Consider the following 115,343-nt stretch of genomic DNA (forward strand, 5'->3'; position numbering starts at 1 on the left):
GTGCGATCACTGTTGATGTTTTACAACCCAATTGATGGTTGGCGGCGCGTCGGATGCCGCGAGAGTCGAACTCGCGTCGATTGGGCCCAAGAGGTACGGACGCTTTTGGAAGTCGACTATCCCGATGCGGAAACCGTGACGCTCGTGTGCGATAACCTCAACACGCACAGCATTGCGAGTCTCTACCATACATTTGATGCGGAACGAGCGGGACGTCTCCGTCGGCGTCTCAACTTAGTGTTCACTCCTAAGAACGGCTCGTGGTTGAACATGGCGGAAATGGAACTGAGCCTTCTAAGTCGCCTATGTCTGGGCAGCATTCGATTTGAAACTGCCGAAGCCATGGACTGTCACATTGAGCGTTGGCAATCCGATCGCAACGCAAAAAAGCGTGGCACAAATTGGAGATTCACCACCGAAGATGCGCGAGTCAAACTCAAGTCGCTTTATCCGCAGCATGACACATAGAGCCGGAACGACCACTACGGCCGGCGACATGCAAACGTAGGTCAGGCCGTGCCTGACGATGGTGAAATGCCAGCCAATACCACCATCTCGACGAATCACAATCGCGGCGCGGAATCTTGGACGCCTCGCTTTGTTCCGAAGCATCGGCCGGGGCGTCAGGTGAGACCTGACCTACGGTTGGTTTGGAAAATGAAAACGCCCGCTGGTCGCGAAATGGCGACGAGCGGGCGTTGTTCGTTTTGGCGGTGTTGCCGCCGGTCAGTTGTCGCTAGCTAACGAGGCTCAACCCAAACTCCAACCGTCGCGGTATTCGCGTTGGACGAATTCGTTGACGGATGAAACGTTCGGACTGCTCAGGTCCTTCGCATTCCATTCGATGCGTTGGCCTTCGCCCGCACGCATGGCCAAGTTGCCGACCAAGATCGTTTCGGTCAGGCGGCCAGCGTAACCGAAGTTCGACATGGTTCCGGGCTCGTATTCGCCTTTGACCGTGCTGACAAATTCCCATTTGTGACGCTCGTCGCCACTGGCTTTGTGTGGGATGCGTGGCAGCCAAGGATCAGGCTTCTTGAAGTCGACGAATTTGTCTTCGGGAAGCAGGTAATACTTGGCACCGTAATCATCGGGCGAGAACACCAAGCCTTTGCTGCCGACGATGACGGCACCGGATTGTTTGCGTCCACCGTCACGTTGAGCCTGAACGCGTTTTTGGAACGACGCGGGCAATTGCGAGATGATGCTTTCCGGTGGCAAGTTGCCTCCGTCGTACCAGTAGAACTTACAAGGTGGCAACGTCGCTCCGTTGGCACCTTCACGCTCGGGGAACTCAAACATCAGCGAGCTGCTGGCGGGGAATTGTTCGCCTTCCACGATGCCAGGATTCTTCACGGCGGTGACGGCGATGGGGTCCCACAGATGCAACGCCTTCACTGGCATGTTGGTGGTGTGACATGCCATGTCGCCGAGAGCTCCGGTGCCGAAGTCGACCCAACCACGCCAGTTGAACGAATGGTAGGCTCCTTTGACGAATGGACGCATCGGTGCGGGACCGATCCATGCATCCCAGTTCAGCGAATCCGGCACGGGGTCTTCGCCTGACGGACGTCCACCACCCTGTGGCCACACGGGACGGTTGCTGAAGATGTGAATCTCAGTCACGTCGCCGATCGCACCGCTTTGGATGACTTCCACGGCTTCGCGAAGTCCGTCTTCGCTGGTGCCCTGGTTGCCCATTTGAGTGACCACGCCGGTCTTCTCAGCGGTCTCACGCATCAAACGAGCTTCGCGAATCGACCATGTCATCGGTTTTTGGCAGTAGATGTGCTTGCCCATGTTCATGGCTTTGACACAGGCCGCCGCGTGCGTGTGGTCGGGCGTGCTGCACGTCACGATGTCGACTTTGTCACCCAGCTTGTCCAACATTTCGCGGAAGTCGTCGAACTGCTCCGCGTCTTTGAATTCGCGTCCTTTCTTCGCCAGCGTGTCGCGATCGACATCGCACAGCGCGGCAATCTTCACGCCTTGGTTGGCGATGTGACTGGTGTCGCTACCGCCTTTTCCGCCCACGCCGATGCAAGCGGCCGACAGGGCGTTCAATGCCGAAGGCGATTCTTCTTGAGCCAGGCTGGTCCCGGCGAAATAGCCGACGCCGGCAGTCAATGCTGCCGACTGGCCAATGAAACGACGACGATTGGTTTTCTGGGTCATGGACAAAGAGTTCCGAGGGAATGGAAAGAGGTGGGCAAAGGAGGCGAGTCCCTCCGCGGATCCGCCAGCGAAATCTTTCTTAGACGGAAGCCGAGCGGGGAGGGGCGGCGAGCGGGATTATCCTTTCGCCGGAATGCCCAGATTACCATCTCCATAGAGGGCAGGCAATCTTTTGGATGACCGTCCGAACCAGAAAACGGGCTCGCGGAAAATGCGAAAAGATCCCACCCGAGCGACCGCGACAATCGTCAGCCGCGGGCGTGTCAGACACCGCGAGCAATTATCCGCCGAATCGCAGCCACGTGGGTTGGCCACTCTTGGCCGACAGAGAATCGCACGACGGGCAGAGCGTCCGGTGGAACCGGACCTACAGCACTGGTCGGACCAGAAAACGGGCTCGCGAAAAATGCGAAAAGATCCCACCCGAGCATCGCGACAATCGTCATTCGCGGGCGTGTCAGACACCGCGGGCAATCACCCGCCGAATCGCAGCCACGTGGGTTGGCCACTCCTGGCCGACAGAGAATCGCACGACAGGCAGAGTGTCCGGTGGAACCGGTGATGGGCAGAGCGTCCGGTGGAACCGGACCTACAACGCTGGTCGGACCAGAAAACGGGCTCCCGGAAAATGCGAAAAGATCCCACCCGAGCGATCGCGACAACCGTCAGTCGCGGGCGTGTCAGACACCGCGGGCAATCACCCGCCGAATCGCAGCCACGTAAGTTGGCCACGCTTGGCCGACAGAGAATCGCACGACGGGCAGAGTGTCCGGTGGAACCGGTGATGGGCAGAGCGTCCGGTGGAACCGGACCTACAGCGAGGTAGGTTGGCCACTCTTGGCCGACTTTTGGTCATACAGCGGAGAACACGGCGTCCGGTGGAACCGGACCTACCAATCGATCCGCGTGTTTTGTCTCAACGGGTTTCGATGAGCTGCCAGTTTCCGGCGTCGGTTTCGACTTTCCAAATTTCCGGCAGGGCTTCGTCTTTCAACTGACTCGCCACCAGCGATGCCAGGGGATCAGGAATGATGAACGCCACGACCTGATTTCGATTGCGACGCAAAATTCGACGCACGGCTTTGCCGACTCGAACCGCCGCCTCGTACAAAGGCTCGCCACCAGGAGGACAGGTCGACTCCGGCGTGTCACAGAGTTCGCGGTACAAGCGTGGCTGGTTGCGACGAATTTCCTCGATCAGCTTGCCGTGCCAAAGTCCATGATCCACGTTGCGGAATTCTTCCACGACTTTGGGACGCAGGTCTCGGCCTTCGGACAGCAACGTCGCTGTTTCGACAGCGGATTGGCAAGGCGCAGTGAAGATGCCGTTCAAACGAATTCCCGCCAGCTCACTCGCCAACGACTCCGCCTGATCACGACCACGAGAGCACAAGGGCATGTCCAAGTTGCCCTTCATGCGGCCTTGTTCGTCGAACGACGTGGCACCCGGACGAATCAGAACCACCTTTGAAACCGCTTTGGAACGCAGCGAAATCATGTCTGGCCTCCTGCACCGGGGTGCGATCCGTTCATCGCCAGCGTCAATTCGTTGATCGCCGTTTCGTAATCGTGCTGGCCGAAGATCGCCGATCCCACGACGAACAAGTCGCATCCGGCTTCGCGAGCGGCGCCGATCGTGTCGACTTTGATTCCGCCGTCGATTTCAAGCAGCAAATCCGGTTTGCGTTGCTTCAGACTCTTCAGTCGATCCAGTGCGACAGGATTGAACGACTGGCCGCCGAACCCAGCGTTGACGCTCATCACCAACACCATGTCCACGGCGTCCAAGCAGTCGTCCAGCTTGGCAAAATCCGTGTCGGTATTGATCGCCACGCCGACACCCACGCCCAGGTCACGGATCTGGCCCGCCACTTCAACGCTGTCCTGGACGGCTTCCACATGAAAGGTCAACAAGTCCGCGCCGGCATCGACCATTGGTTTCGCATACGCCATGGGGTCGCTGATCATCAGATGAACATCCAAGGGCATGTTCGTATGACGACGCAAACCTTCCACGATCGGCATGCCGTAGGTCAGGTTGGGCACGAAATGGCCATCCATCACGTCCAAGTGCAGCACCCGCGCTCCTGCGGCGGTGAGTTGTTCGACCTCGGATCGCAAATCACCAAAGTCGCATTGCAAAAGGCTCGGCAAAATCGCCGGGCCCGCGGCACGGATGGAATCGAGCTTCGCTCGGCTCATACAGTTGTCTCATCGGGGAATGGATGCACCACGCGAATTTGGCTTCGCTGCGGGATAGCCTTCGCCAAAAAGCAAAAACTCGCCGCGTGATGCGGAACCACGGGAACGTTCTCACGCCGGTTTGACCAACTCAGCTGTGGAAACAACTGTTCGGCCAGCACCGCAATTCGCCATGTCGGCGGACTGTCCCAGACGCTGTGGTGTGACGCGATCCACGTGCCAATTCAGCCGCCGCAAAACCATTCCAAACGGTTCCGGCGGTCCAACGCGACACGTGGAGGTGACGTCGATGGGGCAACAGATTGATCAAGTCGCTGGTGAACTGTCAATCGCCGGCATTTGAGGACGCGATGGTCCAATCGCCACAATGGCGGCCCTCACCCGAAAAATCGAAATATCCAGCAATTGCTAGCAACTGTAACGGCGGGTTATCCCCCGCAAAATTTTGCCGTTGTGATTCAACTTTGCGTCTTGTCCTAGCTCCTAGCTCCTAGCTCCTAGCTCCTAGCTCCTAGCTCCTAGCTCCTAGCTCCTAGCTCCTAGCTCCTAGCTCCTAGCTCCTAGCTCCTAGCTCCTAGCCCTCAGCCCTCAGCCCTCAGCCCTCAGCCCTCAGCCCTCAAAAAAAACGGCCGCCGTGATTCTTGCGAATCGCGGCGACCGTTTTGTTGGATCAGCTTTTTAGCTTGTCTGCTCAGTGGCTCTGTCTATCCAAGAGTCCTGCTCGACATATCGATCGCGACCGCGACGCGGGAGAGCGGAAGGACGCTCTCCGGGTCTCTGGTCCGATCGATGGTCGATCAACGCCCTGGATCAAATCCGGTCTGAGCAATCTCTTCTTCTTCCTGGATGATGATCCGTGGCGTGACCATCATCATCAGGCTGCTGGACTGACGACCAACCGCGGTGTTGCGGAACAATCGGCTGACGTAAGGGATCTTGCTCAAGAACGGCAGTCCGCGTTCGTTGCGGCCTTCGCTCATTCGCTTGATACCACCCAGAAGAATCGTGCCACCGTCTGGGACGCTGACGGTCGTGCTGACGTTCGTGAATGCGAACGTTGGCTGCTGGACCGTGGTACCTTGAACGATGCTTTCTTCTTCTTGCTCGTCTTCCTCGTCCACCACACCGTCGCCGTTGGTGTCGACGTTGCGGTTACTGCTGTTACGAGTCGTCGAGTTTCCTTGGAAGGTGAACTCGTTGACTTCACCAATTTGGCTGAAGGTAGGGATCAAGGTCAGACGCACGAATCGTTTGTCTTCGCTGACCACACCCTGGACGTTCAGTCGGGTGCCCTCGTCCAAGACCACGATGACCGGTTGCTGAGCGACGGCGAAGTCACCCACCACGGGCACGATACTGGTCACGAATGGACGTTGGGTTTGGTCACTGATCGAAGCGATCTGTCCGTCGAACAAAGTCACTTTGGGTGCCTGCATCACGTTCGTGCGGCTGTCACCCTGAGCGGCTTGCAAGAAGAAGTAAGCTTCGATGTCGCTGAGGATCGCGAACCCGAGTGTCGAAATCGCACCCGCGTCAGGAGCACCAAACGGTGCGACCACGCCGGAAACATTGTTGTCCAGTCGGATGTCGAGGTCGGCCGTTGGCGTTCCATCGGGATCCAAACCGATCGTGACTTCGGGGCCACTGTCATCACCGGGCAAACCAGGTGCGTTGTCGTCGAACTGCAAGTCAAAGTCGACGCCGATCTGTTCGAAGAACGTGTCCGACAACGTGATGAAGCGGACTTCGATGGTGATTTGCAAGTTCTGCAGTCGTCGTAGCGATTCCAGCAAGTCCACGATTTGATCGTGCACGTCACTGGTCGTGCTAACCACCAACGACAGGTTCTGCGGATAAGGTGCCATCGTGCCGACGCCGCCGAGTGCTTCCCACGATTCAGGTTCGATCGTGGTTTGAATCAACTGCATCAGTTGGCTGAAGTCAGCCATCGATTGACCACCCTGTGCACCAAAAGCGTTGGGCGATCCCAAACCGCCGGCCGTGGCAAATCCACCACCGGGGCTGTATTGGCCCAACATGTTCGGTTGCATCCCAGCGTTCGCGTTGTTCCCAGCGAACCCGGACAAACCAGACGCGGAAACGGGAACGACTTGAACGTCCGTTTGTGGATTGATCATTTGGTAGGCACTTCGCAGTGCCCCACGCAAACCTTCGTCGTAACCCGAGACGAAGTTTGGAATCGGCGTGACCAAGTCCGCGACGCGATAGGTACGCTGTTCGACCATCGTGCGGCGAGCTTCTTTGCTGGTCACGTTCAGCACTTCGTTGCCGATGACGTGAGTCAAATCCAAATCGCCCAAGATGATGTTCAGAGCACTCTCGAGCGAGATCCGCGTGGAGATGTTCTGGCTGACCGGGGTCTCGCGATTCAAACGGATCGCGGCGAGCGCCCGGTTGTCGATCACGATTGGAACACCGGTCACGGTTGACAGGTCGTCGAGCACGTCGCCGAGTGGTCGGTTGTTGTATTTGACTTCCACTTCGGTCGCGAGTCGTCGTTTGATCTCTTGCTCGCGTGGTGACAGGCTGCTCTCGGCACCACTGCTTAGACGTCGGCGAGACAGCTCTTCCCACGAACGAATCTCGGGGAAGGAGAACGGACGATCCGGATCCGGTGGGACCGCGGCACGACCGATCGCCAACATTTCGCGAACGAAGCCGTCTTCGCTGCCAGCTTGAATCTCCTCATCCATTTGGATGCGAACACCCATCCGGCTGCTGTGGAACATGCTTTGTGCGATGGGCGAACCGGGTTTCAGCTCACCGACTTGCTTGGCGATCACTTCGGCTTCGTGGAAGCGACGATCGTCCATCAAGTCATTGAAGGTCTCGACCAGTGACGAAATTTCATCGTCCAGTCGAGCTTCCTTGGCAGCATCGTTTGCCATTTCGGTGCGAACGGCTTCGTTGGCCAAGTCCAATTCGATCTCGGCGCGATGCTGTTCGACGTAGGTTTTCTGATCCGTCAAAGCACGGTCGACCATGGCAGCGAGCGATGCTTTGGAGGCTTCGTCAATCGAAGCTCCCTCAACACGTCGACGCAAACGTTCGAGATCGTCCACGGCGTCCATCGGCGCGTTGGTACGTTTCTCGTTCGCCTTGGAAAGTTCCGTGGTGACTTCGCGGTACAAGCGACGGGTTTGTTGTTGTGCTTCGAGTTCCGCTTTGTCCATCGCGGTCATCGGTTGCCCGGCGGCCGGCGAAGGCAAACGCGAAGGCTGCAACAACGTCAATTTGTCTTTCAAGGCTCGACGCGTTTCGGTGTCCAACTCGGACTCGAACGTCCAAGCCTTCACAAACGCTTGGCGAGCTTCGGTCTTCTTGCCTTGCGACAACAAGTCCATGCCTTCACGGTACAAACGATCGCCGTCGGAGTTGCCTCCGCCCAGTGGCGACGTCGCTTGCACTTGGCTCACACCACCGGGAAGCGTGCTCGCTCCGCCGGCTTGTTGAACGAAGCCCGTTCCGGCTGCGGCGGTGCCGCTGGTTTGCATGATTGGATTGGCGGGCTGTTTCGCCAACGCGTTCAAGTCCAATCCGGTGCGACGTGCGGCGGCTTGCGCGTCCAACAGCAATTGCCATGGACGAGCATCGCCGGCTTGGAATTCATGTTCTTTCACGCCCAAGGTTTGAGCCTGGTTGGCCAGTTGGTAGGCGGTCTTCACATCGCCCTTGTCCAGAGCGGCGCGACCGGCGGCCACCAACTTCAACGTTTCCGTCCGACGAACCGCCAAGGGTTTCGCGGCGGAGGCCGGAGTCGATGCCGCGGGCGTTTTGGCTGCGGTGTCGCTTGGGGGCAATGTGAATTGTGCGGACGCCTCGGGAGCGGCCATCACGGTCGACAGCATCGAAGCCATCGACAACGACAACAACGAACGAGTGACCTTGCGACGCCATCGAGTTTCCGGCGCTGACGTGGGCGATGCCTTCTCAGGTTCGCTGGTCGACGCGGTCAACGATTGACCCAATTCATCCTTGATCCGTCCCGCAGGACACGACCGGTTCCGCCGGGGCGGATGATACGAGCGGTTCAACGCGACTCTCCTTCTTCGCGTGAGACATGAAATCCATAAAGTGCCGGAAAGCTCTCGCCCAGACTCACCCAAGGCGGACTGGTTGTCGGCCGGGAACGCTTGCAGCATCCCGCGTTTCGAACTGGTCTCGTGGATAGAATCCCCCGTCCTGGGAAAATTCACCCAATGAGTCAGCACGAAAACCTTCCTAGCGAGGTTGGCAATACGATTTGCGGACAACCAGTGTCAACACGGCTTTGAGAGAACCAAACGGATTTTTGTCAAGCGGAAAACAAGCCCACTGCATGAAACTCTTCGCGGAACTTTTTCGACGACTCGATCAAACGACCAAAACGAATGAAAAGGTCGCCGCGATCGCTGCGTACATGTCGGCGGCGGCACCCGAGGACGCCGGGTGGGCAATCGCCGCACTCAGCGGGAGACGCGTCAAACGCTTGGTTTCGACGGGTTTGCTGCGTCGACTGGCTGCTGAACAGGCCGGCGTCCCCGATTGGTTGTTCGAGGAATCGTACGACGCCGTCGGCGATCTGGCGGAGACCATCACGCTGCTCGTGCCCGCAGGAAACTCGTCCGCTGCGGATTCCCGCAGTTTGTCAGAATGGATGCATGAAAAAGTTCTGCCGCTGTCCCGCATGGACGAATCGCAGCAATCCGACGCCGTCCGACAAATGTGGGCGGAAACGCGAGGCACCTCGCGGTTGATCCTGATGAAATTGATCACCGGAGCATTTCGGGTCGGCGTCAGTTCGCGTTTGGTCGCTCGCGGGATCGCCGAATCCAATGGGTTGCCGGCGGACGTGATCGCTCACCGGTTGATGGGCGATTGGTCCCCCACGCCCGAGTTTGTGCAGAAACTCCATTCGCCTGATCTGGACGATGCCCTGCACAGCCGGCCTTATCCATTTTGTCTCGCGCACGCCCTCGCGGACGATGCGAATGAAACGGGCGACGCACCGGATTGGTCTGCCTTGGGTGATCCGGCGGACTACCAAGCGGATTGGAAATGGGACGGAATTCGCGGACAGGTCATCCGCCGTGCGGGACGGACCTACATCTGGTCTCGTGGCGAAGACCTGATGGTGGATCGCTGGCCGGAGATCGAACGTGCTGCGGAGTTTCTGCCGGACGGCACGGTGCTGGACGGGGAAATTTTGGCGAGCCGATTCGCAACCACGGATGCGTCGAGTCCATCGATCGAGGTTCTGCCGTTCGCCCAGCTCCAACGTCGCATCGGACGCAAAACCGTCGGCAAGAAACTGCTCACCGAAGTTCCCGTCATGTTCCACGCGTTTGACTGCATCGAAGCGAACGGGCTGGATCTGCGTGAGCAACCTCTGTTCGAGCGTCGCGAACAACTGCAATCGATCCTGGCGAAGCATCAACCTCCCAGCATGGTTTGGAACGAACCACTTTCGTTTTCCAGTTGGCAGGGACTTGCCGACCTTCGTTCGCAAAGCCGTGATGTGCTGGCCGAAGGCGTGATGATCAAGCGGCTGGACGCGCCGTACAGCGTCGGTCGCACACGAGGCGTGTGGTGGAAATGGAAACTCGCACCGCACACGGTCGACGCGGTGTTGATCTATGCTCAGCGAGGCCATGGCAAACGGGCGAGTCTCTACACGGACTACACCTTCGCAGTTTGGGATGGCGACAAACTGGTTCCATTCGCGAAAGCCTACAGCGGTTTGACCGACGCCGAAATTCAGAAGGTCGACCGCTTTGTTCGTGACAACACGTCGGAGCGTTTTGGACCGGTGCGAAGTGTTCAACCCGAGTTGGTGATGGAACTGGCTTTTGAGGGATTGCAACGCAGCACGCGGCACAAGTCCGGCATCGCGACTCGTTTTCCCCGCATTGTTCGTTGGCGAACGGACAAGAAACCCGAGGACGCGGATCGCTTGTCTGATCTACTCGCCATGCTGCCTGATCCCGAGCCCAAATCAATCTCGGTCAAAAATGAATCGGCTTCGCCACGAAACATTTGAGACAAATGTTCTACACTTGTCGAACTCGTCAACGGCCCGTAATGCAGCCTGCCAGGCTGCATCCTGCCCGTTCACCACCAACGCAATCTTCAATACCGACGCATTGCATTCAATTCGTGGTTGAATGGCGTTGCCAAGGTGGCGGAACCGGCTGGCAGCCAGTGCCGCGTGGTGACTTCGCAACGTGTCGACTGGCTAGCGTTCATTTTCGCCCGAGCATTCGGTCCAGCGAATCCGAGGTTTGATAGATCAACGCTTCCGGATAGTGTGCGTACGGATGGAAATACTCGAAGGTCAAATAGCCGTCGTATCCGATGCCGTCAAACGCTTCCAACACGGCGGGCCAATTCGTGGTTCCATCCAGCAAGGGGCGAAACGCTTCCAACGAGTGATCGCTTCCCTTCTTGGTGTACTCCTTCAAGTGCACGTTCTGGATTCGATCACCCAAGATCGGGATCCAGTGTTCGGGGAACTGATACTCCATGATGTTTCCTGTGTCGAAATGAACGCGAACGTGCTCGCTGTCAAAGCTGTCCACAAATTCTGCCATCTCCATCGGTGACATCAGGAAACCGTTGAAGAAGATGTTCTCCATATTCATCTTCACACCCAGCTTTTCCGCCTCGGGCAACAACTTGCCGATCGCTTCTCGAGCCCGAGCGTCACACACATCGTTGGGTGTCGGATCATGGTCTTCACGCCACGGCATGTGCACGGCACCGGGAACCACCAGCAAATTTTCCGTCCCCAAGTCATGGGCGGCTCGCGTCATTTTGCTGGCCAGTTCCATCCCGCGGGAACGTTCCGCCGGATCGTTGCTGGTCAGCGGATAAGGCCAAAACAAAAACGAACAAACGCCGCTGATCGCGATTCCGATTTCGTCCGCCATCTTGCGGATTTCGGTGAACTCCTTCGTTCCCGATTTCGGTGACAAATCGCTGTCTAAGTCATAGTTCAGCTCGATGCCGTCGAATCCAGCATCCTTGGCCATTTGCAAGCATTGCTTCAGCGACATCTTGTCCGGGTATGGAAACGCCCACAAATTGATCGACTTTTTGAAGTCATACTTTGGCCGGTCTTGGCTCAAAGTTTGCAACTCATTCGCCGGAGAGGCCCCCGTTTTCCCCGCCGCGATCGCACCGGACAATGCCGCTCCACCAAAGGCCGCATAGCTCAGCCATTCTCGGCGATCCACGGACGATTGCGACTTGGATGAATGATGGTTTCCCATGGAAGCGGCTCCTGGATCGACGTTGGGGATGATGGAGGATGTTCCCTAGCCTAACCCAACGCACGACACCGCAGTGGACATTGCCACGTCGCAACACTCCATTGCGTATGTCATGTCTTACATGGCGGCGCAAAAGGCGTCGGCCAAGAGTGGCCAACCTACGAAGCATTGAGCCGCCACCAGCATCACTGACGTTCCTCCGCCCTCCACACTCAGTCCTCTCTTCTCAGCCCTTCTCCCTTACTCCTTCTCCCTCACTCCTCCTCTTCATGTCGAAAACTGATCGCATTCGTCCGAGAGAGCTGGTGGATCGATTTTTCGCTGTTCGCGATTCCAAACCCTTTCTGTTTCAGCGTTCGGCTTGGAAAGCCTACTTGTCCGGAAAAAGTGGGCTGGTGCATTCCGCCACTGGCACGGGCAAAACGCTCGCCGTTTGGATGGGGCCGCTGCTGCAGTGGATGAATGCAAACAAAGACGCCAGTCGCTGGAATCCCAAACGTCCACCGGGATTGCAAGTCCTCTGGGTCACACCGCTGAAAGCACTGGCCGGCGACACAACCGCAGCGATGCAAGCCGCGATTGATGAGCTGAATTTGCCGTGGGATCTGCAAGGCCGCACGGGCGACACCAAAGCCAGTCTCAAAGCGAGGCAGATGAAGAAGCTGCCAACGGCGATGGTCACGACCCCCGAAAGCTTGACGTTGATGCTGACACACGAGCGTTTGCAGCCGCAACTGTCCGAACTCAAAGCCGTCATTGTTGACGAATGGCACGAACTGCTGGGGACCAAGCGTGGCGTGCAAGTCGAACTGGCGCTGGCTCGTTTGCGTCGTTGGTCACCCGAGCTGCAAACCTGGGGCGTGTCAGCAACGCTGGGCAATTTGGACGAAGCCTTGGAATCGTTGGTCGGTCCTGCCAACGTCGACGACGCGGTGATCATTCACGGCAAGAGCAAAAAGAAAACCAAACTGTTCTCGATCCTTCCTCGCGTCATCGAACGCTTTCCTTGGTCCGGACACATCGGCACTCGGATGATTCCCGAAGTGGCGAAGGAAGTCGAACAAGCCAGCTCGTCACTGATCTTTGCCAACACTCGATCCCAGACCGAGATCTGGTACCAAAAACTGCTGGCCCACCGTCCCGACTGGGCCGGGCAGATTGCTTTGCATCATGGTTCGCTCGACACCAGCGTTCGACATTGGGTCGAAAACGGTTTGCGAGAGGGCAGTTTGAAGACCGTGGTCTGCACCAGCAGTCTGGACCTCGGCGTCGACTTCACCGCGGTTGACTTGGTGATTCAAATCGGCAGTCCCAAAGGAGCCGCCCGTTTGCTGCAACGTGCCGGACGAAGCGGCCACCAACCCGGCGCGATCAGTCGACTCGCGTTCGTTCCGACCAATGCGTTTGAATTGATCGAATTGGCGGCTGCACAAGATTCCATCCGAGACGGCAAGCTCGAATCGCGACCGCTGATCCCCGCGCCGATGGACGTGCTCACGCAACACTTGGTGACCGTCGCCATTGGAGGCGGCTTTGAATCTGACGACTTGCTGCAGGAAGTCCGCCAAACGCGTGCCTATGAATCGCTGACTCAAACCCAATGGCAATTCGCGATCGATTTTGTGGTTCGCGGCGGCAACACACTGGATGCCTATCCTGAATTCAAACGAGTCGAGCTGATCGACAGACGCTATCAAGTCACTCAGAAACGTGTGATGTCGACGCATCGCATGAACATCGGGACGATCGTTTCGGACGCTTCCATGCGAATCAAATTTCTGAAAGGCGGCACGCTGGGAACGGTCGAAGAATCGTTCCTCTCCAAGGTCAGCCCCGGCGACAAATTCCTGTTCGCCGGCCGACTGGTCGAGTTGGTTCGGATCCAAAACAGCGAAGCCTATGTCAAACGCACCAAGGGCACGCCCGATGCGGTTCCACGTTGGATGGGCGGACGCATGCCGCTGTCGAGCGAATTGGCCGAAGGTTTGCGTTTCAAATTGCAGCAAGCCGCCGAGGGCAATTACATCGGTCCCGAGATGAAACGCATGCGACCGTTGTTGGAACTGCAACGCGATTGGAGCCACGTTCCCGCCGCGAATGAATTGCTGATTGAATCCATTCGCACGCGTGACGGACACCAGTTGTTCTTCTACCCGTTTGCCGGACGGTTGGCACACGAAGGCCTCTCCGCGGTCCTGGCCCATCGGATGTCTCGAATCAAGAAGATTTCATTCTCGTTTGCCTGCAACGATTACGGATTTGTGCTGACCTCGCCCGAACCGGCACCGCTTCAAGAAGCCCTCGACGCCGGGTTGTTGTCGCCGGACCAATTGGTGGCCGACATCGGTGAATCACTCAACGCGACGGAAATGAGCCGGCGAGGGTTTCGAGCGATCGCACGAATCGCTGGCTTGATCAATGGCGGTTTCCCCGGACGACAAAAGCCCAACAAGCATTTACAAGCCAGTAGCAACTTGTTCTTTGAAGTCTTCCGCGAATACGATCCTGACAACTTGCTTTTGAAGCAGTGCAACGCGGAAGTCCTCGAGAACCAGCTCAACGCTTCTCGCATGGAAGACGCCTTGCGTCGCATTGAACAAAGCCGCGTTGTGCTCAAGCAACCGCCCAAAGTCACCCCGATGGGATTCGGTTTGTTGGTCGATCGGCTGCGCGAACGACTCTCCAGCGAAACTCTGGCGGACCGCATCGCTCGCATGCAAGCTCAGCTCGAAAAAGCCGCCAATCAATGATCGGCCGTGGCGTTGATCGCATTTGCTACCGATCGCCTCGGCGGGGTGCACGCCGTTTTGTCCCATGCAGCGGTGCCGTATGGGGCCTTCAGCAAAAGCTTGGCGAAGTGAACCGAAAACGTGCCAGAATTGTCATGCAAACGCGGGCGTTGCAGTGGCGAGTCGGACGGGGCGGGATTCCTCATTCTACCCTTTCACCAGCTTGGGCATCTCGTCACAATGCCGGCAACTTCTGACCTTTGAATTGGCCAAACGACGTGAACGCTCCCGAAAAATCCGACTCGGCGACCCCAGAAAAAACTCCGTCCAAGCACTTCATTCGACAAGCCATCGATGAGGATTTGGCCAGCGGTCGATTCGATGGCGTCGCGACGCGTTTCCCGCCCGAACCCAACGGGTACCTGCACATCGGACACGCGAAAAGCATTTGTCTGAACTTCGGTTTGGCTCGCGAAATGGGTGGCACGTGCAACCTTCGTTTCGACGACACCAACCCGATCAAAGAAGACACCGAGTACGTCGATTCCATCCAAGACGATGTGCGATGGTTGGGATTTCAGTGGGACAACCTGCATTTCGCCAGCGACTACTTTGATCAACTTTACGAGTGGGCCGAACAACTCATTCGTGACGGCAAAGCGTATGTCTGCGATCTGACCGCCGAGGAAACTCGCGAGTACCGTGGGACGCTCACCGAACCGGGCAAAAACTCGCCTCATCGCGATCGCACGCCGGAGGAGAACCTCGAACTGTTCCGAGCCATGAAGGCGGGCAAGTTCAAAGATGGCGAGAAAACGCTGCGAGCCAAAATCGACATGGCGGCTCCCAACATCAATCTTCGCGACCCGGTGATGTACCGAATCGCTCACGTGCCTCATCACCGCACGGGCGATAAGTGGTGCATTTACCCGATGTACGACTGGGCTCACGGACAATCGGATTCGCTGGAGAAAATCACGTTCTCGATTTGCACGTTGGAATTTGAACACCATCGCCCGCTGTACAACTGGTACTGCGAAAGCCTGAACATTCATCATCCACGACAAATCGAATTCGCTCGTTTGAACATGACCTACACCGTCATGAGCAAACGCAAGTTGCTGCAACTGGTCAAAGAGAACCACGTGTCGGGATGGGACGACCCTCGCATGCCAACATTGGTCGGTTTGCGACGTCGTGGTTACACGCCCGAATCCATTCGAGCGTTCTGCGCTGATATCGGCGTGGCCAAATTCAACAGCACGATCGACGTCATCCGCCTGGAAAACGCCGTTCGCGAACATCTCAACGCGGTCGCACCGCGACGCATGGCGGTCCTGGATCCGATCAAGCTGACCATCACCAACTGGCCCGAAGGCAAAGTCGAGATGATGTCGGCGATCAACAATCCAGAAGACGAATCCGCCGGCAGTCGCGAGATCCCTTTCAGTGGCGAACTGTTCATCGAAAGCGATGACTTCCGCGAAGAGGCTCCTCGCAAGTTCTTCCGCTTGAAAAAGGGCGGAGCGGTTCGCCTGCGTTCCGGTTACATCGTTGATTGTCACGACGTCGTGAAAGACGCCGACGGCAATATCACCGAAGTCCTCTGCACCTACGACCCGGAAACCAAATCCGGCGAAGACACCTCGGGCCGCAAAGTCAAAGGCACAATCCATTGGGTCAGCCGCGAACATGCGAAACAAGTCACCGTTCGCAACTACGACCGACTCTTCAAAGTTGAGAACCCAGACGCCAGTTCCGACACAGGATCGTTCTTGGATCACTTGAACCCGGATTCTCTGACGACGCTGACTGCGTACGTCGAACCGGAATTGACCAACGTAAGCGCCGGCGACCGAGTCCAGTTCGAACGTTTGGGGTATTACGTCGTGGATCCAGACACAACGACCGACGAAGTTGTCTACAACCGCATCGTTCCGTTGCGGGACACATGGGGCAAAATCGCCGCCAAGTCATGAACCAAAATCCCGTAGCTGAATTCGTCAAGAATTCAGAAACACGACAACAAACCCGCCACGAATCCCAAACCAATCGCGTTCAACCGCCGACGGCTGCCAACCGCTTGGCGAACGCTTCGTAAGGCAACGTGTTGGCAACGTCCGCGGCGGTCAAACCTCCGCGGCGTGCTTGGCGGATACCGTATCGCATCACCCACAACCCGTCGGTCACGTGGGCGTCCGTGTTGATCACGATCGAGATGCCGCGTTTCTTGGCCGCTGCTAAGTGAACGTCGTTCAAATCCAGTCGAGCCGGATTGGCGTTCAACTCCAAGAACTTGCCGTTCTCTTTGGCTGCTTGCATCACCGCGTCCATGTCGACGTCATACGCTTCGCGTCGATTCAAAATGCGACCGGTGGGATGGGCGATGCAATCCACATGCGGATTCTCAATCGCACCAAGAATGCGATCCGTAATTTGGTCGCGAGGCTGTTTCTGCCCGTAGTGAACGCTGCCGAGGATCCAATCGCCTTGTTCCAGCACCTCGTCGGGTAAATCCATTCCGCCCGATTCCAGGATATCGCACTCGATCCCTTTCAAAATCACCAACCGACCTTCGTAATCCTTGCGAACCTCGTCGATGATCTCCCACTGTTTCAGCAACCGTTCGCTGTCCAGTCCACCCGCCATTGAAACGCGTTTGCTGTGGTCGGTAATCGCGATGTATTTCAAGCCTCGCTCAATGGCCGCGTCTGCCATCTCAGCGATCGTGTTCTGTCCATCGGTCGCGGAGGTGTGCATGTGCAGATCACCCAGCACATCGTCGGTTTCGATCAACGACGGCAATGCGTCCTCGGCAGCCCATTGGAATTCGTGTCGGTCCTCTCGAAGCTCCGGTGCAATCCATGGTAAACCGATCGATTGATACACCTCCTCTTCGGAAGCTCCCGCGACGCGAGTTTCATCGTCCAATCGAAAGACACCGTATTCGTTGATCTTGTAACCGTGCTCTTTCGCCAGCCGTCGGACGTGAATGTTGTGGGCTTGGCTGCCGGTGAAATATTGCAGTGCCGCGCCAAATTCGGATGCCTCCACCAAACGCATGTCGACTTGAAAGGCTTTCCCAACGCGAATTGACATCTTTGTGTCGCCGCGGCCGATGATCGAAACCAAGCCGGGGAAAGCCGCCAAATGATCCATCGCGGCTTCGCGGTCGCTCGCCACCGCCAGCAGATCCAAGTCGCCCACCGTGTCGCGTCCGCGCCGGTAACTGCCCGCCCATTCCATCTGTTCGATCGCTTCGCACGTTTGCATGTGCTTGGTGATCTCACGAGTCAGTTCGTCGGCCTTGGACCAATAGATTCGCTCCGAAGCGGCTTTCGCGATCGCCAGCCCATCCAAAATCGACGCTTCGGTCTTCTTGCCAAAACCTTTCAGCCCCGCGACTCGGCCTTCACGGCATGCCGCCGCCAGATCGTCCAGCGATTCGATCTGCAACTCTTCCCGAAGCTTGCTCGCCTTTTTGGCCCCCAGCCCCGGAATCCGAGACATTTGAATCACAATTTCGGGCACCGCTTCACGCAGTTCTTCCAATTGAGGCAGCGACCCGGTGTCCAACAGCACTTGGATCTTCTCAGCGATCGTCTTGCCAATGCCCGATAGCTTGGACAGATCCTGACTAGGATCTTTCGCCAGATTGGCAATCGGTTCGTCCAAGTCGCGGATTGCGCGGGCGCCGTTCTGGTAAGCCCGAATTCGAAACGGGTTTTCGCCTCGAAATTCCAGCAATTCGGCCAATTCTTCAAAAACAGCAGCGACGGCGGCGTTGTCCATGAGGGCGATTCAGTTCAGCGATCGTTGTCGAGTGATGGTTCTGGGATGGACCCATCATTCGACGCGGGAGCCGTCCGAATTGCAATGGTGTGGCCAGCTCATCAACACCGTGGTTCCCGATTCGCCATCAGATTCGAACTTCAACGAACCGCCAATGGCGTCCAGCACCAACTTGGTCACCGTCAAACCCAAGCCCGCTCCTTCGCGGCGATCTTTTCCCGTGACCAAACACTCGAACGGTTCGCAGATTCGGTCGGCATAGGCCGTGTCCAATCCCATGCCGTTGTCCTGAAACCGAATGGACGTGAAGTCACATTCGCGAGCGATCGACACCACCAACTCCAATTTTCGCGATTCATCCGCGAAACACTTGGCGTTGCGGAGCAATTGTTCGATCGGAATGTTCATTAACTTTCGATCAATGCAACACTTGGTGTCACCTTTGATCGTCAACTCTGACGCATCACCGCCGATGCTTCCCCACGTTTCCGAAACCACTTCGGCCAAGTAGTAAGCGTCCGGTGCAATCCTAGAGCTGGGATCCGCGAATCCGGTGTGCAGTAGCTCCATCGTTCGCATGTGCAGCGACACCATTTGAGTCAATCGCTGCATCCGTTCCGCGGCGGATTGAACCGTTGCCAGCGATCGCCGTGCGTCGTCCAGATCCAACGGCTCAGTCAGAGCTTCGCCGATGAATCCGGAGAAAAATGTGACATGGCGGGTGGGAGCGCTCAAGTCATGCATTAATCGACGGATGTACCCCGTGTCGATCAATGGTTTGGTTGACTCGCTGGACGCACTCACCACGGCTGTCGCGGCGGATGTCAATCCGTTGGCCGAAGGAGGCGACGAGTTGGAACCAGCCCCGTGGGTTCCGTGAATCGATGAGTCATTCGACATGTTTAGCATTCCGGCGAATCAAATTTTCTTTCCAAGCTTCCGACAACGGTTCGCAAGCCGCCAACTTCAAGTCGGCTTCTGCGTCCCGAGGCTTCGCGAACAAAATGTCGTTCGCTGTCTCGATGGTGAATTCGGGTGCTGGTCGCTCAATCAAGTGCAACGTCGCGCCCGCCTGAACCTGCCCCGGGTTCAGCACTCGGAAATACCATCCGGTGCGTCGGGTTTGTTGAACCCGCACCGCTAACTTAGGCAGCCCCCATCGCTGGGACAACTTCCAGCACGGTTCTCGCGGTTGAGAAATTTGCAGACGCAAACCCTGCGATGGCTTTGTATCCAACTCTCCCGCCGAGTGATCATCACGATCCGATGGATTCGATTCGGGACGTCGACATTCAAACACGTCTCCGATGCAAACGTCCGATTCCAACCATCCATCAAGTGTCAGGTTCTCCCCGAACGCACCGGGGCCCCAATTGATCTCAGGAAATTCTTGATTCCACTGCGAAAAATGTGGGTGGCAATAACCCAGCACCGCCTTGTCCACGCCGCCGTGATTTTTTTTGTCGGCTTGCTCGTCACCTGCGAGCCCCATTGCCCCCACATCAATGGCATCATCGACCACACACTTGTCAATCGCGGAGGTCCACGGTTTCGATGGATCGCCATCCTTCAGATACGACCGACACCGGCCGATTTGCACGGAAACAATTCGCAAGGAATCGTGCATGATGAGGATCCTTCACTACCACAGCGACTTTCATTGTCTGTAATCTGTCCAGCATCTTCGCCGGAACGTCACGCATCCGCCTTCGTTCCGTTCATCCTACCCGCTGAATCCCCCCCGATCGATCCGTCTTTTTCAATTCCCTCCATGAATCCTGCCAACTCAGAAACCGAACGCGATCCCACACAACTTCGCTCTCACCGCTGGTTCGGCAAAGACGACTTGCGTTCGTTTGGCCATCGTTCGCGTTTGAAAGGCATGGGGTTTGACGATGTGGATTACCGCGATCGTCCGGTGGTGGCGATCCTGAACACATGGAGTGAACTGAACACCTGCCACTCGCATTTCCGAAATCGAGCCGACGAGGTCCGACGCGGAATCCTCCAATCCGGTGGCTTTCCCGTGGAAGTCCCCGTGATGTCGTTGGGCGAGATGATGATGAAGCCCACAACGATGCTTTATCGCAATTTGCTCGCGATGGAAGTTGAAGAAGTCTTGCGTTGCCACCCCATCGACGCGGCGGTGTTGATGGGCGGTTGCGACAAAACCGTTCCGGCGATGTTGATGGGGGCGATCAGCTCCGACATCCCGAGTTTGTTCCTTCCCGCCGGCGCCATGTTGCGGGCTCGATGGAAAGACCAAACGTTGGGCAGCGGCAGCGACGCGTGGAAATACTGGGACCAACGTCTCGCCGGCAACCTCTGCGATCGAGATTGGAATGGCGTCGAAAATTGCATCGCGGCGTCCGCGGGAACCTGCATGACGATGGGCACCGCCAGCACCATGGCCTGCGTTGCCGAAGCCATGGGATGGACGCTGCCTTCCGCCGCCACCATTCCCGCCGTGATGGCCGAACATTCTCGATTGGCGGTCGCCACCGGCCGCCGCGCCGTCGATATGGCTTGGGAACAACTCAAACCCAGCCACTTCTTCACGGCCGACAGCATCGATAACGGACTGACGACCTCGTTGGCAATCGGCGGCAGCACCAACGCGATTGTTCACCTGATCGCCATCGCGGGCCGGTTGGGACACGAACTCACCTTGGACCGCTTCGACGAACTGTCACGTCAAACCCCCGTGCTGGGCGACTTGCGTCCGGGCGGACGTTTTCTTATGCAAGACTTCTTCGAAGCCGGTGGCATCTGTGCGTTACTTGATCGCATCCAAGACTTGCTGAACCTCGATTGCAAGACCGTCGCCGGCACCACACTCGGCGAACAAATCAAAGACGCGGAAGTCATCGACAACGAAGTCATCCGCACTCGCGAAAACCCGGTGTCTCCCGCCGGTGGAGTCTGCCTGCTGCGAGGCAACTTGGCACCATCGGGTTGCGTGATCAAATCCATCGCGGCCAGCAAAAAATTGCTGCACCATCGCGGCAAAGCGGTGGTCTTTGACAACTACCCGCAGATGAAAGAACAAATCCACGATCCCGACTTGGACGTGGATGAAAACAGCGTATTGATTCTTCGTTCGGCGGGACCGTTGGGTGCCCCTGGGTTTCCGGAATGGGGCATGTTGCCGATTCCAAAGAAGCTGTTGCAATCCGGCGTGACGGACATGGTGCGAATGAGCGACGCACGGATGAGCGGAACCAGCTACGGCACCTGCGTGCTGCACATCTCACCGGAAAGCGCCGCGGGAGGGCCGCTGTCATTGGTTCAAACGGGCGACGAAATCGAGATCAATGTTGCCGAACGCACAATCCACTGGCATGTGGAGAAAGCCGAACAAGAACGCCGCCGTCAGCAGCAACCTGAACTCGCTCCGGCACCCGAACGTGGCTACATGAAGCTGTATGCCAAGCACGTCACGCAAGCCGATCAGGGATGCGATTTTGACTTCCTCGCCGGTCGTTCCCCCGGTGAGGAACCCGCGATCCACTGATCGCTTAGTCATGTCGAATTGACTCCGTTCCGCCGCCGAACGCTCATTCGCGAAAGCGGCCTTCGAGGTCGACGGCTTTGGTGCCTTGCAAGGCTTTGTCTTCGTCTTTCTCGATTTGATTGGGGTGATGCTGTTGCGAATTGGTTTGGATCGCAAACGACCACGCATGTTCGCTGCTTCCTAAATCTTCGGGCGGCGTGATTCGCAGACCATCATCCGACATTGCCCAAACAACGTCAGCTTCTGATCCCAGCAATCGCACTGACACCACCTCGTCCGCCTGCCACTCTTTGGTGCCATCAATCACGAAGGGTTCTTCGGGACGTTGCATCTGGATGGCGAACAAAGTTTCCCCATTGGTTGTGAACGCCAAGTGATCGTCTTTCTGATCGCTGGTTTTCCAATACCGCGAGCCGTAGATTGCTTCACCGTTGATGTCCAGCCAACGTCCCATGGCTCGCAACTTCTCAACTTGCCAAGGCGGAATCGTTCCGTCAGCTCGGGGACCGATGTTGATCAAGAAGTTGCCGTTGCGGCTGACGACCTCGACCAATTCGTGGATCACTTCGGCGTCCGTCTTCTTCCATTTGTAGTTCGGGTCTTCTTCAGCCGCCAAGTAACCAAACGATGTGCCGAGCGTGGTGCAGCTTTGCCATTTCGGCCCCACGACCTTTAATTTCAAATTGTCTTTTTCCAAACACCCGACGCCGGCCGGCCAATTGCGATTGCCGCCCTTGTTGTTCACGTAGACGTCACGCCCATCTTTGGCCGCGTCATTCATGAAATCTGTGATCATGACACGGCATTGGTCGTAGAAATACTGAATTTCGGGACGCAGCTTACCCTTGCGGATATCGTTTCCATCCCGCGTCCAAATTGGCACGTCATCGACCCACAAGAAATCGGGTTTGTACTTCGTTTGGATTTCTTTCCAACGAGCGACATAGTCATCCACAAACGCTTTGCTGTAGCTGAACTCCGGTCCATACAACATGCGAGATTCCGGAGACGCTTCCATCTCGCGAACGATCATGTCTCTCGGTTCACTGTGCACCGCATAAATCTGTTTCGCGAAAAAGCCCGGGTGTCGTTCGCGATGGTACGAGGGTGCGTATTTGAGTCCAACCTTCTTCAGCGACTCACCCAAATCTCCGACCAAATCGCGATGCGGTCCTTTGTCGACCGCGTTCCATGGCGTCAAATCGGAATCCCAGTTCGCCCACCCATCGTGATGCTCGGCGGTCATCACCACGTACTTCGCTCCAACGGTTTGGAACAACTCAGCCCACTGATCCGGCGACCATTTTTCGGCCCGAAAAGAATCCACCACATCCTTGTAGCCAAACTCCGGCGGCGTCGCACCAAAGCGAGATTTCAAAAACGGGTTGTAGGCATCCGGCTCCGCGTACAACAGCTTTGGCAAGTGTTCGGCATACCCGCGATCATTCTTGCGATGAGCCATCACGCTGTAGGGGCCCCAGTGAATGAAGATCCCGATCTTCCCATCATCAAACCACGCGGGAATGGGCATCGTTTGCAGGGATTCCCAACTGCCGTCGTACGGCTTCGTTCCCGTGTGCGATTCCACAGGGGCCGCCGCCCCTTCTTGGGATTGCACTCTGTTTGGAGTGACGAGCAAACACGTGACCAGCAAACAACCAATCGAAACGAACTTCATGGACTCAGCAACTTCAGGGGGCGTGGGGTGTTTTTGCCACGGATCTCAAGCGGTTTTGGCAACACAGTGCCGTTGATCAACCACATGTGATGGCGGGCTCGCGAATCAGCATAAAACGATGCCGTCGCACAAACGAAATTACGTCGGTCCACCGACCGGAATTTCGCGAAAAGAGGGGGCTCGCACGCCGGAGCCACCCAATTTTGCCGCAATGCCATTCGTTGCCCAAACGAATTGCGAATCGAGTTGTTGAGAGCTACCAAAGGATTGTCAGCTCACAATGAAAACGTCTTGTCATTCACAACGAAGGAATGGTTGGGCCCGAGGATCCGCCTCCCGGTCGCGTCATCATTCGCGGTGCCGCCGGTCGTGGTGCAGGCCGAGGCATCACCCGAGTTTGGATGTCGATTCCGACTCCCTTGTCCAATTCCCAATTGGCCAAGTCCGCCCAAGGTGTTTGCCGATGTTCGTAAGCACAGCGTTGCAAAAACTCGTTGGCTCGTTCGGCCAATGCCGCTCCCTCAGAAGTGTGCAAGCGAGCCGATGGTAAGAAGAGCATGAAGTTCGTGTCAGACTGGATTGTTTGCGGGGCGCGTTCGCACGCCGCGAGGTATTCGTAGTACCTCGCCAACACAGCCAACATCCGGCCGCGTGACAACAAATACGCCGCCCGCCATCGAGGTGATTCTTCCTCGTCCAGGAGTGATTGCCAGTCCTGAGTTTGTGACTTGTCCAGCCATTGCTCGGTCGCTTGCATGGCTTTCTCACACCGAGTTTTCTCACGTCGAAGCAAGTTTTCCGATTGGGAACGAAAGGCACTGGGCGTGAGATAAAGTGCTGTGAACTGAGTCGGGTTCAACGCCGCTCGTTTTCCCACGAACAACATCTGCGGTGGAGCCAACAGCTCCTTTTCATTCATGCTCCATTCTGCCGTTTGAACCACGAACTGACGCAGCGGACTGTATCGCATGGCATCCTGAACCGCCGCGACGGATTGATAGCTCGGCAAATATTCATGCAGCCGATCGACGTCGTAGCGATCATCCACGCCGTCGTCATACAACGTGAACGTGCCTCCGGTTTGCAATGCCAATCGAGTGAGCGCATATGGGCCAAACCCCGACAACACCCTTTCGCGATAAGCCGTGCCGTACCAAGGCAACGCCGCCACCGGTTGCACCTTGGCGTTTTTCAGAGGCACCTCCGCTTCATGCCAGTACGGCAAGAAAATCCTTTGCGGCACCGCTGATTCGGGGCCGCGGTCCACGGTCAAAAAGAACTCACCACCTCGTCCCGGTGCCGTCCATCGCTGCAAACCCTTTTGCATCCCCATCACCGCGGTCGGTCCCAGCACATGCACCACCGCGTTGGCTTTCTTGCATTGGTCGATGGTCCGTTCGAGTTTGGCCACGTCGTCACCCGACTCGTCCGTCAACAGAACGATCATCAATCGTTCTTTTCGGTTCCGGCCGTACCGGTAATGTTCAATGACCTGTTCCACGGCGGTCATCGTGTTCTCCACCCCGCTCGTGTCGACGGGAACTCGGGTCATCGCATCGATCGCACTCACGCCAATCAACGATGGCGGCGAGACTTCGCGGTTCGCACGACCAAATGCGACCACGCTGCTGAACAAACGATGTCGATCGACTTGCTTGGACGATTCCGGTCGCGTCAACGCACCGATCTCGTCGTAGAACATCCGAATCCGCTGCGCCATCCGATCTCGGTTCAGCTGCAAACTGATCGAAGCATCCAGCAACCACACCACCAATGTGTCGCCTTGTGACAGTTCACCTCGAATCGCATTTTCAACCGCTTGCGTCGCTGATTCGATTCCATCCGCCGCACCGATCTGCTCGGTGGTGGACTCGCTGCGTTCCGTCGTGACCTCGCCTCCCGTTTTCGCCATCCACTTTCGGATCGATGCCAAACGGGTCGAGTTGTCTTGTTTCAGTTCCTCGACCGACGAATCCGCGAGTGTTTCTGCTGCGTTGATCCACTCGGGAGTTGCCAACGTGACCAATGCAGTCTCCGCCGACGTGTCGACGGGTTGCTCCTCCAGAGGCATCTCACCCATCTCCGGCAACTCAATCGCCGAAGTCGGCATGAGTGAGAAGCTCGAATCCTCGTCGCTCATCTCCGCGAAATTCGCGGTGATGACTTGCCCGCGTTGCTCCATCCAATCGGGAAAGACCCACAGCCCCATCACCAGCAACAACGCCGTGTGAACGATCATCGAAATCAGCCAAGGATGATCTTTCAGATGGTCTCGAATCTCTTCCCGAATGGAATTCATCAATCAATCGCCCGCAGAGGAAACTGCTCACTGGGAACATGCTGCTGTTCCGCAATGGCAAGAATTCGATTCATCACGTCAGGATGTTGCTGGCTGACGTCGGTGGTCTCCGCCCGATCATTTGCCAGATCGTACAACGCAAACGCCGGTGGTCCGGTGGTATTCTTCTTTGGGCGTCGAGCCAGCCCTTTGCGGATGGCTTTCCACTGCCCCATCCGAATCGCTTGCTGTCCGGAATAACCAGGCGATTCCCAGTAGAGAAAATCGTGTGTCGGCTGGTTCGATTCTCCCTGCAACAGCGGCAAAAAGGAAATCCCGTCAATTGTTGCCGGATCCACTTCTACGCCAGCCGCGTCCGCCAGCGTCGGCAGGAAGTCCCACCAAGCACCGACCCAATCCGATGTTCTGCCCGCGGGCACCACGCCGGTTTGACGAGCAATCAATGGCACGCGAATGCCACCTTCATCCAATTGCCCTTTCAAGCCTTTCAGTCCATCGGCGGATTCGAAGTAGTCGCTATCAGAACCGCCCAAACGGTTGTAGGTCGGACCGTTGTCAGACGTGAATAGGATCAAGGTGTTTTCGCCCAGTCCCAGCGAATCGATCAAGTCAACCACTTGCCCGATTCCCGTGTCCATCCGAGTGACCATCGCGGCGTAACCGGCACGTGGACGTGGATGTTCCAGGTAACCTCGGTGCGTGTATTCCTCTTCTTCAATCACGCCGTCGTACGCGTTCAAGTCTTCGTTGGGCACCTGAATCGAAAGGTGAGGCACGGCGAATGGCAAATACGCAAAGAACGGTTTGGAAGGATCGTCGGAAACACTCTGACGAATGAACGCACAGGCTTCGTCAACAAATTGGTCCTGCGAATACGTTTCACCGTGCAGCGTTCGATCGTTGCCGGGCTGGACTTCCTTCACACGATTTCGCCACAGAAACTTGGGGTAGTGATTGTGTGCGTGGCGTTGGCAGTTGAAACCGTAAAACAAATCAAACCCTTGCGAGTTCGGATCACCAGTCGTGCCGAAGTGCCCCAGCCCCCACTTGCCGAACGCGCCGGTGCGATACCCAGCCGATTTGAGATATTCCGCAATCGTGACCTCGTCAGTTGGCAACGGAAACTGCCCCGGAAACTCCAGTTGCAATTCTTCGCGGATCGCGGGATCGATCTTGGGGTCACCATTGTCGCGAACGTGTGCGTGGCCCGGATGCTTGCCCGTCATCAAACAACAACGGCTGGGCGCGCAAACCGCGTTGCCGGAATAGAAGTTGGTCAGCTTAATGCCTTCCGCCGCCAACTGATCCAAACGAGGCGTCCGTATCTTCTCTTGTCCGTAGCACCCCAGTTCTCCGTAACCCAAATCATCCGCGACGATCAACACGATGTTGGGCGGTGTTGTCTCCTGCGCGTTCAACGGATTCGACACCACAACGCTCGACAAGATCAACGCCATACAGGCGAGCAGCCCAACCATTCGTTCGGGTTGAATTGGCGATAGGACTCGAAAAGGTTTCCAAGCCAAGCAGAAAATTGGTGACGGCATAGGTAGAGCTGAAATCATGTTGTTCTAGGTCACGACGCAAAGGGATCTCCGCAGCAGCGTCTCGCTTTTCGCGGTCCCCACAATCCGATCAGTTTCCCCGCCCCGAAACGCCGCGTCAAATCCGAAGCTCACTCGCACCCCATAAGCGGCCGGAACGGGAATTTCCTTCCCGCACCGTCACTCAAATCCCGTTGTCGAGATGAGCCCCGTGAAAAATCAGACCCGAGAGGGCAGGTTCCGATCAGCTTTCTAATTAGCTTGCAGATATTGGTGACTGGCGCCATCCGGCTTGGCACCTCATTCGGATTGAAGATCGCAATTGCCGCGATTACTCGCCAGCTTGCCTCCGTGACGAGACGCAATCGCCAGAGAACTGTGGTTCTCAACCGGAGCCGCAACGGACTTTTGGCAATGCGCTGAAAACGATGGTTGACTTAATCGCAAGCCAGCCCTACTTTTGAGCGTGAGAGATCTGTGGCGGAAGTCTCGCTAGCCAGTCGGTAAGACCAAACAAGTGTTTCCATTACCTGTTTGCGAGGGGGGCCGCGGTGTCCGTCAGATTGTTCATTGGCGTGTTCATGCTTTGCGTGGACACTGGAACTCCCGCATTCGCCCAAGAGGTGAAGCGGTTGAAGCTCAGTTCGTCCAAGATCACAAATAGCTACACGATCGATTGCGGCAGAGTCCCCGCGTCGGACACCACGCAGATCTCGGTTGATGTGGTGAATGACACAGACGAAGTCGATCACTTCGACGGGCTCATTCTCAACTCTGACTATGTCGACGCGAAGTTTAATGACGGCCCGTTGTTACCTGGTCAAACCAGGCGTCTGACCATTGCGTTGAAGCCTCAAAAGCAACTCAGGCGGGGAAAGGGAGCGGCCCACGTGTCCTTCAAACGGCCTGGTGCAGGCAAAAGCAACCTCAGGCTCACCCTGACTTACGCAGTCGCTGACCACTTCTCGTTCGACAGTCCGTTTGCTTCCTTGCAATACGATCGCAAGACAGGACCCACCAAATTCACGCTCCCCGTATTTGTTGACCCGGCTTTCGACCATGACTTGCTGGAAGTTGGCTGTAACAACAAACGTGTAAAAGCCGCGTTTGGGGATTTCGATGGCTCTGGTTTTGGCCAAATTCAATTGGACGTCCCGCCCAATTTCAGTGAGTGCTTCGCGGTAATATCCATGCGGCATCCATCAACCGGCATTCAAGCAGAATGCAAGGTGCTCATCCGGCCCACGCAACACCTAAAACTTGCACCGGCAAGGTTGCTATTCAAGACCAGCGAGGATGGATCGCTCGCAGCCTCATTGACTGTCATTCGGATTGTCGGTGACGAAAACGCGACTGCCCCGCTTGAAACAGGCAGTTCCCAGAGCAAGCCGATCGTGGAATGGACCTTGGAAGGGCGAACCAGGTTCGGCGAGGTGCTTGATGTTTCCAAATCACTGTGCCGTGTCTCTATCAAGATCCCTGTAGCAACCCGGGAAAAACTAAAACTTCTTTCGACTAGAGAAAGCAACCCAGAAGCAAAGACACGGAAAATTCACGTGTCGGTTCGGTGGGGTGAATACTCGGTAAAGGAGGATTTGCCGTTTAAGATCTTCGAAGAATCAATCTGAAACTTGGAAGGCAGCAACGCGAACACGGAGTTTTTGAGTCTTCACGTTGAATGTCTACGCATGCTCTCCCGTCACCAACACGGGGCGATCGAGTCGCACTTAGCGATGGCCCCCAAGGGCTTGCCCGAGCATCCTTCAGTTGATCACCGGACAATCTCTCAAGGCTCTTGATACGAGAACCGTCCTGCAAACTTTTGTTGTCACGAATACGCAAACAAAAATGTCTAAAAGCCTCCGCGACCATCAGCGTCCCTCGATCCCTTTCCTACGGTGGATGCAATGCTTGGTGCCTGGCACTTTGCTAATAGTCGGGACGACTATCGGGACCGCACAAGAAACGTCGCTGGGATCCGGCGAGCACTATTTCCAGGCGCATTATGCTGCCATGGCGGAGATTCGTGACTACGACGTCTTGTACAGCGGATTCACTGATAGGTCGCCGGAGACTGGTGACTCCTACTTTCTGGAGATGCAAGGGCGGAGTGTGGCGAGCGAAGACGACAACATGGTGGTTGGGCTGAAGAAGTACGAGCGCACAAGTGGTCCGCGCACTTCGGAGGCACTTGCCAAAGATTCGCCGCAGAGTGTCAACAGTATGGAAGTCTATTCAGGACGCCTGATTGGCAGTGACCTTGTCACTCGGAAGTTCCCGGGAGGGATGCGTCGAGCCAAGTTTCCAAAAGAAATTTCACCCTACTACTTCCATAGGATGGAAGGACTCCCAGCGTTTCCCCTGTTCGGCACGGTCACCTTTCCACTTTTCATGGACCCCGCAGGAAAAGTCTTTGAAAGAATTAAAGCGGAGCGAACCAGTCCAACAGCAAACCAACAACTGGTTCGCGAGACTGCCGATGAAGCGGTTGTTCGCATTGAGGTGGAAAAGCCAGTTGGAAAAAAACGCAGGATCTTTTTCTACTTCGATCCGGCGACTCTTCTGGTCGTTGGCGAGAGGGTGTCTCTACTGGAAGGAACGTCTTGGAACCCGATTTTCAAAGCCGAGTACACCTACACGAAATACGATGGATTGTATGTCCCTGAATCGATGAGAGCGGTGACGTTTCGGACTCGTGGTGGCCAAGAGATTATTGAGCGACATACCGAGGTCACGTATGTGTGGAAGGAGCTTGGACGCGAGCGTGCGAAGCAATGGCGAATGGCAGATCTTTGGCGAATCGATCATCTGAATAAGTTAATCGAAGGCGAGGATGTCTCCTCGATCGTCGCCGAAGGGGCAGGAGACAACTAACTCGGGGCTTGATGATGCGATCTATGGTCGAGCCGTCCGTTCGTTGCCAAGAACCAAACTCGAATCGTCAAAATTGGGTCATTTGTCGATCGGGTTGCCGAGCTCCATGGTCAACTCCTTGATTCTTTCGGACACGATTGCGAAGTGGTTCTGATCCGACAGCCGTTCTGAATCTTTCAGCTTTGCGTTCTGCTCGGCCGCCTTTTCAATGTATTCGCGGCACCTGCGGCGATTGCCCAACGCAAGATGACTTGCGGCGGCGTCCAACATCACCCAGCTCGACAAGTCAGCATTCAGGTGTTCTTCGAAGAGTGGAATTGCGTTCTCGTGCGAACCGTTACGCTGAAACTCACGAGCCAGGAGGACGGTGGCGGTCAACCACTTGTCTGATCCGTGCTCGACTTGATCGCGATATCTTCGCCAAGCCTCAATCGAGACGGATACCGGGTCACGTCCATGAAGCATCTGGGCTTTCCAGTAAAGCAGGCGGAGTCGCTTTTCTTGATCGTTTCCAGCATCCGCAATTCGCTTGTCATAGTGCTTGATCGCTTCGTCGACTCGATCTAGTCGAAAGAGGTTGTATGACTCCCGATCAAGGAATCTTTCGCGGTATTGTTCCGCGATTCCGTCTTCCGACAAAAGGCGACGACTATTGCTCAGGGCTTCTTCGTACCGATCATCCCATTCGAGATAGGTTTGCTTTGCGGCTTCCAGTCTCCATCGAATTGAATCGCTCGATGTGGCGGGCAGGCAGCGGTCGATATAACTGATGGCACCCGACCAATCTTTTGTGGCATTGAATTCTTGCAGGCGTTCAAACATGGCTTCGCCTTCCGCCCAGTTGTCCCGTCTGTCTTTGAGGGCAATGTACTTCTTCGCCGTTGGGTCTGTCTCGTCGATTGAAGAAAGTACCTCATCGATCGCCGGGGCATAGAACTTCAGGAGAGGGTCGTCACCTCGTTCGCTAATTTCTCCAAGCATCGGTGAGATAGCTTCGAGGGCTTCGTCGAGCAACCGTGCTCTTTCCGTCCCCGATGTACTATCTGCTGTCTTCAACAGTTCGCGAAATCGCGTTCTCACACGCTCAGCAGAGGTCAAAAGCTCGATGTAGGCATCTGGCCCCGATCCAACTTCGTATCCAGTGAGGTAACCGTATGGACGGCCGTCCGCGTCAGCCAGCACGACTGTCGGAACAGCGGAGGCAAGGTAGTGACTTCTCAGCTCCATCAGCTTCTTTTCGCGTCGTTCTTCGCCGGGGCCATCGCCAAAGTTGTAGTCGAGTTCAATGAGTTTGTACTTTCCCTCCGTGAACTCAATGAACTGCTCCGTCCGGAAGACTTCCCGTTCGAGGACATCGCACGCATGACACCACCCGTGCCCCGTGAACAAGACAAACATGGACTGCCCGCTTGCTGTTGCCTCCGCCTTCGCAGCATCGAAATCACGACTCCAGTTCGGTCCTTCTGCAGATCCTCGACCGCACATCAGGAGTGAAACACAAGCCAGTGTCAGTACTTGCCCCAGTCTCATCATTCATCCTCAACAGCAACGGAACGGAAGTTTCAGAATAGCACAGTTGGTGCTTCACCGAATGAAAGACGAGTATGGCCACTCAAAGTGGTGTTTGCAGACAGGCGGTCTGTGCAGACAGTGCCTACACCAAATGTGGATTGTCAGTTTGGGTTGGCGAAAGATGAGAACCAGAGATGCGAGACCAGTAAATTTCACAAAAACGCTGGCATATAACGCATGCCAATCGCGGCTGAGAAAGCAGCAAATCCACTGGCCGAGTGGCGGCCGTCGCCAAACAGCTCCTCAACTGCGGTCGATTGCGATGCTGAAAATTTTGGCGAATTTTTATCGAGCTCGTTAACGAGGGTGGATCGCAGCAATTGATACAAAGACGAAGTTGTCTGTGGTCAACAATGAAGCGTGCATCGAATCCCTCACTACGGGAGGCTTCTCTATCTCTCTCTGTCCATCACCCAACCGTCGCTTCATGGTTTTACCCCGAACGATTGCCGTCCAGATCACCGTTGTCTTGCTTTCGCTTGGCTCAGCTCATGCTCAATCCGGATCAGCAGTTGGCTCCGGTGGGTCGGAGTCCCAAACCCCGAAACAAACCTCGCAAAGCTTTCGCTTCACTTTTCAAGACGCACCCTGGCCGGATGTGCTGGCTCAATTTGCGGAGTGGTCGGGGCTGACGTTGGATCTGACCGACACACCACCGGGCGACTTCAGCTACTACGACAATCGATCGCACTCCACGAAGGAAGCGATCGACATCCTCAACGGGTATTTGCTGCCGCGGGGCCATGTGCTGTTACAACGAGACCAATTTCTGGTTTGTCTGAAAACGGACAATCCGATGCTCGCCAATCTGATTCCAACGATATCGGTCGAACAGCTCGATCAATACGGCGAGAACAACTTGCTAAGGGTGATTGTTCCACTGGAGAAAATCGATGCAGAAACCGCCGCCGAAGAAGTTCGCGGTGTTTTGGGGCCATTCGGTGAAGCGACCGCATTGGAATCTTCTCGTTCGGTTGTGCTGCAAGGTTTCGGCAGCGGGCTTCGGCAATCTCTCGATATCCTTCGCATCAGTCGCCCTCCGGTAACCGACGACAAATTGGAATTTCGCTCCTACGAGATCGTCCATTTGCCTGTCGCTGATGCCGAAAAGCAGGTCCGTAATCTTTTCGGCGTGAAAGGTCCAGCCATGGCTCGCAACGTGAGCGGTGCACGATCGGAAATTGAACGCTCCCGTTACTACCGAGAACGCGGCGGACGAGGAGGTCGCGACGACGAAAACCAGTCGGCACCTCCAATTCCGTTGTTAGAAAAGGTGGCGATGAACATGCAAATTTCTTCGTTGGATCGCACCAACACACTTTTGGTCACCGCGACCCCAGAAGGCTTGGCTCTGGTCGAAGAAGTCTTGCAGTCCATCGACGTGCCAAACGGCCAAACGGGACGAGATTGGGCAGCTAGCTCCGAGCCGGACCTGCGAGTCTACGGGATGATCTCCGCAAACGAGGGCGAGGTTGCCAAAACCATTGACGTGTTGATGCCTGGAGTGATCGTCAATGAGGACAGCCGTCAAGACACCATCCATGTGTATGGAACCGACGAACAGCACCAGGAAGTCGAACGTTTGATTCGCATATTGGATATTAACGAAGGCGGAAGCCGAACCGTCGAAGTGATACCACTGCGTCGTTCTAATCCATCCGCTGCGGCGAACTTTTTGAATGAGCTTTTTGCAAATGCAGATCGTGACGAGCGACCATCCATTCAAGCCGAATTAGCCAGCCGAAGCATCATCGTGCGAGGCACGGAGAATCAAGTGGAAGAGGTGCGGGCTGCACTGATGAAGCTCGGTGAGTCGGGCCGCGCCGGATCAATTGCAGGTCGAGGCCCCGGTATTCGACGCGTCCAGGTTGGCAGCAGCAACGCTCGAAGTATCGCAGAAGCCGCCCGCCAAGTCTTCTCCGATGGTCCAAGCAATCAGCCGCAAATTCGGATCGTGGTCCCTGGGCAACACTCCCCCGATCGCGATCCTGCAACATCGGATCCACCGGAGCAGAGCACCGATGAATGGTCCATGCCCAACCGAGATATGTTGCATCGCAGCATTCCAGCGGAAACTGCCCCGCAGACATCCGGTTCGCTCGGACACGAAACCGCGTACGAACAGTCCCGCGATGCAGACACTCTTATCGGAACCACTTCCGTTGCTCTGCCTTCGAGCAACGAAAAACGATCCAAGGTCCAGGTAATCGTCGATGGCGATGAACTGATCATCTCGTCAGGAGACCCCGGTGCTCTCCAGGCTGTCGAAGGCACCATTCGCGAACTCGCGCGACAAATGCCAGCTCGCAAAACCTGGACTGTTTTCTACCTGCGAGTGGCGGAGGCTTCCAAGGCAGCCACGCAACTGACCGACCTGATCTACGAACCGAATTCCGCTGGTTTGACATCGGGCGTTTTCTTAGCCGACACCAGTTCGGATTCGATTCGCATCGTGCCCGACAAACGTACAAATTCGCTGTTAATCAACGGCACTGCCGAGCAATTGGTTTCAGTGGAACGATTTCTAGAGATCATTGACGCCACGGAGGTCCCCGGATCGTTCATTGATCGGAAACCACACGCCATCAAAGTCGAATATGCAAACGTCAATGAAATCGCAGAGCTGATCCGCACGCTCTACAAAGATTACCTCGTCGACCCTGCCGCAGAACGGGCTCGTGCTGCACGATCATCTCGTCGTGGTCGAGACAACGATGACGATGATGATGACCGTCGCGAAAGAGACGAGCGTCCTGTCGTCTCGTCAGACCAAAATGACTCACCGGGCATTCGCCTCACACTCGCTGTGGACGAACAAACCCAAGAGATTCTGGTGGCATGCAATGACCAGCTTTTTGAAGAGATTCAATCGGTTGTGAAAGAACGTGATTTGGCCGCGAGCCAGAATCAGCCGGTCGTGCAAACGATCGATCTTCCGCCAGGCACCGAAGCGGAGGTCCTTCGTGCGTTGCAAATTATTGGCGCAGATGTGACCACCACCGATGCCTCCTCAACGGACCTGTTCTCCAGACGAACTACCAACGACCGCTCTGGGCGACGAGATGATGAACGACGTCGCGAACGATGAAGCCGCCCGGCAATTTGAAACAGGCTCGGTCGCAAAATCACAATCATGTCGCATGACATTGCAGTTTTGAATACAACAAAGTTCGACCCGTTCGAACGGGCGAAATACTTCACTCAGCCAACTTCATGGGCGTGTTGTCTCGTTGCCGGACGATCGCATCGATCGCTTCTTGGTCCACTTGATTGTCGGAACCGATCATCAACGCTGGTCTGGCAGGATGCGCCCGTTCTTTCCAGAGCTGAAGGATGGATTGAATCGATTTCTGACGCTCCGTGTCGCTTCCCAGCGGATCCAACTCTTGGCTTACATCATGCGGAAACGATTGCAGCGAACGTCGGGCGATCATTCGAACGGCGAGGTAAGGATCATCCATTGCACGGGCGAGGTAAAGCGTTTGCCAGTCATCACCAGACACCATCTGCGCGTCGGACCAACCCATCGCCCAAGCCGCCATTGCACGATTGGCCGCATTGCCTTTCAGCAACCATAGAACCGATGCGGCAGTTTCCGACTGTTGGGCATCCAGCTTTGGCGGCTCGATCAAATACCACTCGTCGAGATGCTTCGCAGTCCACTGCAACGTCTTGTCCAAATGGCACTGATTGCACGCATTGGGGCGGTCCGCCGCCAGTTCCAATTTCAGATTGGGACTGGTGATGCTGTGATTGCGAATGGACTTCAGCAACCCATACGCGGTGTGGGGCATGTGACAGTTGTAACAACTGGAACCCGCCGAGTCCGCCGCGTGGTGAGTGTGCGACGAGGCATATTGCTGCGCGTCGTGGCACTGCGTGCAAGCATCGTTGCCAAGGGCCATCGGCTTTAACTGGTCATTTGCCCATTCTTCGGAGGGACGATCATCATCCGAAGATTGATGCAGTTGATGGCACGACATACATCCCATCTCGCCATTCAGGAAACACTCGGACTGTTCCATCGACGTGTACTCTCGTCCAGCCACCCGCAGGACACCGTCGGCGTAGAAAGTTCCTCGGTTGGTTTTTATGACTCGATCACGAAGCTCTTCGTTTTGGAGCAACTCTTGCATTTCAGGACTGTGCAGCTGCCAGATGTCATGCGACTCTCGCAGGTCTTCTCCAGGCAGAAAGCCATGCCCTTCCACATTGATCTGATCTGGATCGCCTTTGAGCGTTAGCACCGAATGACATTGGCCACAAACTTGAGAGGAACGGACGTGCGAAAGATTGTCGGGGTTCACGATCGGGTCGCGTGAATCGTCCGCAGCCACATTGGAACCACTAGTCGTCCCTCGATGAAACGCGATGTGCGGTTCGCCGGGGCCGTGACAGGCTTCGCAACTGATCCCAAATTCTGCGGTTCGCGTATCGAACTCGCCAAATGACATTTCTCGAACTTGTGGATGGGTCGAGTGACATTTGCTGCATCCAGAATTCCACCGACCAATCTCGTGCGACGCTTCCTCTTCGGGAGGTTGCAGGAACGCGGCCGAACGTGGGATCCATTCCTCCGTCTCCTTCAAAAACACAAACGGCAGAATCCCCAAGGTTCGTCGCAAACCGATTGGGAACCAATACGCCTGCATGTGATGAGACCCCGTCGACATGACGATGGGACGATTGACCCACTGTGATGCCTCGGGTGTTCCCTCGATCGCCGTTGGTTCCAACATCCCGGCCCAGCAGACACCGTCGACTTCTCGCAGGTGGAACTCCTGTCCATTGTGCGAGAGCTTGACGTCGTTGAAGTCACCCAGCACGGTTTCGGGCTGAACGACTTGGGTCATCGTTCGGTGATAGGACGCAAACCAAGTCGCATGGTTATTCGGATGGCATTCCAAACACGCGTCAGATGCAACGTACCCTCGGTCAGCGACCTCAATTGGGCGAAATGCTGTCAATTGGGCCTTCGGCGTTGGTTCGGGTTTCGGAGACGCGTCGGGTTGCTGCCGCGGAGGCTCAACCGTTTGTTGCTGGCGTGTCAAAGGCTCCGCTGACGGTGGCAAAGCCATCGCCACCACACCAACAACAACGACGGGCACCAGCATCGCGATCGCAACCGACCGTTTGACCCACCAAACGAGGCCTCCGCCTACCAAACCGACGCATAGACTGAAAAGAATGACCGATGAGTTCATGCGGAAATTCTAACAAATCGAAACCTGCTTCCGCACGAGAAATTCAGCGTGTCAGTCGAAGGTGACTTCGATCTTTTTCAGATTCGGTTGAGATGCGTTTTCCGTGGTGTCTTCCAGTTTTACCTCGAATTGAAAACCGTATCCCGGTGGCAGGGACGCCAGGCCGAGTTCGGCGGGAATCCGCTGCACTTGCTTTGAAAAGCCAGGAACGTAGTCATACGTTTCGTGGATCTCGGTCCACGCGGTCCATTCGTCAATCGATTGGTCGTTGTCCACATCCACGCCCATGCGAACTTGGACGCTTTCGACCCACGGACCGTCACTGACGAAGTCCAGAGGTTGCTGAGTCGCCAAATAAAAACGGCCCTCTGCAAACATCACATCGGGGTCCGGGTGACCTTTGCCGATGTTCCCGCACCAAGTGAATGGCTGGTCGATGCCTTCAGAAGTGAACCATCCAGCACTCATCGATTTGCTGTCGGCGGGGTCAAAGTCACAGAACAGATAGTACTGGCCACCGATGCTGATGCCTGCCCAATCTCCGTAGGCGTTTTGCTCGGGTTCATGAATTTCAAACTCGGCAACGTTGGTCTTGAAACGCTCCGGATTTTCTTTGACCCAGTGTGGATGTTTGTAGGTGCCGGTTTCCCCCGTCTCCGTCGTGCGTTCATCCACGGGTGGTGGCATGACCTTGAAATCCTGTAGGCCATCCGGGCTGACCGCGTGCACGGCCAATGGAGAATCCCAAGCGTGTGTTTGAGCGTTGATGGGTGACCAGTCCTCCAGGATCAAATGAAACTTGCCGTCCAAGTCGCGAATGATGGCGCAGTCCGATCCATGCGACGGGTCGTCGTACGCCATGCCGCGATTGATCCCCGGTTTGCCATCGAACAAATTCTCGTCGACATACACGTGAGGATCTTGATCGTTGGGAAAGTCGTAATAGAAGTAGGCTTTGCCGTCGGCGTACTCCGCCGTCGTCATCCATTTCGCGAAGGATTCCGTGATGGGGCCGTGGTGCACCCAATGCTTCATGTCAGTGCTCTGCCAAGCGTGGTAGCCACCCAAGCGTTTTTGCAGCCCTCCCGGCGCATCGTATTGATTCGCAAAACGAGTCGTTTGCAGCGGCATGTCAAAGCCGTCGAGCTTGACCGACTCGGGCTGAAACGCTTTGTTTTTCTGCTTGCCTTTCCCGCCTCCGTAACGACCGAACATCCAATAATTGTTGGGTCCCAAACAAAGCATCACGGGTGCATCCCCCAAATTACTGGGCCCCAAATTTTCAATCGGCTCCCAATTCAACCATTCATCGGATTGTCTGACCACCAGCGACTTGGCCGATCGTTTTTGATCGAACGTTTTCAGTTTGCTTTTGAGTGACGCTGTCGTTTCGGTCGGCTTGGCGGTTCCATCCTCCAAGGCGATGTTCTGGCTCGATTCGATGTCCGACGACCAATGCTGGCCATCAATGGTCCAGGTTTCTGACGCCAAACAGTAGGACTGCAGCAACCCGACAGATAAACCGGACAACAAGCAAAGCCAAGTGGTAAAGAAAGGCGTCATCTTCATGGGGACAAATTCTCGTGAGAGGGATGAACGAGCCGTTCGGTTTTTCACGAACCAGCGGACTGTGTCACGTTTTCCTGGCCGAGGTCCTTCACCTCGCCTTGGCTGGTGATCGTGTTGTGTCGCGAAAGCGGCCCGAGCACGACTGGATGGGACGTTTGATTCTGCAGATCGATTTCGGATGCTTCGTAAGTGTGCGGCCCGAGCTTTTCAAAATGGGATTCGTGGCCTTTGGGTACGGCCGGGTAGTCGACGCTTAAGAAATCGAAACGCTGCGAGTAACCCACCACGATCGGTCGTGATGTTTCGCGAGTCGCCGTGTCAGACCAAAGGCGAATTTTGTGACGTTTGCCTTTGATCGCGGCCAATGGGTGATCGCCCAACGAATGCGGTGCCGGCAGAACCTGCAAATCGATTTGTTGTTCGCGGTGCGAATCCGAGTGGACGTACAACAGTGGCCCGTAGGCGGCATTGCCACTGCAATTTTCCAACACACCGCGACTGGGCAGAGAGTATCCCTGGATCACACAATCCAGCACTTGGCAATCGCGCACGATCGCTTTCTTTGCCATGTACAGCTTGATACCGCCGCGGGTTTTCTGCACACGGCAATTCTCGACAATCATTTCGCCCGCACCCTTGTAGGCGCGAATGCCATCTTCCGTGCAATTGATCATGTGATCTCGTGGAATCGGCAAACCACGAACATCCTCGGGCCATTGCAGTTGATAACCATGTCGTTTCGCGAGATCGTCGCGATCCTTCTCGGCATACAACTCATTGCTACGGCGGACGGTTCCCTCGACGTGGGTATGACGCACCGTTGTTCGGTTGCCTCGTAGCGTGTAGATCGCGTGCCCGAAGGCTTCCATCTTCACGTCGCAACTATCGATCACGGTGTCATCACCACGGATTTGGATGCCGCAATGCTTTCGCAATCGAACGACACTGCCGCCACCGATGCCGTACATGTTGCCGTGGCCATAGGGGTACGATCCACGAATGATCAACTTCATGCCGATCAGCGAGTTGCCGCTTCCTCGGATCACGAATTCGTTCATCTTTCCGAATTTGTGATTCCGGTTGTAGCTCGCATAATCGATGGGCTGATCGACGTCAGGTGGGTATTCGTCGACCACCGTGCCGCCACGGACCGTGTTGTTGTTTCCGTTCACGCGGAACACGTCGCGTCCCGATGCTGACTCCAAAGCAACGTGAATCGTGACACCGGTCAAATCCAATTCATTGCCACTGCCCGACATGTCCACCCCGTATCGATCGCGAATCCAATAGTCGCCGGGCTTCATGATGATTTGCTGCGAATCCCGCTGGACGCATTCGCGAAGCGATGAAATCGAATCGACATGCACGACGGGACGCGGCGTTCGGGTTGATGCGGGCTCCAAACTGTGCACACGGAAATTGGAGTAAACGTGATGCGACTTGACCATTCGGAACCCGAAGTAGCCCTGCTTTTTCACTGGGAACGCTTCCGTTGAGTACTCCGACTCGGTGTCCACGATGGTTCCCGAATCGTCACGCGACTCGAGCGTTACCGAATCACCATGTTGAAATTGGTAAACCAACTTTCCATCGATCACGTACTGAACCAAATCGTCGTAGGCGACCAACTGAACCGACATCGTGCGATCTGGTTGAATCAGGTAGGCCCGCTGTTGGTCCTGCGATTTCAGAGCGACATGCGGTACCGAGCGACCATCGCGTGTCCGCGGGTATCGCCGCATCCGCGTCGTCTTATTTCCGCGACCACCGCTGCTCGCGTAGAAGCCTTCAATGCGATCGTAGTCGGTGAATTTGCCAGAATAACGCTGAGAATCGAACAGGCTCTTGGCAGGAGCGTGTGGATCCGTCGCCATCCAAAACTGATTCAGATCCCTTGGTTCGACGCCTGGGATCTCAGGCGAATGGGATGGGCAAACGACGTCGTAGCAAATGGCGATTCGGTTGGGCAATGGTTTGCGAAACCAAAGGGTGCAACCACGTCCGGGCAACAAGCAATTCAACTCGCCATGTTCGGCGCGAACATCCGGATCCGGGAAGCCGTCCTTCGGCTCGATCTGCACCTCCCATTGGTCCAAATTCTCGAACGGGTCTTGAGCGATCACGTCGCCAATTTCGAATCGCCCCAATGCGTGTCCACGAAGCACTGGATCTCCTGCCGCCGTTACTTGTGCGAAGAAAGACGCGGATATGAGCCAGCAAAGTAGCGTCGCTTTCAAGTTGCAGAGTTCTTTTTGCTCAGGTCCTAGTCGGATCATGGTGTGGCTCCACCCGGCACCAACCATTTCAAGAGACGGAACTCAGGTGGCTTTCCTTTCCAAGTTCCACCGACGATCCGCGATGTTTGTTGATCTTTTCTGCCGGTTCGCAAACGTTCTTTCGCGGACAATCGAATTTGGCGAACGCCAAGAAAGCTTTTCAATGGTTCGCCGCCGGCGTCCTGGAATTCAGATGCTTTCAAAGTGAATGTCTGCCATCGATTGTCACCGGTGAGCTGAACCGAAGCCGCATGGTCATCAATCATCACCACGAAGTCGTTGGGCAACGCTGAACGCACCTCGAGGACCAGCTTGGCATCGTTTGGAGCCATGTAAACGATCGAGCTGGGTTTGTTGGTGGAACGAGCCCATTCTTCGGGGCGATAGGTGAACCATTCTTTTTCCCAGTCACCCTGGAAATCTTCGATCATCCGAGTCGGCCGCAGATTGGCTTGCACAGCCGCATGCTGTAGTTCGGCCGGCTCGAGCACTTGCAAAACCGACGACAAATTGAGCCGCTCGGTTTGATAGGCTCGGTAGTAGTAGCCAACACCTTCCACCGTTTTCGGCAGCCGATAAGTCACGTTGGCATAACACCACAACGACCGATTCGTATCGGCCACCGAGAAACGTCCCGTCCAAACGTTGCTGGTTTGAGAAGCAGGCGTGTGGTGCCAAAATCGGTGCACCACATCGTCTCGGTCGGCGGGTGTCTCGTTGGGCTTGCCGTTTTGGGTGTAGTAGAAGTCCACCGACTCAACGGGCAATGAACCATCGACATCAACCGTGAATATCGAGTCGCCGTTGGCTGCTCCAAGTTGGACGTCCAAGTCCGGTGTCTCGGGAAATTCGAACGATTGCTTGAGATGCTGATCAAACCACAACAACGTGGCGGCTTCGTACTTTGGTGTGTCTTGGTGGTTGTGATGTGGTGAACAAGTGACACGCCAATCATCGCTTGCGATTTCCTGCAACGCCTTCGGCAGATCACCCATGCGGCCATGGAAATCGTTGGCCGGGCTGAGAAAAATAATCGGACAAGCGATCCGCTTCAAACTGACATCGTCGCCCAGTGTCTTGCAGAACAGGTCGCTGTCGTTGTAGCGATCACTGATCCCGCCGCAGGAAGGTGCCGCCGCTTTGACTCGCGAATCGACGGCAGTGAGCACTGTCAGTTTGCCGCCCATGGAATGCCCATAAACACCAAGCCGCTTCGAATCGACTTCTGGCTGATGTTCCAAAAAAGTGAGTGCACGCCGAGCGGCGACCGCACACAAAAACCATCCGCTGTTGCGAGGCGATTCCACCTCATCCAACGTCCATTTAGCAGCGTCAATCTTCGGAAACTGATTCCCCGGGTTGCGTGACGGTGCGTGGTATCCATCGACGGCTCCCCAATCCGTCGTCGGTCGGTAATTGGGATCTTCAACCGCGTTGTCCCAGAACAACTTCACCTCATCCGGCGATACACGATAGTTGGTCGCGGAAATTCGGCCCGCCCAAGCGATCGACACGGTGGCGTATCCACGTTTGGCATTGGCAACGCAAGCCTTGTGGTCGGCGTATTGCCCGCCGCCGTGAATTTGCAACAAACCCGGTAAATTGCTTTGTCCTTTCGGATAGCCATAAACCGCCGCCAGCTTGGCGACTTGTCCCTTGAAGACGCCAATCCGAAATCGAACGACGCGAAGCACGACACCGTCTTCTTCCCATTCGTGCAAGACCTCGGTTTCCAACGGCTCGGAACGAGGATCGAAGCCTCGCCACATTGCATCGAAATTCGACGGAGCGTCCTCGCCAACGATCGATGGCAGCGAATCAGCGGGCTGAGCGAGACAGGTGTCACACGCGGCAACAAGAAGCCACGCGGAAATCCAAGCGATGGCTCCAAACCAAATTTTCATGTGCCGGCCATCGCATCCAGGTTGGTCAATCATTCAGCGTACTCGAATCTCTTGAAACGACGTGTTTTCACTTTGTGAAGTCACCGGGCTGACCTGCCACACCAACCAGCGCACAGGTCCCAGGTCCGCACCACGTTCAGCGGAGTAAACCACTTCGTTAAACGCATCGTGGTTCATTCGGCGAGTGTCAACGGACGTGAGCGGTCGAAACGACTTGGTGTCATTCACGTTCCAGCCGGGATCCTTCTCCGACGCACTGGCGTACAGCGTCCACCGCTGCGGTCCGCGACGCTGTTGAAGATGATGCGACCAAACCGCTACCGAGCGGATCACCTGTGGTTGCCCCAAATCCAACTTGTAGATTCCCGAGGTCACGCCGTTGCCGAACACCGGACCGTAATTGGAATCCAAACGTCCATCGACCAAAACGGACAGCGGTTCATCACGGACACTTTGATTGGCAAGCACCTTTGGAGTGCGTTTCAATCCCGCGTCGACCGAAAACTCATTCGTTGACTGGCGACGGAAAGTGAGAAACGGGACATCGCGAATTTCGATTTGCATTGCTCGTTGATCGCGAATGAGCGTCACTTGCAGCGGTTGGTCACCTGCTTTCAATGTTTCAGCGAGAAGATCATCAACGCGTTTGGTCTTTGAACCGTTAACGGCCTGGATCAAGTCGCCCTCTTTCAATCCTACTTTCGCGGCAGCGGACTGCGGAGTGAAACCTGACAAAGCAATCCCACCCTCGTCCGCACTGACGCCAAACGCGGAAAACTCCGCCCCTTTCAAATCGGACGCTTGCACTCCCATCCAGAATGTGCGTCGAGGAATCGTGATCCGGCCGCTGTCGGATCGTGGGCGATTCATTTGCGACTTGACGTCCAACTCTGGGATTTCAGGAGTCGCGGCGATCGCTTTCAACGATTTGTCTTTGACACCGAATTGGTCCATCGGGAAATTCTCAAACCCGATTTCAAACGCGGGCGAGCCATCCTTCACGCGAAAGTCACCTTGGGACGGATTCACGAACAATGGATCCGCCACGATGGAGTTGCGATCCCAACCGAAGTCGGCGTAACGATCCTTCATTCCCGGAGTTTTGGCATAGTACAGATTCTCGTCGATGCGTTTGCCTTTGGCGGTCGGCGTCGGCATTCGGGCTCCTTGGGGTGCCGCCATAAAGATGTTGCTGAACACCTCATCCCCACTGTCGTTGTACCAGACGTGAGGATGCAAGCCGTTGTTGATTGTGATGTTGTTCCAAGCACGACGGCGAAAGCCTTCACGCAACTTCAGCCCGCCAGACAACATGAGATTGTTGTAGATGTCGTAGTTGGAAGAGCCATCATCCAAATCGATGTCCCAACCGTGGTCACATCGCCAGCGACTGTTGCGAATCACCGTGGTTTGATAGGCGTCCAAGAAAGGGAAGTCGGGTTCGTCGTCGATGACAGCTTGGCTTTCCGCCCGATTGCTGCTCCAGTATCGATCACGCCCCCAGGAGTTGAACGACCCATGATCATGGGTTTCCTGAACGGTATCAAACACATCACAGCGTTCGATCAGGTGTCCGCCCCATGCACCGTCGCCGATGTTGATGCCCGCGCGAGCACAATCGTAGATCGAACAGTCTCGCACGGTGACCTGGCTCGCCATCTCGATTTGTACCCCGGCGGGCTGGCGTTCCACACGTCCAATCCCGTGGATCAGGCAATCGTCCACCACACAGTCAGCAGGATACTGATTGTTTTTGGGCCCGGGCGTTCGATCCACTTGGTTCAGATCGTTCTTCTCGCCATACCGAAACAGCGGATCTCGTACGGCATTCGGATTGCCAACGAAGCAAACACCGCTGGCTCCGGTGTCGTGAATGTGGCACCGCTGGATCTTCACGCGACGGTTGTAATCACTGACAAAAACCGCGTTGCCACCAAGCTGATCCATTTCCGAATCGGTGATGGTGATGTCTTCGGTTCCTTTCAAAAAGACGGCACCGCCACGATAGATCGTCCAATCGGATCGCAGCATTTGCTCTTTGGTTTCCATGAAGGTGCGAGCGGAGTGACGGAAGACAAAACCTTTCAAAGTGATATGCCGAACAGGTTGTGATTCAGTGCCTCGAAACTCGATCAAGTGCCGCAGTCGAACGACCTCGATCTTGGCGGTCTGCAAATTCACCGCCGGTCCAGGATAGAAATACAGCGTGTTTGTTTTCGCGTTGTGATACCACTCGCCCGGTGCATCCAATTCTTCGAAAATGTTCTCGACCATCCGCTGGTCCGCGTGCATTCCCGAGGGGCGGTTGTTCTGCCAGCCTCCTTCGTAGGTCACGTTGCCCTCGGAGTCTTTTCCGGTGATCCGGTAGTGGTAACCACCCCATCGCGAACGGTGCATCGCGTGAATGAAACCGCCAGTCGGATCCTTCCAACCCGCCGCACGAGACTTCGAAAACGCATCGGCGGCGTGGCCCTGATACGCCTGTGTTTTCTTCTGCGGATCGTAGTTCGGATAGCGTGCCATCCGTTGCAGTTGTCCATCAACGAACAATTGATCAATGGACAGTCCGACCGGCGTTGACGTTTGAAAAACTCCATCGCGATAAGGACGCCACTGCAATTCCAGTTTCTTGCCTCCACTCAGGACTGTTTTGCCGCGGTTCTGCGCTTGATAGACCACCGGACATTCCTGAGTCCCGGAATCTTCAGGTCCCAAACGCAACGTATCGGGGAGGTAGTACACACCATCGCCCACGTGAACGGTCACGGGTTGTTTGCCCGCGACGGGCTGAACGATCTGACGTGCACGTTGGAGCGAAGCAACCGGCGATGCCGATGAACCCTTGTTTGAATCGTCGCCCGTCGCACTGACGTACACGTCCAATGCAGAGAGAGACGGCGTCGCCGAGATCAAAAGAACGCAAGCAAAGGAGAATCGCAACATTGCTGTGCCGACGGTCGTAGGTGGGGAGAGGCGGGGGAGTTTCGATCGAATCTCGAGCAGGAAACTCGGCTCCCACCATGATTGATCGTGAAGAAAACGCGACGCGGCAATGCGACTGTCGGCCAACAGTTTGCGTCACCAAGCCCGTGTGTCACCAAACTCGAGTCTGACTGCACTTGAGTCCTACCAAAAAAGGAGGCAGCATCCTTTGTCGGATGGTGAACGCGTGCCTATCTGTCACGAAGATTCGAAAACAGACTTGGATCTGGTGACTCCGGCAAGGAAGACTTCCATTCTTCGAGCATTCGCGTGAGGTCATTGACCGTATTTGATTGCTGATCGCTTCTGTCGTGTTTCTCCAGCGGATCAGCAACGATGTCATACAACTCAAAATGGCTTCCGTCGTTGTTCGCGAGCAATTTCCATCGGTCGCTTACCACCGCGAACGACGCCCAGTGATGCGGCTTGGAAGCCTGTGGCGGCCAGCGAGAGGCATACTTCCAAAACAACGGTTTCGACCGTCCCGAGGTCGGATCGCCCAGCAGTGCTTTCACTTGGCTGATTCCATCCAGCGAAGCGTTCGCGGGAATTTTGACACCGGCCAGTTCACAAAATGTGGGTAGCAAATCGACGGCGCTGATCATTGCCATGCTGTCACGATCGCCAGCTGAGATCTTGCCTGGCCAACGAGCAATGAAAGGAACGTTGATGCCACCTTCGAACAGAGAGGCTTTGAATCCTTTCCGTCCCGACGTGATTCCTTTCGCGGCACCGATCCCAAAACCGGCACCGGTCGCCGTGTCGTAACTCAATTCCAATTTCGCGTTCTTGGAGCCTCTCGCTGGACCGTTGTCAGAACTGAAAATCACCAACGTCTCGTCGGTCACTCCCAAACGGTCCAGTGCGTCCAAGACTTCGCCAATTCGCTCGTCCGCATGAGACAAGACCGCGGCGTAGATCTCGTCCGCTTCACTCAAGCCCGCTTCGTGAAAACGCCATCGATACTTGGGGATCACATGAAACGGCGTGTGTGGTTCATGGATCCAAAGGTTGACAAAGAACGGTTGCTCGGTCGCCACGGCAGACTCGATGAAACGAATCGTTCGGTTCGCGTCATCATGCACTGGCATTTGTTCGCCCGAGCAATTGAATGCTCCGTAGTCGTCATAGCCGTAATCACCAGGCGACGGCGAATCTGGAATCATGTCGTTGGACAGGTGCCATTTTCCGTAGTGTGCAGTTTTGTAACCCGCCGATTGCAGCAGCTTGGGCAACGTCACGGCGTCAGGATCCAACCAATCCGGCATGTTGCGTTTGGCATTGCTGGGCACCCAAGCGAAATGACCATCAATGTTGTGGCGAGCCGGGTATTGCCCAGTCATCACCGCCGTGCGACTGGGAGAGCAAACACCGCTGGCAACCGTGAAACGCATGAAGTCCGTGCCTTCACGTGCAAGTCGGTCGATGTTGGGCGTTTTGACATATGGGTGTCCGTGGCACGAAAGGTCACCCCAGCCCCAATCATCGGCGAAGATGAAAAGGATGTTGGGGCGTGAACTCGACACGTCCGTTTGGCTGGCTGAACTTTCATTCGCTCGCGTTGTTGATCCGGAAACTGTTAGTCCGAAGACACACCAGCCCAGCCAGACAGCAGTCACAAGGCGGAACCACAGCTTGGCTGGCGTAGCACGAGAGTGTTCACGAAACACATGCCTCGCTAGTCGAATTTGAACGTTGGTCGATTCTTGGTCGATCATGTCCGCCTGGTGCATTTCGTTCTTCGCTCGAGGTAAGTCTGGACGGCGACAACTTCGTCGTTGCAAGCTCATCAAATGGATTGACTCCACGCTAAACGTTGGCCGAGGCACGAGCAAGCAAATGCCGGTGGACCGCACGCACCGAAGTGAAATCGTCCGCGTGTTGGACGATTCGCTGACGCAAGCGGCACTTCGGCTGCCGTATTTTCTCGCTGTGTTGTCGCAAGTGATTGGTGTCATCTGCGCAAGCACTTTGTCTGGGTTGTTTTGGCCCGGAAGTGTTTTAACGCAGATCGTTTTCAAGCTTCCTCGGGATGGTTCACCCACCACCGCCCTTTGTTATGCTCTCGGGGAGGCATCGCTTTTCAAATCGTCAAGACGACGCCTGGCTTCGCCGTCTCCCCACAATCCCCGCTTTCCATCACGAGTTGCACGTTGAGTCATTCCGCACCCTCCCCCAGCGTTTGGACTGGTGACTTTCCCAAGATTGGTATTCGCCCCACGATCGATGGACGTCTGGGCGGCGTTCGTGAATCCTTGGAAGATCAAACGATGGGATTGGCGAAACGCGTCGCCGAGTTGATTCAGTCAGAAGTCCGTTATCCAAACGGAGAACCGGTGGAGTGCGTGATTGCTGACACTTGCATTGGCGGCGTCGCGGAAGCCACGGCTTGCGAGTCGAAGTTCCGCCGTGAGAACGTCGGTGTGTCACTGACGGTAACACCATGTTGGTGCTACGGGTCGGAAACGATGGACATGGATCCAATTCGTCCCAAAGCCGTCTTCGGTTTCAACGGGACGGAACGACCGGGGGCGGTTTACTTGGCCGCTGTGTTGGCGGGGCACACTCAGAAAGGCATTCCCGCCTTTGGCATCTACGGACGCGATGTCCAGGATTCCGGCGACGCAAGCATGCCGGCGGACGTGCAGGCGAAACTGCTTGATTTCGCGAGATGCGGATTGGCCGCAGCGTTGATGCAAGGCAAGTCGTATCTGTCGATGGGCGGAACCTCAATGGGGATTGCGGGCTCGATGGTGGACTATGCCTTCTGGGAAAAGTGGCTGGGCATGCGCGTCGAAGACATCGACATGAGCGAATTCGCCGGCCGCATGAAACGTGGGCAGTACGATGCGGAGGAATTTGAACGAGCGATGTCTTGGGTGAAGGAGAATTGTCCCGAAGGCGAAGACTACAACACGGAGTCCGCCAAACGGTCCCGCGAACAACTGGACCAAGAGTGGTCGGACTGTGTGAAGATGACTTTGATCGCTCGTGACTTGATGGTTGGCAATCCGAAGCTCGCCGAGATGGGACTGAAGGAACAATCCCAGGGACACAATGCGGTTGCGGCGGGATTTCAAGGTCAACGTCAATGGACGGACCATTTTCCCAATGGCGACTTCATGGAGGCGATCCTCAACACGTCGTTCGATTGGAATGGCAATCGTGCGCCGTACGTCGTTGCGACCGAAAACGACGCTCTGAACGGAGCGACCATGTTGTTCGGTCATTTGCTGACCAACACGGCCCAAATTTTCGCGGACTTGCGGACCTATTGGAGCCCGGAAGCGGTCGCGAAAACTTGCGACGGGTACAAGCTTGAAGGAGCCGCCAGTGACGGTCTGTTGCACCTGATCAATTCGGGCCCCGCAACGTTGGATGGAACGGGGCAGCAAGCCGACTCGGACGGAGTGCCGACGATGAAGCCGCACTGGAACATCACGGATGAGGAAGTCCAGCGATGTTTGCAGGCCACCACCTGGCATCCGTCGATGACCGAGTACTTTCCGGGCGGAGGCATGAGCACGCGGTACCGCACGCAGGGCGGCATGCCATCGACCATGACGCGAATCAATTTGGTGGACGGATTGGGGCCCGCCTTGCAAATCGCGGAAGGCTATACCGTGGATTTGCCTGAGTCCGTGCATGACACGTTGGACCAGCGTACCAATCCAACTTGGCCAACGACCTGGTTCGCTCCCAAATTGACCGGCCGCGGTGCGTTCACGTCGACTTATGAAGTCATGAACCATTGGGGGTCGAACCACTGCGTTTTGACCGCCGGTCATGTGGGCAACCTTTTCATAACGCTAGCGTCGATTCTTCGCATTCCGGTTTACATGCACAACGTCGATGAGGCTCGCGTGTTCCGTCCGAGTGTGTGGAACGCGTTCGGAACCGACGATTTGGAATCGGCCGATTTCCGAGCCTGTCAGAATTTTGGTCCGTTGTACGGACGCCGTTGATTCGATTTTCAAACTCAAGTAGGTCCGGTTCCACCGGACTTTTTCTTTTGGCGTCGTCGAGCAACGTTGTTTGTGGAGGGCGTGTGCGTTGGTGCTCGGCGTTCGCTGGGGTGGTTTGTGGGAACCGCGGCTAACGCCGATCGGCTGTTTGTTTGGTTGGGACGGGGTGTTGTTTCTGTAGGTCCGGTTCCACCGGACGTTTGCTTTCGGCGTCGTCGAGCGGCGTTATTTGGGGAGGACCTCTGCGTTGGTGCTCGGCGTGCGCCGGGGTGGTATGTGGGAACCGCGGCTAACGCCGATCGGCTGTTTGGTTGGTTGGGATGCGGCGTTGGTTCTGTAGGTCCGGTTCCACCGGACGTTTGCTTTCGGCGTCGTCGAGCGGCGTTATTTGGGGAGGACCTCTGCGTTGGTGCTCGGCGTTCGCCGGGTGGTTCGTGGGAACCGCGGCTAACGCCGAACGGCTGTTTGGTTGGTTGGGATGCGGCGTTGTTTCCGTAGGTCCGGTTCCACCGGACGGTCGTGGTGGGGATGGGGTCGGTTCGTGACGATGGCGGCGGATGGGGCGATTGGTGGGGACTGGCAATCCTTCGCGGTAAAAAAAAGTGGGGGGATCGGAGGAGTGTCACTGGACAAGGGGTACGTTTGACTAGGTCTGCCATTTCCCTCGCTGCGCACGTCGACCATCATGTCCTCGTTGGATACCACCTTCGAAATTCTGACGCACCATTCGTCTCCGAGTGCAGGGGAAGTGCTATGCGTTGGTGCCACCAGCAACGATCCGTCGACGAAGCTGCGAAGTGTCAAAGCGATCGCTCATCGACGCGACGCGAAAACGCTGAATTGGTTGGTCAATCGATTTGACAAGTTTCGTGAAGTGATGCTGTCCGGCTTGCTGGATGAAACCGGCCATCTCGATTCAGGGTATCTCGGCAAAGCCGTGGTTCGTCAACTGAAAAAGGCGAGCTGGAACCAAGCCGTGGGTTTGCGGCTGATCAACATGGCCGAGTGTTTCAACCAAGCCGATGCGTTGGAATCGCTGATTCAAATTTCGTTGGAGCACGACGATTCGCTGATCCGCGCCGCAGCGGCGGAGGTCGTTTTGTCCTTGTCCGCATCGCTGTCCAAATCGGTTCGCCATCGAAGCGACGGCAAACGCTTGGATCCGGATGCGGAACGATATCGGCAACGCATGGCCGAAGCCTTGGGGCATGCGGTGGAGCAATACCATGTGCACCGCAACAACGATCTGTTGGATGCATTTCTGGTGATTTCTGACTGGAACGACGTTCTGTTGCAACGGTTGTTGGCAGACGAATCACCCACGCAAGAAACGTTGGTGCGGCGGCTCAAAAACAGCGAGCACCAGTCCGTCTTGCACCTGTTGGCGGGCTTTGTTCGACGTCGAAAAATCCCCGGTGCCGTGGTGGGAGTCTTGCTGCGTCGTCACGATGCCATGTTCTGCGAAGCGTTGTTGGAAACGATCGGTGACCAACCCTCACCGGTGGTCAGCATCAACCTGAAAGAGTATGGACTGCCCGACTGCCTGCGAGGCGGCGAGTCGTTCATGAGATCACTGGGGAGCGATCGCGACATTGCCATGTGTCATGCTTACTCGCTGGCCATGCCGCATGAACCCGAAGTCATCCACATGGTGTTGGCGATGTTGCAACGCAACGAAGAGGGAGCAATTCGAGCCGCGGAGACTTGCTTGAAACGCGTGGACGCTCCCTCATTGGAATTTTGGATCTCGATTCTGGAAGCCGCGTTGGACGATGAATCGCCGGAAGAAGCCGGTGGTGATGCATCGATCGCTGACCGCGCGACGATGATGATGAACTCGCTGATTCAACTGACGGACCATCCTGAAAAGTTGTTGTCGCAATCTGCTCAACGCTTGCTCACGCATTTGAACACGGCGGAAACGCTTCCTGTGTTCGCGGACCTTGATCCGGAAGTCGGCAAGCGTCTGGGGCAAGTCCTGATGGGAGCCGACGAAACAACGTTGGACGTGATCCGCCAGGGATTGCGACACGCGGTTCTGCAAAACCGACTGGATGCAATCGGGTTTGCCGAGACGCTGGGGCTGATCGACTTGATGATTGAGCCTTTAGAAAGCATCGCCAAGAACGATCACCAAATTGCGAAGATGCGAACGGCACAAGCGCTCGGGCATGGCCACGGAACCCAATCGGAAGTCTTGTTGCGTGAGATGTGCTCGATGCAAAAAGGCTCGTTGCGTGATGCCGCGATCGAGTCCATGGAAATGCGAGGATTGACGTTGTGATTGGTATGCAAAACTGGAATGACAATTCCACCATGTTGACCGTGTTGATGAACGTCACGCGGATGGAGGACTTGGCACCTCAGTATCAAAAGGTTGCCGAAGACTCGTCGATGCCGTGGGTGTGGATCGCCGTCGGTGCGATCGTCGCATTGTCAATCATCGGCGGATTGATTTGGAACGTTCGTTTCCGTGAACCGGAGGTTCCGACCAGCGACGCACTGACGATGGAACTCTGCCGAGCGCATCAATTGCCGATTTACCATCGCGGATTGATGGATCGCTTGGCCACGGCGGCAAAGCTCAGTCACACCGCGGAGTTGTTCTTGTCGCCCACGCATTTTGATGCGGCAGTGGAACGCGGGAAAACGAACATGCGTTTACGACGGCATCATCAAATTTGGTTGGGGCAAATCCGCCGCTCGATTTTCTGTGCGGATTGAGTGGAAACGGCGGGGCGTCAGACGCCCGCCACCTCACAAGCCTTGTAGACAACCTTCGCTTGACGAAATCCCAAGCGTTCATAGAGTCGCACTGCGGGCGTGTTTGCCGTCGTGACTTCCAGGTGCATTCGTTTCAGACCGGCGGATTGGAAACCAGCGGCGGATCGCATCATCAGCAACGCTCCCAAACCATTGCCACGATGTTCCGGGACGACGCCTAGGTTCTGGACCGCTCCCCATTCGTCCAGGTCCAATCCTTGGATCGTTCCGACGGGAATTGGACGTCCGCCCACTCGATCGCGATAGCGGATCAACCAAGTCGCATTGGGTACGAAGCTGGCTCGTCCGGTGATCTCGCGCATCAAACGCAGGCAGCCATCCCGACGGCTCAGGCAGGGGAACACATCAGCGTCCATCTCGCTGCGGAACGAGTGATACTTCGCCGCGGCGTGTTCTCGAATCAATCCATCGTCGTAAGGGACCCACTCGTAGCCGCGTTGTTCCAGATCCGGTGCATCCCAATGTGGTGTCCAGTCGCGCAGGTCGAGTTCCATGCGGTAGCGGCGAAAGTAAGTCATGCCCATGTGGGTTGCCCCCTTTCCTGGATCACGGTCTTCTGTGAACAATTCAGTTTACCACACCAGCCGACATTTGAGATGCATCCTGATCCGTTCCCCACGCCCTTTGCCCCATTGTTTGACGACGTGATCGTTCTGACCGGCCCGACCGCGTCAGGGAAAACGGGGTTGGCCGTGCGGGTTGCGGAGACTTTGGCGGATCAGTCCGGCGGTCGTTGCGAGATGGAGATCCTTTCTTTGGACGCCATTGCGGTCTACCGAGGGATGGACATCGGGTCGGCCAAGCCCACCGCCGATCAGCTGGCACGCGTCCCCCACCACTTGATCGATTTGGTCGATGCGTGGGAGGAATTCAGTGTGGCGGAGTATCTGACTGCGGCTCACGCGGCGGTCGAGGACGTGCGGCAACGAGGCAAAATCCCGATGTTTGTCGGCGGGACTCCCATGTATCTCAAAGGCATCTTGCGAGGGTTCGATGCGGGACCGCCCGCGGACGAAGCCTTTCGCGAATCGGTGGAGGCGGATCTCAAAGAACATGGCATCGATGCGTTGCGAGCACGATTGCAGCAAGTCGATCCATTGTCGGCCGCCAAGATCGATCCGGGGGATTCGCGACGCATGATCCGAGCGTTGGAGTTCGCTCGAGCGACGGGCACTCCGATCAGCCATCGGCAGTTGCAATTCGACACGGCACGAAGTGCCGAAGAAGGGCTCGTTTTCGCGATGCGAGTGCCTCGGCCGGTGCTGCATCAACGCATCGAACAACGGGTGGAACAAATGTTTCGCGATGGATTGGTGGCAGAGGTCCAGGCTCTGTTGGACGCGGACAAGCCTTTGTCCAAAACGTCTCGTCAGGCCGTCGGCTATCGTGAAATTTTGGAAGCGATCGAGCAGGGACAACCGGCAGAATCAGCGGCGGAACAAGTCGTCTTTCACACCCGACGGCTGGCGCGACGCCAAGAAACGTGGCTCCGTTCGTTCTCCGAAATTCGCGGATTGGGGCGGTTTGACGCCGATGCTGCGCCCGACATGGATGTTTGCGAGAAAACCATGGTGGACGCGATCTTGCAACGTCACTTGATTTAAGGTCGTCGTCTTTCGCCACCAGGGACCCGCGTTTGTCATCTCGTGAGCTCTGCCGCGTCGCCCAGATGTTCTCACGGAGTTGAGCTCGGCGGCGATTCAATCGTTTCCGGCGGGATCACTCGTTGCCATTGCGAGTCGTCCTCGAAATTGTCTTTGGGAAAGTAGAGCACACGTCCGCTTTCCAGTTCCCAGCAAAGCACCGGAAGCTCATTGATTGCGTGAACCGACGCTCGGACGCACTCCTTGCGAGACATCAAGATCGCGTTGCCTTGCGTGGCCCAGGCGACTTCTTCCGCGCCGATCCATCCTTGTTGTTGCCAGGTCCACGGATGGCTGGGGATCGACAGCCACTTCCACGTCTTCGCGAATGAATGCAGGTAGTAGAGGGCGGCGATCGCAGCCAGTCCGGCCCAGATCATGGAGTCGCTCTGAAAGCTGACGCACGCAATCACCGAAAAGAAAACCAGTAGAAAGCCGAGCCACCCGAGCGAGCGACGAATGCCACCGTGATCGACCGGATAAGGAACATTGACGGTGCCACTGAACCGCGTCGCGTCCTTGGGCGGAGTTCCCAGAGCAACCACGTTGTCTGCGATTTGTGAGGCTTCGTCCTCGGTAACGAGGCATCGTTGGTGCCATTCTCCTCGTAGTAAATTCCAGGTTTCCAGATCGAACGCATGGAACAGATGGTTCGCCAGGTACAGTTGGGTGTAGACGCCTTCGTGGAGAGGGACACGAACTCCTGTTGCAATTCTTTTGGCTTGCCAGCAGTAATGATGGTTGAATCGGTGAAGGTTCTTGCCGTCCCAAAACAGCAACCCACCGCGGGTGAACTTGCCCGCGGCTCGGCCCAGCAGATCCGGGCGTTCCTTCAGAACTCGTTTCGTGCGACGTTTGGGACTGATCGCTTGCGTGGCAACCGCGAATGCGATCACGACACAAAGCATCAATCCTGCGCCGAAATATTCGGGAGTCGCATTGGGGCGGCCTGGAAGACCGAAAAGCATGAGCAGCGAAACTCCGGTGAACGCGGGAATGATGATTCCCCACATCAAACCGGCCAGCAGAAACCACAGCCGTCGTTCTGGGATCAATCGGCGAACATCCGCCTCTGTAATGACTCCGTCGAAAACCAATTCGTCGGGCGAGTTGGGCTCCAGCAGGACATGCGGAGGATGGGTCGGTTCGTGCGGATTCGCATCTGCCGTTGGCGCAACCGCGTAGGGATTGGCCTGCGAGCGGGGTTCCGCCACGCGAGATTGGTCGTCGGCGGATTTGGAGAAGACCGAAGAGAACGCGGTGCTGAAGAAACGAAAGGCAAGACTCCAACGATGCGAAGTCTCATGCAAAGTCCGTTTCGCGGCGATGCTCATTCCGGCGGATGCCAGCCGTAGGTATCGACCAAGCCGCCTCGCACAATTTCACGCAACTGAGCCAATCGCACGGGTTTGCGAAGAATCTTGTAGGCCCGCATTCGCGCCGCCTCTCGTTCGATGGCTTCATCCATCAAGGCGCTCATCAGCACGTACGGCATCGCGTTGGGGCGTTTGCATAGTTCTCGCATCACGTCCAATCCGGTGACCCGTGGCATGTGAACATCCAGCAGCACCATATGGATCGAACCTCGCTCGATCACACGCAAAGCTTCGTCGCCATCGCTGGCTTGTTTGGTTCGAACGCCACCGCGCGCGAGGGCTTCGCAGACCACGCCGCGAAAATCGGCGTCATCGTCGGTGACCAGTACTGTGGGGGTGATGCCGGTGTCGACCATGCAAACCCATCTCCCGCTGACAATTCGATACGAAGTCCCACGTTCGATGCAGAACCGACTCATTATACGTCACGGCTCGCATTTTGGGTTGTGGGATGGCGTCAAATCTGCAACGCAAAAATGTCGCGTCTAAGCCGCGGCTGATGGCGGGATCTGCGGATTGCCGGGGTGGTGTGACGGGTGGCAGGCCGGGGCCGCGAAGGATGTGTGGGTCACGGTGAGCGAATCCACCGATGTTTCCGGCTATCATGGAGGCGTCCTCATCTCGGTCCATTTCGTTGGGTTTCCGTTCTTCTCTTCGGCCAGCGATTTCTCGAACTCGTCCAACCCAACGACGCCTCGAACGGAGTGCTCGCAGTTGAATTCCCAAGCCCCGCCACCCGCTGAATCTGGCTCCGGCAAACCAGCCGCTCCGGCAAAGTCGGTCGCCAGCCCGCCCGGGGCCAATGCCGCGGGACAACCAGCCGATGTGGCCTTGGTCTCTGAGCTGTCCAAGCGAGTGATCGGCAACGTCGAGAACGCGATTGTTGGCAAGCGAAAACAGCTGGTGCTCTCGATGGTCGCGTGGCTCAGCGGAGGCCACATTTTACTGGAGGACGTCCCCGGAGTTGCCAAAACCATGTTGGCGCGGGCATTGGCAAAGAGCTTGGGATGCCATTTCAAACGAGTTCAATGCACGCCGGATTTGTTACCGACCGATGTGACCGGCACCTCGATCTTCAATCAGAAAACATCCGAATTCGAGTTTCGGCCGGGACCCGTCTTCACGCAGATTCTGTTGGCGGACGAGATCAACCGCGCAACGCCGCGAACTCAGGCATCGTTGTTGGAAGCGATGGCAGAATCTCGCGTGACGGTGGATGGAAAATCCTACTCGTTGAATCCTCCGTTCCTGGTCATCGCGACACAAAACCCGGTGGATCACGAAGGCACGTTCCCGTTGCCGGAGGCTCAGCTGGACCGTTTCCTGATGCGGTTCTCGTTGGGGTACCCGTCGGTCGAAGAAGAAATGCGAATGTTGGATTTGTTGCAATTCCAACATCCGGTCGATGCGATGACGTCCGTGGCGACGGCGGAACAATTGGTCGCGGCTCAGAAAGCCATTCGCGCGGTGCACGTGGACCCGCGAGTCCGGCATTACTTGCTGCAGATCGTTCATCAAACGCGTCACAACGACAACTTGGCATTGGGGGGCAGTCCCCGAGCGACGATCGCATTGTTTCGATGCGCGCAGGCGATGGCGGCGATCCGAGGCCGCGCGTACGTGTTGCCTGACGATGTGAAAAAGATCATCGCACCGGTGATGAACCATCGGTTGATCCTGAGACCCGAAAGTCGTTTAAGAAAACTGACCACGGAAAAGGTTTTGGAGGAGATCTTGGGTGAAATTGCGGTGCCAACGATCTCCACATGAGCAACCAAGCGAGCGACGATACGGTGAAGCACCGTGTGACGGACGATGACGTGATTTCACCGTCGTCCCCGTCACGTTGGCGAGTCGTGGTGGTCGTGTGTGCGATCGTGCTGGCACTAGGAATGGTCGCGGGAGCGGGATTGTGGATGACCGCCGCGATCACCGTGGCCGCAGTGATTGCGATCGGCAATTGGGTCGCAGCGGAATGGTCGCGTGGTGTCGTAGCGGTGCGATTGAATTTGCCCGAAGAAGGTCGCGACATCGAAGTGGTGATCGGCTCGCGTGTTCCGGTGACTGTCAACATCACCAACCAAGGTCGATTGCCCGTCGCGTGGGTATTGGCTGAGGATTTGATGCCGCGTGGGGCCGCGCGAGGTGCCCAACAGTCCCAGGGCAGCCTGTTCGATCCTCGACAAACGCCACTGCCGATTGAGGGCGAACGCTTGGCGGTGATGGCGTTATTGCCAGGGCAAACGAAAGCGATCCAGTACAGCGTTCGTTGCGTTCGACGAGGCTATTTCCAAATTGGACCGATGGTGTTGGAAACGGGTGATCCGGTGGGCATGTTCCGTCGGTATCGTTTGGGGGCACGTCCGATGTACATCACGGTGCTTCCGAAGATTCAACTGCTATCGACCTACGAGATTGGATCACGACGCCCCATTGGCGAAATCAAAATCCGCGCGTCGTCGATGACCGACCCAACGAGGCTTCGCGGCATTCGGGAATGGCAGATCGGCGATCCGCTTCGCAGCGTGCACTGGGCCGCGACCGCACGGACCGGAACGTTGCACAGCAAAGTGTACGAACCATCGTCCGTTGCCGGAGCGACTTTGGTGTTGGATCTGCACGTGGAAACCAATCCGGATCGTCACGAACCGCTCCGCACTGATCTGACCATCACGACCGCCGCGTCCATTGCAGCGGCCTTGCACGATGCTGGTGAACCGTTCGGGTTAGCGACCAACGGACGCGACGCCGCGGACCGAATTCGAACCGAAGGTTTTCGCGGCGACCACCGCGTGCGAGATGCGTCGGTGAAGGCGGCGGGGCTGAAGAAAAAAAACGATCGTTTGCGACCGGTGTTGGTGGATGTTGACCGAGGACCGGTGCAGCTCAAGGAAGTCGTTCGCACCTTGGCTCGGTTGGAACGAACCGACGGTTTGACGCTGGCGGAATTTCTGGTTGAAACCGAATCGCGGTTGTCCAGCGAGACGACTTTGTTGGTGATGTTGCAACAAGCGACCGAGGCGGACATCGGTGCCTTGGTGGGGTTGTCTCGGCGCGGTTGGGCAATCGCGGTGATCATCAACACGCTTGATCTGGATCGCTATTCCCGAATCGCGGGACCGTTGTTGGCTGAGAAAATTCACGTCAGCCACCTCAAGGACGAAGACAGCATCATGGACGTTTGCCGAGCGCAAATGGCTCGATAGATTCGGTGATCGCTCGAATGCCAACGGTCACCTGCTCGCGTTCAGTCTTTCAAGTCGTACACCTGCCCGTAACGGCTTCGCAGGCTGTGGATCAACGGGGCAGCCGAGAGTGGTTTGCCAGTCGCTTCGACAATCAGTTCATCGACGGTTCGCGTGCGGCCTTTTTGATGAACGTGTCGGACCAGCCATTGGTGAAGTGGAGAAAATTCACCACGCCGAACCATCGTGTCTAAATCGCCCAGCTCATCCTTCGCCGCATCGTAGAGCTGTGCTGCCGCCAGATTGCCCAACGTGTACGTCGGGAAGTAGCCAATCAAACCCGCACTCCAGTGCACGTCTTGCAAGACGCCATCGGCAGCAGAAGGTGGGCGAACGCCGATGACTTCTTCGTAGGCATCTGACCAAGCCACCGGCAAGTCGTCGGTGGATAGGTCGCCACCGATCAGAGCTTGTTCCAATTCGAAACGAACAATGATGTGCAGGTTGTAGGTCGCCTCGTCGGCTTCCACACGGATCAAAGATGGCTGCACCGCATTGAAACAGCGATGCAGTTGCTCGACGGTGGCATCGCCCAAGGTCGTCGGGAAGTGCTCTTTTAGGGTTGGCGTGAAGTGTTCCCAAAACGCCAGCGTTCGGCCGACCAAGTTCTCCCACAAACGGGATTGCGATTCATGGATCCCCAACGACGCGTAGCTGCCCGGTGGCAATCCAAACCAGTCCTCCCGCATGCCTTGTTCGTACAGACCATGGCCAGCTTCATGGAGCGTGCCGAAGATGCTGGTGGGCAGGAAATTTGATTCGTAGCGTGTCAGGATCCGGCAATCCGATGGTCCCAAAGTCGTGCAAAACGGATGCGATGTTTCGTCCAACCGGCCTCGCTCGAAATTAAAGCCGATGGCTTCAGCGATCAAATGCGAAAATTTTTGTTGGGACGCTTTGTCGAATGTTTGGGTGATCAGTGACGTGTCGACTTGTCGCGGCGAATCCGAAATTTCTCGAATCAGTTCGACCAGATCGGCTCGCAGGTCGGCGAACGTCTTGGTCAACGCGGCGGCCTTGGCACCCGGTTCGAATTCGTCCAGCAAGGCTTCGTAAACCGTTTGCGATTCCGTTTGCAGCCGCTCGCCCGTTTCGCGTTTCAGAGCCAGCATTTCATCCAGCGCGGGCTGAAACAGCTTGTAGTCATCGGCTTTGCGTGCCGCGTCCCAAACGCCTTGGCCACGAACGCTGCAGGAAGCCGTACGTTGCACCAACTCGCTGGGGAGTTTGCATTGTCGATGGTAATCGCTGGCCAGCCATTTCAGCGTGGCTCCGATATCACTGTGAGGATCCTTGGCCGCGTCCCAATCCTGCAAGGTTTGCAGTTGTTCTCCCACACGCGGCGATGTTTGCATGTCATGGACCAGGCCTCGCAGATAGGCGACTTGTTCGGCGCGATATTCGGCCCCACCCCGCGGCATGCCGGTGCGTTCATCCCATTCCAACGTGTCCGCCGTGGTCGATAGCTTGGCCGCATCGCGAAACGTTTGGCAAAGCGATTCAAAGGTAGCAGCTTGGTTGGTGGCAGCGTGACTCATTGCAATGACTCCATGAAAAATCCCCGGCACAGATTCCTATGCCGAGGACGTTGTCATGTTCTCGCCTGTTTTGCAAGCCGCCGAGGTGTGCGGATGCAGCTCAGCGTCTGATTTTCTGCTGGTATGAGCCGACTGATTGATTTCGATGGATACGCCACTCGATCAGCGAGTCGGTTCCACGTCCCATCGGAACAATGTCAGGTTTCGGAATCGGCGAACTTGCATGGCTTTTGCACGATCGACGCCGGCGGTTCTGTTTTCTTCTTCCATCGCCTGCTGCGATAGGTTTCTCGTCAGCAACCAGTGGTCTTCCTCAAGCTCGGGTGTCATTGCGGAGGGCTCTCGTTCGATCTGTTCTCGCAAGATGTTCTGCCAGGAAGCGTGGGGCTGCTTCGCTCCCAGAACGTGCACGACCACTGTCTGCGAATCATCCTTGGCAGCCACCGCGTATTCGCCACGGATCGGCAACGACAGATATTCGCGCAGCGGTGAGTCGGTGATTTCTCCGGCCAACCAAGGTTGCTCGATCAAATCAGGATCCAGCCACAGGTGCACGATCGATTTGCCAGAAGAATATGTTGTCTTCGATTGAGATTGGAAGTGTGCGATCGATTCTCGCCAGGGTTCGCCACGATAGATCCAGTATCGGCTCGCCACCCGTGGTGGGATTTCCGTTTGGATGGAACTTTGCGTCCAAAACAGCAAGATCAGACACGATGCCCCCAACCCGATCGACAATTTCTCGTAGGAGCGTGCCGCCTGCAGCGTGGAGATCCAAGTTCCAAGCACGAAGCATCCGATCGGCAGCCCGGCGATGAAATAGCGTCGGTGCCAAAGAGGAACGCCGCCAACGTCAGCCAGAATGAATCCGGCGGTTGCTGCAAAGACGAGGACGGTCGTGCCAAGCCATGATGACGCGATGATTGGAGTGGTCGCTCGGTGGGAATTCGCGAGCCGGCGAATGAGAATCGACGCCAGCAACGGAATCACGATCCAAGCCAACCAAGGCCAAAGAGTCCACATTACATATAGCGACTTTGGTTGGCCAAAAGCCGACCAAGCGTCACGGCGTTCCCAGATGTCTTGTTGAGCAAATGCGAAGGCGACCGCGACGCAAAGCCATCCGGTCGCGAAAAGCAGGTGCCACTTGGCTGTGGCTTTCTGTCGACCTGTTAGCTGGTGGTCTGGGTTGATCGACTCGTTTGATTGTTGGCGATACAGGCTCCATCCCGTCGTCGCGACGACCAGCGGAGCCAACGTCAGCAGCGAGGTGATGTGCATCAGCGCGGCGACCAGCACGCTGGCGTGCAGACCGATCCAGCTCGACAAACGTTGATTCCTTGGATCCCTCAGCAACAGTGCCGCGAAAAACAGACTAAATGTGGCACACAGAATGACGACGGCGTAAGGTCGCAGCTCGGTGCCAAAGAAACCGGCGTTACGATCCAAAGCCAGTGCCAACCCCGCGAATGTGGCGGCGATGAAGCTGCTGCCAACGGCCAACACCGCGCGAAACAAAACCACGCTGGAAAGACTGACACAAAGCACACTGGACAATCGCAGCAAACATTCCGCGGGGTAGCTCGGCCAAGACGACGGCGAGACGATCGACTGCCACAACCACATGCACCAGAAATACAATGGTTGCTGGTTGCCCATGCGGGCTCTCTCGGCCACCTGCGACAATTCGCCCGTGATGCACCACGATGTGTGCAGTTCGTCAATCCAAAAACTCTCGCCGGTGAATGGCCAGCGAACCGCGAACGTCAGCACGAAGAGGACGCCGGCAATCGCTCCATCCAGCCATCGTCGGTGCCGAACGTCACGTCGTGTGACCTTTGCGCGAGAGCATTCGGGTTGGCGATACCGTGTGGAGCGAAACATGGTGCAAGCCTAGCTCAATGTTGCTGGCTCGGTAAACTGACCCACGCGACGTCCCGAACCGCTTTGCCGCCGCACGAATGCTCTGTGTTGATGGCTCTTAGCCGGCCGGTTGCCTGGTTGATTGGGGACGTCCGCTCGTTGTTGCTTCCGTCTTGTCATTCACCGTCAACGTTGCAGTTCTCCGCCGTGTCAGAATTTTCGATCCAAACCGTCGACGCTCGCGATCCTTCCTCGGACGACGCCGTGGAAACTCTGGCGGCTCTTCGCGAAAAACTGAGCCCGCGTGGTGACTTGGTGAGCCCGCGTGGCCGCGAACTGACGCAGAAAGTCTTTCGCAAACCGCTGACGCCGGTCGAAGTGGTCGAGACGATTTGTCGAGACGTGCAATCCGATGGCACCTCGGCTCTGCTGCGGTACACAAAATCGCTCGATGGAGCCGAATTGTCCGCAGCCGAATTGCGGGTGCCGGAAGAGGATTTGAAAGCCGCCCACGCGAAGGCCGACGGAAATTTGATCGAGACCATTCGCCGAATCCGAGACAACATCGTCGAGTTTCAATCCGCGATTTTGCATCGAGACGTCACCATCACGCCTCGCCCCGGAGTTTCGTTGACCCAACGATACGTCCCGATTCCTCGCGTCGGAATCTGTGTCCCCGGCGGGGCCGCGGCTTACCCGTCGACGGTGATGATGACCGCGATTCCGGCTCAGGTCGCCGGCGTGGACGAAATCGCGGTGGTGGCACCTCCCACACCGTTTGGTTCCTACAACACGGACATGTTGGCGACGTGTCATGAGCTGGGCATCAAAGAGGTTTATCGTTGTGGCGGTGCCCAAGCCGTCGCGGCGATGGCGTACGGATGTGATGCGATGCCCGCGGTCGACAAGATTGTTGGACCGGGGAATTTGTTCGTTGCACTGGCCAAGAAGCTGGTCTTCGGCACCGTCGACATCGATTCGTTTGCGGGGCCCAGCGAAGTCATCGTGATTGCCGATGAATCCGCGGACGCAGCGTTTGTGGCTTCGGATTTGATTGCTCAAGCGGAACACTCGCCCGGGTCGGCGATTTTGATCACTTGGGACGAGTCATTGATCGCCAAGGTGGAATCTGAACTGGCGGAGCAACTGCAGGCACTCGAGCGAGGCGACCTTGCTCGCGACGCGTTGGCGGATTTTGGTGCTTTGATTCTTGCTCGTGACGCGGATCAGGCATGTGAACTCACCGATTCTTTCGCTCCCGAGCACCTGCAGATTGAAACGCGAAATCCGGAGTCGTTGATTGAAAAAATCCGACACAGTGGAGCAGCGTTTTTGGGGCACCACACGCCGGTTGCATTGGGCGATTATGCGGCGGGACCCAGCCACGTGTTGCCAACGGGAGGCACCTGTCGTTGGGCGGCCGGGTTGTCGGCCAACAGTTTTTTGCGGTCTGGCAGCGTGACGCAGTTCACCGAGTCGGCTTTGGCGGAGATCGGTCCCGACGTCATCACGGTGGCGGAAAAGGAAGGTTTGACGGCTCACGCTCGCAGCATCTCGATCCGCCAGTGTTGATTCACGGGGAAGCGAGCCACTGAGGCCTGCACGAGTTGAACCGCCGCCATTTCGATCGAATCTTGGTGATCGATGCGATCGTGACGATCGTTTGAATGCGGTTGTTTTGCCTGATCGGTGACCCCCGATTGATGCCACCGGCGAACCATTGTTTCGGCCGATTTGGCTGGGCTTTTCCCCGCAAATCGGGGGCGGCCGGCGTCATTGCCCGTTGAGAAAACGGGCTCGGATTGCTACGTTTTTCAGTCGCTTTCCACGCACCCCCATCGCCTATTTCGGCCGGATTTCAGTGATCGCCCCCAACCTCGCTTCCCAGCTTCCCGACAACCAACGCATCGTCATCACCGGAGTTGGGCTGACTTCGCCCAATGGCAACGATTGGGGAACCTTCCGCAACGCTTTGCTGGAAAAACGCAGTGGCGTACAGCCATACGAAATTCGCTACTTCGGCGAGACGCTGGCGGGCGTTTGTGATTTTGATGCCAAGAAGTATCAATCGAAAAAAGACATTCGCCGAGGAACGCGTGCGGGCAGTGTCGGCGTTTACGCGGCACAAGAAGCTGTCGCTCATTCGGGCATCGATTGGGCCAATGTCGACAAGGATCGAGTCGGCATTTACGTCGGCGTGACCGAGCACGGCAATGTCGAAACCGAAAACGAAATTCACGTGATCAAGGGATTCGACTACGACACCAGTTGCTGGTCCCACCATCACAATCCTCGGACTGTGGCTAACAACCCGGCTGGTGAAATTGCGCTGAACATGCAGGTCACCGGGCCGCACTACACGATCGGTGCGGCGTGTGCGGCGGGCAACGCGGGGATCATTCAGGGCGCTCAAATGCTGCGTCTGAACGAATGTGACTTGGCAATCGCCGGCGGCACCAGCGAGAGCATTCACACGTTTGGGATCTTTGCCAGTTTCAACAGCCAGAATGCTCTGGCAACCCACGAAGATCCAACCCTCGCTTCGCGACCGTTCGACCAAAAACGCAATGGCATCGTCGTCGCCGAAGGAGGTTGCTTGTATACGTTGGAGCGACTCAGTGACGCTAAGGCTCGCGGGGCGGAGATCTATGGCGAGCTGGTTGGTTACGCGATGAACACTGACGCGACCGATTTCGTGTTGCCCAACCCGGAACGCCAGGCTCAGTGCATTCAAAAGGCTTTGAAGCAGGCGGGTTTGGCGGCGGATCAAATCGACATCGTCAGCACGCACGCGACGGGAACCAGCAGCGGCGACATCCAGGAATGTGCTGCGTTGCGAACGATCTTTGGCAAATGCGAAAACGTTCGCATCAACAACACCAAGAGCTACATCGGACACGCGATGGGGGCCGCCGGGTCGCTGGAGTTGGCCGGGAACTTGGCGGCGTTTGACGACAACGTGGTTCACCCCACGATCAATGTTGACGAGCTGGATCCCGAATGCGACTTGCCTGGTTTGGTGCTGAACGACCCGCAAGAAAAGCCCAAGGTCGACTACATCTTGAACAATTCGTTCGGGATGTTGGGCATCAATTCCGTCGTCATCGTCGCTCGCGTCTAGAAGCCAGAGATCAGAGCGGAGGAATGAGGGCTGAGGGCTGAGCTGAGAATTGAGGGCTGAGGAATTAGGTCTCAGGGCTGAGGAAGCAGGGGTGAGGAAGCAGGGGTGAGAGGGCGAATTGCGGCTGGGGTCGGTTGGGGGCCTGATCGCGCGGCGGGTCATGCACCTGCTATTCCCTGTTCACTAAACTTTTCGCATTCGGAGATGGGCACCGCCAAACTCGCTCATCACACCCGCTCCCCCAATTCTCAGCACTCCGCACTCAGCACCCAGTTCTCAGCACTCCCCCCGCTGCGTCCCTCTGTCCTGTCGGTTTTTCACCCCCTTCGTGCCCCTTGTGTCGAAGTCGAAAGCCGTCGAAACTACTCCATTCCCGTGCCGTCGTCGTGTTTGCTCGCGATGTGGTTCGGGGCAGAACGGACCTTTCCCTTTCTCTCGTATCCCACTGTTCCTTTCATGACTCCCGCCGAAATTCGCCAAGAAATCATCGATATCCTCGACGACATTTCTCCCGATGAGGACCTCGACAACCTGGATGATGACAAGGCGTTTCGAGAACAGTTGGAATTGGATTCGATGGACTTTTTGGACATTGTGATGGAGCTTCGCAAGCGTCACCGCGTGCAAATTCCCGAGGAAGACTACGGTCACCTCGCCAGCATGCAATCCACCGTGACGTACCTCGAACCCAAGATGAAGGATCTGTGATAGCGACTAGCGGCTAGCCATGAGCGACTAGCTTGTCGATCGGAATCCGCAATCCAACAGCTAGGAGCTAGACGCTAATCGCTAGTGGCTCATTCATGTACGACACCATCATCATTGGCGCGGGGATGAGCGGGTTGGCCGCTGGAATTCGACTGGCTCATTTTGACCAGCGAGTCTGCATCCTAGAAAAGCACTACACGATCGGCGGGTTGAACTCGTTTTATCGAATGGGTGGTCGCGACTACGACGTCGGGCTGCACGCGATGACCAACTTCGCCCGCAAAGGCGACAAGAGAGGCCCGCTGGCTAAGCTCATTCGGCAGCTGCGATTCGGTTGGGAAGATTTTAAGCTGGCGGAGCAGATCGGTTCGTCCATCCGGTTCCCCGATGTTGAGTTGGATTTCAACAACGACATTGGTTTGCTCGAAAGCGAGATCAAGGCACGCTTTCCCGACCAAATCGACGGCTTCCGCAGCCTCTGCGGATCGCTGCTCGACTACAGCGACATGGACGGGGACGCGCCTGACTTCATGCGTTCGGCTCGCGAGGTGATGGCTGAGCATCTGTCGGATCCGTTGTTGATTGAGATGCTGCTGTGTCCCTTGATGTGGTACGGCAACGCTCGTGAAAACGACATGGACTTCGGGCAATTCTGCATCATGTTCCGGGCTTGTTATTTGGAAGGCTTTGGTCGGCCTTACAAAGGCGTGCGAGTCATCCTGAAGAACTTGGTGCGCAAATTCCGAGGCTTGGGCGGCGAGCTGAAGCTTCGCAGCGGCGTGTCCAAAATCCATGTGGATGATGGCAAGGCCGTGGGCGTCGTGTTGGACGACGGCACCGAATTGCAAGGCAAACGAATCCTATCGTCCGCTGGAACAGTCGAGACGATGCGGCTCTGTGACGACATCACGGAACCGGACGTTGCCAAAGCGGGCAAGTTGTCGTTCATCGAATCGATCAGCGTGTTGGATTGCGAACCGAAAGACCTGGGCTTCGATCGAACGATTGTTTTCTACAACGATTCGCCAACGTTCCATTGGGAGCGGCCCGAAGAGCAGCTCTGCGACGCTCGTACCGGAGTCATCTGCAGTCCGAACAACTACATCTACGAATCCGACGAAGGCGGATTGCCCGACGGCGTGGTGCGAATCACCACGCTCGCCAACCATGATCTTTGGTCTGAGCTGCCGGAGGAAAAATACCGCGCGGCCAAGGTGACTCAGTACGACGAAGCCGTGGCGTCAGCCGTTCGTTTCATGCCCGATTTTCGTTCTCGAGTGATCGACACGGACGTGTTCACGCCGAAAACAATTCGCCGGTTCACTTGGCATGACAACGGCGCGGTCTACGGGGCTCCTGACAAGCAGTTGGACGGAACGACTCACCTTCCCAACGTGTTTCTTTGCGGAACGGACCAAGGCTTCGTTGGAATCGTCGGCGCCATCGTCAGCGGTATCAGCATGGCGAATCGTCACTGCCTTCAGGTCTAGCCAAACCCAAGCCGTTCCGCCGCCCGGCCCGCAGCACATCCCGTAGCACAGCCTGCCAGGCTGTATCCCCTGTCGCCGTTGTTGCCCGCCCGCGGCGCATCCCCTTAGCCCCGCCTGCCACCCGCCGTAGTCTCTGCATTCGCTGCTGGCCACCGGCAACCTCCATAACCAATCCCCGCGAACAACTCGTGTCACCAATTCCGTTTGGGACGAACGTTCGCCCTGAGTTGTGGTTTTTGGACGCGACGCCGCCCCAGAGGTGTCGCCGGCATTGACAATCGGTTCGTCTCGCCGCAGGCTTTCGGCTCGCAAATTCTTCATGATTCCCGTGATTCTCGGGGTCTTTGTCCTGACGAGGTTGGAATGGCCAGCGATACTGCCGCGATTGTTTACACGCACACTGATGAAGCCCCCGCATTGGCAACCCGTTCGTTGCTGCCGATCCTGCAAGCCTTCACCAACGGCAGCGGATTGACGTTTGAGACCAAGGACATCTCTTTGGCGGGACGCATCTTGGCTGGATTCGCGGATCGGCTTCCCGCTGACAAGCAAGTTCCCGATGCGTTGGCCGAATTGGGGGAACTTGTCACCCAGCCAAATGCGAACGTGATCAAGTTGCCCAACATCAGCGCCTCGATCCCGCAATTGGTCGAAGCCATCACGGAGTTGCAGGCACAGGGATACGAAATTCCTGATTTCCCTCACGAGCCCAAGACGGACGAAGAGAAATCCGTTCGTGCCGTCTACGCCAAGGTCTTGGGAAGTGCGGTCAATCCCGTGCTCCGCGAAGGAAACTCCGACCGCCGCGTCGCCGCACCGGTGAAGGCCTACGCTCAGAAGAACCCACACTCGATGGGCGAATGGACCGCCGATTCGAAATCGCATGTTGCGCACATGAGCGAAGGTGATTTTTACGGCAGCGAAAAATCCGTCGTCGTTGACACCGCCGGATCCTTGCGGATTGAACATGTTGATTCCGATGGCAACGTCACCGTCATGCGGGACGAAGTCAAAGTGGACGCGGGCGAAGTCGTTGATTCGGCGCGTCTGAGTGCACGACAACTGCGAGCCTTCATCGCCGATCAGATTGCCGATGCGAAGTCATCCGGCGTGCTGTTCTCGTTGCACCTCAAAGCCACGATGATGAAGGTCAGTGATCCGATCCTGTTCGGGCACGTCGTCAGCGTGATGTACGACAAGTTGTTTCAAGAGCACGGAGATGTCTTGGCCGCCGCCGGCGTCGATCCCGATCAAGGTCTCGGGTCGTTGTTCGCGAAGGTGCAGGATTTGCCATCGGATCAACGAGCCTTGGTCGAAGCCACCTTGGTCGAGATTCAGTCGGATTTGCCCGACATCGCGATGGTGGATTCCGATAAAGGCATCACCAACCTGCACGTCCCCAGCGACGTCATCATCGACGCTTCCATGCCAGCTGCCATTCGTGCCGGTGGCAAAATGTGGGGGCCGGATGGGCAGCTTCATGACATGAAAGCTGTCATTCCCGATCGTTGCTATGCCGGCGTGTATCAAGCCACCATCGAAGACTGCAAGCTGAATGGCACGTTCGACGTTTCGAAGATGGGCAGTGTTTCCAACGTCGGATTGATGGCCAAGAAAGCCGAAGAGTACGGGTCGCACGACAAGACGTTCCGCGTGCCCGCCGATGGAAAGGTTCGTGTCGTTCAGGCCGACGGCAAAGAACTGATGAGCCACGACGTGGAGCAAGGTGATATTTGGCGTGCGTGCCAGACCAAGGACGTCGCCATCAAAGACTGGGTGCGTTTGGCCGTTTCGCGTTCACGAGCAACGGGAGCACCCGCGATCTTTTGGTTGGACGAAAATCGTGCCCACGATCGCAACCTGATCAACAAGGTCAACGAGTACCTGAAGGATCACGATACCGCCGGGCTGGACATTCGAATTCTGACGCCCGCCGACGCGACGCGTCATGCTTGCGGGCGTGCCCGGCAAGGCTTGGACACGATCAGCGTGACCGGCAATGTGCTCCGCGATTACTTGACCGACTTGTTTCCCATCTTGGAACTTGGCACCAGCGCCAAAATGCTTTCCATTGTTCCTTTGCTTCAAGGCGGCGGCTTGTTCGAAACGGGTGCCGGTGGGTCCGCACCCAAACACGTCGAGCAGTTCGTGAGCGAGAACCACTTGCGATGGGATTCGTTGGGTGAGTTCTTGGCGCTCGCCGTGTCGCTGGAAGACTTGGCGGAGAAAACCAAGAACGAAGAATTTGCCGTGCTGGCAAAAACGTTGGACGACGCCACCGGGCGATTCCTCGACAACGACAAGTCACCTTCGCGAAAAGTCGGCGAGCTCGATAACCGCGGCAGTCACTTTTATCTGGCGTTGTACTGGGCGGAAGCGCTCGCGTCGCAAACTCAGCACGAAGGTTTGAAGAGCCGTTTTGAGCCCATTGCCAAGGCGATGTCGGACAACGAAGACAAAATTGTCAGCGAGCTCAACGAAGCTCAAGGCGTCGAAGTCGATCTCGGTGGTTACTACCATCCCGACGAAACCAAAGCCAGCGCGGCCATGCGTCCCAGCCCCACGCTGAACGCCATCATCGACAACGCCTAACTGAGTTCGATGAAGCCACGGCACGCTCGCGTGCAGTACCGCATCACTCGTAGGTCCGGTTCCACCGGACGGCAAACCTGATTTCCCTGGGTACCACCGCATTCCGCGGGCACTCAAACGTGGCGATCTCGCCCGCCACCTTCCTGCAATCTCATCTTCCGACAATCCCACCTTCCTCGTCCGCACTCGTGCATCTCGGAGCGAGATCATGCCCGCCGATCCAACACCGGTCCTGCAATACATCAACGGCTTCCGCTTTTCGAAAGTCATGTTCGCCGCTGTCGAGCTCGGCGTTTTTGATCGGCTGGAAACACAATCACAGACGGCGGATTCCTTGTCATCGAACTTGGGGCTGCATCCATCTGCGACGCAGCGTTTGCTCGACGCGTTGGTGGGAATGGAATTGCTCGCACGAGATGGCTCGCAGTACAGTAACACCGCACTGGCGTCCGAACTGTTGACCAGCAGCAGCCCGAACCGGATGACCGGCTACATCAAGTTCAGCAACGATGTTAGCTGGAAGTTATGGTCGCACTTCGAAAACGCGATTCGTGAAGGTTCGCATCGGTGGAAAGACGCCTATGGTTGGGACCAACCCATCTTTAGCAGCTTCTTTGCCGACGAAGCTGCCATGCGAGAGTTCTTGATGGGGATGCATGGTTATGGCGTCATCAGCTCGCCAAAGGTTGTTCGTGCCGTTGACCTGTCGCCGTTCCAGCATCTCGTGGACCTCGGCGGAGCCACCGGGCACCTGCCCATCGCGGCTTGCGAAGCCTACCCGGAATTGCGGGCGACTGTCTTTGATCTTCCCGACGTTGTTCCCGTGACCAAAGAGATCGTCGGGCAATCGTTGGTGGCGGATCGGATTGATGTCGTGGCGGGAGACTTCTTTGCCGACGAATTACCGGAAGCCGATTTGATGTCACTGGGCCGGATCCTGCACGACTGGTCAGACGAAAAGATCGACCGCTTGCTGTCCAAAATCCATCAGCGACTGCCGGAAGGAGGCGGTTTGCTCTTGGCCGAGATCTTGATCCAAGACGATCGCCGCGGTCCGGACTGGGGGCAGATGCAAGACCTCAACATGCTAGTGTGCACCGAAGGACGCGAACGAACGCTGGAGGAGTACACCGCATTGCTCAAGCGTGCCGGCTTCCAGCATGTCACGGGGCAAGTCACCGGCGCCCCCGTCGACGCGGTCCTCGCGACCAAGTGAGCCAGCTCACCCGCAATACCTGCGTATTGACCTGAATCTTCGGGACGATCTCGCCCGCTACCAGGCTCCATCCAGCGGTGCACCCGCACCAGCACTTGCCGCGACCAGTGTCCAAAAGTGCTCGATCCAGAAGTCTGTGAAAGCCACCAGCCAATCTTGGCGTCAACGAATTCGCTGCGCTCCCAAGGTACGGCTCGTCCATCCAAGTTTGCTAGACTTGAGCCAAGTAGAAGTGCTCCACTTCAAGCATGGACGACGCCTCGTCGCCCATCACCCTATTGGCAGATTCGGGCCAGATCAAATGTCCATATCACTCAATCTGGATCACGACCAATCCAAACCCTTTGAAGAGCGGGCGAAAGAACTAGGAGGCGATCGACGTGGCCTGGCGATGGCAGCGGTGACGATTTGTTGGCTCGGCCTGCTGATCATTTTCAACGTGCGACTACAACTGCTTTCAGTAAAAATCGCGAACTGTATCGGCGTTTGGGCTGATGCGTTATCTCACACTACCCGAAGTTCTCGAATTGCATTGGCAGGTCATCGAAAGGACCGGTGATGGAGATGAGCCATGGCGAAACGGACGTACCTCTCATACTCTTTTCGGGGATGGGGGCCGACGCTTCGGTGTTTGCGTCGCAGTCGCTGGCTTTCCCGAATTTGGTGGTTCCTGATTGGCTGGTGCCCGCGAAGGACGACGATTTGGCGTCGTACTGCGAAAGGATGACACTGGAACTTGCGATCGATCGCCCCTGTGTGGTGGGTGGTGCCTCGTTTGGAGGAATCGTCGCGTTGGAGATGACTCGGCATCTCGACGCTTTGGCGTGCTTGTTGATTGGAAGTGTGCGAAGCCCGAGTCAATTGCCCCGGCGAATTCGCTTTCTTCGGCCAATGCCGCCCGAATTGAAACTCGTGCCGTTATCGTTCTTGCAGGCGTCGGCTGCACTGTCCGCTTCCGTCGCAGAAGGATGTCGAGCGAAGCATATGGCGGGTGTCGCTCGCCAGTTTTCGCGAGCGGATGTGGATGTCCTGCGATGGTCGGCTCGACAGATTCTGTTGTGGGAGGCGTCATACGACGACGTGGAGGTCCGTCATCTACACGGTAATCGCGATCCTATTTTTCCCGTGTCGTGTGTCACGCCGGACGAGATCGTCCGCGGCGGCGGGCATGTCATTTCGATGACCCACGCATCGCAGGTGAATGAGTTCCTTCGGCGGAGTCTTTCGCAGGTGGTTGGGTGAGTTTGGTGGCGGTCTAGTTTTCGTGGAAGCGGAAGCTGCAAAGAGCTGAAAATGCTTTTTGGGGGGGCGGCGATTGCTAGGAATGCTGAATGGCATCAAAGCATGAACGCGGAAACGCGGTTGCTAAGTTACTGGCTTGCTTGATGCCCCGAAACGGCGGGCAGCGAGGGAACGATCATGTCTCTTGGGGCGTGTTGCCACTCCAATGTTGCGGCGGGAGTGAGTTGGCCGTCGCGTCCGATTCTGTAGGCGGCGAGTTGCTGGTCACCGGTTTCGCTGACGAGGAGCCAGCGGTCGTCGGGGGTGAGGTTGAGCTTCCATGGGATGTCGCCCACCAACTTGCGTGACGCAAGGCGAAGTCGACCGTCTGGCTGGACCGTGAATGTGTAGACGCTGTCCTCGTCGCTGACGAAGTCTCGGACCGCGACAAAGAGGAATTTCGCGTCGCGAGTCAGCGTTAAATCAGATGCGTGCAGACCTCGTTTGCCTTTGACGTAGGGACTGCGTCGGGGCAATGTCGTTGCGTGTTGCCGGTCGTGTAGCCTTCCCGCCTGGTCGTATTCGTAAACGCTGACGCCGAGCTGTTGTTCGTTGCTGAAGTAGGCGATCGGGAGAGTCGGGTGATAGACGCAGTGGCGGGGACCGAACAGGGCGGGCGGGTTGGCGTTGATCGGCTGGATCGGTGTCAGTCTGCCAGTTTCAGCGTCGAATGAGTATTGATAGAGGGCGTTGTTCGTTTTCACGCAGGGAACGTAGGTGAATCGGTTGTCAGGCGTGGTGTGAACGCAGTGGGCTTCGCGGGTCGGGGTGTGAACAATGGAGGCGAGCATTTCGAGGTGACCGTCGGTCGCAAGGCGATAGGACGCAATGATCCCGGTGCGATAATTGGCGGTGAGGAAGAAACGGCCCGTACGATCGAAGCTGGTGTAACCCGATGGTTGGTCCAATCGTTTGGTTTGAATCAATTGCAGCCCCAGCGTCGTGTCCCACTGGATGGTTGCTGCCATCGAGGAGTCGTCACCGCCGGTGGTTGCAATCATTTGGCTTCGGCGATCGTTCCATGCCAGGCTTTTGGGTGCGAAGGGAAGAGGCAACGACGCGGACTCTTTCAGATGGAGTTGCTCGCCTTCGGCGATGAGTTCGATGTGATCGACCGACGAATTGGTGGTGGATGGAACGAACAGGTGATGAATAACGCTGTCGTTTTCGTCGTTGGCATTCGTGGTCGAGAAGATCGATAGAAATGCGATGATCGCCGCAACGATTGTTTGCGATCGGACGCGGGGCAAGATGAGTGCTGAGTGGGGGCGTGTCATTTGAAGGCGTGTATCGGTTTAGTCGCGTGGCTGGCGTCACGCGCTGGCATGTAGAGTTTCAGTAGAACGCAGGTTCCCCCAACGTGGCGAACCTAGTCGATGAAGAGGTCAAAAGGTTGGGTGGCCTGAATGCGGCCGTTGATTTGGAGGCTGATGGCGTGGCGGCCGGGATAGAGTGTGTAAGTGGTTGCGTTGGCGTGCAGCCGATGCCGTTTTTTCAATCTCGCCGTTTTGCCTTTGGCAATTTCGAGGCTCTTGAGTTTGTGGACTTTGGGAGCCGTGGTTCCATTGGCTTTGACAAAGTCGATGACGTAGTCGACCAGCAAGCGTTCGTTGCGTTCGGCTTGAATCTCGACTTCGAACTCCAATTGGTCGCCGGGCCGGAGTTCTTTCTTGCTTAGTTGAAAGTGAGTGATCTGGATTTTGGGGTCGCTTCGATAGCCGAGGAATGTCAGGGTGGGGGCGTGCCCTTTCTTCACCAAGGTTCGCAAGGCGTGACGGTTGATCCAATCGAGCTCGTCGGCATCTTGTCGTTTCGCGGCTTTCCATCGTCGCAATGTCTTCAGAACCAATTCCGGATGGTCTTTGGAAATGTCATTGAGGTGGTTCGCGACGGAACGCGTGACATAGCGTGTTGGATCGCTGTGAAGCGTATCGAGCAGCGGAATGGGTTGCGTTGGGTCGATAGTGAGTCGTCGAGACCAGGGGAGTTTCGGGCGTGTGCCTTCGCTGACCAGCCGTCGCACGTGATAGTTGGAATCGGTGGACCACGTTTTCAGCTCGGATAGAGTGACATCGGGAAAGGCGTCGATGAACGCTCGGATTGCGTCTTCCATCGAAAACCGCATCGTGATTTCACGCAGGGTCCTCAGCGATTCGCCAAAATGTGTGGCGGTGCATCCATTGCGAACGACATATTCACCGAGCGGTGCGAAGATGAAATCACCAAAGTCGTCGTCCGTTCGCGATGGATCCAACGGAGGCGGCAACGCATTGCGAATGATTCGGGCCGCGGCAGGGTAATCGTCGGGCAGGTGAGACTCCAACGCTTGAGCGATGTGAACGATTCGCTGCTTCAGTTCAAGTTGCTTGAGGCCTCGCATGCATTCTCGCGTGAAGCCGTCCGCATCGAAGGTTGATTCCGCATCAGCGAAGAGGCGGCTGAGATAAACAACGCGTTGGCGATTGAACAAATGATCTTTGAGGCTGAACTTTTCTTTGTCAGTCATATTGCAGGCCGAGGTCATTGTGTGCGAGTGAACGTTCGCGATGCAACAATTCACGTTTGCGTTCGATTCCCCAACGGTAGCCAGAGTCCTTCCCATCCGAACGAACAACGCGGTGGCAAGGAATGGCGATTGCAATTCGGTTTTGACCGCAGGCGGTTCCGACGGCACGGCTGGCGGAACGATCGCCCAATTGTTGCGCTAGCTGCCGATAAGTCAGGGTTTGTCCCGGCGTGCTGTCTGCTAACGCTGTCCAAACGCGTTTTTGAAAGTCGCTGCCGTTCAGGTCCAGTTTGATATCCAGCGGGCCGCTTGGTTCTTCGATGAAGTCGGCGACGCGTTGCAACTCCGAACGCACATCGTCGATCGACTCGACGATTTGATGATCAGGAAACTGACCGTTGAGGTCCGCGATGAGCTGCAGGGCCGAATCACCCAGCGAGATGGCACACACGCCAGTTTCCGATCGGGCGACCAAGACGGTGCCAAGCGAGCACGTGGTGTAGGCGAATTGGATGACAGAAGGTGACATGAGCAGTGAGCAATTTGTTTTTACGAAGACGCCGCAACGCCAATCGTTGGCTAGCGAGTTTGCTGTTTCAATTCTTCGCGAGCCCAGTCGGCCGCCAAGGTGCCGATCTGTCCGGCAAGCGAATTGACGGAGCCTTTGCCGTCCGGGTGGACTCGGTTGCTCAAGAAAATCACGGACAACTTCAACTCGGGATCGATCCACATCGCGGTCCCGGTGAAGCCACCGTGCCCGAATGCGGAGGGACTCATGGAACGACCGCGGTTGGATGAGTAGCCAGATTGTTTGTCCCAGCCGAGGGATCGTAACTGAGGTTTCGCTTTCGAGGCTGATGCCGCGTTTGCTTCGGCCACGTTCGTGGCGGCGATCATCTTTTGAAACGTTTGATCTGAAAACAGTTTGGTTCGGTCCTGTTCTCCCACGTTCAACATGGTGTTTGCGAAAAGTTGAAGATCGGACGAGGTGCTGAACAGACCCGCGTGCCCCGCGACACCGCCGAGGGCAAACGCCCGCGGGTCGTGAACTTCCCCACGCATCCAATGCCCGTCTCGCTGCTGGGTCGTCGCGCAATCCGGATCGTCGTCACCAACGCCGCGAAAACCGGTTTGGTGCATGCCGAGCGGAGTGAAGATCCGTTGCTGAGAAAACTCATCGAGCGGTTGGCCGGAGACTCGGTGAACCAATTCACCTAAGACCAGAAAGCCGACATCCGAGTACCGGAACTTTGTTCCGGCGGGACTGCGGAGTCGTTGGTTCATCAGGTTGGAAATGGACGTTTCGTGTGAGCCTTGATAGTCCGACATCGAGTTGTCCGGAATCAATCCCGAAGTATGTAGGAGGAGGTGCTGCACCGTGACGGAGTGTTTGTCATGGTTGTCGAATTCGGGCAGGTAAGTCGCGACCGGCTCGTTGAGGTCCACTTTGCCTTCGTCCACCAGAATCATCACGCTGGTGGCTGTCGCGATGGGTTTGGTCAGCGACGCCAGGTCGAAAATGGTCTCGCGAGACATGGCGATCTTCGAGGGACGAAGTTGTCGGAAGCCGAAGGCTTCATGGAAAACGGTTTGACCGTCGAATCCGACGTGAATGACCGCTCCTGGGCACTTTTGATCATCGATAGCACGCTGCACCGCACCGCTGATTTGCGATGCAGGAAAATCTTCGGCGGAGGCGGGGCTTGAAAGCAAAAACGTTGCCGCGGCGAAGGTGAGGAACGCAAGGATTTGCAGTCGTACGTTGGCTCCGTGTCGGTTTTTCATCGCAATTTGGCTCATGGCACGCGTCGGCAAAGTTTCTGAGTCGTTGTTGGTCTACAATGACGCCAGTCGAGACATTGGCTGGCCCGAACCCGGTGAAGTGTTGGGGCTGTACAGTTTCGATTGTCTCGCGGAGATCTAGGTTAGCGGTTTTGGTTTCCTGCCACACGCTCCCCTGAATTCTTCCGCCGGACGGTCCTCGTTCTGCGTGCTCGATCCCTCCTGAGTGCCCTCCCTCTGAAATTTCCCACCGGACTTCGAAACAATGAAACTCCATGCGATCTGTGCTCCTTGGTTGATGGTCTTGGTAGTGTCAGTGCTTGGCCTAAGCAACACCTGGGCGGCATCGCCGCAGCCGCCCAACATTGTTTTGGTGTTGGTTGATGACATGGGGTTTTCGGATCTGGGGTGCTACGGCAGCGAGATTGAAACGCCCAACATCGACGCATTGGCAACCAATGGCCTGCGTTTCACCCAGTTTTACAACTCGGGGCGTTGTTGTCCGACGCGAGCCAGTTTGATGACGGGGTTGCATCCGCACCAAGTTGGTATCGGCCACATGACGGCTCCACCGAACCAGCCCTATGAAGGTCCACCTGCCTATCAAGGGCATTTGAACGAGACCTGCACGACCATTCCCGAAGTGTTGCGAGGCGATGGCTATCACACATTCATGACTGGCAAATGGCACCTGGGTCACGCGGACAAGGGCGATTGGCCGATGCAGCGAGGTTTCGACCGCTTTTATGGTGGGATCAGCGGAGCGTTCAATTATTTCAAGCCGGGCGGTGACCGCGGAATGACCGACGGCAACCAAGACGTGACGACTGGGGATGACTTTTATGCGACCGATGCCTTCACGGAGATCGCATGTGACTACATCAAGGAGGCGACTGCCAAGGATGACAAGCCGTTCTTTTTGTACTTGGCTTACAACTCGCCCCACTGGCCGCTCAACGCGAAGGTGAAGGATTTCGAAAAGTATCGTGGCAAGTATCGAGGAGGCTGGGATGCCGTGATGGCCGCGCGTCAGCAGAAACAGCGCGAGTTGGGCCTGTTTGAAAGTGATGTGGAGGCGGCTCCTCACGTCGGACCGGATTGGGCATCGTTGACGGAAAAACAGCGTGACAATTTGGACGCGATCATGGCAGCGTATGCCGGGTGCATTGACAACATTGATCAGAACATTGGCAAGTTGGTCGCGCATCTGAAATCGATCGGCCAGTATGACAACACGTTGATTCTGTTCTTGTCGGACAATGGTGCTTGCCAAGAAGGCGGGAAGCTCGGTTTCGGTAGCGAAGACATGGTTCGCAATCCACCGCTGGAAACAACCAACGGGGTGCGTTTGGGATTGGCGTGGGCGAACGCCTGCAACACTCCATTTCGTTTGTACAAGCACTTTTTGCACGAAGGCGGCGCGAACACACCGTTCATCGCTCATTGGCCCGCGGGGATTCCGCAGTCACGCCACAACACGTTTGTGCGTCAGCCGGCCTATTTGCCAGACGTGATGGCGACTTGCGTGGAGTTGGCGGCGGCCACGATGCCGGGCGATGTTCCGCCATGCGAAGGGGTTTCGTTCGCGAGTGCGTTGACCGGTGGTGAAGAAATTGCAAGCCAACCGATTCATGCTCAACCGATGTTTTTCGAGCACGAGGGCAACGCGATGATGCGAGCCGGAGATTGGAAGCTGGTTCGCGAATACAAGAAGCCTTGGGAGCTTTATAACCTGTCGGAGGACCGGACCGAGTTGAATGACCTGTCAACGGCCCAGTCGCAACGACGCGACCGGATGATCGCCGCTTGGGAGGATTGGGCGACGAAGACCGAGGTGATGTTCCCCGAGCGATTCAACATGTATCAACATTTGAAAGAGCAGAAGAAAAAGAAGAAGTGACGCAAGGGAGGGCGGCTCGGTTTTACCGTGGGTTTGCGTTGAAAGCATGTTGTCGCGTGCGTGGTTTGTCGCGGTGCACGACCGGCAGTTCGACGTGGCTCGTCGTTGGACGTCTCAGCCGCATCCGGTTGCCGGTTTGTTGGCGAGCGTTGGGTTGACGCGTGAGGTGCGCGGTCGTCAGGCGGGGCCTGACCTACGGGGTGCGGCGTTCTTGGACGATCCGTTGAGACACGTTGATAGCGGTTGGACGTCTTAGCCGCAGAGCGTTAGCTCCGGTTGTCGGTCTGCTTGCGATCGCTTCGTTTCCACGTGAGGTGCGCGGTTGTCAGGCGGGGCCTGACCTACGGTTGGTGGGAGATGGGGCGCATGGCGGGGATGGGATTGGCGTCGTTTTCCCAGGCTCGCACTTGGATTTCATCGATGACGGCTTCGCCTCCGCCGAGGACTTCAAACATCACGTGGATGGGGTCGTCTCCGATGGTTTGACGATACAACGTCACGGGAACCCAGTCCGGTTGGTCACGCACCAACACTCCGAGTTCTTGCGTGCCCATCGAATCGTAGATCAGCAAACCCTGGTGTGGGCCACCAAACCCCAGCGTGCGTACAACCGCGTCGATGCGGATCGCTTGATTGGGTTCCACAAAAATCGGCGGGCTGCGGACCAGCAGTGCAGTGCCTTCATAGCCTCCGGGAAGTGCGTCGTCTTGCTTGGGGATGACTCGGACAGAGAGTGCACCCGTTCCGTGAAAGACGCCTCGGTCGATGCACTCGGCGGTTGTCTCGGCCCAGGCGGAGTGACGTCGCCCGAAGGTCCAGCCTTCCCGTTGGAGGTGTTCCGGTTCGTCCATGGCTCCGCTGGGCAGCAAATTCACGCCCCAGCGTGAACGACCGTGGATATCACCGATCGGAGGCAGCTTTAACACCGAGGTCGTGGCAAGCCCCGATCGAAGCAACGGTGACCACGCGATATGCGTTTCGAGGTTTCCCGAGTCCAATGGCGGGCAGCTAACAATTCCCGATTCCGTTTCGCGAAACGCGTCGATCAGCATCCAGTTGGCTTTCAAGCCCCACGCGTCCGCGCGAGCAGCCAATCGCAAGGCGGATTGGTTGTCGTTGCCGCGTACCATTCGTTCTGAATTGTTGACGGTTGAGCGGGCGACGTTGAGCAGGTCGTCGGGGGCATCTCGCTGGACGGCGCGAGCGGAAACGGCTCTCGCCCAAGCCGTGCTGGAACGCTCAATCGCGTCGCGAGCCAACTGCCAACGGTCCAGGGATGCTTGTTGGGAGTACTTCGCCAGCGACGATGCCAGCTTGCCGCCTTCGGAGATGTCTTCGCTGATGGCAATGACCTCGACCACATCCGGCGAAACGATTTCAATCGATGTGCCGCTGGTGGTGGTTTGCGGTTCGATCCGCTCCGCGGCAAAGTGAGTCAATCGCCACATCAGTTTGCCTTGTTCAAATGCGGGCAAATCGATGCGCAGCGTTTTTCCATCGCCACTGAGAATGTTCGATCCGCGAACCATGTTGGATGTGCAGATCAAGAACGTCGTTCCGCCGTTAACCAAACGATGCGCTGAATAGTTGGAGTTCACCGGGATTGGGGTTCGGTCCGGTGTACCCGTCGAGATCCATGCTTCAAAAGAAGCCACAAACCGGTTGATGAAGCTGATCGCCATGCCTCGGTTTTGATCCAGCGTTTCTCCGGAGGCCAGGGAACGGGTGGAGCGAACCAGGATGGCGGCGGGGGCGTCCGCCATTGCGTCGGCGACTTCACGCCACATGGGTTGCCAGCAAAATGTTTCGCTGTTTGGTGTCCCGATGCGGTGGGCGATGGCGTCTGTTTGTGTCACCGAGGCGGCATTGGGCATCCCAAGGACGCTGACCGCGATGGGTTTGCCGCCCAATCGAAATTGTTGCTGGGCTCGTTCGTCACGAATGGAGTGGCTGGCGAGGGCTCGGATACGCGGGGGTGATGTCAGGACGGCGGCGTCGAGCAGCGATCCGTAGTACCGAAAGTCTTCGACGGGTGATCCCACGATCGGACGTTGCCAGCGACGCGGGAGGGCTCGCAACCGAGCGATCTTCTGAGCGATCTCTTCGCGATGATGGCTGTCCATCGCGATGGAGGACGCCGCGATCCAGCCGGCAACGGGTTCGAGCAGTGGTTCCAGCTTGGGGTCCGGGATGGTGGGGCAAGGCGCGTAAATGCGCATCCGGTGGGCGATGGCATCGGACAGGATTGCTGCGGAGGGAGGCTGATCCAGCCAGATCGCATCAAAACCAAGTGACCGGATCCAGCTAAGTGGCTCGTTGTTGTATTGAATGATCCGTGTGACGCGTCCGATGGGGAAGGCGGGGCGATCGCCCGGCGAGACGGTTGCGCGTTTGGACGTCGTTGGAATCGAACCGGCGTTGTTGGCGTATTGTTGAGACTCCCGATGCAACATCGACAGGTCAACATTCATGCGCTGCGAGGCGATGCTCCCCGGTGCAACGGCTGGTTTCGAATGGGGGGAGCTATCCAGTTCCGTGACAGGAACCATGGCGTTGACACGCAGATCATCCAGGCGAAGCGTCGCGTTGCCGGCACCACCGTAGGCATTGACCACGACAGCATCGACGTAGGGCGACGAGACGTCGGCACGCAATCCGTATTCGTTGCGAAGGGCGATGATCTTTAAACGCAACTGCGATTGGATCGCGGAAACGCTGAGTCGTTGAAATTCCCCGACGCGTCGATAGGACGAACCGAAGATCAACACGGAGACGGGGCGTTTGGTGCCGGGGTCAATCAGATAGGGAAATCGAACGCGAAAGCCAACTTGGACTCCGGGGTTCAGGCCTTTGACCGATACCATCGCGGTCAATTCGTCAATCGGACGAACCGGTTCAATGGGATAAGTCAGGATGGCCCGGGTGCCATGTCCCATGACGAGAGAGATCGCTTCGCAAACGCCTCCTTCGGCCGTGGCGTCATTTTCGTGCCCCTGATCAGCGACTTTTGCATCGCAGTCGCTTTCGTGCAGCGACCATCGGGGCGGGTACGCGTCCAGCGAATCGACAAGCTGCGCAGAAGCAATGGAGGGCGCAACAAGCGAAACGAGAATGACAACCGACGCGAAAGGTCGAAGGCAGCACAGGAAGCGAAGTTGTCGCCAGCTTGACCAAGTGACCGAGTCGACGGATCGGTTTTGTTCGGAGGCCGAGTCGGCTCGGGGTGGCGCAGCATCAAACGCGACCCGGTCCGGTCGGGCCTGTCTCGGAATACTTTTCCTAGCCGGTTCAGCCATCGCGCGAAACTCTACAAACAGGTTGGTGGGCCGAATTGATCGTTGACCACCTTCGCAACCAAGGGAACAATCCCTAGCAAGTGACCGGGAGGCGAAAAGGCAACGTCATGTTGCGAAACCTCCCCAACATCGGGTTGATCCCCCGAAACGCACCTAAGTGCTTGGGATACCAAGTCTTGGGCAGGAAAGCCAGATCGAAAGTGTGTTGCCCAAATGCCACGTTGCGAAATCGCAACACACGTCCAAGAAAACCGTAAGTGCTTTTCCCGCAATGAGTTCGGGATCACAACGTCGTTCCGGCAGGCGGCCGGCACCGCAAGTGCAATGGATGGCTCTCATCAAACGAGCGACACCTCGCTGGTTTGATTCCACACCCTGAATGCCTCGAAGGAAAGTCACTTTTATGACCAAGATTGCTGCCAACAACACCGCCAAGATCAACGACGAAACCCCAGTCGAATTGCAAGAAATGGCTGCTGCGATCGAAGCTTTGCCAGCTCGTTATCGTGACGCCGTTGCACCCGCACTGGCCCGCGTTGTGGAGTGCAGCACCCGTCGCCGTCGCATTTTGAACTTGGTCCAAGAGGCATTGTCGCAACTGCGTTTGGACATGAAGTATTTGATCTTTGATTTGGAAGCGACTCGTCGCGAACGTGATCAATACAAAGAAATGCTGGAGCAAAACGGCGAACTGTGAGCCGCTGAATTCAAAGCGTGTGAACGCTTTGGGGTGTGCCTTCCCTGTTTGGATTCGTCCGGTATCGCCCGGGCGAATCTCTTGCGGATTGAGCCACCAAGTTGAGTCTCGTCAGGCGACTTGATGGTCAAGAGTGCCTCGCGAAGGCGTCCGGTGACAGCCGGACGGATGAAAGAGAATCGAAGCGGGATTGCGAATGCCGTTTCTCACTGATCAAGCCGCACGCTCGTTGGCTTGATTGCCACCCGAGAAACTTTGATCGGGTTGGTCATCAGACCGCACGGAAGGTTGCTTGGACGCTTCCAGTTGCGACGTCACTTGTTCGTACTGTTCGGTCGCGCTCAGATGCTGTGGTCCGCTCAGGTGTTGTGGTGCGCTCGGGTGCTTTGGTGCGCTCGGGTGCTTTGGTGCGCTGTGTGTTGGGACGACTCGGTGCGAGTTTTCTTCTGCCTGCTCGGTCGCTTGAACTTCCGCCGTCATCGGGAACGAAGTCTGATTGCCGCCGATCGCAAAGGCTGGTTCGGGATGCACGTTGATCGTTTCACTGGTCTCTGTTTGTCGGCCCAGACGTTGACGTCCATGTTCGGGGACCATCTTGTCAAACAGGTTGCCCAGCAATCGCGGGTGGAAGCAGACGTAGGACCAGAACAGGCCAAACGCGACACCGCCGCAGACGTCGCTTAAAAAGTGCGCGCTGGTGTTGACTCGGTTGATCAAGACTCCGGCCCACACCATGGCAAACAGCAAGCGTCCGCGTGGGACGACGACCCACAAACCGATCAGCATGGCGGTGGCGGTGACCACATGCCCGCTGGGGAAGGCTCGCATGGCAGAGTCAAACGAGGCGACTTCACTGAGGTCCCAATCAAACGCCCAGAGCCACGCGGTGTCGTGACCGGCCAGGTCGAGGTTGAGGTTGCTAGGGCGCGGGCGAATGACAAACATCTTGGCGATCGTTGCGATGGCCCCGCCACCCATGGCCAGTGTTGCCAAACGCGGCAAATGCCATCGGCGTTTGGGAGCCATCAACAAAATGGCCAGCAAAATGACGAACACTCCGTAACCGTGCGAGAGAACCAACGAGAGTTCCAGAGCGGAATCGAGTTCCGCGGGCAAGGGTCGAGTTTCAAAGTACCGGGCGACGGTCACATCCAACAGCGTCAGCATCGGCACCAGCATCATGGTCATGGCGCCCATGTAGAACAGCGTGACCGGGCGATACAGAGTCACTGCGTCGTTGGTGGCGTTGGTTTTTCCAAGCGAATTTGATTCGCGGGGCGAGGTCGCTTCGAATCCGTTCACGATGGCGTCCTGGTGCGCGATGGGGCAGATCGGCGGTCTGGGTGGGGAGAACATGGTCACGTTCAAGCCTGCAAAGACGCGAACAGGAATGAGTTCTCAGTCGAATGATGACGCTACGAAATCGCGGGTGTGGAGCGGAACCCCAGTCGCGGATCGCCCGGGGTACCACGTTTCGATATCACGTAGGTCCGGTTTCACCGAACAATACGTAGGTCCGGTTCCACCGGACGATCCCCTGCGTCCAGCGGCAATTTTTTCAAAAGCGTAGATTGCCTGTAGGCTCCTTCGCCGCAGAGCGTTCGCACCGGTTGTTGGATCGAGGTGCGGCTTTGAGAGTTTGACCGGGACTGGGTTGAATGCTTCGTAAGTTGCGCGGTCGTCAGGCACGGCCTGACCTACGATGAGTGACGTTTTCCGTGATAGGATGCTTGGCGAAACTGGCCTGCATGGTGGCTTGCTCGCACACTCGTGAAACTTTGACGCATGAAACATCACGTTCAACGACAGATCTCGTTTTTGCGGACCACGGCGATTGGTGGCATCTTCTTTCTGTTGCCGCTGTTGGTGGTGTTGGTTCTGATCGGGCAGTTGGTTCAGGTCATCTATGCGGTGGCGGTGGCGTTGCTTCCGTTCTTGAATGACTACACGCCGTTTCATGACACCACGGGCTACCTGATCGTTTTCGCCATCGCGACGTTGGTGTTGATTTTGGCTTGTTTCATTTCGGGCATCATGGCTCGACGCTCGATCGCGCGTCAGTTCACGCGTCTGGTCGAGAAGTATCTGCTGATGTTGTTTCCGCGGTATGCGATCTTCAAAGAGCAACTCAGTGGCAACATCGGCGGCAGCATTTCGAAAAATCGCTTGCGTCCGGTGGTAGTCCAGTTGGAAGGCTATGCCCGTTTGGCGTTTGAGGTCGAACGTCGGGATCACGCGACCAACCAGACAGATCCTTTGGCGGTGACGTTGTATTTGCCAGGGTCGCCTGATCCCTGGAGCGGGACCGTGGTGATGGTGGAAGCGTCTCGGGTCAGTCCGATTGACGCACCGTTTGGTGATGTGGTGGCCACGTTTGAGCAGTTGGGAACTGACACGCAGCGTTGGGCTCGCGGTGAGTCGACCGTTGCCGCCGAGTAGGTGTGGTTTCATGTAGTGGTGGAGTCACGGCGGGGAAGGTTCTCCAAGCGTTGGACGTGATGCGGGTTTGGAGTGGTTTACGAGGGTCGGTCTTGCTTGAGAATTTGCGCGGTCGTCAGGCGGGGCCTGACCTACGGGCGTGCGAAGGTCGCTCGTTGAGAGATGGTCTCGATCGAGCGATCACATAGCCGCAGAGCGTTAGCTCCGGTTGTTAGAAGGGCTGCTGGAGCCGGACGTCTCGAGATCCGACGGATGGGGTTTGTCCGCGAGGTTTGGTGCTTTCCGGTGATTCGCGCGGTCGTCAGGCACGGCCTGACCTACTGTCGCGGATCGCTCCGCGGTCCTGCGTGAGTGTGTCCCGCGACGAAGATCGAACGACATCACGGAATTCCGTAACTGCAATTTCTTCGCGAGGTTTGTGTTGGTGGGTGATGTGCGCGGTCGTCAGGCGGGGCCTGACTTACGGCAAGGTTTCTATAGATCCTTTGTCATGAGATCGGGCTTCGGGTGAACGCGGGACATTGTGACCGTTTAACGAGGTTGCTTTGTGAATCGTTGATGTGTGACGCTGCGGAAAATTTTTGATCCGCTATACTCCTCGCCATTCTTCTGGAGACACGTTTTCACTCACTTTCGATCGGTTGCATGACTTCTGATTCACGTCATTACTGGGGCATCGATATTGGCGGCACCAGCATCAAATGCGGGTTGGTCAATTCGGTTGGTGAAACGATCGCTTACGAGCAAGTGCCGACCCTGGAATCAGAGGGACCTCAAGCGGCGGTGAATCGGTTGGCGAACGTTGTCCAGGAGATCGAGACGCGAACGAAAACCGTTGGGCAGGTGCCACGAATCGGAATGGGAGCCCCCGGGCCGATGGATCTGTCTCGCGGCACATTGGTGGCGCCGCCGCAATTGCCATCCTGGTGGGAGTTCCCTCTGTGTGACCAATTGACGGAAGCCACCGGGCGTCCGATCTCGTTTTTGAATGATGCCAACGCGGCGGCTTACGGTGAGTTTTGGTTGGGCAGCGGGGCTCAAGGTTCGTCGATGATCCTGTTGACGCTGGGAACCGGCGTGGGTGGCGGCATCATCGTCGAAGACCAACTCGTCAACGGCGTCAACAGTTTTGGCAGCGAGTGTGGTCACATCATCGTGGATCCTTCGCCGGACGCTCAATTATGTGCATGGGGCGGCGGTCGCGGTCAGTTGGAAGCTTATGCATCGGCCAGTGGTGTGGTGATGCGAACCAAGCACCGATTGTCAGAATTCCCGCAGTCGTTGTTGCAGAAATACACGGGGGAAGCGAGTTCGCAATTGACCGCCAAACGAGTTTGGGAAGCCGCCACCCAGGGTGACGAGTTCGCGAATCTGATCATTGATGAGACCGCACACTGGTTGGGGATCGGCGTGACCAATTTAGTGCACACGATGGACCCCGGTCATGTGGCTCTGGGCGGGGCGATGAACTTTGGCGGCGAAGCGTGCGAGATTGGTCGTCGTTTTCTGCATCTGGTGACGGAAGAATTTCGCCAGCGAACTTTCCCCAACGTGTTCGAAGGCACCACGATTTCCTTTGCGACGCTGGGGCACGAGGCCGGTTACCTAGGCGCCGCCGGGTACGCTCGCAAGCAGGACGGCTGAACTGACGGGAATTCATTCGGGCCGAGATGTTGAAAAGTTGGCCCGAATCCGGGCTACCGCTCGGCGATATCTGGTGGACAATGTCCGACGCTGATTGACGAATCACGTTCATTGAAATTGAAACCGGATGGCATCGAAATCTCCTCGTTCGCAAGAACATATTCGCAACTTTTGCATCATCGCCCACATCGATCACGGCAAAAGCACGCTGGCCGATCGTTTGCTCGAAAACACTGGAACGGTCGACAATCGCGATAAAAAGTCGCAAATGCTCGACGATTTGGCGCTTGAGCAACAACGCGGGATCACGATCAAGGCTCGCGCCGTATGCATGCATTTCACTCGCGACGGAGTGACGTACGAGCTGAATTTGATCGACACCCCCGGACACGTTGACTTTCAGTACGAAGTTTCGCGTTCGCTGGCCTGTTGCGAAGGCGCGTTGTTGCTGGTGGACGCCTTCCAAGGCGTGGAGGCTCAAACGGTGGCCAACGCGTTTGCGGCGATGGAGCATGATCTGACGATTGTTCCCGTGATCAACAAGATCGATCTCACGCATGCTCGTCCGGACGAGGTGGCTGAGGAGATGATGTATTCGTTGGGGACTGAGCCTGATGAGTGCATGCGTGTGAGCGCGAAAACCGGGATCGGCGTGGAAGACTTGCTCGATGCAATCGTGGAGAGAATTCCGGCTCCGACCGGGGATCCCGATGCGGTTCTGCAAGCCATGGTGTTTGATTCGAACTACGACGATTTCCGCGGCGCGATCACCTACATCCGGGTGATGCAGGGAACGGTTCGCAAAGGACAAAAGATCAAGTTCTTACGCGCGGGATCCACGCACGACGTGGTCGAGTTGGGCCAGTTTGCTCCCAATCGCGTGCCTCGTGATGAATTGGTGGCCGGGCAAGTGGGCTATTTGATTTGTAACATCAAGAGTTTGGGTGACGTTCACATCGGCGACACGGTCAGCATTGCTGGGAACGATCCAGCACCGGCGCTGCCAGGTTACGATCGTCCGAAGCGAATGGTGTACTGCGGTTTGTTCCCAAGTGACGGTCAAGACTTCAGCGATCTGCGTGATGCGTTGGAGCGTTTGGCGGTGAATGATCCGAGTTTTGAGTTCGAGCCTGAGACCAGTGACGCACTTGGGTTTGGATTCCGTTGTGGATTCCTTGGGTTGTTGCACATGGAGATTGTGCAGCAGCGCTTGGAGCAGGAGTCTGACATTGATTTGGTGCAGACCGCTCCCAACGTGACTTACGAGATTACCGATAAACGCGGTGTGACGAAGAACATTCACAAACCGCAGGATGTGCCCGATCCGGGCGACATTGAGAAGTTCTGCCAGCCGATCGTGCGTTGCAACGTGATCGTGCCTGAGGAATACATCGGCCCCGTGATGAAGTTGTGCCAGGAACGTCGTGGCATCCAAAAAGGGCACGAAGTGCTGGGGGCATCCCGAGCGATGTTGACGTATGACATCCCGTTGGCGGAAGTCATCTATGACTTGCACGACCGGATCAAAAGCAGCACGCGTGGCTACGGGACGTTGGATTACGAAATGATCGGTTACGAAGAAGCCGATTTGTGCCGTTTGGACATTTTGGTCAACGGCAACCGCGTGGACGCTTTGTCGATCGTGTGCCACCGAGCGGATGCGGATCGTCGTGGTCGAGCGGTGGCGAAGAAGTTGAAGTCGGAAATCGAGCGGCACATGTTCGAAGTCGCGGTTCAGGCGGCAATTGGAAGTCGCGTGATTGCTCGGGAAACGGTGCCGGCGATGCGAAAGAACGTGACGGCGAAGTGCTACGGCGGTGACATCACGCGGAAACGTAAATTGCTGCAAAAGCAAAAGGAAGGCAAGAAACGCATGAAGGCGGTTGGCAACGTGGAGATCAGCCAGAAAGCTTTCATGGCGGTGTTGACCGACGAGTGATCGCCAGGCGTTCCAACGAGGAAACGGGTGCGGTTGATATCGCAGTGTCGGTTCGGATTCACCGGACGGAATGGGTGTGAACCGCGGTGAACGTTGATTGTGTTGGTGAGGGTGGATCGTGTGCGTCAGTTCGCGGGGGACGGTGTTGGTTGGTGATTTGCGCGGTCGTCAGGCATGGCCTGACCTACTGTCGCGGATCGCTCCGCGGTCCTGCGCGGGGTGGTGTTGGACGGTGATTTGCGCGGTCGTCAGGAGGGGCCTGACCTACGGCGGGTGTGTGGGTTTCATGCGTGAAACGGGTGGTAGAAAACTTTCCGTGGGAATTTCCGGAATGACCCGCAAGATCGGAACAGTTTGACACGATACAGGTACTACGCAAATGAACGATCCTCTGCGGATCGCTTCGAGTGCGGATTTGCCAGTTGGAAACCAAGGAAGGTTGCTCGGATGACCAGCAAGATGACCTCAACACTCTCTCGATACGGGACTCTGTGCCTGCTCGCTACGATGGCGATCACCAGCACAGGTTGCTACGGCCTGGGCGGCAGCAACTACAACTTGGGTATCCTCGGGTTCCCAATCCCCGTGAGCCCGTACTACCAGCACAAGCAAGAAGAGAAGTTCCACAACAAGGAACGCTATGACCGGGTGCCGATTTTGGGCCCCACCACGTCAGGCGGACCACCAATCGCGCTGGATCCACCCAGCGATGACGAAGTGATGCAGGCGTTGGAAGACGCTCGTCCGGTCCAAGGCGGCATCCCGTTGATCTGGGAAAAGCAACGCAACGACGTGCGAATCATCAAAGAGAAGATCGCGGACTATGTCGATCCGCCACGCTTCTATCCGTTGATTGGCCCGGCTCAACTGCACCACGCACACTACAAGTGCACGATCTACTTCGACGAATCGACCATTGTCGGTTACCCCGTCCCGCACACGCTGCGTGACCGCGAGGCGATCGAAGTGGTGTACATCGACCACAACCACTTCCACATGGTGGGCGACGTCGAGCCTTACACGACACCGAACCTGTAGGAATTGGGCTCCTCACCGAGCCGCCCTCTGGGGCATCCAACAGGCAATTTGAACCACGAGCAACAACGGTCCGGCGAGCCCCACGGCTTACCGGGCCGTTTTTGTGTTTAAACCGAACATCTTTCCCACACCGCATCGATTCCCCATGCGATGCGTCTGACTCGGGATGGCGTTGAGAATCCGGAATTCGAGTCGGGGATTCTTCCCGAGATCGAGGTCGGCGGGTTAGCGTATGCGGACTGAAATCACGTCCCGCTCCTCGCGAATCCATGCCGATGAATTCTGACGAAAACCCTTCTTTGACCAGCGACTCGCCACGATTCGATGCCGACGACTTGCAAGCCACCGATGCGGTGAACACCGGCGTCGAGGAATCGCAAGATGTCTACGACGATGTTCCTGACGACGAGCCTGTGGGCGACGCCGTTGCGGAATCTCCGTCGGCCGAAACGTTGAACCAGGACGTATCGGAATTGGCCGATGATGTCGAAGAACTTTCGGACGAAGTCAGCCAGTTCGCCGTATCGGCTGTTGCCGCAACGCCGGACGAGCAGACCAATGCCACGCAAGAGTCAGCGGAACTGTCGCCGGAGTTGCTCGCTCTGCAGCAACCGTTCGTGGGCCGCTGGAACACGCTGGTCAGCACGACGAACTGGGAGAAGGGCCGGATCATCAGCCAATGGCGAGCCGCTTTGATCGAAGCGGGTGCTCCTTCGACGGAATACTCTGACGAGGCTTGGGCCCAGCGTGTTGGCGGTGTGACCGCACCCCACGTGGGACGGCTGCGGCGAGTCTTCGACCGTTTCGCGGACGACCAGCCGAAGTACGAAGGCCTGTATTGGTCGCACTTTTTGGCCGCTCTCGATTGGGACGATGCGGCGTTGTGGTTGCAAGGTGCCGTGGAGGAGAAATGGTCGGTCTCCAACATGCGTGACAAACGCTGGAAGGCCAACGGGGAAGTGGAGTCGCAGCGACCGACCGCCAGCCAGATCGTCGAGGTCGATTTGGACGAAGATCAGCCCGAGATGGGTGGTGGCGAACTTGCCGCGGCAACGGCGCCCGGTGAGGAAACCACCCGCGACTATGACGGCGATACCGATGGTGTTCAGGGACCGACGTACGAGGGACCTGACTTTGGTGACGAAGAAGAGCTGAACAAGCTGGGAGAATCGGGACGCGAGGAAGGGGAAAGCGGTTTGGCGACAGAAACGCCTCCGTCACCCTTGCAACCTTTCGCTGGTTTGCCAGAATTGCCCGATGACCTCAGCGATGTGATCGAGCAGCTCAAGCTTTCGATCTTGCGGCACAAGTCGGCTGGGTTCAATGACGTGCCAGCAGACGTGATTCGCCGCTACCTGGAAGCGGTTGCTCTCTTGATTGAATCGTAGCCATCGAAACGACGCCGACCCACACAGACCAGCCTTCCACATCCGTTGCCTCCGATCGATTTTCGGGGCAACGGATTTTAGTTGGGATCTGCACCTACAACGAAGCGGCCAACATCCGAACGATGCTGGCCGGTATCCGCCAAGCACTGCCCGAGGCGGTTTGTTTGGTCGTGGACGACAACTCGCCTGATGGCACGGCCGAGATGGCTCGCGAATTCGCTCGCGAAAATGGTTGCGAGCAGAATGTCTGGGTGAAGGTTCGTGAAGACGAACGTGGTTTGGGCGGGGCGATCCGGGCAGCAATGCAGGTCGCGATTGATAATGGGTTCGACCTGTTTTGCAACCTGGACGCGGACCTCAGCCATGATCCGGTGGATTTGCCGCGATTGGTGGAAACGTGTTTGTCCGAGAACGCGGATGTGGTCGTCGGGTCACGCTATGTTTCGGGCGGCGCGATTGTGGGATGGCCGTGGCGTCGCCGCGTGATGAGCGGCATGATCAATGGATTCACCCGGACGTTGTTGCGTTTGCCAGTGCGTGATGCCAGCGGATCGTATCGTTGCTATCGCGTTGAGCGTCTGGCAGGGTTGGATCCGCTGCGAAATCCAAGTGATGGCTATGCCTTTATCCAAGAAGTGTTGATGCGATTGCATCGCGAGGGGGCTCGATGCGTCGAAGTGCCGATCACGTTCACAGAACGCCGGCACGGAACCAGCAAATTGGATCTCCCAGAGGCGGTTCGAAGCGGTTTGACCGTGTTCCGATTGCTCGCCACGCGCTGAAGCGATTGCGATCGCCGCGAATCGCTCCGCGGTCCTGCTTGGGAGCGACCATGCTCGAGTGATGTGGTTTAGGCGATCGAGTCGAATGGCCGACGAGCGTTTGCTCCGGTTGTCGAGTGAAAACCGCGGCTAATGCCGATCGGCTGCTTTGTTGGTTGGGGTGTTTGCTGTGTCTGTGAGTTTGATGTTGAAGGGTGTGATCCCCGTAGGTCCGGTTCCACTGGACGCTTGCATTGAACCGATGTTGGTGGGTTCGGAATGCGGAGGGCTGCGAATGGGGGGTGAAAACCGCGGCTAACGCCGTTCGGCTGCTTGGTTGGTTGGCGTGTTTGCTGTGTCTGCGAGTTGGATGTTGAACGGTGTGATCCCCGTAGGTCCGGTTCCACCGGACGCTTGCATCTGGTTGGTCCGTGCAATCGTTCATTTCATCACCGCTTGGGCGGCTCGGTGGCCGTGGTCGAAGGCTTCTTCGAAGAGGGCCATGGCACTGAGGTCCGTCGAGGCGAAATGCACGTTGCCAATTGATTGGGACGCTTGTCTGCGATGGGGAGATGCGATCGAACCGACGATTGGTTGGATCATCGCGTGTCCCCACACCATCGCATCCAATCGCTCGATCAAGGATCGAATACCTGGGTGCGAAACTTCCAAATCGCTGCAAACGACTTCCGCAATTTCAGCCCAAGTCAGCCGCATCAACTCATTCCGCGTCAACGCAGCGTCGTCGGTTGTTAGTGCTTGATACCACGTCAGCACCGTTCCGCCGTGGTCCCGGCCAGTTTGATGGCCCGCATGCACATACCCCAATGACTCGGATTGATAGCGGACGTTGTCCCAGGCCATCGACGTTCGGGCTGGTTCGGGGGGCCGATCTTTCAAAACGATGTTGGCCACCAGCCAACTGCCGTATTGGAATGATTTGGCTGCTTCCATCCGTGATCGCGTTTGACTCCATTCGCTGGGAAGCAACCGGCAAGCGATGAATTGCGGGACCGCCAAGATCACCGAGTTCGCTCGCCAGTGATTCCCTTGACCGGTCGCCGTGTCAATTCCGGCAAGGTCCAACGGCCCATCGGGATCGCCTTTCATCGACAAGATGGCTTGTCCGGTACGTCGTCGATCTCCAATTGTTTTGGCGAGTTGTTGGACCAAGTGACCGTTGCCGCTGGGCCAAGTCAGCAAGGGAGCGGACTCGTCGGAGTGTGCCGGATCGACCATCCGTGATGCGAAGTAAAAGATCCCTGCCCATGCACTGGTTTGATCTGAACGCAATCCGTAGTCGTCGCGGCAAGAGTGATCCACCAACCAAAGCAATCGCGGGGAAGTGAAATCATTGGCCTGCATCCATTCGGCCATTGATTGCTGGTCAAGCAACATGCTTTCGGCGTTCATCGATGCCATGGACGTCGGCAGCGTGAACCATGGCGGGCCGTCGGAGTCTCGGCGAGCCGCGAAAGATTGCATTTGAGTTTGAAAACGGTGCAGTTGTTCGCGATCGATGTCGTTGGCGTCCTGCATCGGCAGCAAACCATATTGCCACGTTCCACTATCCCACACACGTTCTTCTGGATCGCGACAAAGGACCTGTTCGTGTGGTTCGAAGTTTTCATCGAGTGCGTCACACTCACGCAAAAAGTCGCGCAGCCGTTGGTTGTTGGGGCCGGGCATCGGTAGATAGTGCGCTCCCCAGGGAGCCTCCATCGAACCAAAGGACTCGGATTGGTAATGCGTGCTGCGAGAGGTGCCGCCCAGTTCGTCTTCGAGTTCCAAGACGACAAAGTCATCCAGACCGTTCTTCTGCAAGTGATAGGCCGCCGAAAGTCCAGCCACGCCGCCTCCGACAATCACACACTCCACTTCCGTCGGCGGCTGAGATGTGTCTTCGGATGAAGTGCCGCTGAATCGCTGATCGATCGGCAATCTCAGCCGGTGACCCGCGTCGTGATTGGGGCGAATTCGTTCGCCATCGAAGGGGAGGTTGCCAGACCAATGGGTGTTGAGGATGCCGCAACCGCCGGATTGAATGGACGCCGCACCGATTGCTCCCCAACCCAGCACGGACGACAACAGTTCGCGGCGGGTGTATCGAAGTCGATGGCGGCGGTCGCTCATCCGAATGCCCCGTTGATGTGCAGCAGATAGCCGACGTAGGAACAGTAAATCAGGATCATCAACACTCCTTCCCAACGCAGAATGGTGCGTCCCGTGCGATAGAGCAACCAGCTTAGAAACGCGGCGATGACCATCAGCGGCATGTCCAAGCGAAGGATTTCCGATGCAACGTTCAGTCCGCTGGGAGCGATGATGGATGTGATTCCCAAAACGGCAACGATGTTCAAAGTGGTGCTGCCAACCGCATTGCCGATCGCGATTCCTCGTTCGCCTTTGATCGTCGCGGCGACGGATGTGACCAGTTCCGGCAGTGATGTTCCCGCCGAAACGATGGTCAGGCCGATCACCAATTCAGAGACACCTATCAAACGGGCCATCGACACAGCTCCGTCGACGAACAAGTCGCAACCAAAGACCAAAGCAGCGACACCGGCCGCCAACAAGATGACTTGCCAAAGGATGACGGCGACTCGTCGTCCGAGCGATTCCGCCGCCGTTTCGACGATTTCGGGCGACATCAATTCGTCTGGGATGGTCGCCGCACCCGACTTTTTGCCCAGTCGGTACGAGATTGCGAAGTAAGCGATCATGATGAGAACCAATCCGATTCCATCGATGCGGCTGATGGTTTGGTTCAGCGAAACCAAAAGCATGGTCACGCACGCGGTGATCATGACAGGAACATCAAATCGCGTGATCTGTTTCTCGACCGGCAGTGGCGCAAAGAGTGCGCTGAATCCGACGATCATCAGCATGTTGAACAGGTTGCTGCCGACGACGTTGCCGATGGTGATGTCGGCTTGTCCTCGCAACGCGGTCGCAAACGAGACCGCCATCTCCGGTGCACTGGTCCCAAGCGACACGACGGTCAATCCGACAAACAGTGGGCTCAGCTTCGCTGCGATCGCCAAACGCGAAGCACCGCGAACCACCCATTCGCCTCCGATCAACAGGAGAAGAACGCCGCCCAAAATCTGTAGTGCAATGATGCCATTCATGATCCCGAAAATAGACAAGCGTGCCGTCTCGCAAAAGGAGACGACACGCTCGAAAGTTTCTCAGGTTAGCGACCGCGGTTGCAGCGCGGTCTCAGAGGATGCCGTTTGGCATCGCCCTATCAGTGACGATGATGCCGACCACGGTATGGGCCGCGATAGGGATGCCCGTGGTAGTGACCTCGGTAAGGCACGACGGCCGGTGGGTAGACGTAGGGTCGTGCGTAGCTTCGGTAGCGAGCGGAATAGCCGGGGTAGACCACGGGGCCGTAGTAGCGATAGCCGGCTCGGTAAGCACTGGGGTACGGCCCGCTGTAATAGCTGCCATAGCGACCGCCATAGTTGCTGTAGCCGAACCCGCCCGTTCCGATGCTGAGCGAAAAGCCCTGTGCGTTGGCCTGAGGGGCGTCCGCGACGAACGAGGCTGCGACGGCGAGAACCGGGGCGGCGATCCATTTGATCAGTCGAGACATTGTTTTTTCTCCGTGAGAACGTGTTCCGCCGCGTGATGCCGCCTCGGCATCGGTTCACAAGTCGCGTGAAACTTAGTTCGATAGATAGAGAAGCAATGCCGGGGCCAAAACGGCATGGAATGTCACGAAATTGAAAAAACGCCGTGTTTTGCGTGGAAAACAGGTTTTTGCTGGCCCGGAACGAGTTTGGTGGGCGTGTATGGTGTCGTCGAAGTGGTGGCGCCGGAGGTTTTAGATTGAGACGATTTGGGACCGGGGCGTCGGTGGGGCAGGGAGACCGGTTGGGAGATCGCTGGGCCGCAGAACGTTGATCGCGGTCGCCAGGCGGGGGCCTGACCTACTGGGTGAGATCGCCGCAGAGCGTTCGCTCCGGTTGTTGAGCGTCAACCGCGGCTAAGGCCGATCGGCTGTGATGGGCCGCGGCCGTTTGGCGCAGGTGCTATTTGAGAGATCGCCTGTTGTCGCGGATCGCTCCGCGGTCCAGCGTTTGGATGCAGGCGGGCGCGGTCGTCAGGCGGGGCCTGACCTACTGGCGGAGGTCCGTTGGAAATGGATCAGCGACCGAGCCAGGGCATGGCGTCGGCGCTCAGGCGATCGCGGACGGGGCCGGGCAACGGTTGTTGGTAGCTCGGCGGGCGGCTGGCTTGATCGTTAGGGCCGATGTCGGTCAATGGATACGGGTCGTGAACAACCGCTCTGGCTTGCTGTTGATTCATCGTGCCGGGTGCGGGCAAGAAGCCTTTGTTACGGCAGCCGGTGGAGAGCCCTGCGAGCAGAACGAGCGCCGACACAACGGAGAGCGAGCTCACGCGCGAGAAGGAATGGCGCATGGAAACGTTCCTGACAAAGAGAGATGACATGGATTGGGAGGGCGGCGTTGCCGGGGAGGGTTGGGAGAAGCAAGCTGCCGGTGAGCTCGACCGAAGTTCGGTCGGACTCTAACTGAATTCATCGAACGATCGCGATGTCACCTGGAAGGCTTCCATCGCAGGAGTTCGAAAAGCAAGGGAGGCCAGTTGGGGTGATCCGGTCGATTCGGGTTGAAACGTTTATTCGCCTGTGGGCTCATGCGCGGTTGAGCCCGCGTGTGGTGGACTTGAGCGCGGTGGTCTCGTGCTCGACCTAAAACGAGAAGTATCTCAACCAATTGCGAAACGATTGGCCGGGAACATAAGCGACAGGTTGCCCCCACAAACCAGGACCAACTTGGACTGGATTGGTGCCTTGCCCAAAGTCGACCAAGGCGCCAGCCGGACCCGCGGTCATGGTGGTTGAGTTGACAGGCGGAACCGTGACAGCACCATTCCATGCAGGAGTTCCAGTGGTGGGAACGGTCGTGATAGGCACTCCCGTCACCGTCGTGCCAGCAACCGGCACCTGCGAAGCGGGAATCGCAGCAGGCGATGCAATCTGAGCTGGAGGTGGCACATAACCAACAGGAGCAACACCGTGAGTACCGTTGCAGCCTTGGCCGTACCCGTATCCGGAATAGGGGCTCATCGCGGAGTAATCGCTTGGAGCAGTGATCAACGCACAGTTGCTCATCGTTGCAAAGCCACCGTTGCTCAGTTGTGGCGGTGGCACCGGGGCGTAATCCGATGGCGCGGGACCAATGCGATTGGGAGCGAACGTCGGATTGCCTCCGATCACATCATTGGGAACCGAACTGGGAGCTGGCAGTGATCGTCCGTCAGCAAAGCTGTCGTTGCGAAGTGAGTTGCCTTGGTTGATACCGGGCGTGTTGCTGGGTGTGCTACTGGGCGGTGTGGATATCACCGGTGGCGGCGCAATCGAACTGGGGGGCGACGACGTCATCGGCGATCCAGTCTGCGGAACTGTGGACGAGGGTGGCGCGGAGAACGGGTTCGACGAGGGAACGGGTTGCGAACTGGGCGGAGGCGAGAACGTTTGAGGGCTGCCGCCTGAAACGCCGGCGTCCGGCGAAGCACCGAAGTCGCCGGGCAGGCTGAAGCCACCTGATTGCATGGCGACTTGGCGAACATTTGGATCGTAGTTCTGGGCGGATGCGAATCTTGCCGGGCCCCGATGCGAAGTCGGTTGCAGATTGGGTTGCGGTTGCGAATTTTGGTAGCCGGCCGGAGTGGTGGCTCCCCGTTGCGATGCGTTTTCGCGACGGGTGGACTCCATTTGATCAACGGCGCTCGGTGAACCGATCGGCCGAAACGGCAACGCTTGCTGAGCGTTGGAAACGTCTGACTTGATGACGACGGTTCCCGCGACCACAAACAGGCAAGCGGCAAAGAAGCGAAGCGAATCATCGAACGAGCGATGAGACTTTGTATGTTTTCTCGAACGAGTTTTGCGGTTCCGTCGCATGGGATCTCATTTGGAAAAGTGTGATTCTGTCGGGGGTATCAATCCGCGACGGAAGGGATCAAGATCAATTTCATGAAACAGGTCTCTTCCGCCCAAACTTCCGTGTTCGTTGAACCTTCACCGCAAGAGGTGATGCGGCGCCGTTTGGATGTGGCGAATCAGGATGCCGGGTCACGCAATCAGGATGCCAACCGGCCGAATTCTGTTTTTCTGGAGTGGGAACCATCACGACGCATCCATGGAAATGAGATTGAACCCACGCGTGTGCTGACCTTGTTGTTGGCTTCGTCGGAGTGTTCCCTGCAGTGCAGCATGTGCGATTTGTGGCGAAACACGTTGAGCCAACCCACACCGCCGGGGGCGATTCCAAGACAGATCGAATACGGTTTGGACCATTGTCGCGAGCAGAATGATTTCGCGGCGGTGAAGACAATCAAGCTTTACAACAGCGGAAATTTCTTCGATCCGAACACCACGCCGGCGGGCGATGACGCTCGTTTGATTCAGTTGTGTGAACCATTTGATCGCGTGGTGGTTGAGAACCATCCATCGATTGGAACAAGACGCCTGTTTGAATTCGGGAAACGTTTACGCGGGAAACTGGAAGTTGCCGTTGGTTTGGAATGCATCGCTCCGAGGATGCTGAAACGATTGAACAAACGACTGCACCCGTTGCAGTTTTTTCAATTCGCGAAACGTTTGCGTGACGCGGACATTGATTTGCGAGTCTTCTTGATCCATGGCTTGCCGTGGTTGATGCCAATGGAAGCGATCCATTGGACGGTGCTTTCGGCTCGCTTTGCGGCCGCCGCGGGGGCGAGGCACATCAGCGTGTTGCCATGTCGAGCGGGAAATGGCTTCATGGATCATTTGCAACGCGAAGGGGTGTTCACTCCGCCCACGCATCAACAGATGCAGGATGTGTTCGCTCGGTTGCAGTCGGACCCGAGATTCGACAACGGACCCGTTTTGACGCTGGACACTTGGGGTTTGGATCCAGATGAAGTCGTTTGATGTCACCATTTTGGGAGGCGGGTTTGCAGGAGGCTTGCTGGCTTGGGTGTTGGCCAAGCAAGGCGTTCGCGTGCTTCTGCTGCATCGCGGTTGTTTCGGACAGTTTGCGATTGGCGAATCCAGCACGCCCATGGCGGACCTGCTGTTGCGTCAGATTGGTGGACGCTATGACATGCCGGAATTGGTTTCGTTGTCCACCTATCCAACTTGGAAGGCATCGTTCCCAAATCTTCGATGCGGAAAGAAGCGTGGCTTCAGCTACTTTCATCATGATGCATCCGATGCAACACAGACTCGCGGCAACCAAAGTCTGTTGGTGACAGCCAGTCCGAGCGATCAATGGTCCGACACGCATTGGATGAGATCGGACATCGATCAGTATCTGATTGATCGGGCTCGTCATTGCGGAGCGATCTGCATGGAGGAGGTTGAAGTGGTCGCCGTGACAGGCGGGACACCCGCCGAAATTCGCTATCGGACGGCGCCGGATGACAACGCTCGCGTCGAGTCCGTTTCAACGAGATGGCTGGTCAATGCGACTGGACGTTTTGGTGTTCTGCCGGACGAGTTTGTTGAAGCGATCGACAGGAGAGATGTGACGGAGCGTTTGCGAACTCAGACGCGCAGCACGTTTGCTCACCTGCATGACGTGCGATCATGGTCCAGTTTGCGAGAGCGGTTCGGATTCAAGATTGGTCGGGAACCTTTCGATGCCGATGACGCCGCGCAGCATCATCTGACCGCGGACGGATGGATGTGGATGTTGCGATTTGATGGTCACGATCGGGGCGGTATCACGAGCGTGGGTTGGACTCAGCCAATTGCCCGCCCGGTTGCCGATTGGCGTGGCCGATCAGCGTTGCATGCGATGTTGGACGGCGCGACATTGGCGGAGTCAACTCCGAGTTGGATTTCGATTCCTCGGGTGCAGCGTATGCAGTTGCCCGTCGTGCTTGAAAACTATGTTGCATTGCCAACAGCCGTGGCGACCATCGATCCGCTGCATAGCACCGGGATCGCTCATGGTTTGCTGGGTGTGGCTCGTTTGGCTGAAGTGTTTCTTGCGGCCGACGGTGAATGCGGTGAAGCGTTGCAGCGATACGCCCAAGCGGTGGAGTTGGAAGTCCTGCAGATCGACCGAATGGTGGCCATGGCCTATCGAAGTTTGCAATCGATGAACCGTTTCGAAGCCATTTCGATGCTTTACTTTGCCGCGGCCATCGCTTCGGAAGAATGGTTGGCCGGTGGTGGTGATCTGGGCCGAGCTTTCTGGTTGGCGGATCAATCGGGGTTCGTGGATCTGTTGTCTCAGACGGAACGACAATTGGATGCCGATGTCCCCGACGAAACACTTTGGGATTGGTTGGAACCGCGACTGGATCCGTATCAAAACGCGGGTTTGCTCAACCGTGAAGCCAACGGGATGTATTGGTACACGGGTGAGGCAAAGCAGTCGGCCGGTCGTCTGTGAAGCCAGTAGTCTGTGAAGCCAGCAACCGGCAACGATCGTGGATGGACGCCGCGGGCTATCGCCGCCCTTTCCCCGACGATCACTCCAAGAAGGCTTCTTCCTGCTCGTCGGTTTCGATCAAGTGCGCGTTTTGCGTCGCGCGGCAAAGGTCCAAAAGCGTTTGAGTTTGTCGCAGCAACGTCAGCCATTCGATGTCTTCGTTTGGGGACGCGGCTTCTTCGATCTGTTTGGCCGAATCGACGATCGGTGTCAGGTAGCTCTCGTCAGCAATTTCGCTGAGGTCACGAGCCAGTGCTCGCAGTTCTTCCAGGTTTTGCGCGTCCATGGCCTCGGCGATGCGTTCGATCTGTTGACCGATCTTGAGCGCGATTGGCTTTGGCACGGCGAAGGCAATGCCGGCCGCCGTGGGGACGCCCAGCGCACTTTCGGTGACTTCTGTTTCGACTTTGCTGAGGAAGTGAATGACCAATTCGGCATCGAATTGCTTTCCGGCACAGCGTTCCAGCTCTCGAACCGCGGTTGCATGGGAGCGTCCACGACGATACGCATGATCCGAAACAATCGAATCATACGTGTCGGCAATCGTTAGGATGCGAGCTTCCAGTGGCAGGTCATCCAGTTTGAGTTGACGTTCGATGTCGCCTCGTTCGGTGACCGCGTGGTGCGCCCGGATGATGCGTTCAAGTTCCGGGCAATGGAAGGTTCCCGCGACCATGTCCAGGCCGATGGTGTTGTGCCGCCGCATGACTTTCCATTCGTCTTCCGTGAGCGGCCCCGGTTTGTGGAGCACATCGTCCGGCACACCAATTTTGCCGATGTCGTGTAGCAACGCCGCGATTTCAAGCACATAGATGTCTCGCTGGCACACCAATCCCTTGGCTGTCTTCACGCAAAGGTTGGCGACCCGGCGACTGTGCTCGGCCGTGGCGGGGTCGCGATAGGCGAGTGCGGAAACGAGTGCCGTCACCGCGTGGAATGGCAGCGATGCCAAATCGGGGTCCGCGATTTCCTCGGGGGTGTGTTCTTCTTCGCCCAAGACATCGACACGATCGGGATCGTAGGCGACGGATTGGTTTCGACCACCACGTTTCGCGACGTACAGGCAACCATCCGCTTGGTTGATCAGTTCTTGCACGTCGGTCGCACCGAACTTCAATTCGCTGACACCGAGCGACGCGGTCAGACGAAGCGATTCGGGATCTTCCAAACGAATGTTCATGATCGCCAAACGCGTGCGTTCGGATTGCTCCATTGCTTCGTCGAGATCATGACCGGGAAGCATCACGCAAAATTCCTCGCCACCGTAACGGCAGACGACTTGGTTTTCCTCGTGAAGATCGCGAAGGACCTTGGAGACTTTGCGGAGAACTTCATCGCCCGTGTGGTGGCCGTACGTGTCGTTGACGCTCTTGAAGTGGTCGACGTCAACCATGAAGCAAGACAGCGGACGACCAGCGTTTCGGTAGTCGACCAAGATCGTTTCCATGCGTTCGAAAAATGCACGCCGGTTGAGACACCCGGTCAGGGCATCTCGCGTCGCCAGAATCTCGAGTTCCTGGTTCTTCTTTTGAATCTCGTCTTTACTGAGACGTAACATCGAAAGCATGTTCTCGAGTTCGAGACGGTGCTTTTCGACGTGGGTCACGTCTTGGAAAGTGACCAACGCTCCTTTTTGACGTTCGTCGTCGCCAATCGATCCCGCGTTGACACTGAAGACTCGATGCACACCGTCTTTGCCCGTCAAGCGAAGAATTTCGCCGACCACGGATTGCCGTTCATTGATGGCGCGGGTCCAAGGCAGCTCAATCTCTTTGGGTTTGTCTTCGTCGTGGCTGATCACCCACGGCAAGTCACCGGCCAAGCGGTCTTGCAGTTCTTCGGGTTCGAAACCGTTCGTGTCCAAAAAGTTGTCGTTGGCAAGCACGATCTTGCCTTCTTCGTCCAAGACCAGCAGGCCTTCCGCAAGTGTGTCGAGGGCTTGTCGAACGCGTTCGGGAACCACCTGGGTACGCGAGAACACGCCGAGGATTCGCATCATGAGGAAGGAGTACGACCCCATGCCGATTACGCTGAAGAAGATCAGCAGTCGCAGGATGCCTTGATCCAGCAACGTGCCAAGCGGGCCGGTGGCTGGCGTTCGGAACGTGAATTCCAGACTGCCCCAGGTGCGGTTTTGGATGGTGATTGGAATGTCCAACCGAATGACTTCGCCATCGAGTTCCGCCGTTGGCTGACGAGGGGAGTCATTGGTTGGTTCGACCCAGCTCGGCACATCGTCTGTGCTCGCACGGGAAACCGCGGCGGAGTCGTCGCTGGACAGGAACAGCACGTCGTCAAAGTCCGACCGCCCATTGCTGGTTTTGGCGGAGGCATCGGCGCGGTTGGCGACCGGGTCACCGGAGGCGCTGCCGGTGGGTTTCCAGCACAGACGGTGATGTTTGGTGGCGGATTGCAGAATCCCGCCATCGGTGCGAAGTCCGGCGGACAACAATGATTCGTTTTGGCGAACCAGTGCTTCCAATGTCGTGTGCAGTTTGGACCATCGATGATGCCGTATGTCATCGATGGCAGCGATCGCTACGGTTTCGCAGAATTTACGCCGCGCAGCTTCTTCGGCGACTCGCGAATCGGGGATGAACCCGAGCCACTGAGCTCCGAGGATGAGACCCAATCCGACGCACACAAGTGCGAAGGCGAGTCGAAGCGATGCGAAAACGGCTTTGAACAAGAAAATCGATCGAAGGGTGGGGAGTGACGTCAAATTCGTGTCTGGATCGGATCACTCACGTGACGCCAAGCGGCCCGTCGACCGCGGGAAATCCAGACAGAGAATTCCCTTTGGGTAACTCTTCGCCATGAAACGTGTCACACCGTCTGGGAGTGGTGTTCAGGTGCACCGGCGAGAAAAAGTCATGGAGTTGGTAGCGGCTCGACCGATCGGAACGGTCGTGCCGATAACAACGTTGTTTGCAATGTTGCTAGTCGAGCATTTCCTCCACCCGATCCTGGGCGGCGTCATCCGCCCCCCGGTAGGCCGACAACAGCGATGCCGGGTCCAACATCCGCCAACTTGGTATACCCGCATACATCGTCGCGATGAACATTCCGCCTCGCAAAGCCCACAGGACGTAACCAATCGATGCGAGTCCCAAGGTCGTTCCGACCGCACCAACGTCAATGTCTTCGTTCTCATAAGCTTCGTTGATGCGGACGGAACCGTCCTTGGACAGGTGCCATGTCAGCAACGAATTGATTTCAGAGGTGCCCATCAAGTCGTTCAGCAACCCGTCGCTGCCTGGCAAAGCGTCATAGACGAAGGTTGCTTCGCTCATGCCAAACCGTCGGGGGCCGCGAGCCGCCAGACCGCCTGCCCCGCCAATCCCGACACCTCGCGAGTCAGACGTGCCTCCGGTGGGACCGTCTGCTGACTCGCCATCTCCATTTTCCTCGCCAGACCCATCCTGTTTTTGCCGATCGGATTGGCTCGTCTCATCGGAGTCTTGCGAGTTGGGATCGATCGGGCCGGTGACACTGTTGCCGTCGGTGCCGCTGCTGGATCCCGAGTCCGAAGAATCGCTTCCGCTGTCGGAAGATCCGTCGCCGCTATCGCCCGTGCTTCCTCCCGAGTCGCCTCCACCCGAGTCGCCGCTTCCGCTGCCGGATCCGGAGCCTCCGCTGGATCCGCCACCGACCACATCGATGGCCACCGTTGCAGTGTTGCTCAACAGCGATCCGTCGTGAGCTTGATACTGGAATGAATCGCTGCCGAAGAAGCCAGAATTCGGCGTGTACGTGACGGTCCCATCCGTTGCAACATTCAGTGTTCCGTTTGCGGGATGGACGACAATCACGATCTGCAGTGGGTCGGAATCCACATCGACATCGTTGGTCAGGATGTGTGGGCCGGAGAGTACGGTTGGCTGACCTACGGCGACCGTGTAGGTGCCGTCATCGCCGGCGACCGGAGCTTCATTGACGTCGCGAATTTGGATTGTGAACGTTTGGTCAATGAATGATCCGTCGTCCGACGAACCGCGAATCGTGACGTCGTGAGACGTGTGGCTTTCGAAGTCCAACGAAGCACCCGCCGCAACGGTGACTTGTCCAGTGCTTACGTCGACATCGAATCGACCGCCGGCGTCGTCCACCATGGCATACTGAATCGAACTGTTGGTGGCATCCGAATCGAAGGCGGCGACAGTGAGGCCAACCGTCGATCCAAAAGCAGAGTTCTCGTCGACTTCGTTATTTGAAGCATCCGTATCGCCGGCGGCGGTCGCGTCGAATTCGTCCACATCATTGATCTGAATCGTGAACGTCTGGCTCTCGCTGGATGAATCGCTCGAGGTGGCGGTGACTTCGATGTCGTAGCTGGCGGCGGTTTCGCGGTCGATCCCGCCAGCCACCGTGACCACGCCGGTGCTCGGGTCAATCTGAAAGCGACCGCCCGGATTGCTGGTCAGGCTGTAGGTGATCGTGTTGTTGGTCGCATCCAGATCAAACGCATCGGCCGTGACACCAACGACGGTTCCGCCGATCGAGTTCTCATCGACCTCATTGGAAGCAGCATCGGCGTCAGTCGGCACGGTGACATCGAATTCATCCACGTCCAAGATGTCGATGTCGAACGACTGCGTGGCGGTGGACCCGTCGGAACTGGCGGCTTGGACAGTGATCGATCGCCTCCCGCCAACGGTCTCGCGATCAATGCTGGCGGCCGTGGTGACCTCGCCGCTATTCGGGTCAATTTGAAACAGACCGTCCGGGTTGCTGGTCAAGCTGTAGGTGATCGTGTTGTTGGTCGCATCCAAATCGAATGCGTCTGCGGTGATTCCTACCGAGGTGCCCGTGGTCGAGTTTTCAGCGACTTCGTTGGCGGATGCGTTCACGTCGGTGGGGGTGGAAACGTCAAACTCGTCCGCATCTGTGATCGCGACCTTGAAGACTTCTTGATAGGTAGCCCCCGCGGTGTCGGATACCTGAACGGTGATCGAATGCGACGTATCGGACTCAAAATCTAACTGCGAGGCGTCGACGACCGTGATCACGCCGGTATTGGGATCGATGGCGAATCGCCCATTGGCCGAATCTGTCAACGTGTAAGTCGCCGTGTCACCCGCATCCACGTCGCTGTGAGTGATCGTGCCAACGGAGTCACCATTGTTGGCGGATTCGATGATCGTCAATCCAGTGGTCGAGAGATCATGAGGGGTGTCGTTGGCACCTTGGATAGTGATCGTCAATTCCGCGGTGGAGGACGCACCCTCAGAATCTGACATGGTATAGGTGAAGACTTCTTGCAGTGTGTCGCTGCTGGTTCGCAACGCCTGCACCGAAGGATCGTTTTCATCGACCGCAAAGGTGTAGGTTCCATTGCTGTTAATTTGGATGTTTCCGTAGGTTCCGTTTACTGTCGATCCCACCGAACCGGACGCACTGGCTTGCGATCCAGCCGCCACCCCGATCACGTTGTGAGTGTCCGAAACATCGTCATCGGTGTCGTTGCTCAGGACGTTTCCGGTCGCGTCGCTGCCGCTGGTCGCATTCGCGATCCCCCCCGATTCCGTCGCGGTTCCTTGATCGGCAATCGCGGATGGACCGTCATTCGTGCCGGTGATCGTCACGGTGACGGTTTCGGTGTCCGACAGGGTGGAGGCGGAATCGTCGGTGGCGCTGATTGTGTAGGTCAGGATCAGCGTTTCGCCGTCGGCAAGGAAGTCGAACGCTTCGGCGCCGCTGTTGAAATTCCACGTCAGCGTGTCCGTCGTTTCGGTGCCGTCCAATATCGCTGTCGGCGATACGGACAGGAAGCTTTGCAGCGTCGCGTTGTCGAGCGATCCGGGAACGCTGGACGCGCCGGTGCCCGAAACGGCAACGTTATCGACGGCGGCGGTGACGTTGTCGGCGATGTCGGAATCGCTGACTGTGAACGTGCCTGAATCGGTGAGGCCGCTGTTGGTTTCGGTCAGCGATGACGTGGCGGGACCGCCCGTGATGATCGGTGCGTCTTCGATCGAGTTGACGGTGACGTTGAAGGTCACATCGGTGAATTCGCCGCGTGCGTCGGTGGCTCGGACGGTGATCGTGGTCGTTCCGTGTTGTTCGGCGGCGTAGTCCAGTGTCAGTGTTCCCGCACCGTTGTCGATGTTGGCGGAATTCAAGAACGCGGGACTGCTGTAGCCGATCAGACTGTAGGTTAGCTCGTTGTCGGCGTGTTCGAGATCGCTGAACGCGGCGTCGAGGTCGATGACGGTATCGGGGGCGTCTTCGTTGACGTTGACGTCGCCGATGCTGCCGGTCGGATTGCTGTTGAGGAAGATATCGACGGCACCCGAGGGCGAGTCGTATTCGTCGTAAATGGTGAAGCCGACGGAGTCATTGAGCAACGTGATTGCGTCGAACGTCCCGGCCAGCGTCGTCGACGTGAAGATGTCTTGCAGGTAACCGCCCGCCGTCATGCCGGTGAGGTCGATTTCCAATTGCGCGCCGAGGCCCAACGTCAATGTGCCGCCGACCGCGATCGATTCGTAAACGCTGGTGGAGGATGCTGACAAACGAACGATCGCGTCGTTGTCGAGCGTCAGATCGTTTGTGATCGCGCCAGTGCCGATCAGCAACGAGTCGTCGATCACGACATCGCCGGTCGCGTTAATCGTGTGACCGTTCAAGTCCAACGTGCCCGAAATCACGTTCACATCTTGAGAGGTTCCGTCGAGCACCAAGTCATCGGCCAAGATCGCCGTGCCGGTGGTCTTGTCGATGTTCAGGCTGCCATCGGAAAGGTCGTCGCCGGAGATCGTTTGCGTGCCGGTTCCGTTCAGCGTGATTTGCGAGTTGCCGCCGACGCTGGTGTCCGATGACGTGATGTTGCCCGCGACGCGGATCTCGCCGACGTTCAATGCATTGACGCTGGTGATGGTCAGATCGCCGCCAACGTTCAGCACGCCGGAGATGTTTTTGCTGTAGTTGGAATCGAAAATGACGTCATCAAAGTTGATCGACGACGCGGTGATGGTTCCCGAGTTGTTGCCGAAGGTGATGGTGTGCGTCAGATCGGCAACGGTTCCGGCGACGTGATTCAAAACGCCGTTGATGGTCAGGTCAGTGCCGAACGTCAGCGTGCCGGACGCCTTGTTGATCGTCAGGTGTTCGGCTTTCGCGGTGCCGGTCGTTGCCGAAACGATTTGGTTGCCGGTGCCGTCGGCGATGATCATCGTCGTGCCGCTGTAGCTGTCATCGCCGTAGTTGATGTCGCCGGCGACGGTGATCTGGCCGCTGTTCAGCGTGCCCGCGTTGGTGAACGTGAAATCGCCGTCGACGTCCAGCGTGCCGACGATCACACGTGATCCCGCGACGGTACTGTTTAGAATCACATCGTCAAACGTTGCCGAACCGGCATCGATCGTGGTGTTGTGACCTTGGAACTCGACGACTTGACCGTTGGTATCCCATCCGCCGGAGGTGTGAGTGAAATCACCGCCGAGTTCGATATCGTTCAGCAACCGAACGGTTCCGGAGGCTTTGTTGATGACTAGGTTGCCCAGTTCTCCGGTGCCGCCACCGGTCGAGATCGTTTGGTCGGTGGTTCCATCGAGCGTCAGGACACTGGTACCCGACCAGGCACTGTCGAGCGTCGCGACGTTGCCCGACGCGGTCACGCCCGCACCATTGATCGTGACGGCGTTGGTGTAGGTCAGATCGCCATCGATATCGAGTCCGCCGACAATGGTGACGGTGTTGCTGTTGTTAAATTCGAAGTCGTCAAAGGTGATTCCGGAGGCATCAACGATTTGACCGGACGTTCCCGACACGCTGACTTCGTGACCACCAAAGTCGACAGTGCCTTGGCTGTGCGTGAAGTCACCGGCGAAAGACAGATCGCTCAGGAGAGTCAACGTGCCGACGTGATCGATTTCGATGTTGTCGATCTGCGCCGACGTTTGCAAACTGCGGTCGCCGGTACCGTCGAAGTACAGCGTCGAACCGTTGGTGTTCAGCGTCCCGCCGGAATGGATGAAGTCGTCACCCAGGTTCAGCGTGCTGCCGTCGATCGTCAGCGTTCCGCCAGTGATGTTGATGAATCCTTCCGTGTCGACGTTTTGTCCGTTGGTGTCGACGGTTCCGTCCGCGATGAGAAGGTCGCCGGTGTTGGTTAGGGTTCGATCGAACGTGAGCGTTCCGGTGTAGCCCGCGTTGACTTGGATTTCGCTGATCGCCCCGGCGAACGCGGCGTCGAGGGTGGAGTCTTTCGTGCTGGTCGCGTTGAACACCACGATGTCGTCGGCTTCGGGAACCAAGTCGTGGTTCCAGTTGTCCGCATCGGTCCAGTCGTTGGTTGCTCCGCCGCCGTCCCAAACGAACAAGGTTTGGCCGGGATTGACTGTGATCGCGACGGTGGTCGAATCGGTCAGTGACCCGTCGTCGACCAAGACGACCAGGGACGCACTGCCGTTGTAGCCGGCTTGCGAGTCGTAATCCAAACCGTACAGGGCCGCGTCAATGTCGGCCGTGCTGCCGCTGAACTGCAACGTTCCATCGGTGCCGTCGCCGTCGATGACGGTCAGGCCGCTTGTTTGCGAGAGAGCGATCGCGGCGTGATCGGCGGTCAAGGTGACGGTCAAGTTATCGCCATCGGCATCATCGGTGTCGAAGACGCCTGCACCCAAGATGTCAAACGTCAACGATCCGCCTTCGTTGACCGTCGCCGTGGCGGGACTGGAGACCGTGGGTGCATCGTTGACGTCGGTCACGATGATGCGCGCGACGGCAACGTTGTTGCTGAATGACGATGCACCGCCGGTGGTGCTGGAGTTGACTTTGGTGCCGGCGGTTGAGCCATCGGTTTGGTCCCAGCCGATGAAAGTCAGGTTGCCTTGTTCACCGTTTTGTTCGTCGGGAATGAATCGAACCATGTCCGTGTCGCGCAGGACGAGTGCACTGGTCGTCGAAACGGTTCCCATGTCGGACCAGTTGGTTCCGCCGTTGGTCGAGAATTCCCAGTGACCGTTGCTGACGCTAATCGCACGAATCGCGATGCCTTCCGATGCACCGGAGTCGGCGTCGGTGATTCCGGTGCCCGCGTTGCTGGCGAGGATCGACGCAACCGTTTGTCCGCCGTTGGAGGTGTCGTCTTCCGTGATCGACGTCAGCGTGTACAGATAAGTATCATCCAGAACGGGTGCGTCGTTGACGTTGTTGACCGTCAAATCAGCGGTCTCGGTCGCCGATGAAAACGCAGTCGTACCGCCATTGATGCTGGCGTCTTGCAGCGAACCGTTGCTGCCGGTGCTGCGGTCCCAAGCACGAAAGGTGATCGCGTCGCTGATCGTGCCGTTGAAGTCCGCATCGGCTTCGAAATAGATTCGCGTGTTGCTGTTGGCGTTCAGGACTCGAGCCGACGCGTCGCTGACGCTGCCCAGTGCGTTCCAGGTGCTACCGTTGTTGGTCGAATACCACCAAGTCCCGTTGGTCGTGTCGGCGGCGGTGATCGCGATGCCGGTTTGTGGTGACGAATCAACGTCGGTCACGTTGCCACTGAGGCTGACAAGGTCGGTGATGACAGTGCCGACGGCGCCGGATGGCGCACCGGGGTCCTCGTTTTGTGTGGTCAGTGACAGCGCACCGGAGTTGTCGAGTACCGGTGCATCGTTCACATCGGTGACCACGATCAACGCCGTTTCGGTACTGGAACTGAACGCCGTCGTTCCGCCCACACCCGCGATGTTGTGTTTCGTTCCGGCGGTGCCCACCGTTTGGTCCCAGGCCCGGAATCCGATGTCCGCGGTCGTGGTGCCTTGTTCGCCGTCGGGGTTGAACCGCAACAGATCCGTCGATCGCAACAACAAGGCGTTGTTGCCGTCGACCACGCCCACGTCGGTCCAGTTGGTGCCACCGTCAAGCGAGTATTCCCAAGTTCCGTTGGAAGGATCGGAGATGATGATCGCAATGCCTTCGGGGTCGCCGTCGACGTCGGTCAAAATGTCTTGGCCAGACGAGGCGAGGATATCCGCAACGGTTTGGCCCGCGTTGTCGATGTCGTCTTCGGTGATCGTGTCGAACGAGGTCGTGTAGCTGTAATCCAGCTCCGGTGCGTCGTTGACCGGCGTGATGGCAATGTCCGCGGTTTCGGTGGCGGACGAGAACGCGGTCGTGCCGCCGCCAGTGCTGGCGTCTTGCAGCGAACCGTTGGTGCCCGCCGATTGATCCCAGGCTCGGAACGTGATCGCGTCGTTGATCGTTCCGGTGAAGTCGGCGTCGGATTGAAAGTACACACGGGTGTTGGCGTCGGCTGTCAGCACGCGTGCCGACGCATCACTGACGCTGCCCAGTGCGTTCCAATTCGTTCCACCATTGGTGCTGTACCACCACGTGCCGTTGGTCGTGTCGGCGGCGGTGATTGCGATCCCCGTGACCGCACCATCGTCCACATCCGAAACGTTGCCGCTGAGCGAAACCAAGTCGGTGATCACCGTACCGACCGCGCCGGACGGGGCGCCGGCGTCTTCGGCCTGACTGGTCATCGTGACCGTGCCGCTGTTGTCCAGAACGGGCGCGTCGTTGACATCCGACACCGTGATTTGAGCCGTTTCCGAGGCGGAGCTGAATGCCGTCGTGCCGCCGTTGGTCGTCGTGTCGGCGAAGGTTCCGGCGGTGCCGCTGGATTGGTCCCAAGCACGGAACGTGATCGTTTGAGTGATGCCGTTTTCGCCGTCGGGGTTGAATCGGACCAGATCCGTTGACCGCAGAAGTCGTGCGTTTGAGTCGCTCACACTGCCGATGGCGTTCCAGTTCGTCCCGCCATTGATGCTGTATTCCCATTGACCGTTGCCGTTGGTACGGCCGGTGATCGCGATGCCGTCCGGATCGCCATCGACGTCGCTGATCGGGTCGCCGCCCGCACCGGTGGCCAACAAATCGGCAACGGTCATGCCGCCGTTGTTGATTTGATCTTCGGTGATCGACGTGACGGTCGGCGTGCCGCTGTTGTCCAGTTCCGGTGCGTCGTTGATCCCGGTGATGTTGACGATGGTGTAAGCCGTGCCGGTTTGCTCGCCACCGGTGCCTTGTTGGGTGCCGAAGTTGTCGTCGTCAAACTCCCAGTTCAGTTGCACGCTGGCCGGCGGCGCGTCGCTGGTGTTTTCGTACGTGATCGACTGCAGGACTTCGTTCAGTTTGGCCGCGTCCAAGTTAAAATTGAATCGCAGTCGGAGTTGTCCAGCGGAGTTTTGTTCGACGGTACCGATCGTTTCGCCGCTCAGGACAACGCTTCCGCTTTCGGTCAACGCGGCCAGGTTGCCACTACCGCCGTACACGTCGTCCCCGCTGGCTCCACCGTCACGTGAGATTCGCAGAATGGTGTTGTCGTAGTTGTCCAATCCTGCGGCAATCTCGTCATCGAACAACGTCAGGTCACCGTCCAGAACCACAGCGGATCCACCTTCGGTGAAGCTGACCGATCCGACGTGGCCATTGATTTGCTGGACCGAAACGTTGTCAATGCGGCCGTCGACGTTGTTGGTATCGTCGGACAACCCGGCGGTGTCCGATGTGTCGGTGAAGGTGATCGTTGATGCGGCCGAGTCAGCGGTGAACGTGTACTCGTATCGAACGTACGTGTTGCCATCAATGTCGGTGACAATGTGCGAAGTCGTCAGCAGATTGCTGTCGCCGTCGACGGTGACTTGCATGGATTGATTTTTCAGATCCGAACCGTCGCGATAATCGAATGTCAACCGATAAGTCTGGCCGGCTTCGGTGGCGATCGTTTGCGAGGCCGTGTGCGGACCCACGGCGTTGCCCCCACCAAAGTTCATTTCGCCACCGATGTAGGCGACTGCTCCGGAGGTCGACCAACCGCTCAAGTCGGTGTCGAATGTCCCGTTGCTGATCAACTCCGGTCCGACGAACTCGGGGGCATCGTTGACACCGGTGATCGTGATGACCGATTGCGTGCCGACAACCGTCGTGTCGTTGACGCCGTCTTGTTCGAATTCGGTGACCGATTCCAAGGTCACGGTGCGGGTGGTCCCCGTGGGCGCTTCGCTGGTGTTCTGATAGGCGCTGTTGTTGATCAATGCCGCGGCGGTGCCGGAGCCAATGCCGAAGTCACGCGAGATCGTCAGGGTCGCAACGCCCGCGTTCACACTGACGCTATAGCTGAATCCAGAGGTGTCGGTGGTCCCTTCGTTCCCGTCGACCAGTTCGATGTATTCGCTGTTAACGCGGTATTGTTCGTGAGCACCATCGGAGATACCGGCGATGGAGATTTCGAAGGATCCGATCGTGTCGCCGAGTTCGACAGCGTCGATCGTGGTGCCCGAGAACACCGAAACCGCCGTGCCCCCTTCCGTGTACGTCGGATTGTCAGCGGTCGTTGAAACGACTGGTGCATCGTCGACCGCGTGGACTTTGATGACCAGGTTTTCGGCCGCCGAATCGACGTCGCCGTCGTTGACCACCAAGGTCATTGTGCGATCGGTCGTGTCCGGATCGTGGCTGTTGTTGTCGAAGGTGATTTCGTTGAGCGCGGTTTGGTAATCCGCAAACGTCACGCTGTCGGGCGTGTCGCTGGTCAGCGTCAATGTGATCGAACCGTCCGCCGAAAGGTTGCCGGTGGGGATGCCGGCCACCGAGATTCCGAGCGCATTGATGGCACCTTCGTTGACGTTCAGGATGTCACCGATCTTGCCGTTGGTCAGCGTGACCGTGACGGATTCAGCGTGTGTGTCGTCAACGTCGGTGATCGCAAAATCGTCGTCGATGATCGCGATCGGCCCGGCGTCTTCGGTGAACACCGTGGTGCCTTGCTGAGTCGTGACACTGAAGTCGCTGATGTTGAGTTGATTGCTGGTGCCGGTGTAGTTGGCCAGAACCAGCGGCGCGATGTAGGCGGTGCCATGACGGAACTGCGTTTGGCTGGTGGCTCCGGTATCGTTGGCACCTCCGATCACGATGGAGTAATCGCCGCCGGTTTCGTCGATCGGTCCGTTGGACAACAAGGGGTATTGGTACGTTCCGCCCGTCGGCGACATGTTTCGAACCGCTTCGCCGGCAAGAATCGTCGGCCCAGACCAGGCTTCACGCAGGGTGATGACGCCGGTCACGTGATCGATGGCGTTTTCGTCCCACAGGTCGTTCAACGTGTTTCGGGTATAGGTGTAATCGGCGTAGGTTTCGCCCAGGCTATTGGTGTAGCCGTACCAGGCCAGCGATCGGTTCGTGTCCGATCCACCGTCGTACCAACCGGTCGCATCGTTCAAGACGATTTGCGTTGCACCGGCGACCAAATCCACGGCCAAGGTAGTGTCGACTGCTCCGGCATATTTCCCGGTGTGTTTCGACGTGATTTGATTGCCGTCGACGTCGTAGCTGTAGAAACCCAGGTAGTGGGTTTCGCCCGCGTCGTAGTTGCCGCCCACGCCGTCGCCCGACCATGCCGTCACGGACAGTTCATACGTCTGGTCCGAGTCGACCGCGATCATGTTGGACGATTCGAGCGTCGCTTTGCCAATCACCGAGGTCGTCGTGTTGCCACCGAACTCGCCGACCATTTCGTCAAAACCGGTCGAGATCACAGGGATGTCGTTGACGGCGGTGATGTGGACCGAAACATTTCCGAAGATGATGTCAGTACCGCCTCCCGTCCCCGTATTGCCATTGTCATTGGCCGCAACTTGAATGTTATCAGCGGCAACGCCGTTCAGGTTCTCGGTGCTGTGCTGGTAAGTCACAGAGGACGCAATGTCCAAAAACGCGTTCAAGTCTGCTCGGGCACCCGTCAACGTCAAGTTCGCCGTTCCGCTGCCGGTCACGGTCACACCCGCGGTCGTGGTCGCGTAAAGGTTCCCGCCGGTGGACGTGGATAGTTTGATGGTCAGGTCTTGTCCGCCACTGCCATCGACATCACGCAAATCAATCGCGGACAAGTCCACGTTTGAAGCGACGTCTTCGGTCACGGTGATGCTGGCGGGAAGTGAGCCGTTGTTGTAAGGATCGTCATTGATCGACTCGACCGTGACGTTTCGTGACATGACATTCGAATCTTCTTGGCCGTCGTTGACCAGGACTTCAATGGTGCGTGTCGCCGTGTTCGGGTTGTTGTCGGTGTTTTGATAGGTCACCGACTCGATCACCGCTTCGTACTGGTCGACGGTTGCCGAACCGGTTAACGTCAGTTCGCCAGTCAATCCGTTCCAACTGGAAACGATTCCGAATTGATCGACCGCCGCCAATTCATCTTCGCTCGTGTCAAAATTGGCGGAGATGCGAATCGTTGCAGATTCGAGATGCGTGTCGTCGACGTCACCGAGATTGACATCTGCGAACACGACGGTTGCTGGATCGTTCTCGGTGTAGTCCAGGTCCGACAGGGTGGGCGAGATGGTTTCTCGAACTTCAATACTGTCGATGTATCCGCGGACTCCCGAGTGATCAGCCGAAGTGTCGGTGAACGTCAGTGTTGTCGACGTCGAATCGGCGACAAAGCTGTACGTGTAGGGCTGCAGCGTATCTGCGGCCATGCCACTGACGATCGATTCGCTCAACAGTAACGAGCCGCCATTGGCATCAACCTGGATCGACTGTGAATGCGAGGCACTTCGGTCGCCGTACGCGAACGTCACGAAGTACTGTTTACCGACTTCGGTCGTGAAGGTTTGGGACAGCACACCCGGCGCGCCGCCGATCTGCCCAAAACGCATTTCACCGCCGGCGTAATCCAAGTTGCCGCTGACACTCCAGCCACTGGCGTCAGAAGTGAACTCGCCATTGGCAATTTGGTTTGCCCCGACGATGCGTGGTGCATCGTTCACTGCGAACTGCTGCGAGAATTCTGACGTTTCGTTGTTCGTTAAGTCCGTTGCGGTCGCGGTAACGAGACTTCCCGTTGGCAGCGCCGCGGCAAAGCTAGTGCTGAACGTCGCATCGCCACTGCCATCGGTGGTGACGTTGACCGAGCCAAGGAAGACTTCGCCTTGACCGTGACCGTTGGCGTATTCCTGAGTCGTAAAGAACTCGAGTCGGTAGGTGCGACCGGCCAGCGAGTTGAATGTTCCGTAGATCGAAATTTGAGTTCCGTCGGTGCTGGCTGTCGAGATGACCGGGAAGTTTTGTAGCGAGTTGCCG

Annotated in this window: 70 protein-coding genes (1 of these 70 running past the window's edge); 34 read left to right on the plus strand and 36 right to left on the minus strand. The window is 57.0% G+C overall.

The annotated features are described in order from the left end of the window. Positions 1 to 468, plus strand: a 468-nt coding sequence (locus LOC70_RS12040; protein WP_230253827.1) for a transposase, incomplete at its 5' end; no start/stop codon positions are given. A gap of 282 nt (positions 469 to 750) precedes the next feature. On the opposite strand, the gene LOC70_RS12045 is transcribed toward LOC70_RS12040, so the two are convergent. The 4 genes from LOC70_RS12045 to LOC70_RS12060 all read right to left on the minus strand — a co-directional run bounded on the left by LOC70_RS12045 (position 751) and on the right by LOC70_RS12060 (position 8,354). After that, on the minus strand, positions 751 to 2,175 hold the full coding sequence (locus tag LOC70_RS12045) for a Gfo/Idh/MocA family protein (RefSeq protein ID WP_230253828.1): 1,425 nt from the start codon (positions 2,173 to 2,175) through the stop codon (positions 751 to 753). Positions 2,176 to 3,091: 916 nt separating this feature from the next. Further along, on the minus strand, positions 3,092 to 3,673 hold the full coding sequence (locus LOC70_RS12050) for a histidine phosphatase family protein (RefSeq protein ID WP_230253829.1): 582 nt from the start codon (positions 3,671 to 3,673) through the stop codon (positions 3,092 to 3,094). Further along, positions 3,670 to 4,377: a ribulose-phosphate 3-epimerase gene (gene rpe, locus LOC70_RS12055; RefSeq protein WP_230253830.1), complete on the minus strand. Its 708-nt coding sequence runs from the start codon at positions 4,375 to 4,377 to the stop codon at positions 3,670 to 3,672. Before rpe ends, LOC70_RS12050 begins: the two co-directional genes overlap by 4 nt. 797 nt (positions 4,378 to 5,174) lie before the next feature. Next, complete coding sequence (locus LOC70_RS12060; protein WP_390889035.1) at positions 5,175 to 8,354, minus strand: type II secretion system protein GspD; 3,180 nt, start codon at positions 8,352 to 8,354, stop codon at positions 5,175 to 5,177. Positions 8,355 to 8,716: 362 nt separating this feature from the next. Here LOC70_RS12060 and LOC70_RS12065 point away from each other — a divergent pair, with 362 nt between their 5' ends. After that, positions 8,717 to 10,417 carry an ATP-dependent DNA ligase gene (locus LOC70_RS12065; protein WP_230253831.1) on the plus strand — a complete coding sequence of 567 codons (1,701 nt, stop codon included), beginning with the start codon at positions 8,717 to 8,719 and terminating at the stop codon, positions 10,415 to 10,417. A gap of 202 nt (positions 10,418 to 10,619) precedes the next feature. Here the strand turns inward: LOC70_RS12065 and LOC70_RS12070 are convergent, their stop codons facing one another. Next, positions 10,620 to 11,648, minus strand: a complete 1,029-nt coding sequence (locus tag LOC70_RS12070) for a sugar phosphate isomerase/epimerase family protein (RefSeq protein ID WP_230253832.1) — start codon at positions 11,646 to 11,648, stop codon at positions 10,620 to 10,622. A 269-nt stretch (positions 11,649 to 11,917) separates the two neighbouring features. On the opposite strand from LOC70_RS12070, the gene LOC70_RS12075 reads away from it, so the two are divergent. Both LOC70_RS12075 and LOC70_RS12080 read left to right on the plus strand, forming a co-directional pair. Beyond that, on the plus strand, positions 11,918 to 14,398 hold the full coding sequence (locus LOC70_RS12075) for a ligase-associated DNA damage response DEXH box helicase (protein WP_230253833.1): 2,481 nt from the start codon (positions 11,918 to 11,920) through the stop codon (positions 14,396 to 14,398). 239 nt (positions 14,399 to 14,637) lie between these two features. Then, on the plus strand, positions 14,638 to 16,356 hold the full coding sequence (locus tag LOC70_RS12080) for a glutamine--tRNA ligase/YqeY domain fusion protein (protein WP_255716011.1): 1,719 nt from the start codon (positions 14,638 to 14,640) through the stop codon (positions 16,354 to 16,356). A gap of 79 nt (positions 16,357 to 16,435) precedes the next feature. On the opposite strand, the gene polX is transcribed toward LOC70_RS12080, so the two are convergent. The 3 genes from polX to LOC70_RS12095 are packed head-to-tail and all read right to left on the minus strand — an operon-like array spanning position 16,436 to position 19,796. After that, complete coding sequence (gene polX, locus LOC70_RS12085; RefSeq protein ID WP_230253835.1) at positions 16,436 to 18,169, minus strand: DNA polymerase/3'-5' exonuclease PolX; 1,734 nt, start codon at positions 18,167 to 18,169, stop codon at positions 16,436 to 16,438. 54 nt (positions 18,170 to 18,223) lie between these two features. Further along, positions 18,224 to 19,069, minus strand: a complete 846-nt coding sequence (locus LOC70_RS12090; RefSeq protein ID WP_230253836.1) for an ATP-binding protein — start codon at positions 19,067 to 19,069, stop codon at positions 18,224 to 18,226. Beyond that, a complete protein-coding gene (locus LOC70_RS12095; protein ID WP_230253837.1) occupies positions 19,059 to 19,796 on the minus strand; it encodes an MOSC domain-containing protein in 738 nt (245 codons plus the stop codon). Before LOC70_RS12095 ends, LOC70_RS12090 begins: the two co-directional genes overlap by 11 nt. A 144-nt stretch (positions 19,797 to 19,940) precedes the next feature. Between LOC70_RS12095 and LOC70_RS12100 the strand changes: the two genes are divergently transcribed. Beyond that, positions 19,941 to 21,683, plus strand: a complete 1,743-nt coding sequence (locus LOC70_RS12100) for an IlvD/Edd family dehydratase (RefSeq protein WP_230253838.1) — start codon at positions 19,941 to 19,943, stop codon at positions 21,681 to 21,683. A 43-nt stretch (positions 21,684 to 21,726) separates the two neighbouring features. Here LOC70_RS12100 and LOC70_RS12105 read toward each other — a convergent pair whose 3' ends face one another. The 3 genes from LOC70_RS12105 to LOC70_RS12115 all read right to left on the minus strand — a co-directional run bounded on the left by LOC70_RS12105 (position 21,727) and on the right by LOC70_RS12115 (position 27,138). Beyond that, positions 21,727 to 23,301 carry an alpha-L-fucosidase gene (locus LOC70_RS12105; protein WP_230253839.1) on the minus strand — a complete coding sequence of 525 codons (1,575 nt, stop codon included), beginning with the start codon at positions 23,299 to 23,301 and terminating at the stop codon, positions 21,727 to 21,729. A gap of 358 nt (positions 23,302 to 23,659) precedes the next feature. Beyond that, entirely contained in the window at positions 23,660 to 25,660 is a 2,001-nt protein-coding gene (locus LOC70_RS12110; protein ID WP_230253840.1) for a vWA domain-containing protein, read from the minus strand. Then, on the minus strand, positions 25,660 to 27,138 hold the full coding sequence (locus LOC70_RS12115) for an arylsulfatase (RefSeq protein WP_390889036.1): 1,479 nt from the start codon (positions 27,136 to 27,138) through the stop codon (positions 25,660 to 25,662). Before LOC70_RS12115 ends, LOC70_RS12110 begins: the two co-directional genes overlap by 1 nt. Positions 27,139 to 27,755: 617 nt before the next feature. Between LOC70_RS12115 and LOC70_RS12120 the strand changes: the two genes are divergently transcribed. Continuing rightward, positions 27,756 to 28,832, plus strand: a complete 1,077-nt coding sequence (locus LOC70_RS12120) for a hypothetical protein (protein ID WP_230253842.1) — start codon at positions 27,756 to 27,758, stop codon at positions 28,830 to 28,832. A gap of 286 nt (positions 28,833 to 29,118) precedes the next feature. Further along, complete coding sequence (locus LOC70_RS12125; RefSeq protein WP_230253843.1) at positions 29,119 to 30,078, plus strand: hypothetical protein; 960 nt, start codon at positions 29,119 to 29,121, stop codon at positions 30,076 to 30,078. A gap of 78 nt (positions 30,079 to 30,156) precedes the next feature. Here LOC70_RS12125 and LOC70_RS12130 read toward each other — a convergent pair whose 3' ends face one another. After that, complete coding sequence (locus LOC70_RS12130) at positions 30,157 to 31,611, minus strand: thioredoxin family protein (protein WP_315857253.1); 1,455 nt, start codon at positions 31,609 to 31,611, stop codon at positions 30,157 to 30,159. Between the two features lie 466 nt (positions 31,612 to 32,077). Here LOC70_RS12130 and LOC70_RS12135 point away from each other — a divergent pair, with 466 nt between their 5' ends. Continuing rightward, positions 32,078 to 34,738: a secretin N-terminal domain-containing protein gene (locus LOC70_RS12135; RefSeq protein ID WP_230253845.1), complete on the plus strand. Its 2,661-nt coding sequence runs from the start codon at positions 32,078 to 32,080 to the stop codon at positions 34,736 to 34,738. 109 nt (positions 34,739 to 34,847) lie between these two features. Here LOC70_RS12135 and LOC70_RS12140 read toward each other — a convergent pair whose 3' ends face one another. The 6 genes from LOC70_RS12140 to LOC70_RS12165 form a co-directional block, all read right to left on the minus strand. After that, positions 34,848 to 36,854 carry an ammonia-forming cytochrome c nitrite reductase subunit c552 gene (locus LOC70_RS12140; protein ID WP_230253846.1) on the minus strand — a complete coding sequence of 669 codons (2,007 nt, stop codon included), beginning with the start codon at positions 36,852 to 36,854 and terminating at the stop codon, positions 34,848 to 34,850. Between the two features lie 51 nt (positions 36,855 to 36,905). Next, positions 36,906 to 38,423, minus strand: a complete 1,518-nt coding sequence (locus tag LOC70_RS12145; RefSeq protein WP_230253847.1) for a hypothetical protein — start codon at positions 38,421 to 38,423, stop codon at positions 36,906 to 36,908. A 44-nt stretch (positions 38,424 to 38,467) separates the two neighbouring features. After that, the gene (locus LOC70_RS12150; protein WP_230253848.1) at positions 38,468 to 40,699 is read right to left on the minus strand and encodes a right-handed parallel beta-helix repeat-containing protein; all 2,232 of its coding nucleotides are present in this window, start codon (positions 40,697 to 40,699) and stop codon (positions 38,468 to 38,470) included. Further along, a complete protein-coding gene (locus LOC70_RS12155; protein WP_230253849.1) occupies positions 40,696 to 42,603 on the minus strand; it encodes a dienelactone hydrolase family protein in 1,908 nt (635 codons plus the stop codon). The genes LOC70_RS12150 and LOC70_RS12155 overlap by 4 nt, the downstream gene beginning before the upstream one ends. 33 nt (positions 42,604 to 42,636) lie before the next feature. Beyond that, complete coding sequence (locus LOC70_RS12160) at positions 42,637 to 45,546, minus strand: right-handed parallel beta-helix repeat-containing protein (protein WP_230253850.1); 2,910 nt, start codon at positions 45,544 to 45,546, stop codon at positions 42,637 to 42,639. A gap of 230 nt (positions 45,547 to 45,776) precedes the next feature. Continuing rightward, positions 45,777 to 47,189, minus strand: coding sequence for a sulfatase family protein (locus LOC70_RS12165; RefSeq protein ID WP_230253906.1), 1,413 nt, complete (start codon positions 47,187 to 47,189; stop codon positions 45,777 to 45,779). A gap of 549 nt (positions 47,190 to 47,738) precedes the next feature. Here LOC70_RS12165 and LOC70_RS12170 point away from each other — a divergent pair. The 3 genes from LOC70_RS12170 (at position 47,739) to LOC70_RS12180 (ending at position 52,274) form a co-directional block, all read left to right on the plus strand. After that, complete coding sequence (locus tag LOC70_RS12170) at positions 47,739 to 49,550, plus strand: L-fucose isomerase (protein ID WP_230253851.1); 1,812 nt, start codon at positions 47,739 to 47,741, stop codon at positions 49,548 to 49,550. 685 nt (positions 49,551 to 50,235) lie between these two features. Next, positions 50,236 to 51,834: a hypothetical protein gene (locus LOC70_RS12175; RefSeq protein ID WP_230253852.1), complete on the plus strand. Its 1,599-nt coding sequence runs from the start codon at positions 50,236 to 50,238 to the stop codon at positions 51,832 to 51,834. 5 nt (positions 51,835 to 51,839) lie between these two features. After that, positions 51,840 to 52,274, plus strand: coding sequence for a hypothetical protein (locus LOC70_RS12180; protein ID WP_230253853.1), 435 nt, complete (start codon positions 51,840 to 51,842; stop codon positions 52,272 to 52,274). A 17-nt stretch (positions 52,275 to 52,291) separates the two neighbouring features. On the opposite strand, the gene LOC70_RS12185 is transcribed toward LOC70_RS12180, so the two are convergent. Continuing rightward, positions 52,292 to 52,858: a GNAT family N-acetyltransferase gene (locus tag LOC70_RS12185; RefSeq protein WP_230253907.1), complete on the minus strand. Its 567-nt coding sequence runs from the start codon at positions 52,856 to 52,858 to the stop codon at positions 52,292 to 52,294. 72 nt (positions 52,859 to 52,930) lie between these two features. Between LOC70_RS12185 and miaA the strand changes: the two genes are divergently transcribed. Then, positions 52,931 to 53,938: a tRNA (adenosine(37)-N6)-dimethylallyltransferase MiaA gene (miaA, locus tag LOC70_RS12190; protein WP_230253854.1), complete on the plus strand. Its 1,008-nt coding sequence runs from the start codon at positions 52,931 to 52,933 to the stop codon at positions 53,936 to 53,938. 71 nt (positions 53,939 to 54,009) lie between these two features. Here the strand turns inward: miaA and LOC70_RS12195 are convergent, their stop codons facing one another. Next, positions 54,010 to 55,311 (minus strand): hypothetical protein, encoded by a 1,302-nt coding sequence (locus tag LOC70_RS12195; protein WP_230253855.1) that lies wholly within the window; start codon positions 55,309 to 55,311, stop codon positions 54,010 to 54,012. Further along, positions 55,308 to 55,709, minus strand: a complete 402-nt coding sequence (locus LOC70_RS12200; protein ID WP_230276292.1) for a response regulator — start codon at positions 55,707 to 55,709, stop codon at positions 55,308 to 55,310. The genes LOC70_RS12195 and LOC70_RS12200 overlap by 4 nt, the downstream gene beginning before the upstream one ends. 358 nt (positions 55,710 to 56,067) lie before the next feature. Between LOC70_RS12200 and LOC70_RS12205 the strand changes: the two genes are divergently transcribed. Together LOC70_RS12205 and LOC70_RS12210 are read left to right on the plus strand one after the other, a co-directional pair. Beyond that, positions 56,068 to 57,123 carry an AAA family ATPase gene (locus tag LOC70_RS12205; RefSeq protein ID WP_230253857.1) on the plus strand — a complete coding sequence of 352 codons (1,056 nt, stop codon included), beginning with the start codon at positions 56,068 to 56,070 and terminating at the stop codon, positions 57,121 to 57,123. Then, complete coding sequence (locus LOC70_RS12210; protein WP_230253858.1) at positions 57,120 to 58,559, plus strand: DUF58 domain-containing protein; 1,440 nt, start codon at positions 57,120 to 57,122, stop codon at positions 58,557 to 58,559. Before LOC70_RS12205 ends, LOC70_RS12210 begins: the two co-directional genes overlap by 4 nt. A 41-nt stretch (positions 58,560 to 58,600) precedes the next feature. Here LOC70_RS12210 and LOC70_RS12215 read toward each other — a convergent pair whose 3' ends face one another. After that, a complete protein-coding gene (locus LOC70_RS12215) occupies positions 58,601 to 60,136 on the minus strand; it encodes a carboxypeptidase M32 (RefSeq protein ID WP_230253859.1) in 1,536 nt (511 codons plus the stop codon). Positions 60,137 to 60,298: 162 nt separating this feature from the next. Further along, complete coding sequence (locus tag LOC70_RS12220; RefSeq protein ID WP_230253860.1) at positions 60,299 to 62,020, minus strand: glycosyltransferase family 39 protein; 1,722 nt, start codon at positions 62,018 to 62,020, stop codon at positions 60,299 to 60,301. Between the two features lie 186 nt (positions 62,021 to 62,206). On the opposite strand from LOC70_RS12220, the gene hisD reads away from it, so the two are divergent. From hisD to LOC70_RS12260, 8 genes are all read left to right on the plus strand, one after another. Continuing rightward, entirely contained in the window at positions 62,207 to 63,571 is a 1,365-nt protein-coding gene (gene hisD / locus LOC70_RS12225; protein ID WP_230253908.1) for a histidinol dehydrogenase, read from the plus strand. 289 nt (positions 63,572 to 63,860) lie between these two features. After that, the gene (locus LOC70_RS12230; protein ID WP_230253861.1) at positions 63,861 to 65,120 is read left to right on the plus strand and encodes a beta-ketoacyl-[acyl-carrier-protein] synthase family protein; all 1,260 of its coding nucleotides are present in this window, start codon (positions 63,861 to 63,863) and stop codon (positions 65,118 to 65,120) included. 456 nt (positions 65,121 to 65,576) lie between these two features. Next, positions 65,577 to 65,828 carry an acyl carrier protein gene (locus LOC70_RS12235; RefSeq protein ID WP_230253862.1) on the plus strand — a complete coding sequence of 84 codons (252 nt, stop codon included), beginning with the start codon at positions 65,577 to 65,579 and terminating at the stop codon, positions 65,826 to 65,828. A gap of 95 nt (positions 65,829 to 65,923) precedes the next feature. Then, the gene (locus tag LOC70_RS12240) at positions 65,924 to 67,318 is read left to right on the plus strand and encodes a phytoene desaturase family protein (RefSeq protein WP_230253863.1); all 1,395 of its coding nucleotides are present in this window, start codon (positions 65,924 to 65,926) and stop codon (positions 67,316 to 67,318) included. 363 nt (positions 67,319 to 67,681) lie between these two features. Then, positions 67,682 to 69,910: an NADP-dependent isocitrate dehydrogenase gene (locus tag LOC70_RS12245; RefSeq protein WP_230253864.1), complete on the plus strand. Its 2,229-nt coding sequence runs from the start codon at positions 67,682 to 67,684 to the stop codon at positions 69,908 to 69,910. A 208-nt stretch (positions 69,911 to 70,118) separates the two neighbouring features. Then, the gene (locus LOC70_RS12250; protein WP_230253865.1) at positions 70,119 to 71,126 is read left to right on the plus strand and encodes a class I SAM-dependent methyltransferase; all 1,008 of its coding nucleotides are present in this window, start codon (positions 70,119 to 70,121) and stop codon (positions 71,124 to 71,126) included. A gap of 301 nt (positions 71,127 to 71,427) precedes the next feature. Then, positions 71,428 to 71,685: a hypothetical protein gene (locus LOC70_RS12255; protein ID WP_230253866.1), complete on the plus strand. Its 258-nt coding sequence runs from the start codon at positions 71,428 to 71,430 to the stop codon at positions 71,683 to 71,685. Next, complete coding sequence (locus tag LOC70_RS12260) at positions 71,685 to 72,368, plus strand: alpha/beta fold hydrolase (protein ID WP_230253867.1); 684 nt, start codon at positions 71,685 to 71,687, stop codon at positions 72,366 to 72,368. Before LOC70_RS12255 ends, LOC70_RS12260 begins: the two co-directional genes overlap by 1 nt. 128 nt (positions 72,369 to 72,496) lie before the next feature. Here the strand turns inward: LOC70_RS12260 and LOC70_RS12265 are convergent, their stop codons facing one another. From LOC70_RS12265 to LOC70_RS12280, 4 genes are all read right to left on the minus strand, one after another. After that, positions 72,497 to 73,684 (minus strand): lactonase family protein, encoded by a 1,188-nt coding sequence (locus tag LOC70_RS12265; protein ID WP_230253868.1) that lies wholly within the window; start codon positions 73,682 to 73,684, stop codon positions 72,497 to 72,499. Between the two features lie 92 nt (positions 73,685 to 73,776). Continuing rightward, positions 73,777 to 74,913 carry a hypothetical protein gene (locus LOC70_RS12270; RefSeq protein WP_230253869.1) on the minus strand — a complete coding sequence of 379 codons (1,137 nt, stop codon included), beginning with the start codon at positions 74,911 to 74,913 and terminating at the stop codon, positions 73,777 to 73,779. After that, on the minus strand, positions 74,906 to 75,442 hold the full coding sequence (locus tag LOC70_RS12275; RefSeq protein ID WP_230253870.1) for a methylated-DNA--[protein]-cysteine S-methyltransferase: 537 nt from the start codon (positions 75,440 to 75,442) through the stop codon (positions 74,906 to 74,908). Before LOC70_RS12275 ends, LOC70_RS12270 begins: the two co-directional genes overlap by 8 nt. Positions 75,443 to 75,492: 50 nt before the next feature. Beyond that, positions 75,493 to 76,698 carry a serine hydrolase domain-containing protein gene (locus LOC70_RS12280; RefSeq protein ID WP_230253871.1) on the minus strand — a complete coding sequence of 402 codons (1,206 nt, stop codon included), beginning with the start codon at positions 76,696 to 76,698 and terminating at the stop codon, positions 75,493 to 75,495. Positions 76,699 to 76,711: 13 nt separating this feature from the next. On the opposite strand from LOC70_RS12280, the gene LOC70_RS24285 reads away from it, so the two are divergent. From LOC70_RS24285 to LOC70_RS12290, 3 genes are all read left to right on the plus strand, one after another. Further along, positions 76,712 to 76,837: a hypothetical protein gene (locus tag LOC70_RS24285; protein WP_255716022.1), complete on the plus strand. Its 126-nt coding sequence runs from the start codon at positions 76,712 to 76,714 to the stop codon at positions 76,835 to 76,837. A 123-nt stretch (positions 76,838 to 76,960) separates the two neighbouring features. Then, positions 76,961 to 78,595, plus strand: coding sequence for an arylsulfatase (locus LOC70_RS12285; protein ID WP_230253872.1), 1,635 nt, complete (start codon positions 76,961 to 76,963; stop codon positions 78,593 to 78,595). A gap of 46 nt (positions 78,596 to 78,641) precedes the next feature. Next, the gene (locus LOC70_RS12290) at positions 78,642 to 78,851 is read left to right on the plus strand and encodes a hypothetical protein (protein ID WP_230253873.1); all 210 of its coding nucleotides are present in this window, start codon (positions 78,642 to 78,644) and stop codon (positions 78,849 to 78,851) included. An 85-nt stretch (positions 78,852 to 78,936) separates the two neighbouring features. Here LOC70_RS12290 and LOC70_RS12295 read toward each other — a convergent pair whose 3' ends face one another. Next, complete coding sequence (locus LOC70_RS12295) at positions 78,937 to 81,531, minus strand: hypothetical protein (protein WP_230253874.1); 2,595 nt, start codon at positions 81,529 to 81,531, stop codon at positions 78,937 to 78,939. A gap of 763 nt (positions 81,532 to 82,294) precedes the next feature. Between LOC70_RS12295 and LOC70_RS12300 the strand changes: the two genes are divergently transcribed. Then, positions 82,295 to 82,588 (plus strand): transcriptional regulator, encoded by a 294-nt coding sequence (locus tag LOC70_RS12300; RefSeq protein WP_230253875.1) that lies wholly within the window; start codon positions 82,295 to 82,297, stop codon positions 82,586 to 82,588. A gap of 213 nt (positions 82,589 to 82,801) precedes the next feature. On the opposite strand, the gene LOC70_RS12305 is transcribed toward LOC70_RS12300, so the two are convergent. Next, complete coding sequence (locus LOC70_RS12305) at positions 82,802 to 83,944, minus strand: phosphatase PAP2 family protein (RefSeq protein ID WP_230253876.1); 1,143 nt, start codon at positions 83,942 to 83,944, stop codon at positions 82,802 to 82,804. Between the two features lie 429 nt (positions 83,945 to 84,373). Between LOC70_RS12305 and LOC70_RS12310 the strand changes: the two genes are divergently transcribed. The 6 genes from LOC70_RS12310 to LOC70_RS12335 all read left to right on the plus strand — a co-directional run bounded on the left by LOC70_RS12310 (position 84,374) and on the right by LOC70_RS12335 (position 91,818). Beyond that, positions 84,374 to 85,027: a DUF502 domain-containing protein gene (locus LOC70_RS12310; protein WP_230253877.1), complete on the plus strand. Its 654-nt coding sequence runs from the start codon at positions 84,374 to 84,376 to the stop codon at positions 85,025 to 85,027. Positions 85,028 to 85,672: 645 nt separating this feature from the next. Next, positions 85,673 to 86,671 carry an ROK family protein gene (locus LOC70_RS12315; RefSeq protein WP_230253878.1) on the plus strand — a complete coding sequence of 333 codons (999 nt, stop codon included), beginning with the start codon at positions 85,673 to 85,675 and terminating at the stop codon, positions 86,669 to 86,671. A gap of 127 nt (positions 86,672 to 86,798) precedes the next feature. After that, positions 86,799 to 88,610 (plus strand): translation elongation factor 4, encoded by a 1,812-nt coding sequence (gene lepA / locus LOC70_RS12320; RefSeq protein ID WP_230253879.1) that lies wholly within the window; start codon positions 86,799 to 86,801, stop codon positions 88,608 to 88,610. 447 nt (positions 88,611 to 89,057) lie between these two features. After that, positions 89,058 to 89,648 carry a hypothetical protein gene (locus LOC70_RS12325; protein ID WP_230276219.1) on the plus strand — a complete coding sequence of 197 codons (591 nt, stop codon included), beginning with the start codon at positions 89,058 to 89,060 and terminating at the stop codon, positions 89,646 to 89,648. 275 nt (positions 89,649 to 89,923) lie between these two features. Continuing rightward, positions 89,924 to 91,036, plus strand: coding sequence for a hypothetical protein (locus LOC70_RS12330; protein ID WP_230253881.1), 1,113 nt, complete (start codon positions 89,924 to 89,926; stop codon positions 91,034 to 91,036). 74 nt (positions 91,037 to 91,110) lie between these two features. After that, positions 91,111 to 91,818 (plus strand): polyprenol monophosphomannose synthase, encoded by a 708-nt coding sequence (locus LOC70_RS12335; RefSeq protein WP_315857256.1) that lies wholly within the window; start codon positions 91,111 to 91,113, stop codon positions 91,816 to 91,818. 420 nt (positions 91,819 to 92,238) lie between these two features. Here LOC70_RS12335 and LOC70_RS12340 read toward each other — a convergent pair whose 3' ends face one another. From LOC70_RS12340 to LOC70_RS12360, 5 genes are all read right to left on the minus strand, one after another. After that, positions 92,239 to 93,930 carry a flavin monoamine oxidase family protein gene (locus LOC70_RS12340; RefSeq protein WP_230253883.1) on the minus strand — a complete coding sequence of 564 codons (1,692 nt, stop codon included), beginning with the start codon at positions 93,928 to 93,930 and terminating at the stop codon, positions 92,239 to 92,241. Then, a complete protein-coding gene (locus LOC70_RS12345) occupies positions 93,927 to 94,928 on the minus strand; it encodes a calcium/sodium antiporter (RefSeq protein WP_230253884.1) in 1,002 nt (333 codons plus the stop codon). The genes LOC70_RS12340 and LOC70_RS12345 overlap by 4 nt, the downstream gene beginning before the upstream one ends. A 119-nt stretch (positions 94,929 to 95,047) precedes the next feature. Continuing rightward, entirely contained in the window at positions 95,048 to 95,398 is a 351-nt protein-coding gene (locus LOC70_RS12350) for a hypothetical protein (protein ID WP_230253885.1), read from the minus strand. Positions 95,399 to 95,952: 554 nt separating this feature from the next. After that, on the minus strand, positions 95,953 to 96,207 hold the full coding sequence (locus LOC70_RS12355) for a membrane or secreted protein (RefSeq protein ID WP_230253886.1): 255 nt from the start codon (positions 96,205 to 96,207) through the stop codon (positions 95,953 to 95,955). Between the two features lie 313 nt (positions 96,208 to 96,520). Then, positions 96,521 to 97,735 (minus strand): hypothetical protein, encoded by a 1,215-nt coding sequence (locus LOC70_RS12360; RefSeq protein ID WP_230253887.1) that lies wholly within the window; start codon positions 97,733 to 97,735, stop codon positions 96,521 to 96,523. A 72-nt stretch (positions 97,736 to 97,807) separates the two neighbouring features. Between LOC70_RS12360 and LOC70_RS12365 the strand changes: the two genes are divergently transcribed. Both LOC70_RS12365 and LOC70_RS12370 read left to right on the plus strand, forming a co-directional pair. After that, a complete protein-coding gene (locus LOC70_RS12365; RefSeq protein ID WP_230253888.1) occupies positions 97,808 to 98,749 on the plus strand; it encodes a Fe-S oxidoreductase in 942 nt (313 codons plus the stop codon). After that, positions 98,736 to 100,220 carry an NAD(P)/FAD-dependent oxidoreductase gene (locus tag LOC70_RS12370; RefSeq protein WP_230253889.1) on the plus strand — a complete coding sequence of 495 codons (1,485 nt, stop codon included), beginning with the start codon at positions 98,736 to 98,738 and terminating at the stop codon, positions 100,218 to 100,220. The genes LOC70_RS12365 and LOC70_RS12370 overlap by 14 nt, the downstream gene beginning before the upstream one ends. A 79-nt stretch (positions 100,221 to 100,299) precedes the next feature. On the opposite strand, the gene LOC70_RS12375 is transcribed toward LOC70_RS12370, so the two are convergent. Together LOC70_RS12375 and LOC70_RS12380 are read right to left on the minus strand one after the other, a co-directional pair. Then, positions 100,300 to 102,948, minus strand: a complete 2,649-nt coding sequence (locus LOC70_RS12375) for a diguanylate cyclase (protein WP_230253890.1) — start codon at positions 102,946 to 102,948, stop codon at positions 100,300 to 100,302. A 250-nt stretch (positions 102,949 to 103,198) separates the two neighbouring features. Further along, positions 103,199 to 115,343, minus strand: the 3' portion of a protein-coding gene (locus LOC70_RS12380) for a cadherin domain-containing protein (protein WP_230253891.1). Its footprint extends 9,401 nt past the window's final position; 12,145 of the gene's 21,546 nt are visible here — the last part of the coding sequence; its start codon lies off the right edge, out of view; it ends in the stop codon at positions 103,199 to 103,201.

Origin of the sequence: Rhodopirellula halodulae, assembly GCF_020966775.1 — a bacterium.
Lineage (GTDB): Bacteria > Planctomycetota > Planctomycetia > Pirellulales > Pirellulaceae > Rhodopirellula > Rhodopirellula halodulae.

Coding starts and splice junctions, on each gene's coding strand:
- LOC70_RS12200 (WP_230276292.1), bottom strand. CDS start 55,709: ATGGTCGACACCGGCATCACCCCCACAGTACTGGTCACCGACGATGAC.
- LOC70_RS12095 (WP_230253837.1), bottom strand. CDS start 19,796: ATGCACGATTCCTTGCGAATTGTTTCCGTGCAAATCGGCCGGTGTCGG.
- LOC70_RS12180 (WP_230253853.1), top strand. CDS start 51,840: ATGCAAAACTGGAATGACAATTCCACCATGTTGACCGTGTTGATGAAC.
- LOC70_RS12155 (WP_230253849.1), bottom strand. CDS start 42,603: ATGAAAATTTGGTTTGGAGCCATCGCTTGGATTTCCGCGTGGCTTCTT.
- LOC70_RS12305 (WP_230253876.1), bottom strand. CDS start 83,944: ATGTTCTCCCCACCCAGACCGCCGATCTGCCCCATCGCGCACCAGGAC.
- LOC70_RS12100 (WP_230253838.1), top strand. CDS start 19,941: ATGAATCCTGCCAACTCAGAAACCGAACGCGATCCCACACAACTTCGC.
- LOC70_RS12260 (WP_230253867.1), top strand. CDS start 71,685: ATGGAGATGAGCCATGGCGAAACGGACGTACCTCTCATACTCTTTTCG.
- LOC70_RS12110 (WP_230253840.1), bottom strand. CDS start 25,660: ATGAATTCCATTCGGGAAGAGATTCGAGACCATCTGAAAGATCATCCT.
- LOC70_RS12215 (WP_230253859.1), bottom strand. CDS start 60,136: ATGAGTCACGCTGCCACCAACCAAGCTGCTACCTTTGAATCGCTTTGC.
- LOC70_RS12255 (WP_230253866.1), top strand. CDS start 71,428: ATGTCCATATCACTCAATCTGGATCACGACCAATCCAAACCCTTTGAA.
- LOC70_RS12285 (WP_230253872.1), top strand. CDS start 76,961: ATGAAACTCCATGCGATCTGTGCTCCTTGGTTGATGGTCTTGGTAGTG.
- LOC70_RS12175 (WP_230253852.1), top strand. CDS start 50,236: ATGTCCTCGTTGGATACCACCTTCGAAATTCTGACGCACCATTCGTCT.
- LOC70_RS24285 (WP_255716022.1), top strand. CDS start 76,712: ATGGCACGCGTCGGCAAAGTTTCTGAGTCGTTGTTGGTCTACAATGAC.
- LOC70_RS12300 (WP_230253875.1), top strand. CDS start 82,295: ATGACCAAGATTGCTGCCAACAACACCGCCAAGATCAACGACGAAACC.
- LOC70_RS12250 (WP_230253865.1), top strand. CDS start 70,119: ATGCCCGCCGATCCAACACCGGTCCTGCAATACATCAACGGCTTCCGC.
- LOC70_RS12145 (WP_230253847.1), bottom strand. CDS start 38,423: ATGAAGATGACGCCTTTCTTTACCACTTGGCTTTGCTTGTTGTCCGGT.
- LOC70_RS12310 (WP_230253877.1), top strand. CDS start 84,374: ATGAAACATCACGTTCAACGACAGATCTCGTTTTTGCGGACCACGGCG.
- LOC70_RS12280 (WP_230253871.1), bottom strand. CDS start 76,698: ATGAAAAACCGACACGGAGCCAACGTACGACTGCAAATCCTTGCGTTC.
- LOC70_RS12360 (WP_230253887.1), bottom strand. CDS start 97,735: ATGCGACGGAACCGCAAAACTCGTTCGAGAAAACATACAAAGTCTCAT.
- LOC70_RS12295 (WP_230253874.1), bottom strand. CDS start 81,531: ATGGGACATGGCACCCGGGCCATCCTGACTTATCCCATTGAACCGGTT.
- LOC70_RS12135 (WP_230253845.1), top strand. CDS start 32,078: ATGGTTTTACCCCGAACGATTGCCGTCCAGATCACCGTTGTCTTGCTT.
- LOC70_RS12115 (WP_390889036.1), bottom strand. CDS start 27,138: ATGGTTGGGCTGCTCGCCTGTATGGCGTTGATCTTGTCGAGCGTTGTG.
- LOC70_RS12365 (WP_230253888.1), top strand. CDS start 97,808: ATGAAACAGGTCTCTTCCGCCCAAACTTCCGTGTTCGTTGAACCTTCA.
- LOC70_RS12140 (WP_230253846.1), bottom strand. CDS start 36,854: ATGAACTCATCGGTCATTCTTTTCAGTCTATGCGTCGGTTTGGTAGGC.
- LOC70_RS12315 (WP_230253878.1), top strand. CDS start 85,673: ATGACTTCTGATTCACGTCATTACTGGGGCATCGATATTGGCGGCACC.
- LOC70_RS12265 (WP_230253868.1), bottom strand. CDS start 73,684: ATGACACGCCCCCACTCAGCACTCATCTTGCCCCGCGTCCGATCGCAA.
- LOC70_RS12345 (WP_230253884.1), bottom strand. CDS start 94,928: ATGAATGGCATCATTGCACTACAGATTTTGGGCGGCGTTCTTCTCCTG.
- LOC70_RS12185 (WP_230253907.1), bottom strand. CDS start 52,858: ATGGGCATGACTTACTTTCGCCGCTACCGCATGGAACTCGACCTGCGC.
- LOC70_RS12045 (WP_230253828.1), bottom strand. CDS start 2,175: ATGACCCAGAAAACCAATCGTCGTCGTTTCATTGGCCAGTCGGCAGCA.
- LOC70_RS12195 (WP_230253855.1), bottom strand. CDS start 55,311: ATGAGCATCGCCGCGAAACGGACTTTGCATGAGACTTCGCATCGTTGG.
- LOC70_RS12270 (WP_230253869.1), bottom strand. CDS start 74,913: ATGACTGACAAAGAAAAGTTCAGCCTCAAAGATCATTTGTTCAATCGC.
- LOC70_RS12075 (WP_230253833.1), top strand. CDS start 11,918: ATGTCGAAAACTGATCGCATTCGTCCGAGAGAGCTGGTGGATCGATTT.
- LOC70_RS12245 (WP_230253864.1), top strand. CDS start 67,682: ATGGCCAGCGATACTGCCGCGATTGTTTACACGCACACTGATGAAGCC.
- polX (WP_230253835.1), bottom strand. CDS start 18,169: ATGGACAACGCCGCCGTCGCTGCTGTTTTTGAAGAATTGGCCGAATTG.
- LOC70_RS12275 (WP_230253870.1), bottom strand. CDS start 75,442: ATGTCACCTTCTGTCATCCAATTCGCCTACACCACGTGCTCGCTTGGC.
- LOC70_RS12210 (WP_230253858.1), top strand. CDS start 57,120: ATGAGCAACCAAGCGAGCGACGATACGGTGAAGCACCGTGTGACGGAC.
- LOC70_RS12090 (WP_230253836.1), bottom strand. CDS start 19,069: ATGTCGAATGACTCATCGATTCACGGAACCCACGGGGCTGGTTCCAAC.
- LOC70_RS12160 (WP_230253850.1), bottom strand. CDS start 45,546: ATGTTGCGATTCTCCTTTGCTTGCGTTCTTTTGATCTCGGCGACGCCG.
- LOC70_RS12290 (WP_230253873.1), top strand. CDS start 78,642: ATGTTGTCGCGTGCGTGGTTTGTCGCGGTGCACGACCGGCAGTTCGAC.
- lepA (WP_230253879.1), top strand. CDS start 86,799: ATGGCATCGAAATCTCCTCGTTCGCAAGAACATATTCGCAACTTTTGC.
- LOC70_RS12065 (WP_230253831.1), top strand. CDS start 8,717: ATGAAACTCTTCGCGGAACTTTTTCGACGACTCGATCAAACGACCAAA.
- LOC70_RS12340 (WP_230253883.1), bottom strand. CDS start 93,930: ATGAGCGACCGCCGCCATCGACTTCGATACACCCGCCGCGAACTGTTG.
- LOC70_RS12220 (WP_230253860.1), bottom strand. CDS start 62,020: ATGTTTCGCTCCACACGGTATCGCCAACCCGAATGCTCTCGCGCAAAG.
- LOC70_RS12070 (WP_230253832.1), bottom strand. CDS start 11,648: ATGGGAAACCATCATTCATCCAAGTCGCAATCGTCCGTGGATCGCCGA.
- LOC70_RS12150 (WP_230253848.1), bottom strand. CDS start 40,699: ATGATCCGACTAGGACCTGAGCAAAAAGAACTCTGCAACTTGAAAGCG.
- LOC70_RS12235 (WP_230253862.1), top strand. CDS start 65,577: ATGACTCCCGCCGAAATTCGCCAAGAAATCATCGATATCCTCGACGAC.
- LOC70_RS12130 (WP_315857253.1), bottom strand. CDS start 31,611: ATGATGAGACTGGGGCAAGTACTGACACTGGCTTGTGTTTCACTCCTG.
- miaA (WP_230253854.1), top strand. CDS start 52,931: ATGCATCCTGATCCGTTCCCCACGCCCTTTGCCCCATTGTTTGACGAC.
- LOC70_RS12240 (WP_230253863.1), top strand. CDS start 65,924: ATGTACGACACCATCATCATTGGCGCGGGGATGAGCGGGTTGGCCGCT.
- LOC70_RS12050 (WP_230253829.1), bottom strand. CDS start 3,673: ATGATTTCGCTGCGTTCCAAAGCGGTTTCAAAGGTGGTTCTGATTCGT.
- LOC70_RS12350 (WP_230253885.1), bottom strand. CDS start 95,398: ATGTCTCGACTGATCAAATGGATCGCCGCCCCGGTTCTCGCCGTCGCA.
- LOC70_RS12330 (WP_230253881.1), top strand. CDS start 89,924: ATGAATTCTGACGAAAACCCTTCTTTGACCAGCGACTCGCCACGATTC.
- rpe (WP_230253830.1), bottom strand. CDS start 4,377: ATGAGCCGAGCGAAGCTCGATTCCATCCGTGCCGCGGGCCCGGCGATT.
- LOC70_RS12370 (WP_230253889.1), top strand. CDS start 98,736: ATGAAGTCGTTTGATGTCACCATTTTGGGAGGCGGGTTTGCAGGAGGC.
- LOC70_RS12325 (WP_230276219.1), top strand. CDS start 89,058: ATGACCAGCAAGATGACCTCAACACTCTCTCGATACGGGACTCTGTGC.